This is a genomic window from Pseudonocardia sp. CA-142604, from assembly GCF_050948475.1.
Classification (GTDB): domain Bacteria; phylum Actinomycetota; class Actinomycetes; order Mycobacteriales; family Pseudonocardiaceae; genus Pseudonocardia; species Pseudonocardia alaniniphila.
This window is the reverse complement of record NZ_CP192045.1, coordinates 4,945,943-5,059,597: the sequence shown is the minus strand read 5'-3', so window position 1 is coordinate 5,059,597 and position 113,655 is coordinate 4,945,943. Positions and strand designations below refer to the sequence as shown.

At 71.4% G+C, this 113,655-nt stretch carries 107 protein-coding genes (2 of these 107 only partly in view); 47 read left to right on the top strand and 60 right to left on the bottom strand.

Annotated features, from left to right (window positions below):
- Positions 1–342 carry the 5' portion of a HAMP domain-containing protein gene (locus tag ACQPZQ_RS22890; protein ID WP_433283838.1) on the bottom strand. Its footprint begins 4,083 nt before the window's first position, so the window shows 342 of its 4,425 coding nt (coding positions 1–342); its start codon is at positions 340–342; the stop codon falls past the left edge of the window.
- Here ACQPZQ_RS22890 and ACQPZQ_RS22885 point away from each other — a divergent pair.
- Together ACQPZQ_RS22885 and ACQPZQ_RS22880 are read left to right on the top strand one after the other, a co-directional pair.
- Positions 330–2,654 (top strand): SpoIIE family protein phosphatase, encoded by a 2,325-nt coding sequence (locus ACQPZQ_RS22885; RefSeq protein WP_433283836.1) that lies wholly within the window; start codon positions 330–332, stop codon positions 2,652–2,654. The genes ACQPZQ_RS22890 and ACQPZQ_RS22885 overlap by 13 nt on opposite strands.
- Before the next feature lie 139 nt (positions 2,655–2,793).
- Positions 2,794–4,251, top strand: a complete 1,458-nt coding sequence (locus ACQPZQ_RS22880; RefSeq protein WP_433283834.1) for a GDSL-type esterase/lipase family protein — start codon at positions 2,794–2,796, stop codon at positions 4,249–4,251.
- 6 nt (positions 4,252–4,257) lie between these two features.
- Here the strand turns inward: ACQPZQ_RS22880 and ACQPZQ_RS22875 are convergent, their stop codons facing one another.
- On the bottom strand, positions 4,258–4,941 hold the full coding sequence (locus ACQPZQ_RS22875) for a hypothetical protein (protein WP_433283833.1): 684 nt from the start codon (positions 4,939–4,941) through the stop codon (positions 4,258–4,260).
- An 84-nt stretch (positions 4,942–5,025) separates the two neighbouring features.
- Positions 5,026–6,750, bottom strand: a complete 1,725-nt coding sequence (locus ACQPZQ_RS22870) for a S8 family serine peptidase (RefSeq protein ID WP_433283831.1) — start codon at positions 6,748–6,750, stop codon at positions 5,026–5,028.
- 153 nt (positions 6,751–6,903) lie between these two features.
- Here ACQPZQ_RS22870 and ACQPZQ_RS22865 point away from each other — a divergent pair, with 153 nt between their 5' ends.
- Positions 6,904–7,959 (top strand): DNA polymerase IV, encoded by a 1,056-nt coding sequence (locus ACQPZQ_RS22865; RefSeq protein ID WP_433283829.1) that lies wholly within the window; start codon positions 6,904–6,906, stop codon positions 7,957–7,959.
- Between the two features lie 7 nt (positions 7,960–7,966).
- On the opposite strand, the gene ACQPZQ_RS22860 is transcribed toward ACQPZQ_RS22865, so the two are convergent.
- The 4 genes from ACQPZQ_RS22860 to ald are packed head-to-tail and all read right to left on the bottom strand — an operon-like array spanning position 7,967 to position 11,691.
- Entirely contained in the window at positions 7,967–8,713 is a 747-nt protein-coding gene (locus ACQPZQ_RS22860; RefSeq protein ID WP_433283828.1) for a cobalt-precorrin-6A reductase, read from the bottom strand.
- On the bottom strand, positions 8,710–9,477 hold the full coding sequence (gene cobF, locus ACQPZQ_RS22855; protein WP_433283826.1) for a precorrin-6A synthase (deacetylating): 768 nt from the start codon (positions 9,475–9,477) through the stop codon (positions 8,710–8,712). The genes ACQPZQ_RS22860 and cobF overlap by 4 nt, the downstream gene beginning before the upstream one ends.
- Before the next feature lie 9 nt (positions 9,478–9,486).
- Positions 9,487–10,536 carry a diacylglycerol/lipid kinase family protein gene (locus ACQPZQ_RS22850; RefSeq protein WP_433283824.1) on the bottom strand — a complete coding sequence of 350 codons (1,050 nt, stop codon included), beginning with the start codon at positions 10,534–10,536 and terminating at the stop codon, positions 9,487–9,489.
- A 36-nt stretch (positions 10,537–10,572) separates the two neighbouring features.
- Complete coding sequence (gene ald, locus ACQPZQ_RS22845; RefSeq protein ID WP_433283822.1) at positions 10,573–11,691, bottom strand: alanine dehydrogenase; 1,119 nt, start codon at positions 11,689–11,691, stop codon at positions 10,573–10,575.
- Positions 11,692–11,758: 67 nt separating this feature from the next.
- On the opposite strand from ald, the gene ACQPZQ_RS22840 reads away from it, so the two are divergent.
- Positions 11,759–12,289, top strand: a complete 531-nt coding sequence (locus ACQPZQ_RS22840) for an Lrp/AsnC family transcriptional regulator (RefSeq protein ID WP_433283820.1) — start codon at positions 11,759–11,761, stop codon at positions 12,287–12,289.
- A 7-nt stretch (positions 12,290–12,296) separates the two neighbouring features.
- On the opposite strand, the gene ACQPZQ_RS22835 is transcribed toward ACQPZQ_RS22840, so the two are convergent.
- Both ACQPZQ_RS22835 and ACQPZQ_RS22830 read right to left on the bottom strand, forming a co-directional pair.
- Positions 12,297–13,502 carry a cysteine desulfurase-like protein gene (locus ACQPZQ_RS22835; RefSeq protein WP_433283818.1) on the bottom strand — a complete coding sequence of 402 codons (1,206 nt, stop codon included), beginning with the start codon at positions 13,500–13,502 and terminating at the stop codon, positions 12,297–12,299.
- Positions 13,503–13,584: 82 nt separating this feature from the next.
- A complete protein-coding gene (locus ACQPZQ_RS22830; protein ID WP_433283816.1) occupies positions 13,585–15,324 on the bottom strand; it encodes a hypothetical protein in 1,740 nt (579 codons plus the stop codon).
- 409 nt (positions 15,325–15,733) lie between these two features.
- On the opposite strand from ACQPZQ_RS22830, the gene ACQPZQ_RS22825 reads away from it, so the two are divergent.
- The gene (locus ACQPZQ_RS22825; protein ID WP_433283814.1) at positions 15,734–16,849 is read left to right on the top strand and encodes a WD40/YVTN/BNR-like repeat-containing protein; all 1,116 of its coding nucleotides are present in this window, start codon (positions 15,734–15,736) and stop codon (positions 16,847–16,849) included.
- The gene (locus tag ACQPZQ_RS22820) at positions 16,846–17,157 is read left to right on the top strand and encodes a MoaD/ThiS family protein (protein ID WP_433283812.1); all 312 of its coding nucleotides are present in this window, start codon (positions 16,846–16,848) and stop codon (positions 17,155–17,157) included. Before ACQPZQ_RS22825 ends, ACQPZQ_RS22820 begins: the two co-directional genes overlap by 4 nt.
- A gap of 54 nt (positions 17,158–17,211) precedes the next feature.
- Here ACQPZQ_RS22820 and ACQPZQ_RS22815 read toward each other — a convergent pair whose 3' ends face one another.
- The gene (locus ACQPZQ_RS22815; RefSeq protein WP_241035523.1) at positions 17,212–17,832 is read right to left on the bottom strand and encodes an L-threonylcarbamoyladenylate synthase; all 621 of its coding nucleotides are present in this window, start codon (positions 17,830–17,832) and stop codon (positions 17,212–17,214) included.
- A 107-nt stretch (positions 17,833–17,939) separates the two neighbouring features.
- Positions 17,940–19,697, bottom strand: coding sequence for a hypothetical protein (locus ACQPZQ_RS22810; protein ID WP_433283810.1), 1,758 nt, complete (start codon positions 19,695–19,697; stop codon positions 17,940–17,942).
- 62 nt (positions 19,698–19,759) lie between these two features.
- Here ACQPZQ_RS22810 and ACQPZQ_RS22805 point away from each other — a divergent pair, with 62 nt between their 5' ends.
- Together ACQPZQ_RS22805 and ACQPZQ_RS22800 are read left to right on the top strand one after the other, a co-directional pair.
- On the top strand, positions 19,760–20,410 hold the full coding sequence (locus ACQPZQ_RS22805; RefSeq protein WP_433283808.1) for a ThuA domain-containing protein: 651 nt from the start codon (positions 19,760–19,762) through the stop codon (positions 20,408–20,410).
- Positions 20,395–21,507 carry a Gfo/Idh/MocA family protein gene (locus ACQPZQ_RS22800; RefSeq protein ID WP_433283806.1) on the top strand — a complete coding sequence of 371 codons (1,113 nt, stop codon included), beginning with the start codon at positions 20,395–20,397 and terminating at the stop codon, positions 21,505–21,507. The genes ACQPZQ_RS22805 and ACQPZQ_RS22800 overlap by 16 nt, the downstream gene beginning before the upstream one ends.
- A 59-nt stretch (positions 21,508–21,566) precedes the next feature.
- Here the strand turns inward: ACQPZQ_RS22800 and ACQPZQ_RS22795 are convergent, their stop codons facing one another.
- Together ACQPZQ_RS22795 and ACQPZQ_RS22790 are read right to left on the bottom strand one after the other, a co-directional pair.
- Complete coding sequence (locus ACQPZQ_RS22795; RefSeq protein WP_433283804.1) at positions 21,567–22,526, bottom strand: D-2-hydroxyacid dehydrogenase family protein; 960 nt, start codon at positions 22,524–22,526, stop codon at positions 21,567–21,569.
- The gene (locus ACQPZQ_RS22790) at positions 22,523–23,362 is read right to left on the bottom strand and encodes an IclR family transcriptional regulator domain-containing protein (protein ID WP_433283802.1); all 840 of its coding nucleotides are present in this window, start codon (positions 23,360–23,362) and stop codon (positions 22,523–22,525) included. Before ACQPZQ_RS22790 ends, ACQPZQ_RS22795 begins: the two co-directional genes overlap by 4 nt.
- A gap of 120 nt (positions 23,363–23,482) precedes the next feature.
- Between ACQPZQ_RS22790 and ACQPZQ_RS22785 the strand changes: the two genes are divergently transcribed.
- From ACQPZQ_RS22785 to ACQPZQ_RS22770, 4 genes are all read left to right on the top strand, one after another.
- Positions 23,483–24,748: a Rieske 2Fe-2S domain-containing protein gene (locus tag ACQPZQ_RS22785; protein ID WP_433283800.1), complete on the top strand. Its 1,266-nt coding sequence runs from the start codon at positions 23,483–23,485 to the stop codon at positions 24,746–24,748.
- Positions 24,745–25,248: an aromatic-ring-hydroxylating dioxygenase subunit beta gene (locus ACQPZQ_RS22780; RefSeq protein ID WP_433283799.1), complete on the top strand. Its 504-nt coding sequence runs from the start codon at positions 24,745–24,747 to the stop codon at positions 25,246–25,248. The genes ACQPZQ_RS22785 and ACQPZQ_RS22780 overlap by 4 nt, the downstream gene beginning before the upstream one ends.
- 19 nt (positions 25,249–25,267) lie before the next feature.
- Positions 25,268–25,474: a hypothetical protein gene (locus ACQPZQ_RS22775; RefSeq protein ID WP_433283797.1), complete on the top strand. Its 207-nt coding sequence runs from the start codon at positions 25,268–25,270 to the stop codon at positions 25,472–25,474.
- Positions 25,475–25,783: 309 nt separating this feature from the next.
- On the top strand, positions 25,784–27,028 hold the full coding sequence (locus tag ACQPZQ_RS22770) for a L,D-transpeptidase (protein ID WP_433283795.1): 1,245 nt from the start codon (positions 25,784–25,786) through the stop codon (positions 27,026–27,028).
- A gap of 50 nt (positions 27,029–27,078) precedes the next feature.
- On the opposite strand, the gene ACQPZQ_RS22765 is transcribed toward ACQPZQ_RS22770, so the two are convergent.
- From ACQPZQ_RS22765 to ACQPZQ_RS22705, 13 genes are all read right to left on the bottom strand, one after another.
- Positions 27,079–27,879, bottom strand: coding sequence for an IclR family transcriptional regulator (locus ACQPZQ_RS22765; protein WP_433283793.1), 801 nt, complete (start codon positions 27,877–27,879; stop codon positions 27,079–27,081).
- Positions 27,880–27,946: 67 nt separating this feature from the next.
- Entirely contained in the window at positions 27,947–28,753 is an 807-nt protein-coding gene (locus ACQPZQ_RS22760) for an SDR family NAD(P)-dependent oxidoreductase (RefSeq protein WP_433283791.1), read from the bottom strand.
- On the bottom strand, positions 28,750–29,655 hold the full coding sequence (locus ACQPZQ_RS22755; RefSeq protein ID WP_433283789.1) for an amidohydrolase family protein: 906 nt from the start codon (positions 29,653–29,655) through the stop codon (positions 28,750–28,752). Before ACQPZQ_RS22755 ends, ACQPZQ_RS22760 begins: the two co-directional genes overlap by 4 nt.
- Entirely contained in the window at positions 29,652–30,401 is a 750-nt protein-coding gene (locus ACQPZQ_RS22750; protein ID WP_433283787.1) for an alpha/beta fold hydrolase, read from the bottom strand. The genes ACQPZQ_RS22755 and ACQPZQ_RS22750 overlap by 4 nt, the downstream gene beginning before the upstream one ends.
- A gap of 1 nt (position 30,402) precedes the next feature.
- Complete coding sequence (locus ACQPZQ_RS22745) at positions 30,403–30,723, bottom strand: hypothetical protein (protein ID WP_433283785.1); 321 nt, start codon at positions 30,721–30,723, stop codon at positions 30,403–30,405.
- Positions 30,720–31,751, bottom strand: coding sequence for a Gfo/Idh/MocA family protein (locus ACQPZQ_RS22740; protein WP_433283783.1), 1,032 nt, complete (start codon positions 31,749–31,751; stop codon positions 30,720–30,722). The genes ACQPZQ_RS22745 and ACQPZQ_RS22740 overlap by 4 nt, the downstream gene beginning before the upstream one ends.
- Complete coding sequence (locus tag ACQPZQ_RS22735; RefSeq protein WP_433283781.1) at positions 31,751–32,524, bottom strand: SDR family oxidoreductase; 774 nt, start codon at positions 32,522–32,524, stop codon at positions 31,751–31,753. The genes ACQPZQ_RS22740 and ACQPZQ_RS22735 overlap by 1 nt, the downstream gene beginning before the upstream one ends.
- Positions 32,525–32,557: 33 nt before the next feature.
- Positions 32,558–33,817, bottom strand: a complete 1,260-nt coding sequence (locus ACQPZQ_RS22730; protein ID WP_433283780.1) for an ABC transporter substrate-binding protein — start codon at positions 33,815–33,817, stop codon at positions 32,558–32,560.
- Positions 33,814–34,692: a sugar phosphate isomerase/epimerase family protein gene (locus ACQPZQ_RS22725; RefSeq protein ID WP_433283778.1), complete on the bottom strand. Its 879-nt coding sequence runs from the start codon at positions 34,690–34,692 to the stop codon at positions 33,814–33,816. The genes ACQPZQ_RS22730 and ACQPZQ_RS22725 overlap by 4 nt, the downstream gene beginning before the upstream one ends.
- Before the next feature lie 93 nt (positions 34,693–34,785).
- Positions 34,786–35,814 carry an alpha-ketoacid dehydrogenase subunit beta gene (locus tag ACQPZQ_RS22720; RefSeq protein WP_433283776.1) on the bottom strand — a complete coding sequence of 343 codons (1,029 nt, stop codon included), beginning with the start codon at positions 35,812–35,814 and terminating at the stop codon, positions 34,786–34,788.
- The gene (locus tag ACQPZQ_RS22715) at positions 35,807–36,772 is read right to left on the bottom strand and encodes a thiamine pyrophosphate-dependent dehydrogenase E1 component subunit alpha (protein WP_241035503.1); all 966 of its coding nucleotides are present in this window, start codon (positions 36,770–36,772) and stop codon (positions 35,807–35,809) included. The genes ACQPZQ_RS22720 and ACQPZQ_RS22715 overlap by 8 nt, the downstream gene beginning before the upstream one ends.
- Before the next feature lie 110 nt (positions 36,773–36,882).
- Positions 36,883–37,689, bottom strand: a complete 807-nt coding sequence (locus tag ACQPZQ_RS22710; protein ID WP_433283774.1) for an SDR family NAD(P)-dependent oxidoreductase — start codon at positions 37,687–37,689, stop codon at positions 36,883–36,885.
- Positions 37,690–37,727: 38 nt separating this feature from the next.
- The gene (locus ACQPZQ_RS22705; RefSeq protein WP_433283772.1) at positions 37,728–38,246 is read right to left on the bottom strand and encodes a 2,4'-dihydroxyacetophenone dioxygenase family protein; all 519 of its coding nucleotides are present in this window, start codon (positions 38,244–38,246) and stop codon (positions 37,728–37,730) included.
- Between the two features lie 118 nt (positions 38,247–38,364).
- Here ACQPZQ_RS22705 and ACQPZQ_RS22700 point away from each other — a divergent pair, with 118 nt between their 5' ends.
- Complete coding sequence (locus tag ACQPZQ_RS22700) at positions 38,365–38,982, top strand: carboxymuconolactone decarboxylase family protein (protein WP_433283770.1); 618 nt, start codon at positions 38,365–38,367, stop codon at positions 38,980–38,982.
- Here ACQPZQ_RS22700 and ACQPZQ_RS22695 read toward each other — a convergent pair.
- From ACQPZQ_RS22695 to ACQPZQ_RS22680, 4 genes are read right to left on the bottom strand one after another with little or no spacing between them, the layout of a single operon-like run.
- The gene (locus ACQPZQ_RS22695; protein ID WP_433283768.1) at positions 38,979–39,740 is read right to left on the bottom strand and encodes an ABC transporter ATP-binding protein; all 762 of its coding nucleotides are present in this window, start codon (positions 39,738–39,740) and stop codon (positions 38,979–38,981) included. The genes ACQPZQ_RS22700 and ACQPZQ_RS22695 overlap by 4 nt on opposite strands.
- Positions 39,737–40,513 carry an ABC transporter ATP-binding protein gene (locus tag ACQPZQ_RS22690; protein ID WP_433283766.1) on the bottom strand — a complete coding sequence of 259 codons (777 nt, stop codon included), beginning with the start codon at positions 40,511–40,513 and terminating at the stop codon, positions 39,737–39,739. Before ACQPZQ_RS22690 ends, ACQPZQ_RS22695 begins: the two co-directional genes overlap by 4 nt.
- The gene (locus ACQPZQ_RS22685) at positions 40,510–41,565 is read right to left on the bottom strand and encodes a branched-chain amino acid ABC transporter permease (RefSeq protein ID WP_433283764.1); all 1,056 of its coding nucleotides are present in this window, start codon (positions 41,563–41,565) and stop codon (positions 40,510–40,512) included. Before ACQPZQ_RS22685 ends, ACQPZQ_RS22690 begins: the two co-directional genes overlap by 4 nt.
- A complete protein-coding gene (locus tag ACQPZQ_RS22680) occupies positions 41,562–42,455 on the bottom strand; it encodes a branched-chain amino acid ABC transporter permease (RefSeq protein ID WP_433283762.1) in 894 nt (297 codons plus the stop codon). The genes ACQPZQ_RS22685 and ACQPZQ_RS22680 overlap by 4 nt, the downstream gene beginning before the upstream one ends.
- Positions 42,456–42,620: 165 nt before the next feature.
- On the opposite strand from ACQPZQ_RS22680, the gene ACQPZQ_RS22675 reads away from it, so the two are divergent.
- Positions 42,621–44,039 (top strand): MFS transporter, encoded by a 1,419-nt coding sequence (locus ACQPZQ_RS22675; protein WP_433283761.1) that lies wholly within the window; start codon positions 42,621–42,623, stop codon positions 44,037–44,039.
- 38 nt (positions 44,040–44,077) lie between these two features.
- A complete protein-coding gene (locus ACQPZQ_RS22670) occupies positions 44,078–44,866 on the top strand; it encodes an HAD-IIA family hydrolase (RefSeq protein WP_433283759.1) in 789 nt (262 codons plus the stop codon).
- 9 nt (positions 44,867–44,875) lie between these two features.
- On the opposite strand, the gene ACQPZQ_RS22665 is transcribed toward ACQPZQ_RS22670, so the two are convergent.
- The gene (locus ACQPZQ_RS22665) at positions 44,876–45,841 is read right to left on the bottom strand and encodes an aldo/keto reductase (RefSeq protein ID WP_433283757.1); all 966 of its coding nucleotides are present in this window, start codon (positions 45,839–45,841) and stop codon (positions 44,876–44,878) included.
- Between the two features lie 82 nt (positions 45,842–45,923).
- Between ACQPZQ_RS22665 and ACQPZQ_RS22660 the strand changes: the two genes are divergently transcribed.
- On the top strand, positions 45,924–46,487 hold the full coding sequence (locus ACQPZQ_RS22660; protein ID WP_433283756.1) for a TetR/AcrR family transcriptional regulator: 564 nt from the start codon (positions 45,924–45,926) through the stop codon (positions 46,485–46,487).
- Positions 46,488–46,490: 3 nt separating this feature from the next.
- Here ACQPZQ_RS22660 and ACQPZQ_RS22655 read toward each other — a convergent pair whose 3' ends face one another.
- The 8 genes from ACQPZQ_RS22655 to ACQPZQ_RS22620 are packed head-to-tail and all read right to left on the bottom strand — an operon-like array spanning position 46,491 to position 55,368.
- Positions 46,491–47,516 carry a methylenetetrahydrofolate reductase C-terminal domain-containing protein gene (locus tag ACQPZQ_RS22655; RefSeq protein WP_433283754.1) on the bottom strand — a complete coding sequence of 342 codons (1,026 nt, stop codon included), beginning with the start codon at positions 47,514–47,516 and terminating at the stop codon, positions 46,491–46,493.
- The gene (locus ACQPZQ_RS22650; protein WP_433283752.1) at positions 47,513–48,955 is read right to left on the bottom strand and encodes an amidohydrolase family protein; all 1,443 of its coding nucleotides are present in this window, start codon (positions 48,953–48,955) and stop codon (positions 47,513–47,515) included. The genes ACQPZQ_RS22655 and ACQPZQ_RS22650 overlap by 4 nt, the downstream gene beginning before the upstream one ends.
- A gap of 7 nt (positions 48,956–48,962) precedes the next feature.
- Positions 48,963–49,739, bottom strand: coding sequence for a creatininase family protein (locus ACQPZQ_RS22645; RefSeq protein ID WP_433283750.1), 777 nt, complete (start codon positions 49,737–49,739; stop codon positions 48,963–48,965).
- The gene (locus tag ACQPZQ_RS22640; RefSeq protein ID WP_433283748.1) at positions 49,739–51,082 is read right to left on the bottom strand and encodes an FAD-binding oxidoreductase; all 1,344 of its coding nucleotides are present in this window, start codon (positions 51,080–51,082) and stop codon (positions 49,739–49,741) included. The genes ACQPZQ_RS22645 and ACQPZQ_RS22640 overlap by 1 nt, the downstream gene beginning before the upstream one ends.
- 4 nt (positions 51,083–51,086) lie before the next feature.
- Entirely contained in the window at positions 51,087–52,274 is a 1,188-nt protein-coding gene (locus ACQPZQ_RS22635) for an ABC transporter substrate-binding protein (protein WP_433283746.1), read from the bottom strand.
- Positions 52,275–52,307: 33 nt separating this feature from the next.
- Positions 52,308–53,261: an ABC transporter permease gene (locus ACQPZQ_RS22630; RefSeq protein WP_433283744.1), complete on the bottom strand. Its 954-nt coding sequence runs from the start codon at positions 53,259–53,261 to the stop codon at positions 52,308–52,310.
- Complete coding sequence (locus ACQPZQ_RS22625) at positions 53,258–54,028, bottom strand: ABC transporter ATP-binding protein (RefSeq protein WP_433283742.1); 771 nt, start codon at positions 54,026–54,028, stop codon at positions 53,258–53,260. Before ACQPZQ_RS22625 ends, ACQPZQ_RS22630 begins: the two co-directional genes overlap by 4 nt.
- Positions 54,025–55,368, bottom strand: a complete 1,344-nt coding sequence (locus ACQPZQ_RS22620) for an amidohydrolase family protein (protein WP_433283740.1) — start codon at positions 55,366–55,368, stop codon at positions 54,025–54,027. The genes ACQPZQ_RS22625 and ACQPZQ_RS22620 overlap by 4 nt, the downstream gene beginning before the upstream one ends.
- 125 nt (positions 55,369–55,493) lie before the next feature.
- Here ACQPZQ_RS22620 and ACQPZQ_RS22615 point away from each other — a divergent pair, with 125 nt between their 5' ends.
- Both ACQPZQ_RS22615 and ACQPZQ_RS22610 read left to right on the top strand, forming a co-directional pair.
- The gene (locus ACQPZQ_RS22615; protein WP_433283738.1) at positions 55,494–56,096 is read left to right on the top strand and encodes a helix-turn-helix domain-containing protein; all 603 of its coding nucleotides are present in this window, start codon (positions 55,494–55,496) and stop codon (positions 56,094–56,096) included.
- Positions 56,089–56,727 carry a pyridoxine/pyridoxamine 5'-phosphate oxidase gene (locus tag ACQPZQ_RS22610; RefSeq protein ID WP_433283736.1) on the top strand — a complete coding sequence of 213 codons (639 nt, stop codon included), beginning with the start codon at positions 56,089–56,091 and terminating at the stop codon, positions 56,725–56,727. The genes ACQPZQ_RS22615 and ACQPZQ_RS22610 overlap by 8 nt, the downstream gene beginning before the upstream one ends.
- A gap of 56 nt (positions 56,728–56,783) precedes the next feature.
- Here ACQPZQ_RS22610 and ACQPZQ_RS22605 read toward each other — a convergent pair whose 3' ends face one another.
- The 6 genes from ACQPZQ_RS22605 to ACQPZQ_RS22580 form a co-directional block, all read right to left on the bottom strand.
- A complete protein-coding gene (locus ACQPZQ_RS22605) occupies positions 56,784–57,836 on the bottom strand; it encodes a Glu/Leu/Phe/Val dehydrogenase dimerization domain-containing protein (protein WP_433283735.1) in 1,053 nt (350 codons plus the stop codon).
- Positions 57,837–58,016: 180 nt separating this feature from the next.
- The gene (locus tag ACQPZQ_RS22600; RefSeq protein WP_433283733.1) at positions 58,017–59,570 is read right to left on the bottom strand and encodes a GMC family oxidoreductase; all 1,554 of its coding nucleotides are present in this window, start codon (positions 59,568–59,570) and stop codon (positions 58,017–58,019) included.
- 130 nt (positions 59,571–59,700) lie between these two features.
- A complete protein-coding gene (locus ACQPZQ_RS22595) occupies positions 59,701–60,981 on the bottom strand; it encodes an amidohydrolase family protein (RefSeq protein ID WP_433283731.1) in 1,281 nt (426 codons plus the stop codon).
- A gap of 62 nt (positions 60,982–61,043) precedes the next feature.
- Positions 61,044–62,387, bottom strand: a complete 1,344-nt coding sequence (locus ACQPZQ_RS22590) for an MFS transporter (RefSeq protein WP_433283729.1) — start codon at positions 62,385–62,387, stop codon at positions 61,044–61,046.
- Between the two features lie 34 nt (positions 62,388–62,421).
- Positions 62,422–63,585: an LLM class flavin-dependent oxidoreductase gene (locus ACQPZQ_RS22585; protein ID WP_433283727.1), complete on the bottom strand. Its 1,164-nt coding sequence runs from the start codon at positions 63,583–63,585 to the stop codon at positions 62,422–62,424.
- Positions 63,586–63,662: 77 nt separating this feature from the next.
- Positions 63,663–63,818 carry a putative leader peptide gene (locus ACQPZQ_RS22580; protein ID WP_433283726.1) on the bottom strand — a complete coding sequence of 52 codons (156 nt, stop codon included), beginning with the start codon at positions 63,816–63,818 and terminating at the stop codon, positions 63,663–63,665.
- A gap of 52 nt (positions 63,819–63,870) precedes the next feature.
- On the opposite strand from ACQPZQ_RS22580, the gene ACQPZQ_RS22575 reads away from it, so the two are divergent.
- From ACQPZQ_RS22575 to ACQPZQ_RS22525, 11 genes are all read left to right on the top strand, one after another.
- The gene (locus ACQPZQ_RS22575; protein ID WP_433283724.1) at positions 63,871–64,059 is read left to right on the top strand and encodes a putative leader peptide; all 189 of its coding nucleotides are present in this window, start codon (positions 63,871–63,873) and stop codon (positions 64,057–64,059) included.
- Positions 64,060–64,134: 75 nt separating this feature from the next.
- Entirely contained in the window at positions 64,135–65,385 is a 1,251-nt protein-coding gene (locus tag ACQPZQ_RS22570; RefSeq protein ID WP_433283722.1) for an ROK family protein, read from the top strand.
- Between the two features lie 290 nt (positions 65,386–65,675).
- Complete coding sequence (locus ACQPZQ_RS22565) at positions 65,676–67,040, top strand: MFS transporter (RefSeq protein ID WP_433283721.1); 1,365 nt, start codon at positions 65,676–65,678, stop codon at positions 67,038–67,040.
- A 2-nt stretch (positions 67,041–67,042) separates the two neighbouring features.
- Positions 67,043–68,161 (top strand): NAD-dependent epimerase/dehydratase family protein, encoded by a 1,119-nt coding sequence (locus tag ACQPZQ_RS22560; protein WP_433283719.1) that lies wholly within the window; start codon positions 67,043–67,045, stop codon positions 68,159–68,161.
- A gap of 362 nt (positions 68,162–68,523) precedes the next feature.
- The gene (locus ACQPZQ_RS22555; RefSeq protein WP_433283717.1) at positions 68,524–69,486 is read left to right on the top strand and encodes a TauD/TfdA dioxygenase family protein; all 963 of its coding nucleotides are present in this window, start codon (positions 68,524–68,526) and stop codon (positions 69,484–69,486) included.
- A gap of 30 nt (positions 69,487–69,516) precedes the next feature.
- Positions 69,517–70,599, top strand: coding sequence for an ABC transporter substrate-binding protein (locus tag ACQPZQ_RS22550; RefSeq protein ID WP_433283715.1), 1,083 nt, complete (start codon positions 69,517–69,519; stop codon positions 70,597–70,599).
- Positions 70,596–71,462, top strand: a complete 867-nt coding sequence (locus tag ACQPZQ_RS22545) for an ABC transporter permease (protein WP_433283713.1) — start codon at positions 70,596–70,598, stop codon at positions 71,460–71,462. Before ACQPZQ_RS22550 ends, ACQPZQ_RS22545 begins: the two co-directional genes overlap by 4 nt.
- The gene (locus tag ACQPZQ_RS22540) at positions 71,438–72,193 is read left to right on the top strand and encodes an ABC transporter ATP-binding protein (RefSeq protein WP_433283712.1); all 756 of its coding nucleotides are present in this window, start codon (positions 71,438–71,440) and stop codon (positions 72,191–72,193) included. The genes ACQPZQ_RS22545 and ACQPZQ_RS22540 overlap by 25 nt, the downstream gene beginning before the upstream one ends.
- Positions 72,190–73,545 carry an LLM class flavin-dependent oxidoreductase gene (locus ACQPZQ_RS22535; RefSeq protein ID WP_433283710.1) on the top strand — a complete coding sequence of 452 codons (1,356 nt, stop codon included), beginning with the start codon at positions 72,190–72,192 and terminating at the stop codon, positions 73,543–73,545. Before ACQPZQ_RS22540 ends, ACQPZQ_RS22535 begins: the two co-directional genes overlap by 4 nt.
- Positions 73,538–74,758, top strand: a complete 1,221-nt coding sequence (locus tag ACQPZQ_RS22530) for an MFS transporter (protein ID WP_433283708.1) — start codon at positions 73,538–73,540, stop codon at positions 74,756–74,758. Before ACQPZQ_RS22535 ends, ACQPZQ_RS22530 begins: the two co-directional genes overlap by 8 nt.
- Before the next feature lie 76 nt (positions 74,759–74,834).
- Complete coding sequence (locus ACQPZQ_RS22525; protein ID WP_433283706.1) at positions 74,835–75,956, top strand: NDMA-dependent alcohol dehydrogenase; 1,122 nt, start codon at positions 74,835–74,837, stop codon at positions 75,954–75,956.
- A 71-nt stretch (positions 75,957–76,027) separates the two neighbouring features.
- On the opposite strand, the gene ACQPZQ_RS22520 is transcribed toward ACQPZQ_RS22525, so the two are convergent.
- From ACQPZQ_RS22520 to ACQPZQ_RS22500, 5 genes are all read right to left on the bottom strand, one after another.
- Positions 76,028–76,285, bottom strand: a complete 258-nt coding sequence (locus ACQPZQ_RS22520) for a DUF6295 family protein (protein ID WP_241035476.1) — start codon at positions 76,283–76,285, stop codon at positions 76,028–76,030.
- A gap of 7 nt (positions 76,286–76,292) precedes the next feature.
- A complete protein-coding gene (locus tag ACQPZQ_RS22515) occupies positions 76,293–77,045 on the bottom strand; it encodes a dienelactone hydrolase family protein (RefSeq protein ID WP_433283704.1) in 753 nt (250 codons plus the stop codon).
- Between the two features lie 118 nt (positions 77,046–77,163).
- Positions 77,164–78,252: a P1 family peptidase gene (locus tag ACQPZQ_RS22510; RefSeq protein ID WP_433283702.1), complete on the bottom strand. Its 1,089-nt coding sequence runs from the start codon at positions 78,250–78,252 to the stop codon at positions 77,164–77,166.
- 105 nt (positions 78,253–78,357) lie between these two features.
- A complete protein-coding gene (locus ACQPZQ_RS22505) occupies positions 78,358–79,872 on the bottom strand; it encodes an ABC transporter substrate-binding protein (RefSeq protein WP_433283700.1) in 1,515 nt (504 codons plus the stop codon).
- 12 nt (positions 79,873–79,884) lie between these two features.
- Positions 79,885–80,760, bottom strand: a complete 876-nt coding sequence (locus ACQPZQ_RS22500) for an alpha/beta fold hydrolase (protein ID WP_433283698.1) — start codon at positions 80,758–80,760, stop codon at positions 79,885–79,887.
- Between the two features lie 610 nt (positions 80,761–81,370).
- On the opposite strand from ACQPZQ_RS22500, the gene ACQPZQ_RS22495 reads away from it, so the two are divergent.
- The 5 genes from ACQPZQ_RS22495 (at position 81,371) to ACQPZQ_RS22475 (ending at position 85,643) form a co-directional block, all read left to right on the top strand.
- Positions 81,371–82,504, top strand: coding sequence for a VIT1/CCC1 transporter family protein (locus ACQPZQ_RS22495; RefSeq protein WP_433283697.1), 1,134 nt, complete (start codon positions 81,371–81,373; stop codon positions 82,502–82,504).
- A gap of 142 nt (positions 82,505–82,646) precedes the next feature.
- Positions 82,647–83,537: an ABC transporter substrate-binding protein gene (locus ACQPZQ_RS22490; protein WP_433283695.1), complete on the top strand. Its 891-nt coding sequence runs from the start codon at positions 82,647–82,649 to the stop codon at positions 83,535–83,537.
- A gap of 52 nt (positions 83,538–83,589) precedes the next feature.
- Complete coding sequence (locus ACQPZQ_RS22485; RefSeq protein WP_433283693.1) at positions 83,590–84,489, top strand: LysR family transcriptional regulator; 900 nt, start codon at positions 83,590–83,592, stop codon at positions 84,487–84,489.
- Positions 84,490–84,586: 97 nt separating this feature from the next.
- Complete coding sequence (locus ACQPZQ_RS22480; protein ID WP_433283691.1) at positions 84,587–84,910, top strand: nuclear transport factor 2 family protein; 324 nt, start codon at positions 84,587–84,589, stop codon at positions 84,908–84,910.
- 46 nt (positions 84,911–84,956) lie between these two features.
- On the top strand, positions 84,957–85,643 hold the full coding sequence (locus ACQPZQ_RS22475) for a DUF1707 SHOCT-like domain-containing protein (protein WP_433283689.1): 687 nt from the start codon (positions 84,957–84,959) through the stop codon (positions 85,641–85,643).
- Positions 85,644–85,668: 25 nt separating this feature from the next.
- On the opposite strand, the gene ACQPZQ_RS22470 is transcribed toward ACQPZQ_RS22475, so the two are convergent.
- Positions 85,669–86,427 (bottom strand): glucose 1-dehydrogenase, encoded by a 759-nt coding sequence (locus ACQPZQ_RS22470; protein ID WP_344724797.1) that lies wholly within the window; start codon positions 86,425–86,427, stop codon positions 85,669–85,671.
- A gap of 309 nt (positions 86,428–86,736) precedes the next feature.
- Here ACQPZQ_RS22470 and ACQPZQ_RS22465 point away from each other — a divergent pair, with 309 nt between their 5' ends.
- The 5 genes from ACQPZQ_RS22465 (at position 86,737) to ACQPZQ_RS22445 (ending at position 93,742) form a co-directional block, all read left to right on the top strand.
- Complete coding sequence (locus tag ACQPZQ_RS22465) at positions 86,737–88,449, top strand: choline dehydrogenase (RefSeq protein WP_433283687.1); 1,713 nt, start codon at positions 86,737–86,739, stop codon at positions 88,447–88,449.
- 108 nt (positions 88,450–88,557) lie between these two features.
- The gene (locus ACQPZQ_RS22460; protein WP_433283686.1) at positions 88,558–90,036 is read left to right on the top strand and encodes a lipopolysaccharide biosynthesis protein; all 1,479 of its coding nucleotides are present in this window, start codon (positions 88,558–88,560) and stop codon (positions 90,034–90,036) included.
- Positions 90,037–90,393: 357 nt separating this feature from the next.
- Positions 90,394–91,326, top strand: coding sequence for a carbohydrate ABC transporter permease (locus tag ACQPZQ_RS22455; RefSeq protein WP_433283684.1), 933 nt, complete (start codon positions 90,394–90,396; stop codon positions 91,324–91,326).
- Positions 91,323–92,207 (top strand): carbohydrate ABC transporter permease, encoded by an 885-nt coding sequence (locus ACQPZQ_RS22450; RefSeq protein ID WP_433283682.1) that lies wholly within the window; start codon positions 91,323–91,325, stop codon positions 92,205–92,207. The genes ACQPZQ_RS22455 and ACQPZQ_RS22450 overlap by 4 nt, the downstream gene beginning before the upstream one ends.
- A gap of 173 nt (positions 92,208–92,380) precedes the next feature.
- Positions 92,381–93,742, top strand: coding sequence for an ABC transporter substrate-binding protein (locus tag ACQPZQ_RS22445; RefSeq protein WP_433283680.1), 1,362 nt, complete (start codon positions 92,381–92,383; stop codon positions 93,740–93,742).
- A gap of 54 nt (positions 93,743–93,796) precedes the next feature.
- Here ACQPZQ_RS22445 and ACQPZQ_RS22440 read toward each other — a convergent pair whose 3' ends face one another.
- The 6 genes from ACQPZQ_RS22440 to ACQPZQ_RS22415 form a co-directional block, all read right to left on the bottom strand.
- Positions 93,797–94,396, bottom strand: a complete 600-nt coding sequence (locus tag ACQPZQ_RS22440) for an HdeD family acid-resistance protein (RefSeq protein ID WP_433283678.1) — start codon at positions 94,394–94,396, stop codon at positions 93,797–93,799.
- 152 nt (positions 94,397–94,548) lie between these two features.
- Positions 94,549–95,790 (bottom strand): SLC13 family permease, encoded by a 1,242-nt coding sequence (locus tag ACQPZQ_RS22435; protein ID WP_433283676.1) that lies wholly within the window; start codon positions 95,788–95,790, stop codon positions 94,549–94,551.
- A 99-nt stretch (positions 95,791–95,889) separates the two neighbouring features.
- Positions 95,890–96,138, bottom strand: a complete 249-nt coding sequence (locus ACQPZQ_RS22430; protein WP_433283675.1) for a hypothetical protein — start codon at positions 96,136–96,138, stop codon at positions 95,890–95,892.
- A gap of 114 nt (positions 96,139–96,252) precedes the next feature.
- Complete coding sequence (gene fmdA / locus ACQPZQ_RS22425) at positions 96,253–97,506, bottom strand: formamidase (RefSeq protein WP_433298947.1); 1,254 nt, start codon at positions 97,504–97,506, stop codon at positions 96,253–96,255.
- 27 nt (positions 97,507–97,533) lie between these two features.
- The gene (locus ACQPZQ_RS22420) at positions 97,534–98,175 is read right to left on the bottom strand and encodes an AmiS/UreI family transporter (protein WP_241035456.1); all 642 of its coding nucleotides are present in this window, start codon (positions 98,173–98,175) and stop codon (positions 97,534–97,536) included.
- A gap of 51 nt (positions 98,176–98,226) precedes the next feature.
- The gene (locus ACQPZQ_RS22415) at positions 98,227–98,505 is read right to left on the bottom strand and encodes a hypothetical protein (protein ID WP_433298945.1); all 279 of its coding nucleotides are present in this window, start codon (positions 98,503–98,505) and stop codon (positions 98,227–98,229) included.
- 195 nt (positions 98,506–98,700) lie between these two features.
- Here ACQPZQ_RS22415 and ACQPZQ_RS22410 point away from each other — a divergent pair, with 195 nt between their 5' ends.
- Positions 98,701–98,934 carry a DUF3099 domain-containing protein gene (locus tag ACQPZQ_RS22410; RefSeq protein WP_241035454.1) on the top strand — a complete coding sequence of 78 codons (234 nt, stop codon included), beginning with the start codon at positions 98,701–98,703 and terminating at the stop codon, positions 98,932–98,934.
- 68 nt (positions 98,935–99,002) lie between these two features.
- Here the strand turns inward: ACQPZQ_RS22410 and ACQPZQ_RS22405 are convergent, their stop codons facing one another.
- From ACQPZQ_RS22405 to ACQPZQ_RS22395, 3 genes are all read right to left on the bottom strand, one after another.
- Positions 99,003–103,139, bottom strand: coding sequence for a Pls/PosA family non-ribosomal peptide synthetase (locus ACQPZQ_RS22405; RefSeq protein WP_433298943.1), 4,137 nt, complete (start codon positions 103,137–103,139; stop codon positions 99,003–99,005).
- 507 nt (positions 103,140–103,646) lie between these two features.
- Complete coding sequence (locus ACQPZQ_RS22400) at positions 103,647–104,012, bottom strand: STAS domain-containing protein (RefSeq protein WP_433298941.1); 366 nt, start codon at positions 104,010–104,012, stop codon at positions 103,647–103,649.
- Between the two features lie 409 nt (positions 104,013–104,421).
- Entirely contained in the window at positions 104,422–105,666 is a 1,245-nt protein-coding gene (locus ACQPZQ_RS22395; protein WP_433298939.1) for a PucR family transcriptional regulator, read from the bottom strand.
- A 119-nt stretch (positions 105,667–105,785) separates the two neighbouring features.
- Here ACQPZQ_RS22395 and ACQPZQ_RS22390 point away from each other — a divergent pair, with 119 nt between their 5' ends.
- The 7 genes in view from ACQPZQ_RS22390 to hpnH are tightly spaced (at most 2 nt apart) and all read left to right on the top strand, a layout consistent with a single transcriptional unit that may run on beyond the window.
- On the top strand, positions 105,786–106,727 hold the full coding sequence (locus ACQPZQ_RS22390; protein ID WP_433298937.1) for a squalene/phytoene synthase family protein: 942 nt from the start codon (positions 105,786–105,788) through the stop codon (positions 106,725–106,727).
- Complete coding sequence (gene hpnD / locus ACQPZQ_RS22385; protein WP_433298935.1) at positions 106,724–107,635, top strand: presqualene diphosphate synthase HpnD; 912 nt, start codon at positions 106,724–106,726, stop codon at positions 107,633–107,635. Before ACQPZQ_RS22390 ends, hpnD begins: the two co-directional genes overlap by 4 nt.
- Complete coding sequence (gene hpnE / locus ACQPZQ_RS22380) at positions 107,632–109,026, top strand: hydroxysqualene dehydroxylase HpnE (protein ID WP_433298933.1); 1,395 nt, start codon at positions 107,632–107,634, stop codon at positions 109,024–109,026. Before hpnD ends, hpnE begins: the two co-directional genes overlap by 4 nt.
- Entirely contained in the window at positions 109,023–110,048 is a 1,026-nt protein-coding gene (locus ACQPZQ_RS22375) for a polyprenyl synthetase family protein (RefSeq protein WP_433298931.1), read from the top strand. Before hpnE ends, ACQPZQ_RS22375 begins: the two co-directional genes overlap by 4 nt.
- Entirely contained in the window at positions 110,048–111,970 is a 1,923-nt protein-coding gene (gene shc, locus ACQPZQ_RS22370; protein ID WP_433298929.1) for a squalene--hopene cyclase, read from the top strand. The genes ACQPZQ_RS22375 and shc overlap by 1 nt, the downstream gene beginning before the upstream one ends.
- Complete coding sequence (ispH, locus tag ACQPZQ_RS22365; protein WP_433298927.1) at positions 111,967–113,463, top strand: 4-hydroxy-3-methylbut-2-enyl diphosphate reductase; 1,497 nt, start codon at positions 111,967–111,969, stop codon at positions 113,461–113,463. Before shc ends, ispH begins: the two co-directional genes overlap by 4 nt.
- 2 nt (positions 113,464–113,465) lie before the next feature.
- Positions 113,466–113,655 carry the start of an adenosyl-hopene transferase HpnH gene (gene hpnH, locus ACQPZQ_RS22360; RefSeq protein ID WP_241035444.1) on the top strand. It continues 815 nt past the right edge of the window, so only the first 190 of its 1,005 coding nucleotides appear in the window; it begins with the start codon at positions 113,466–113,468; its stop codon lies beyond the right edge, outside the window.

Below are 113,655 nucleotides of genomic sequence, written 5' to 3'. Positions count from 1 at the left end.
GGGCGCGGCCAGGTCGTCGATCAGTGCGTTGACCGCCTGCACCCCGGTGGCCCAGGCCCCGTCGTAGGACTCCTCGTTGAGCCGGTCGGACATCCGGCCCTCACGGCCGACCACCCGGCTGATCCGGAGCAGGTCACGGTTGCGCCGCTCCTGGAGCGCGACCATCTCGTTGAACTCGTCGACGACCTCTCCCGCGGGCCCCTGCCGCCGCGGCAATCGGACCTCGAAGCGACCGAGCCGCACCTTGCGCAGGGCCTCGGCCAACTCCGCCAACAAGGCGGTGTCGCCGGCCGCGGCGGGCTCCCCGGGGACCGGGGAGCTCTGGGGCCGTGTGGTGGTCATGCCCGCCGTCCTCCCATGCTCGGACAGCGGCCGGGCACGGGCGCACCACGGCACCGGCGCGGCCGCCGCAGCACCCGACCCTAACGGATCCCATAGCAACTGATCCCGTTGCAGTCGATCCCGCTTTCATCGATCTGGCGGCGCTCCGGACGGCGGCGCGAGCGCGTCCGCAGCCGACAGTGCACACTGCGTCCGTGCCCGTTCAGCTCGAGCGGCGGACCAGGCTGCCGCCGGATGCCCGATCGGCCGGACGAGCGCGCCGAATGCTCCAGGAGGCACTGCGCGATCTCGACCCCGCCACCAGCGGCGATGGCAGCACCGGGGCCGATGGTGCCGACCTCGTCGACACCGTCGTGCTGCTCGCGAGCGAGCTGTGCGAGAACGCCGTCCTGCACGCCGGCACGGAGTTCGAGGTGGCCCTCACCGTCAGTGACGACGAGGTCACAGTGGCCGTGACCGACCGGGGTGCGGGTCCGCTCGAACTGCACCTCGCCCAGCCACGCCAGCGCTACGGCCGCGCCGCCAGCCACGGCCGCGGCCTCGCACTCGTGCAGCGCCTCGCCACGACGTGGGGCACCCGCCACGAGTCCGACGGGCGCCACATCACGTGGTTCTCCCTCAGCCGGGGCCGCACCACGGCCGCACCCGCCGCCCCGGCCGCACCGCCGGACACCGAGCGCGTGTGGACCAGCGCCGAGCAGGCCCGCTGGCTGCTGCACGTTCCCTCGGCCCTCGGCGACCGGCTGGAACCGGTGGAGCTGGTTGCGGAACTCGTCCGGAGGCTGCGTGAGCTTCTCGGCGCCGAGTCGGTGGAGGTGGAGGTCGACGAGGGCGACGGCACCGGCTCCCGGGAGATCGCCCGGGACGGCGCCGCGACGAGCGGGGGCGTGGCCGTCGAGGTGCGCCTGCCCATGACGGCACCGCTTCGCGGCGTCCTGCGGGTGGTGCACCGCTCGTCCCGGCAGAACGCGAGCATCGACGCCGACAGGACGCGCGATCTCACCGAGCTCGTCGCCACGCGCATCGCGATGGCCGTCGAGTCCAACTGGCTGCGCGGTGTGGACCAGCGCAGGCGCTCGTGGATGACCTACCTCGCGGAGACCAGCGAGCTGCTCGGCCAGTCCCTGGACGTCGACCTGGCGGTCGCGGTGGTCCCTCAGGTCGTCGTGCCCCGGCTCGGCCGGTGGTGCGCCGTCCATCTCGTCGAGCCCTCCGGACGCCTCCGGCTCGCCGCGCTCACCCACGCCGACGAGACCAAGCTCTCCGAGCTGCGCGGTGTGCTCGATCCGGACGGCTCCCCCGGCCTGCCTCCCGAGCTGCGGTCCAGGTTCACCGAGCTGGCCCGCGACGGCTCCGCCCCGGTGCGCTTCGCGGTGCCGACCGACGGGATCGCGGTGCCGCTGCGCGCCCGCGGCCGCACGATCGGCACGCTCCTCGTCGGACGCCCCGACGGGCGCCCGCACAGCCCCGAGGACATCGTGATGGCAGGCGACATCGCCCGCCGCGCCGCGCTCACGATCCACAACGCGCAGAGCACCGGTGCGCACGTCGCCGTCTCCCAGGCTCTCCAGCAGGCACTGCTCCCCCGCGCGCTGCCGGTGGTGCCCGGGGTCGACTTCGCGGCCGAGTACCTCCCGGCGAGCACGGGCAGCGACGTCGGCGGCGACTTCTACGACGTGCTCACCGTCGACCCGTCGCACTGGCTGGTCTCGATCGGTGACGTCTGCGGCAAGGGTGCCCGCGCCGCGGCGCGCACCGGTCTCGTGCGGGACGTCCTGCGGGTCCTCGTGCGGGACGACCGGCCGCTGCCGCGGGCCATCGAGATGCTCAACCAGGTCATGATCGAGGCCGGTGATCCCCTGCAGTTCTGCACCCTCGCCGCCGCGATGATCAGCAGGCGGCGACCGGCCGGGATCGATCCGTCGGGCCGCAGCACGCATGCCGGGCTCGACGTCGAGCTCGTGCTCGCCGGGCACGTGCAACCCGTGCTCCTGCGCGCCGACGGCACCGCTGAGCTCATCGGGCAGTTCGGCACGGCCGTCGGGCTGCTGCCCTCCGTGCGCCTGACCTGCACGCCGCACCGTCTCGGACCGGGCGACACGCTCCTCGTCTACACCGACGGGGTCACCGAGCGCCGTCGGGGCCGCGAGCAGTTCGGCGCGGAGCGGCTGCTCGAAGTGGCCACCGGTGCGGCCGGGCGGCCGGCGCGACAGGTCGTCGCAGCGGTGCGGGAGGCGGTCGAACGCTTCTCCGCCGATCCGCTCGACGACGACGTGGCCCTCCTGGCGGTGCGGGCCGTACCCGCACGCTGACCCGGCCGGAGGAATCGGACCCCGGGGATCGACCGCTCGCAGGTACCGTCGGTGGTCGCGATCGCTCATCCTGGTTGGCGATCGCCGATCACGGATGAACGGGGGCGGAGCACTGAACAGGGGGGATAGCCGGCGAACCGTGCTCCAGGAGCTGCGTTCGTGGCCGACGCTGCTGCTCGTGCTGTTCTGCCTCGGTGTCGGCATCCCCACCGCGGTCGCGCTCACCCCGGCCCAGGATCTCGAGGTGTTCGGCCAGCACATCGAGGTCGGGGCCCGTCCCCCGCAGCTGTCGGTCGCCGGTCCCGCCCGGCTCGTGCAGGTGGGGAACACCGCGCTCGACGTCGACCGGTTGCGTGTCTACGGACCCCTGCGCCCGCAGCTGACCATGGGCCCGGTGCAGCGCAACGCGGCCGCAGCCGCGGTGTTCGACCCCGGCGCGGCGCCCAAGGCGGGCGAGGCCGCGATCTCGACCGTCACCAAGGGCTTCGTCACCTGGTACGTGCTCGGTGGCCTCGGGCTGGTCGCCTTCACGCTCACCGCCGCGGCCGGCGCGGCCGGTGTACGCACCCTCGTCGTGCTCCGCCGCCAGAGCCGTGAGACGGGGGGCCACGCCCCGCTTCCCGAGATCGTCGCGTACTGCCTGCGAGCTGCACGACGGATGACCGCGATCGCGGTCATCGCCTCCGTCGTGGCGTGGGGTGTGTCGGGGGTGCTCGCCTACGGCGGCGCCGTGCAGGGGCTGCGCGGGGTGTCCTCGCTCGCTCAGCTCGTCGGCGCGTACCACCTGAGCCCGGATCCGGTCGGGCCGCCGGTCAGCGGGTTCGAGGGCGCGGTGATCGGCGACTCGCGGGCCGTCCGGGTCGGCGGGCCGCCGCTGCCCGGCGGCACGGCCGACGACGCCGCCTGTGAGCGCAGCACCGATTCACTCGCCACCGAGATCGGCCATCTCACCTCGGCGAACGTGCTCAACCTCGCCTGTCCGAGCGCCACCGTCACCACCGGGCTGCGCGGTCCGCAGCAGCGTGGCGACCGGCTGGTGCCTGCCCAGATCGGTGTGCTCAAGCAGGTGCGGGACCTGCGGTTCGTCGTGGTGGCGATCGGCCCCAACGACGTCGGCTGGACCGACTTCCTGCGCTACTGCTACGGCGTGGCGGACTGCTCCGACCAGCTCACCCAGGGCGAGTTCGACTATCGGATGGCAGCGTTCGACCGCGTCTACGGCGACCTGCTCATCGACCTCAACGACCTGCCCGGCCGCCCCCAGATCATCGTGATGACCTCCTACGGGGCGTTCCCTCCCGACGCCGACTGCCCCGACACGCGCGCAGAGGGCTACCCAGGGCTCGACGCCGGCAAGATCAGCCTGCTCACCGACCGCAACGAGCAGCTCAACGCGGTGCTGGAGACCGGGGCGGAGAAGTACGGCTTCGCGGTGGCCCGCCCCGAGCTCGGGCTGCTGTGCGAGGACGGGGTCGACGGGCTGGGGCCCGACCTGCAGGGCATGGCCGACCCCTTCCCGTTCCATCCCACCGGGGTCGGTTCGCTGCGGATGGCCTCGTCGGTGGTGCGGCTCATCGCGCCGACGCCCACGCGCTGACCGGGCTCAGCCCACGTCCGGGGTGACGGCGAGCGCCCGTGCCTCCCGCAGCGTCCGGCGCCGCACCCCGACCGCCACGCCGACCACGATCAGCGACAGGAACGGGCTGGGGAACCCGAGCGCTGTGCCCACGGCGATGTCGGCAGCTGGCGCCAGCACGGCGCCTGCGAAGACCCAGGGCGCCGCCGTCGGGAGACGTACCGGACGACCGGTGCGGCGATCGCGGGACCAGCGGGTCTTCCCACCCGGCTTCACCACCGACAGCCACGCCTGGAACGCGATGGCCGAGGCCATCGCCGCGGTGCCCAGGAGCAGACCCGGCGGTGGACCCGCACCCAGGGCGTCGCCTGTCGCGTCGAGCGCCGGCGAGAGCAGGAAGACGCCGGCATAGAGCTGTACGAGCGTTATCGCGAACTTGGCGAGGACCCAGCGGTGGTGGGTCAAGCCCCACTGCGTGCCGAGCCCCAGCATGATCCCCGTTGCCGCCGATGCGTTCCCGAGCGGGGCGAGCAGGGCGACGTCGAGGTACTGCGCCATCGCCGTCGCCCCGGCCGCCGCCGCCGGATCCCGGGCCGTCACGGCCAGGTAGAGCAGCGCGAAGAGCACCAGCGCCAACGTCATCCAGCCCGCCGAGGTCAGGACGTGCAGCCAGACCGTCATCTGCCGCCAGCGACGGGAGGTGCGCGCCATGGCCGCGATCATCGAGGACCGCGGCGCGGGAGGACTCCGGGGGAACCCCGGAATCATCCCCGGGTTTCCCGCTGACCAGCCGGATCAGGGCGCGCCAGCGCTCACCGCGGCCAGCGCGTCGACGATGCCCGCGCCGTAGTGCCCGTTGAACTCCGCATCGCCGGCACACGGGGCGTCGAAGTCCGGCGTCCGCCCTTCCCGGGTGTAGGACACCATCGGCGCCGGGCACGACCTGGACGCGGCCGTGTCCACGAGCACACGCTCCACCTCGTCGGGGGGCATCGTCAGGTTCCCGGGGTGCTGCGGGTCGGGCGTGCCGAACTCGCTCACCACCAGTGCCGCGACGCCCGCCACGTACGGCGCGGCCATCGATGTGCCCTGCAGGGGAACGTAGTAGCCGCAGCCACGCGGCCCGCAGAAACTCTGCACACCGTTGGCGGTGCCACGTGCCGTGACCGCGCCCTTCGCGTCGACCGCCCCGCTCGCCCCGAGAAGGCTGCGCGGGTAGGTGGAGAGCACGAGGTTCTCCGGACGCCCGAAGCTCGGCGTCCCGAACCCGTCCTGGAACCAGCCACCGGGCGCGGCCACGGAGACCTGCTCGAGGCCGTAGTTCGAGTAGTCGGCCTTGGTGCCCGACGGCCCGACCGCCGACACCCCGATGACGTGCGGACCCTCGGCCGGCAGGAGCAGGCACGTGCCGTTGTCGATCTTCCTCGCGTAGGCGCTACCGGCCGGGCTGTTGGGGCTGGTCGGGTCGGATCCCGGGCTGCCGAGGTCCACGTGCCCGTTGCCGAGCGAGCCCACCAGCGTGACGCCCTTGGCGTGGGCGTACTCCAGCGCCCGGCTCACCGCCTCCACGGTGGTGCGCTGCGCGATCCGGGCTTCGGGCGGGTCGGCCGGGTTGTCGAGGCAGTTGTAGAGCCAGGGATCGACGAAGAACGACATGTTGATCACGTCGAGCCCGATGTCGGCGCCGTAGGTCAACGCGTCGATCACCGGCTGCAGGAACATCAGCCCCGAGTCCTGGCCGCCCCGGATGCTCACGAGCGTGATGCCCGGTGCCACACCCGAGATGCCCGACCGGTCGGCAGCGGCGGCCACGATTCCGGCCACGTGCGTGCCGTGGCCTGCGTCGTCGTGATCGGCGGGATCGATGCAGTCGGCGAACTCGCACGGACCGTCCATCTCGGCGCCGGCCTCGTCGCGCGGGATGTCGGTGACGAAGTTGCGCGACAGCCGCGTGTCGACGTTCGCCGCGAGGTCGGGATGGGTGGCGTCGATGCCGCTGTCGAGAATTCCGACCTGCACCCGCCGGTCTCCGGCCTGCACCGCGCGGGCGGCATCGGCCTTGATCATCGCCAGCCCCCACTGCTGTGAATCCAGTGGGTCGAGCCCCGCGGGCCCCTGGGGGGCAGCCGGCGTGACCGCCGAGGCGGCCGCCGGCGGGGAAGCGGCCTGCGCGGTGTGCGCTGGCGGCGCTGCACCGACGACCCGCGCGCGGACCGCCCCGAACACGGCGTCGTCGGCGGTGACGGCCTCCGCGAATCCGGTGGCCGGCGCCTGCACGACCAGCGCACCGACCGCGGCGTTCTCCCGCAGCACCTGCCCCCCGGCCGCCTGCACCGCCGCGTCGGCCGCGGCGCGCACGCCGGCGTCACCGGTAGCGGTGAGCAGGACCGTGTACTCCGCGTACCCGACGCTCGCCGTGCTCGTGGGCGCCATGGCCCTCGGCACCACCATCACGACCGGCGCAACCAGCGCGACGCCGACGAGCACGCCGACCAGGGCGAGTACGCGGGGATTCCTCACCACAGCCCTCCCGAGAGTGCCGTCCCGGGAACAGGACGAGTGCGGATGACCTTAGGGCATCGCACTGCGCGGCCCCATTCCCTGACGAGACGCTGTCGGGCGAATGCCGAGGAACGCCCTTCTCATTCTCGATGAGCCCGGCACACTGACCGCGTGGCCTCGTGGGTGCTGCACGTCGATCTCGACCAGTTCATCGCCGCGGTCGAGATCCTGCGTCGCCCCGAGCTCGCCGGGCTCCCCGTGGTGGTCGGGGGCAAGGGCGATCCGACACAGCGCGCTGTGGTCGCCACGGCGTCGTACGAGGCGCGCGCACACGGCGTCCGGTCCGGGTTGCCGATGCGTACAGCGGCGAAGCGCTGCCCGGACGCGGTGTTCCTGCCCGCGGACAACCCCCACTACGAGGAGGTCTCCGCGGAGGTGATGGCGACCCTGCGCGGGTTCGACGGCGTGGTCGTCGAGGTGATGGGCTGGGACGAGGCGTTCGTCGGCGCCGACACCGACGATCCCGAGGCGCTCGCGCGGGCCATCCGGGCCGCCGTGCTCGCGCGCACCCGGCTGTCGTGCTCGGTCGGGATCGGGGACAACATGCTGCGCGCCAAGCTCGCCACGGAGTTCGCCAAGCCCGGCACGGGCGACGGGGTGTTCCGGCTGACCGCGGCGAACTGGGACGAGGTCATGGCGCACCGGCCGACCCGGGCGCTCTGGGGCATCGGCGCGAAGACCGCAGGCAAGCTCGCCGACCGCGGCATCCACACCGTCGCCGAGCTCGCCGCGGCCGACCCTGCCGCCCTCGCCGCCGATCTGGGCCCGGCCCTCGGACCGTGGTACGTGCAGCTGGGGCGCGGGATCGGCCGCGCCACGGTGGAGGGCACGCCATGGGTGCCCCGCTCGCGGAGCAAGGAGACGACCTTCCAGGAGAACCTCACGGCCTGGGACGACGTGCGCACGGAGGTCGCCGCCCTCGCCCGGCGGGTGGCGGCCGACATCGCCGGCGATCGCCCGGCCGCACGGGTGGCGGTCAAGGTGCGGTTCGCGCCGTTCTCCACCTACACGCGCAGCGCCACCCTCGACGAGCCCACGCACGATCCCGGCGTCCTCGCCGCCGCTGCGCTTCAGGTGCTCGAGAAGTTCACGTCCCGGCGGCCGGTGCGGCTGCTCGGCGTGCGGGCGGAGTTCGCCAAGGACGAGCCCGAGGCGACCGAGCCCTAGCCGATCCTCACGGCAGTGCGGACAGGCGGTTCTCCAGCCAACGGACCGCCTCATCGACGGTGCTCACCGCCGGCGCGGCGGGTGCGGGCGGGCGAGCGAGCATCACGACGGGAACGCCCAGCTCACGGGCGGCGACCAGCTTGGCCGCGGTCATCTCGCCCCCGCTGTCGCGCGTGACCAGCACGTCGATGTGGTGCTCGCGCAGGAGCTCGCGCTCGGCGTCGGCGGTGAAGGGACCGCGGGCCTGGATGACCTCACACCGGGCCGGCAGCGGTGGTGGCGGCGGGTCGACGCTGCGCAGGAGGAACCAGAGCCGGTCGAGGCCGGCGAAGGCAGCGAGATCGCCGCGACCGGTGGTCAGGAAGACCCGCTCCCCCAACGCGGGCAGCACGGCAGCGGCGCTCGCGGCGTCGGGAACGCGGTGCCAGCGGTCCCCCGGGCCCGCGGTCCAGCCCGCGCGCCGCAGCAGGAGCAGCGGCACTCCGGCGGCGGCGCCGGCCGCCACGGCGTTCTCCGTCATGCGGACGGCGAAGGGATGTGTGGCGTCGACGACCACCTCGGTGCCGTGCCGGCGCAGCCACGCCACCAGCCCGTGGGCGCCCCCGAACCCACCGATGCGGACGTCCCCCTGCGGGAGTGCGGGCACCGCCACGCGCCCGGCCAGCGAGGACGTGACCGTGAACTCGGGGCGGCCGTGCAGCGCCGCGACCAGCCTGCGTGCCTGGCCGGTGCCGCCGAGCACGAGAACCTTCACCCGTCCCGCCGCCGCAGCAGATAGGTGTCCATGATCCAGCCCTTGCGCTCGCGCCACTCGGCGCGGATCCGCACGATCTCGTCCTTGACCTGCTGCAGGTCGCCGTGCACGAGCACCTCGTCGGGGGTGCCGACGTAGGCACCCCAGTAGATGTCGATGTCGGTGTCGGTGAGGCTCGCGAAGGCGTTGCGGGCGTCCAGCATCACGACGACGTCGTCGATCCCGGCAGGCAGTCCCTCGCCGGCCAGCCGGCGGCCGGTGGTGACCGCGAACGGACGACCGGTGCGGTTGAGAGCCACCCTGTGTTGCGCCGCGAGGGCCTGTACGCTGCTGATCCCCGGGATCGACTCCACCCGGAACGTGACGGCCCCGCGCCCGGCGATGCGCTCCAGGATGCGCAGCGTCCCGTCGTAGACGGCGGGATCGCCCCACACCAGGAAGGCGCCGCAGCCGTCGGTGTCGAGCTCGTCGGCGATCATCCGCTCGTAGATCGACTCGCGGCGCTCCTGCCAGTCGACGACGGCCTGCTCGTAGCGGCCCGGACCGGCCGCCCGGTCCCGCTCCGGGTCGCCCGCCTCGACCACCCGGTGCGGCCGCGTCACGTGCCGCTCCAGGAGTTCGGTGCGCAGCCGCGCCAGATCGTTCTTGTCCTCTCCCTTGTCGATCGTGAAGAACACGTCGACGCGGTTCATCGCGGCGACCGCCTGCAGTGTGAGGTGCTGGGGGTCGCCTGCGCCGATACCGATCACGTACACGGTGCGCACGGCTGGACGCTAACCCGGATCCGGTGCGTCCGGGGGAGGGACGTCGGCCACGCGCATCACGAGCGCGGCGGGCTCCACGCGGATCTCCAACCGGGTCGCGTCGCCGATCGGGTCGCCGTCGAGCTGCGAGGGCTGCGGGGCCTCCGCCTCGATCACGATCGACCGCGCCTGCCAGTGCTCCACCCGGGGGTTGCCGTCGCCCCGCCTGCTGATCACCCGCCCGGCGACGGCGACCCAACCGGCGAGGGTCTTCGGGGCGATGTTCACGACGTCGAGCACGCCGTCGTCGACCGTGGCCCTCGGCATCAGCACGAGCCCGCCGAGCAGGGTGCCGCTGTTGCCCACCAGCACGGTGCGGGTGCGCCGGCGCACCGGCTGGTCGCCGTCCAGGGTCAGGCTCACCCGGGTGCGCCGCCCCCGCATCGCCCGCAGGCCGGAGATCACGTAGGCGAGCGGGCCCACCCGCACCTTCAGCGCCTCCGGCGTGCTCTCCATGATCGCGGCGTCGAAGCCGGTGCCGGCCATCACGAGGAAGACGTGCTCCTCGTCCCCGTCGTCGACCCGCACCCGACCGACGTCGATCTTCCGGTCGTCGCCGGTGAGAGCGACGCGGACGGCCGAGGTCACGTTGTCCGGGTTGCCGAGGGTGCGCGCCAGGAGGTTGCCGGTGCCGGCCGGGACGAGGCCCATCGCCACCCCGCTGCCGGCGAGCGCCTGCGCCACCGCCCGGACGGTGCCGTCGCCGCCGCACGCGAGCACGACGTCGGCGCCGCGTTCGATGGCGATCCGGGCCTGGCCGGTGCCGGGATCCTCGACAGTGGTCTCCAGCCAGAGCGGCGGCGCCCAGCCCAGGCTGGCGCACACCGACTCGATCCGCCTGCGGGTGCCGGGCTCGATGCGGATGGGGTTGGCCACGACCGCTGGCAGCGGCCGGTCCTCCGGTTCCGCCGACAGCGAATCCGGATCAGCGGCCGCAGGGCTGCTCCGGACGGCCACGGCCACCAGCAGTGCCAGCACCGGCAGCGCCGCCAGCACGAGGACCCACCAGTCGCCGGACACGACGGAACAATAATCGCCCGGCGGCAGGCGACGCCCTCAGGCCGCGACGAGGTCCTGCGGCTCGGCGTAGGGCAGCCCGAGGTCGTGGGCCACCTGGAGGCTGGTCAGGACACCGTTGTGGGTCGACAGACCGGCGGCGAGCGCAGGGTCGGCCGCGAGTGCGTCGGACCAGCCGAGGTTCGCCAGCCGCAGAACGTACGGCAGGGTGGCGTTGGTCAGCGCGTGGGTCGAGGTGTGCGGCACGGCGCCCGGCATGTTGGCCACGCAGTAGAACACCGAGTCGTGCACCCGATAGGTCGGGTCGTCGTGCGTGGTGGGCCGGGAGTCCTCGAAGCAGCCGCCCTGGTCGATGGCGATGTCGACGAGCACCGAGCCCGGCTTCATCCGGCGCACGAGATCGTTGCTCACCAGCCGCGGGGCGCGGCCACCCGGCACCAGCACGGCGCCGATCACGAGGTCGGCACCGAGGCAGGCCTTCTCCAGCTCGTGGGTGTTGGACACGACGGTCCGCACGCGGCCGGCGTACCGGTCGTCGAGCTTGCGGAGCTTGGTGATGTCCAGGTCCAGCACCGTGACGTCGGCGCCGAGCCCGACGGCCATCGCCACCGCGTTCTGGCCGGAGACACCCGCGCCGATCACCACCACACTGGCCGGAGGCACACCCGGGACGCCGCCGAGCAGCACGCCGCGCCCGCCGGCGGCACGCATGAGGGCGTTGGCGCCGGCCTGCGGCGCGAGCCGACCGGCCACCTCGCTCATCGGGGCGAGCAGCGGCAGCGTGCCGTCGGGCAGCCGGACGGTCTCGTAGGCGATCGCCGTGGTGCCGGACCGCAGCAGCGCCTCGGTGCACGACAGCGACGCAGCGAGGTGCAGGTAGGTGAAGAGGACCTGGCCACGGCGCAGCCGGTGGTATTCCTGCTCGATCGGCTCCTTCACCTTGAGCAGCAGGTCTGCGGCGTCCCACACGTCGTCGGCGGTGGCGACGATGCGGGCGCCTGCCGCCTCGAAGTCGGCGTCGCTGATCGAGCTGCCGATCCCGGCGTTCCGCTCGACGAGCACGTGGTGCCCGGAGCGGGTGAGCTCGTGCGCCCCGGCGGGGGTCAGCGCGACGCGGTACTCGTTGTTCTTGACCTCGCGGGGCACACCGATTCTCATACTCACATAGTGAAGATGCCACTGATTATGCGCAACACAGCTGCAGAAGATTCGGTATTCTTGCCGTATGTCATCGCCTTCTGCGGGATCGCCGTCCGCGCAGCCCGTCCCGTCGCAGGATGTTCGGCCGCTCGACGACACCGATCTGGCGATCCTGCGGGTGCTCGGCAGCGATGCCCGGGTCTCCAACAAAGATCTGGCCGAGCGGGTGGGCGTGGCGCAGTCCACCTGCCTGGCGCGGGTGCGGGCGCTGCGGGAGAGCGGGGTGATCCGCGGCTACTACGCCGACATCGATCCGCGGGCGCTCGGCCACGACCTCCAGGCGATGATCGCGATCCGGCTGCAGCCGCACGCGCGCGCCTCGATGGCCGAGCTGGTCACCGAGCTCAGCGGCCGCCACGAGGTGCTCGACGTCTACTTCGTCGCCGGGGCGAACGACTTCCTCGTGCACGTCGCCACGGCGAGCACCGACGAGCTCCGCCGGTTCGTCGCCGACCACCTCAACCGCGATCCGGCCGTGGCAGGCACCGAGACCAGCCTGATCTTCGAGCACACCCGCGCAGCCGGCAGGCGGGCCGCGCCCGACCTGCCGGCGTGATCCGCTCTCAGTCGAGGAACGCGCGAAGCCCGTCGAGGAGCCGGGCGACGTCGTCGTCCTCGATGTACGGGGCGAGCCCCACCCGCAACGCACCGGTGTCGCCGAGGCCGAGCCGCCGCGACGCCTCCAGCGCGTAGAACGAACTCGCAGGCGCGTTCACCCCGCGCCCCGCGAGGAACTCGTACGCCGCGGCCGGATCGCGGTCGGCGAACCCCACCAGCAACGTCGGGGTGCGGTGGGCCGCCCGCGAGTACACGGTGATCCCGGGAAGCGCCGCCAGGCCCTCCTCGATACGCCCGCGCAGCCGGTCCTCGTGCCGGCCCATCGCCCCCATGGCCGCCACCAACCGCTCCCGCCTGCCGACCGCCGGACCTGCCGTGCCGAGCGACGCGAGGAAGTCCACTGCCGCGGTGGTGCCGGCGAGCAGTTCGTAGGGCAGGGTGCCGAGCTCGAACCGCTCGGGCACGACGTCGGTGGACGGCAGGAGCTTCTGCGGGTGCAGGGTCTCGAGCAGCTCGGGGGCCGCGGCCAGCACGCCGCAGTGCGGACCGAGGAACTTGTACGGGGAGCAGGCGTAGAAGTCCGCCCCCAACGCCTCGACGTGAACGGCGGCGTGTGCGGTGAAGTGCACACCGTCGACGTAGGCGAGGGCGCCCGCCTCGTGCGCGAGATCGGTGAGCGCCCGCACGGGCGGGCAGGTGCCGATCAGGTTGGACGCCGCGGTGACGGCCACCAGGCGCGTGCGCGGCGAGAGGACGGCGGCGAGGTGGTCCTCGGTGAGCTCACCCGACTCCGGGTCGAAGTCGGCCCACCGCACGACGGCGCCCACCGCCTCCGCGGCCTGCACCCACGGCCGGATGTTCGCGTCGTGGTCGAGCCTCGTCACCACGACCTCGTCGCCGGGGCGCCACGTGGCGGCGAGGGTGCGGGCCATGTCGTAGGTCAGCTGGGTCATGCTGCGGCCGAACACGACCCCACGCGGGTCGGCGCCGAGAAGGTCGGCCATGGCCTGCCGCGCGCCGGTGACGATGTCATCGGCAGTGCGCTCGGCCGCCGTGACCCGGCCCCGGTTGGCGAGCGGGGAGAGCAGCGTGCGAGCCATCGCGTCGGCGACGACATCGGGTACCTGCGACCCGCCGGGACCGTCGAAGTGGGCGTACCCGGCCTTCAGCGCGGGGAAGTGATCACGGACGGCGCGGACGTCGTAGGGCATACGCGCACACTGTCATGGTCAAGTGCCCACGGCGAGCCGTTGTGTGATCCCACTCCGTCAATGCCGTCGGGTCCACGCGCCGTCACCAGGCGTCGGGTTCCTCGGCTCCAGGCGCACGGTGCCGCCCCTGGCGCAACCCGCGCTGGTAGGTGGCCAGGCGTTCGCGGACGCGATCAGGAACCCGCTCCGTGACGGGGTTGGGGTCCTGGGGGCGTGGCGGCGGCACGAGCTGGTCGCCGGGGCGGCGCCGCGGCAGCCCGCTCGACGTGGTGCCCGATGCGGGGTCCGGGCGGGCGGCGCGGGCCGCGGCCTCCCGCCACTCCCGGTCGCTCGGCGACTCCCAGTCCACCGGCCCGGACCCGTTGGCGGCCCCGTCGGAGCCGTCATCGGCCTGATCGGGCTCGGGGTCGCGGAACCACGCCGAGGCGATCGCCTCGAAGATCGGGGTGGAGAACCGGTCGTCCATCGGCTCTTGCGGCAGGTCCAACAGCGGGCCGAAGAGCTCGTCGACCGGAGGTGTCGACGAACGGGACGGGAGCGCGTACTCCGGCGCGGCCGGTTCATCAGCGGAGGACCCGGGGTAGGCGGCCCCGCTGCCCGTCTGCTCGGACCCGTTGCTCGAGAAGACGGAGCCGTTCGCGAGGAGACCGAGCCCGTTGCCCGGCTCGTACGAGCCGTACGAGGACGACGCGAACGGGGACGACTCGAACTGCGGCGACTCGTATTTCGGAGACTCGTATTTCGGAGACTCGAACTGCGAAGACTCGAACTGCGACGAGCTGTACTCCGACGAACCGTTGCGCGCCGCGAACGGGTTGTCGTCACCGGACCCGAGCGCATCGTCGCTGCCGCGCACCGACCCGTCGCCCAGCCCCAGCGGATCGTCGCCCAGCCCGAGAGGGTCGTCGCGCAGTCGGCGGGCGTCGTCGCTCAGCCCCAGCGGATCGTTGCCCAGCCCCAGCCGGTCGCTGCCCGATCCGAGCCGGTCGTTGCCCAGCCCCAGCGGGTCGTCAGCCGGCCTCAGCCGGTCGCTCCCGGTTCCGAGCGGGTCGCTTCCGAGCCCCAGCGGGTCGTTGCCGAACCCGTTGCCGTTCCTCGTCGGGAGCAAGGGGTCGGAGAGGACCGGGCGCGGCTCCTCGAGGGTGACGGCGGCGGGCGGGCAGTGCACGCTCGCGACCGGCCCCGGGCCGCTGCGCGGAGGACCGGCCAGCGGGCGGCTCAGGCTGATGCCCTGACGGGAGCGCCCGGCGATCTGCTCGGCGATGACCGCCACCCCGTCGCCGCTCATGCCGTCGAGGGCGAGGCGGGCCCCACCGTCGACCGACACGTCGACGACGATCCCGCGGCCTTCCACACGGCTCGCGACGTCGAGGCGCGCGCCCGGGTAGACGGAGGTGACGTCGTCGACGAGCTCGGACAGCACGTGCAGGAACTCGGTGGCCGCAGCGGGCGCCACCGTGGCGGCAGGAGCAGTGCGGACCTCGACGCGGCCGGGATCCTCGGCGGCGCCCGCGGCCTCGGCGAGGATGTCGGACAGCTTGCGGGGCGCGCCACCGCGCACACCCGGCTCCTGACCACCGAGCACCAGCAGGCTCTCGGTGTCGCGCCGCATCCGGTGGCCGGACTCCGCCAGCTCCGCGAACCCCGGGGGTTCGGGATAGGACTGCTCCGCCCGCAGCCGCTCCAGCAACCACAGGTGCCGGTCCAGGCGAGCCTGCAGGCGGCGGGCCACCCCGGCGGCAGCCTCCTCGCTCGACGGGGGCCGTGGGGTGTCGTCCCACCTATCGGCCCATACCGCAGACCCCTGGCGTCCGACGTTCACCGAGTCACCCTCGGAAGCGAACATCCTGTCGCCCACCAATCGGTCCTCTCGCACGGGTCGATCCGCCCCTCTCCTTCCCCCGAAGCCGCGAGTGGGTCTGTCACGGCGACGCAACGCAGAGTGGCATGTCCTAGCCCGCGGCACGTTACCGCTCCCCGCTCGACCCGGGCACACGGTTGCCGAGAGTGCGCTCAGGACACGGCTGCATGCGGCGGACGGCCCCGTCGATTTCGCCCATCCCGGAAGAGGGCGCGCGGCCGCCCCCTGCCGACGAACGGACGGTCGCGCACGGACGAGCGGTGGAGTTCCTGCGATCAGGCGAAGTCGAGCTGCGACCGATGAGTTTGCGGCGCATGCGCGGTCCCCTACTCCGTGCGGCGCGAGGGCGGCGCGGAACAGGAGAGGTGCAGTGACAGGGGTGCGGGTTCTGGTGGGCACGCGCAAGGGCGCTTTCGTCCTCACCTCCGACGGGAAGCGGGAGAGCTGGAACGTCAGCGGCCCGCACTTCGCCGGATGGGAGGTCTACCACGTCACGGGGTCGCCCGCCGACCCCGATCGGCTCTACGCAGCGCCGTCCGGCGGCTGGTTCGGGCAGGTCATTCAGCGTTCCGACGACGGCGGCGCCACGTGGGAGCCGGTCGGCAACGAGTTCACCTACGAGGGGGTGCCCGGCACCCACCAGTGGTACGACGGCACGCCGCATCCGTGGGAGTTCGCGCGGGTCTGGCACCTGGAGCCGACGCCGAGCGACCCGGACACCGTCTATGCCGGGGTCGAGGATGCTGCCCTGTTCCGTTCGTCCGACGGCGGCCGCACGTGGCAGGAGCTACCGGGGCTGCGCGAGCACGGCTCGGGCCCGCACTGGCAGCCGGGAGCGGGCGGGATGTGCCTGCACACGATTCTGCTCGACCCACGCGACCCGGCCCGGATGCACGTCGCCATCTCGGCGGCGGGGGTGTTCCGCACCGACGACACCGGCAAGACCTGGCGGGCCACCAACCGCGGCCTCAAGTCGGAGGGCATCCCCGACCCCGACGCGGAGGTGGGCCACTGCGTGCACAACCTCGCCATGCACCCGTCGCGGCCGGACGTGCTCTTCATGCAGAAGCACTGGGACGTCATGCGCAGCGACGACGGCGGTGACACCTGGCACGACATCGGCGGCAACCTGCCCACCGACTTCGGCTTCCCGATCTCGGTCCACGCGCACGAGCCGGACACGGTCTACGTCGTGCCGATCACGAGCGACTCCCACCACTTCCCGCCGGAGGGGAAGCTGCGCGTCTACCGCAGCCGCTCCGGCGGCAACGAGTGGGAACCGCTCACCACCGGCCTCCCGCAGGAGAACTGCTACGTCAACGTCCTGCGTGACGCGATGGCCATCGACACCCTCGACGACTGCGGCGTGTACTTCGGCACGACCGGCGGCCAGGTGTACGCCTCCCCGGACGCCGGGAACACGTGGGCCCCGATCGTGCGGGACCTGCCCGCCGTGCTCTCGGTGGAGGTGCAGACGATCCCATGACCACCACGGCCACGGTGCGGATCAAGCTGCCGGCGCACCTGCGCAAGCTCGCCCGGGTCGACAGCGAGGTTGCCGTCGACGTCACCGGACCTGCCACCCAGCGCACAGTGCTGGACGCGCTGGAGCGCACCTATCCCGTCCTGCGTGGCACGATCCGCGACCACCGCACCCAGCGCCGCCGGGCGTTCGTGCGGTACTTCGCCTGCGAGCAGGACCTCTCGCACGCCGAGCCCGACGACCCGCTCCCCGAGGCCGTCGTCAGAGGAACGGAGCCGCTGCTCATCGTGGGAGCGATGGCGGGCGGCTGACCAGGAGGCCCGTGCGCCGGCGCCGCCCTCACCGGCGGTGCCGGCGCCTGGCCCCTACTCGAAGCGGGACGGGTCGCCCGCCCCGCGGCGAATGATCTCCGGCTCCGGCCCGGAGTAGTCCACCACCGTGGTCGGCTCGGTGCCGCAGTCGCCCGAGTCCAGTACTGCGTCCACGGCACCGTCGAGCCGCTCCTTGATCTCCCAGCCCTGCGTGAGCGGCTCCGGCTCGTCGGGCAGCAGCAGCGTGGACGACAGCAGCGGCTCCCCCAGCTCGGCGAGCAACGCCTGGGCCACCGTGTGCTGCGGGATCCGCACGCCGACGGTCTTCTTCTTCGGGTGCAGCAGCCGGCGCGGCACCTCCTTGGTGGCGGGCAGGATGAAGGTGTAGCTGCCGGGCGTGGCCGCCTTGATGGTGCGGAACACGGTGTTGCTGATCTGTACGAACTGCCCGAGTTGGGCGAAGTCGCGGCACACGAGCGTGAAGTGGTGCTTGTCGTCGAGCCGGCGGATCTCGCGGATCCGCTCCAGCCCGTCGCGGTCGCCGAGCTGGCAGCCGAGCGCGAAGCAGGAGTCCGTGGGGTACGCGATGAGGCCCCCGGACCTGACGATCTCGACGACCTGCCCGAGCGCGCGCCGCTGAGGATCGACCGGATGAACATCGAAGTAGCGCGCCATGGGCAGAGCTTAAGGAGTGGCGCACTCCCGCGCGGCCTTGACGCGTGACATCGCGGTTCCCGACCACCGGCACCCCGCCGGTGGCGACCGCAGGCAGCGCGGCCGGCTCAACCCCCGTGCAGCCGCGAGATGTACCGCTGGGCGCCGAGAGCGAAATCGAACCATTCGGCCAGTGGGAGGGGCACGCCCTGGGAGGCCCGGAACTCGAAGATTCCCGCCTGCTCCCGAGCAGCGGACGGCCCGACGTCCTCGACCGTGTCCCCCATTGCTCCCATCGACTGGCGGCCTTCGATCGTGGTGAGCAGATCCGTGTTCGCGGGAATCGCCCGCAGCCAGCGCCCGACCGTCAGATCCACCGCACCCGTTCTTTCGGTGCCGGATTTGATGACGCTCTGATTCGGGTCGATGCGCCCTCGATAAAGCGCCGCATTTCCCCGGGAGCCCGCTTCGACAACGAGATCGACCCAGAGTTGGGGGTCCGCGCCGAGTAGCGACTGCTCATTCTGCGGAAGCAGCCGGAAGAGCTTCGCGAAATCGGTGCGGGCCAGCAAGAGATTGCCGAGCTGTTTGGGGTAGGCAAGCGGCACGCTCGCCGCGCCCTGAACGAGATAGCTGGAGATGACGCCCACGAGGCCCTTGAGATCATCGCTGGGATTCGGGAGGGCCGGCCTGCCCTGCACCTGCGCCGCCCGGCTGCGCAGCGTGGCCGCGCCACGTGCCATCGCCGGGGGAAGCTCGAAGGCCCGCGCGTCCGCATGCGCGCCTCCGTCGCCGTAGTCGATCGCGTCGACCATGTGGGCGAGATCGCTCATGTCTCCCATGTCGCCCACGTTGCTCATGTCGCCGGCATTGCGCACGTCGCCCGGACGCGGCCGGAGCCGGTCACCCAGCCGCGGGATCGCACCGAGCTTGAACCCGCTCGTGATCTGTGCCGCCGCGCGCAGATTCCCCCGCGGAATGATCGCGAAGTCCTCGTCCGCCAACCGACCCGTCGCCTTGTGCTGCCGAAAGAAAGGTACCTGGATCTCCGGCGTCGGCCGGGGGCTCTCCCCGTCGTCGACGGGTCGCGCGCCGGCTGTGATCGAGGCTCGCTCCATCTGGTCGCCGAGCCGGGTCAGGCCGCGCATCACCGTCGTGAGGCGTCGCTCGCCCGCATCGCCCTCCTCGACGGGCGGGTCGACGATGAACTCGATCTCCGAATGCCCACCCTCAGGGTCTGCATCGGCCTCGGCCTTGAAGCCCTCGAACCGAGTGCCGATCAGTTCGCGTTTCCCGAGCGCCTCGCCGGTACTGATCCGTTTCGCCCGCCACGGGGTCTCGAACTCGAATCCGACCTTGCGCTGGACGACGAGATGATCCGGCGCGGTCTCGAGGGGGTCGTGCCCAGGCCTGGACGCAGGGGGCGGGCCGACGGCGGTCCCGGGGCGGTCCTCACTGTCGCCGCGCACCCCGGCGTCGAGCGATCGTCCCGTGGCGCGGCGGACGTCGTGGACGGCCGGCTGCCGCCCCCGCGGGCTCGCCACCGCATGCTCCGCGTGCGCCGCGGCTGCTCGAGCAGCCTGTACGGCACGCACGACCGCCGAGTTTCCGGCCCTGCGCTGCAACGCCATGAGGATGCCCACATCGCCGGCGGAGCGGGGGCGGCGCGACCGGGGGTGCGTCCCGCGGTCGAGCGCCTTTTGGACGTTCTGCGCCGGCAAATCGTGACGATGCACGTAAACCCCCCTCGCACCGGCCGACCTTCGCGGTGGTGCCCCACTCACGTCGCCGATGGTGCGAAGAAGGGTACCGGAGCTTATAGGAGTTGTGGAACCAGCTGCGTTTCGCTCCGCCCATCCCGGTCGAGATGACGGACTCCAACCCATTGATCGGCTTTACCCACTTCTGGGAGATTCGAGGGGTGGAGAGCATCGCAGAGTTGCGAAAGTTGACAGCGCTCGTTGTCCGAGGTGGCTGGGAGGGCCACTGCCCCGTCGAGACCACCGACAGCTTCCTGCCGTTTCTCGAGAAGTCCGGCTACGAGACAGTGGTTTCGGACACTCTCGACATCTATCTCGACACCGAACTGATGGCCCGCACCGACCTCGTCCTCCAGTGCTGGACCATGGGGACGATCACCGCCCAGCAGCTCGCCGCGCTGCGAGCCGCCGTGGAGGGCGGCACAGGGTTCGCCGGGTGGCACGGTGGGATCGCCGACGCGTTCCGCAGCTCCACCGACTACCTGCACATGGTCGGCGGCCAGTTCGCCTGCCACCCGCGCAACTTCGTCGACCACACCGTCGAGGTGGTGCCCGAGCGGGCCGATCATCCGATCGTCGCCGGCATCTCCCGCGTCACGCTGCACACCGAGCAGTACTGGGTGCTCGCCGACAGCCGCAATGACGTCCTGGCCACCACCACCGTGCCAGCGCTGCCCGGCGACCCGTGGACCGAGCCGGTGGTCTCCCCCGCCGTGTGGACCCGCACGTGGGGCGCCGGCCGGGTCTTCGTCTGCACCGTCGGCCACAAGCAGGAGGACCTCGACGTGCCCGAGATCCGCACGATCATCGAACGGGGGCTCACGTGGGCGAGCCGATGAGGATCGGCATCGTCGGTCTCGGCAAGATCAGCGGGGCCTACCTGACGACCCTCGCCCACCTGCCGGGCGTGCGGGTCACTGCGCTGGCCGACCGTGACCCGCTCCGGGCCGTCGCCGCCCGCGACCACGCACCGGGAGCCCGCGCGGTGCCGGTGGACGAGCTGCTCACCTCCGACGAGGTCGATCTCGTGCTCAACCTGACCATTCCGGAGGCGCACGCCGAAGTGGCCACGGCGGCGCTGCGGTCGGGCAAGCACGTCTACGGCGAGAAGCCGTTCGCCATGGACCTCGGGCAGGCCCGCACGGTGCTGGCAGGCGCGGACGGCCTGCGCGTCGGATGCGCACCCGACACCGTGCTCGGCACCGGCACGCAGACCGCGCGCAAGGCCGTCGCCGACGGGTTGATCGGCACTCCCACGGCCGCGAACGCCGCCTTCACCTCCCCCGGGCACGAGTCCTGGCACCCCGACCCGGAGTTCTACTACCGCCCCGGCGGCGGCCCGCTTCTCGACATGGGCCCGTACTACCTCACTGCGCTGGTCCATCTGCTCGGCCCCGTCGAGCGGGTGGTCGCCGCGGCGGGACGCGCGCGCGACATCCGCACGATCGGTTCGGGTCCCCGGGCCGGCACGGACTTCGCGGTCGAGGTCGACACCCATGTCACCGGCGCGCTCGTGCACACGGGTGGCGTCGTCACCACCCTCACCACCAGCTTCGACGTGGTCGCCTCCACACAGCCGCGCATCGAGATCCACGGCACCGAAGGCTCTCTCTCGGTGCCGGACCCGAACCGGTTCGACGGCGAGGTCCTGCTCCGCCCACGGGGAGCGGCGGAGTGGACGGCGCTCCCGCCGTCGGCCGGTTACACCGGCGCAGCCCGCGGGATCGGCGTGCTCGACCTCGTGACGAACCATCGCGCCGGCCGTCCGCACCGGGCCTCGGCCGAGGTGGCCGTGCACGTCCTCGACGTGATGGAGACCCTGCTGTCCGCAGCACACCGGCGCACCGGGCTCGCCGTCTCGACGACGTGCGAGCCGCCTGCTCCGGTGCCCTTGGACGAGGTGGCCGTCGGCGGGCGCCCGACCCCGACGGCCTGAGCACGGCGAGGCGCACGTCATCGCCCGGCACGGGCACCGGCGTGCGCCTCGCGACGGCCTCAGTTCAGCTTGCGGACCGGAGATCCCGCCACGAAGGCGGCGATGTCCTCGACGGCCTCGCGGAAGAAGATGTCGTAGGTCTTGCGCGTGACGTAGCCGAGGTGCGGCGTGGCCAGCACGTTGGGCAGGGAGCGGAACGGGTGGTCGGCAGGCAGCGGCTCCACCGCGAACACGTCGATCCCGGCCCCCGCGATCCGGCCCGCGCGCAACGCGTCGACGAGCGCGTCCTCGTCGACGATGGGGCCACGGGAGGTGTTGATCAGGTAGGCCGTGGGACGCATCCGGGCGAACTCGGGCGCGCCCAGCAGTCCCCTGGACCGGTCGGAGAGCACCAGGTGGATCGTGACGAAGTCACTGACCTCGAGCAGCTCCTCCTTACTGGACGCGAGCCGCACGCCTGCGCCGGCCGCCGCTTCAGCCGTGAGGTTCTGGCTCCATGCGACCACGTCCATGCCGAAGGCCTGGCCGATCTTCGCCACGTGCCGGCCGATCCTGCCCAGGCCGATGACGCCCAGGGTGCTGCCGTCGATGTCGGTGCCGACGCTTCGCTGCCACTGGCCGCCCGCACGCAGCGACGCCGTCTCGGCCGGCACGGAACGTGCCAGGCCGAGGAGGAGAGCCCAGGTGAGCTCGGCGGTCGGCGGCATGAGCCCGCCGGTGCCGCAGACAACCACACCCTGCTCCGCGGCCGCGGCCATGTCGACGGAGGCGTTGCCCATCCCGGTGGTCACCAGGAGCCGCAGCTGGGGCAGCCGCGCCAGCACCGAGCGCGGGAACGGGGTGCGCTCCCGCATGATCACGACGATCTCGTGCTTCCCGAGCGTCTCGACCAGCGCATCCTCGTCGTCGATGTGCTCGTGGAACACCTCGACGTCGACCGCGTCGGCGAGGGAGCTCCAGTCCGCCGTCCGGAGCGCGACGTCCTGGTAGTCGTCGAGCACGGCACAGCTGAGCTTCATGAATCCTCCCGGATCGTCATGGTTTCGTCGCCGGCACTCCGCTCCGGGTGCCGGCAGGGGCTGAAGTCGGCACCGAGCCGCTCGCTGATCTCCGCGCCGGCGCGCACGAGCATCGGCGCGAACCGCTCGCGCATCGTCTCCTCGTCGGCGGATGCCACGGAGGCGGACATGCCCAGCGCTGCGATGACCCGCCCGTCCGCGCCCCGGACCGGGGCGGCCACCGACCGCAGGCCCTCCTCGAGCTCCTGCTCGACCATCGCCCAGCCCTGCGCACGCGCGGCGTCGAGCCGGTGCAGCAGCTCCTCGGGCGTGCGGACCGTCCGCGCGGTCAGCGGCGCCAACTCGGCTCGCGCGAGGTAGTGGTCCAGCTCGCCCTTCGGCAGGTCGGCGAGCAGCACATGGCCCATCGCGGTGGCGTGCGCGGGCAGCCGGGTGCCCGTGGCGAGGGCGACGCTGGGCCTGCGATGGGTGGCCACCCGCGTCACGTAGACGATGTCGGTGTCGTCGAGTGTGGACAGGGAGCACGCCTCGCGCGTCTCGGCGACCAGCTCCTCCATCCACGGCTGCGCGATCACCGGAAGGTTCAGGGAGCTCAGATAGGCGTAGCCGAGTGCGAGCACGCGGGGCGTCAGTGCGAACGAACGTCCTTCGCTCCGCACATAGCCGAGCTGCTGGAGCGTGAGCAGCACCCGGCGGACCGTCGGCCGGCTCAAGCCGGTGAGCTCGGCACATCGGCTGAGCGTGAGGCTCGGGTGGTGGTCCGAGAACGCCAGGATCACGGCGAGACCGCGTTCGAGTGACTGGATGAACTCGCGCTGCTCCGGCTCCTTGGGCACTCGATCTCCCTTGACAGTGGTCACCACCGCGCGCGACATTACGAATGTCCGCAACCCGTACTGCCTGTCCGCATAGCGTACATCAGTGCGAGGAGTCGGCCGGCGAGAAATGAGGCGCTGATGCGAACCGCCAGCTACGAGGACCTCGACCACCTGGTCCAGCCGGACCGCGTGCACGGGAGCGTCTACACCGACCCCACGCTCTTCGCCGAGGAGATGCGCAGCATCTTCGGCCGCACCTGGGTCTATGTGGCACACGAGTCGGAGATCGCGCAGCCGGGCGACTACCGGAGCACCACGATCGGCCTTCAGCCCGTGATCGTCACCCGCGACGCGGACGGCGGGATCCACGTGCTGCTCAACCGCTGCCGGCACCGCGCGTCGGTCGTCTGCCGGGAGCGCTCGGGCAACGCGAACTTCTTCCGCTGCCCGTTCCACGGCTGGACCTACCGCAACAGCGGTGAGCTGCTCGGCGTGCCGATGAACCGCCGCTACAGCCCGGAGAACCTCGACAAGCCATCACTGGGCCTCACGCCCGTGGCACGGGTGGACTCCTACCGGGGGCTCGTCTTCGCGAGCCTCAACCCCGACGTTCCCGACCTCGCCGAGCACCTCGGCGGCGCCCGCCATTACCTCGACCGCGTCTTCCTGCACCCCGCGTTCGAGAAGACGCTCAACCTGAGCGCGGGCCGCAACGTGCACGAGTACCCGGCCAACTGGAAACACGCCATCGAAGGCGGGGTCGACGGCTACCACGCGATCACGTTGCACGAGACGTGGTTCAAGATCCGCGACCAGAGCCCGGACCGCCCGCACGCGCGCCTGGGCTCCCGCGACGAGACCATCGGCTACAGCGAGGCCCACCCCGGCGGCCACGTGCTCCTCGCCCGCTGGCCCAGCGAGGGCGACGTCGAGGAGTTCCGCAAGACCTATCCCGAGTACACCTCGCGCCTGGAGTCCGAGCACGGCAGCGAGCTGCTTCGGGACTTCCTCGGTCAGTTCAACGTCCTGATCTTCCCCAACCTGCACATCACGCTGCAGAACCTGCGCGTGATCACCCCGATCAGCCCGACACGTACGCAGATCACGATGTCGCCGATGCTGATCGGGGACGCTCCCGACGATCTCAACGCGGAGCGGCTGCGCGAGTTCGAGGAGGCGTTCGCCACCGGATCGTTCATCGCCCCCGACGACTCCGAGGCGTTCGTCTGCGTGCAGGAGGGCGTGGCCGCCGACGTCGATCCGTGGCTGCTGCTCTCGCGCGGCCTCCACGACGAGGAGCGGCTCCCGGGCGGCGGCTACCGCGGCAAGCCGAGTGACGAGACGCCGCAGCGGGGCCTGTTCCGGGAATGGAAGCGCCTGCTGCAGGAAGGGCGGGCGGCATGACCGGAGCGACCCGAGCGACCGAGGAGACCCGCACGCTCACCCGCAGCGACGCCGAGGACTTCCTCTACCACGAGGCCGAACTGCTCGACGGTTTCCAGCTCGACCGCTGGCTGGAACTCTTCACCGACGACGCCGTGTACTGGGTGCCCGCCCGCCACGACGAGGCGGACCCTCAGCGCCACGTCTCGCTGATCTACGACGACAGGGGCCGGATCGAGGAGCGGATCTGGCGGCTGACCGTCGGGCCTGCCCACGCCCAGATCCCACCGTCGGTGACCCGCCGCCTCATCACGAACGTCCGCGTGTCCGGTGCGGAGCACGGCCCGGTCGTGCGGTCGAACTTCGCGATCTTCGAGGTCCGGAAGGGCGCCCAGCGGGCGTTCGCGGGCGAGTACGAGCACTCGCTGGTCCCACACGGGGCCGGCTGGCGGATCCGGCGCAGGACCGCCCGCCTCGTCAACTGCGAGGCCCCCATCTTCAACCTCACGTTCCTGGTCTGAGCCGCCCCATGAGCGCCCGATGAGCACAGCCTCTCCCCCGCCCCGCCTGGTGCTGCGCAACGAGTTCGCCACCGTGGAGGTCCTGCTCGACGAGACCGCCAACGGGCCCCGCCTGCTCGTGCGTGACCTCGAGACCGGCCGGCAGGTCCATCTCGACGCCCTCGAGGTGGAGAGCCTGACGCGGATGAGCCACGACGACTTCGCCGAACGGGTGCGCCCCGTCTGATCCGGCCGTGCACGGTTGTCGCCCGCACCGGTGCCATACCGACCCCTCGACGAAGCTCCCGTGGACACGCTCCGCGAGCGCGCTGGTCCGCACAGGTCACAGGCTGCTCCGTCGTCACCTCCGCGGCCAGGCCCACCTGGCCGCCATTTCTGTGTTTCGCTTCATTTTCGTCGCCACACCACGCCGAAATTCACCGGTCCGGGTAATGGTTGAGGACCGAACGCTTCCGGGGCCCGTGGCGTCATTGACCTGAAGTCGAGCAATTGCTCTGATGATTCAAGGGGAAATCGGCTGCGGGGAGCAACGGTCATGCCCGAATCGGATCGTGCGCGACGCCGAGCGCCGGTACTGGTGCTCGGCGCGGTCGTCGTCCTGCTCCTCGCCGCCGGGGCGGCCGCCAGCGGTGCGGCGAGCCCCGGCGCTGTCCCTGTGGCCGCCGCCCCGCACGTCCGGCTCGTCCCGGCGGACGGTGCCACCGACGTGGCCCCGCTGGCACCGATCAGCGTGGAGGCGACCGGTGGCGCGCTCACCGACGTCACCCTCACCGCCGAGGACGGCACCTCGGTCCCGGGAACCCTGTCGCCGGACGGCCGGACGTGGACCGCGTCGACGGCCCTCGCGTTCGGCACCACGTACCGCTTCGCCGGCAGTGCCATCGGCGAGGGCGGCTCCGTGCCGGTCACCGGCGGTTTCTCCGTGGTCGACCCGAGCAGGCTGCTCCGCGCGTCGACGAGCATCGGCGACGGGGCGGTGGTCGGTATCGCCGCCCCGATCGACATCCGCTTCAGCGGCCTCGTCGCCGAGGCCGACCGCGCCGCCGTCGAACGGCTCCTCTCGGTGCGCACGTCCGTGCCCGTCATGGGCTCCTGGGCGTGGCTTCCCGACACCGCCCGCAACTCGCGGATCCACTGGAGGCCTGCCGAGTACTGGCCGCCGGGCACGAAGGTCCACGTCGAGGCCCTGCTCTACGGGCTCGACCTCGGCGATACCGAGTTCGGCGCCGCCGATCTCACCACCGAGTTCAGCATCGGCCGCTCCCAGATCGTGCGCGCCGACGTCAAGCGGCACCGCATGGTCGTCATCCGGGACGGCAAAGAGGTGTCCAACGTGCCCGCCAGCTTCGGGCTCGAGTCGGACCCGAGGCGGGTCACGCGAGGCGGCACCCACGTCGTGATGGGCAAGTCCCGCACCGAACTGATGACCAACCTGGCGTACAACTACGAGAACGTGCCCATGCACTGGGCGGTCCGGATCTCCAACAACGGCGAGTTCATCCACGCCAACCCCGCGTCGGGATACGCACAGGGCAGACAGAACGTCACCCACGGCTGCGTGAACCTCTCCACAGCGAACGCACGCGCCTACTTCAACTCGGTTCTCTACGGGGATCCGGTCGAGGTCACCGGAAGCCGCATCCAGCTTTCCGCCGCAGACGGCGACTTCTACGACTGGACGATTCCGTGGGATGAGTGGCGAGCGATGTCGGCCCTGCACGGTTCGGAGAACCAGCTCGCGCGGATGGACGGCGAGGCCTCGATCCAGCTTCCGCGCTGAGGCCACTCCGACGTCTCACCGGCCGTAACCACCGCGATTCGCCCCAGGGCTCAGGCGGGGTCGCCCACGCCATCCTGCGGCTGCGTCGCCGGCTGATCACCGAGCATCTGCACCGCCTCACGCAGGCTCGCCAGGTAGCGCGCCTTGTGCTGCCGGTACCGCTGCACGGGCGCCGAGATCGTGTAGCACCCCATCACGATCCCGTTGCTCCAGATCGGAACCGCGATGCAGGCGACCCCCACCGAGAACTCCTCGATGTCGGTGGCGTAGCCGTTCTTCGCCACCCGCGCCAGCTCCCGCTCGAGGACGGCCGGATCGGTGATCGTCTTCGGCGTCATGCTCTCCAGCGGGTGCATGGCGAGGTAACGCTCGCGGTCGGCGGGCTCGGCGAAGGCGAGCAGCACCTTCCCCGAGGCCCGCGCGTTGGCCGCCCCGCGGTAGCCGGGCCGCAGATCGGTGACCTGCACCGCGTGCGTCCCGGCCAGGTGCGCGAGCACCACCGGGTTCCCGCTCCGCCACGCGCTGAGGTAGGCGCTCTCGCCGGTGGCGTCGGTGATCCACCGCAGCGGTGCCAGCAGCTCGGGAGGCGGGACGGTCTGCTGCGCGTACGCGGCCGACAGCACCTCCATCGCGAAGCCGAACCGGTACTGCTTGCGCTCGTCACGAGTGAGCAGCTTCGCGTCGACCAGCGTGTTGAGCAGGTGGTACACCGTGGGCACCGACGTGCCGAGCTCCTTGGCCAGACGGTTGACCGACCGGTCCTGCTCCGGCAGTGAGGCGATGAGCATGAGCAGGTGCGCGGCCCGGGACACCGACCGGATCCGGGTGCCCGTTCTCATCTCGTCGGTCATGTCATCCCTCGCGTCCGATGCGACCGTTTCGGCTCCATCTTCGCGTGTCCGCTCGTGGGCGGCGCGTTCACCTGTCCGGGCTGCGGATCGAGACGCCTCCGTCCACGGGCAGGACCGTGCCCGTGATGTAGCGGGCCTCGTCCGACACGAGGAACAACGCCGCGTATCCGACGTCCCATCCGGTGCCCTCGATGCCCAGCGGCGAGGCGGCGCGCCTGCGATCACGCAGCTCGTCCGCCATCCCTCCGGCGTAGACCATCGGTGTGTAGATCGGCCCCGGCGCGATGCAGTTCACGCGGATCCCGGCGGCGGCGTGGTCGATCGCCATCGCCCGGGTCAGTGCGATCACCGCACCCTTCGCGGCGGTGTAGGGCGTGAGCCCGCGGGGACGCAGTGCCGAGATCGACGACAGGTTCACGATGGAACCCCCACCCCCCGTCGCCATCACCGGCACCACCGCGCGGCTCGCCTGGACGATCGTCCGCACGTTGACGGCCATGACCCTGTCCCAGTCCTCGGACGTGGCGTCGAGGATCGTGCCGGGGCCCTCGATCCCGACGTTGTTGTCCAGGATGTCGATCCGCCCCCAGCGCCCGACGGCCGCGGCCGCCATCGCGGTGCAGTCGTCCTCCACCGTGAGATCTGCCGCGACGGCGACGGCCTCTCCGCCCTCCGCGGCGATCATGTCCACGGTGGCCTTCGCCGCCGCCTCGTCGCGGTCGACGACGAGGACGCGGGCGCCGTGGCGGGCGAACAGGATCGCCGCGGCCCGGCCCGTCCCGATTCCCGCGGCGCGCGAACCGCCGCCCGTCACGACCGCGACCTTGCCGTCCAGGCGCCGCTGGGCAGGCGGTCCGTCCACCGGGCCCGTCATGACAGCCCCATCAGCGTCGCCGCCGTGACACCGAGCATCTGCTCCACCTCGTCCGTAGTGATCTCGACGCCGTGGCGCCCCGCGATACCGGGAAGGTCCCGGAAGGTCTCCACCCAGGTGTGCAGCGGCATCACCGCCGATACGCCGGGGCAGTCACTGCCGAACACCACGCGGCCCAGCCCGATGCCGTTCTTGATCTCGGCCAGGTGGGACACGAAGCGGGCCTCGTCCTCGATGAGCAGGCTCTGCCACAACGAGAGTTCGAGGTAGAGGTTCGGCTTCCAGCGGGCCATGTCGAGCGCCAGCGGGAACCACGCGCGCTGGCCGGCGTGCAGGATCACGAAGTTCGTGTCGGGGAAGTCCGCCGCCGGCTCGTCGAGGTGCAGCGGGCTCGCGTACGTGCTGATCAGCGGCGCGGCCATCGGCCCGGTGTGCACCGCCACCGGCACTCCCCGCTCGCCCGCCAGCGCGTAGAGCGGGTGGCACACCGGGTCGCCGGGAGAGAACCCGGAGCAGGGATGCAGCTTCAGCCCGCGGGCCCCGGCGTCGAGCGCGTCGCGGAACAGGTCGACGGCCCCCGGGCGGCGCGGGTCGATCCCGAAGAAGGCGATGAAGTGCTCCGGGTCCTCCCGGGCGAGGTCGGTGGCGAGCCGGTTCTCCTCCTCGATCGACCGGTCGCCCTCCCCGAGCCGCAGCCCGTAGTCGCCGAGCAGCAGGCACGAGCGGTCGACACCGGCCTTCTCCATCTCGGCACGGATCTCGCCGGCACGCGCGCCGACGTCCTGCACGGGGGCCTCGGCGTGCCGGTGGACCCCGGCGACTCCTCCGCGCGCGGCGATCTCCCGGACAGCGGCGTACCGCTCGAAGATCGACCACAGGTGGCGGTGCAGATCGATGATCATTCCAGTGCTCCCTCCGTGCGGGCCTGCGCCCCGGCCCACGCCAGGTGTTCCAGTACTGCCACGGAGAACTCCCGTGGCCGCTCGAGGAAGGCCATGTGCGGGGCGTCCATCTCCACCAGCCGCGCATCGGGCAGCCGCGCGGCCAGATCCCTCATGACGCCCATCGGCGTCGACAGGTCGCGCGTCCCCGCGATGCACGTGGTGGGCACGCGGATCTCGCCCAGCCGCTCCAGTACGTCGTGCGTGCCGATCGCGCGCCAGGTGTCGGCCAGCGCCCCCGGGTCCATCGCCAGCAGCCGCTCCCGCGCGTACGCCATGTACGGGGTGTCCCGATCGGCCTCGAGCGCCGCGGGGGTGAACCAGCGGGTCAGCGTGTCCTCGAGCATTCCCGCCGATCCCCTGTCCTCGGTGGCGTCGGCCCGGGAGTTCATGACGGCGGCGTCACCGCGCGGGGTGGTGCAGGCGAGCACGAGGGAGCGCACGCGGTCCGGATGTCCGAGGGCCAGGTGCATCGCGACCATGCCGCCCAGTGACGCGCCCACCACGTCGAGCGGCCCGGTGCTGTGGCCCACGATCTCGTCGGCCATGTCGGCGAGAGTGAGGCCGGGGCGGGCGCGCTCGCGCTCACCGTGGCCGGGCATCGTCACGGCGCGTACCGGGGGCAGATCCAGCCACTCGACGCACCAGCGGTCGAGACCGACCGGGTGCAGGAACAGCAGCGAGCTGCCGTCGGAGTGCCTGGCCATGTCAGGATGCCCTGCTCGGGATCTCGCGATAGACGTTGCGCACGTAGGAGGTCCAATGGGGGCTCACGCGCTTCGTCCACTCGGTGGGCGGCTGCATCGCCTTGTAGGCGTCGGTCTCGAGCACCTCAGGGTCGTCCAGCTCGTAGAGCGCGAGGTACTTCGGCTCGCCGTCGACGCTGACGAACCGCCGTGCCGACAGGAAGCCCGGGCACCCGAGCCGCTCCGGGACGTGCTCCTCGTCGTACCAGCGGTTGAAGTCCTCCTCGTACGCCGGATCGATGTCGATCATGACGAGCAGCAGGCCGGTGCCCCGATCGCTCATGATGAGCCTTCCTCTGCGGAGTTCCCGATCCCGGCCGGCAGGGGGCCGGCCAGGGCATACGCGTCCTGCACGAGATCCATGACCGCGGCCATGTCGGTGAGCGACGCCAGCGGTCGTTCGCCTTCCCGGACCCGGCGCAGGACGTCCCGGACGAAAACCGGGTAGTGCGGAACGTTCGTGGTGTGTGCCCGCACGTGCTCACGGGCGCCGTCGGCGCGAATGACCTCGACGTCGTCCGGCCCGGTGGCGATGAGGTAGTGGTCGCGCGCAACGATGCTGAACCGCATGTCGAACGTCGAGTGCGGGCCGGGCAGCAGATAGCCGGTCTCGACGTGGAACGTGCGCGCACCGCTGCGCAGGCTCACGAGCGAGTGGTCCTCGATCGGCAGCCCGTGGGCGGCGTTCGACATGACGGCCCCGGTCACGTCGACCTGGGGCCCGAAGAGCGCCCGGGCCAGGTCGAACATGTGCACGGAGAGGTTGATCGTGCACCCGCCGCCGGACTGTGCGGGGTCGAGCATCCAGCCGCAGCCGGAGTCGAGATACCGCTGCGGCGTACCCGCGATCCAGCGGAACGACAGGTAGTCGATCTCGTCGTCGGTGAACCGCTCGCGCATCACGCCGAGCAGCTCGCTCTGCCGCCAGACGAAGGGCACTGCCGCGAACGCGCCCTCGGCCTCGGCTCGGCGGGCCAGGCGGCGCACCTGCTCCGCGTCGGTGCCGCACGGCTTCTCCATGGCGAACGGGATGCCGCGGTCCAGCAGGTGCTCGGCCTCCGCCACCATCTCCGCGTGCGAGCCCAGCGCCAGCACGAAGTCGGGCCGGACGTCGTCGTAGAGCTGCTCGTCGGAGACCGACCACGGGCAGCCCAGGCGATCACCCAGGTCCTTGGCCACGTTCTCGTCCCGGTCGCTCACGCCGGCCAGCTCGACGTCGGGGAGCTCCAGCAGGGTCGGGAGGTACAGGTCGAGGTGCCAGTGCGAGGCGCCGACGACGGCGACGCGCAGGGGGTGCGAGGACGGGGTCATCAGATGGACCGGTTGATTCCGCCGTCGACGACGATCGTCTGCCCCGTGACGAACCCGGCGCGCGGCGAACACAGGAAGGCGCACAGGTCGGCGATGTCCTCCGGCCTGCCGACACGGCGCACCGGGATCCGCTCGGCGTAGCGCCGCAGTTGCTCGTCGAGGTCGATCCCGGCGCCCGCGGCCGCTTTGCCCTGCACCTCGCGCAGCCGGTCGGTGAGGATCGGCCCCGGTGCGATGTTGTTGACCGTGACGCCGGCCGGGGCGAGCTCGTCGGCCAGCACCTTCGCGAGCACGGTGACGCCCGCCCGGTTGGCCTCGGAGATCACCAGCTCGCTGATGGGCTCCTTGGTGCCGTACCCGGTGAGGTTGACGATCCGGCCGCGCCCGGACTCCCGCAGGTGTGGCTGCGCGGCGCGGACGAGCCGGACGGCGCTCATCAGCACGCCCTCGTGCGCCGTGTCCCAGGCGGCGTCGTCCAGGTCGGAGAACCGCCCGGCGGGCGGCGGCCCGCAGTTGACCACCAGCAGGTCGAGGCCGCCGAGGAGCTCGACGGTCTGCTCCACGAGCGGGCCGATGTCGGCGGCCGAGCCGAGGTCGGCGGCGACACTCCCGGCCGCACCGATCTCGGCGGCGGTGGCCTCCAGCTTGCCGCGGTCGCGGGAGGAGATCACGACCCGCGCGCCCTCACCGGCCAGCGCCGCTGCGCAGGCCCGGCCGAGCCCCTGGCTCGCGGCCGTCACGAGCGCGCGGCTCCCGGCGAGTTCCAGATCCATCGCGTGCCTTTCCTCGAATGTCCGAACCTGCGGTCAGGTGCCCTGTCCGCCCCCGAGCGGGAGCGCCGCCACCGCGGCGGCGTCGGGCGGGTAGACGGTGCGCAACGCGCCGCCCTGCCACTGAACGAGGATCGGCACGATGTACTTGTTCGCCCCGGTCCCGTCGAACCCGACCTTGCCCGGCGGCACCGCCGATGCGGGGCCCTCGGTGAAGTCGGTGGTGACCAGTGCCTGGCGGATCAGCGCCGGGTCGCAGGTGGCACCCGACTCCATCAGCTGTGCGAGCCCGTGGACCGCCGCCCACGACTCGCCGGCCTCCTGCGGCATGAACACGCCGTACTTCTGCTGGTAGGCCGCGGCCACCTCGGGAACGCCGGGGAGTTTGAGGTCGGCGTTCCAGGCCGCCGACGCCATGATGCCGTCGGCGGCAGGCCCCAGGGCCGCGGAGAACTGCGGGGTGAGCGCACCCCCTCCGCCCGACGTGGCGATCGGCGTCGTCACCCCGCGGGAGCGCAGACCCCGGATGATGAGCGACAGGTCGGAGACGTTGCCGCCGAGCACGATCACGTCGGTGCGTGCGTCGGCGAGCCTGCTCACCACGGCCGTGGCGTCGGAGAGCCCGTTCGGGAACGTCACCTGCTCGCGCACGTCGAGGCCCTGCGCCTGCGACCCGGCCACGATCCCGGCGCTCTGCGCCTTGGTGGACGCGTCGTCGCTGCCCGCCACGGCGACCGTCCGCAGGCTGCGGCTCTGCTCGGCGAAGACGCCGGCCACGGCCTTCATCGTCTCCGTGCCGAACGCCGACGCCTTCGGCGGGATCTGGAACAGGTAGTGGTAGCCCTTCTGCGTCAGCTCGTCGACGAACGACTGGGTCAGCAGGGGGACCTTCCTGGTCTCGGTGGCGATCACCGTCGTGAGCGTCATGCTGCTCAGGTAGGAGCCGACCACGGCCGACATGTCGTTGCCCTGCAGCATGTTCTCGGTGACGGTCTTGGCCTGGCCCGGGTTGTCGGAGCTGGTGTCGCCGCTGACGATGCTGATCTTCGCGCCGTGCAGGGCCCGGATCCCGCCCGCCGCGTTGATCTCGTCGGCTGCGAGCAGCATCCCGTTGAGCGAGTTCTGACCGTTCTCCGCCCACACGCCACTGAGCGGGTAGGGCGCGCCGATCTTCACGCCCGCACTGCAGTCCACCCCGCCACTGGTGCGGTCCTGGAACGCGATCCCGCCGCTGCACGCCGTGGCGGCGGCCAGCAGGACCGCCGCCACGACCGCACCCGGCAGCCGGAGTCTCACCGCGCGGCACCCGCGGGCTGCGCCGGAGGCGCGCCCACCAGGAACGAGCTCAGGAACCGCAAGGAGGCCCCCAGCCGTTCCCGCTGGTCGGCGACGCCGGGGTAGTTGTCGAGGCCCTCCACGGAGAGCCGGTACGGCTCGGCACGCTCGCCCTGGGCCACGAGCACGCCCATCAGGGAGGTCAGGTCGGCGACACCCTCACCGGGGTAGCACCACTGCACGTCGAACCCGCGGCGGTGGAACCGGTCCTCGACGTAGCGCGACTCGATGCGGAAGTCCTTGGCGTGCCCGGCGGGCGCGAGCGGGGCGAGCCTGCTGATCACGGTGAGCGGGTCCTGCAACGAGGAGATCGGGTTGATGAGGTCGAGGAAGACGGCCACGCGGTTGCTCCCGACCCCGTCGATGATCTCCGCGTACTCCTCGGCCGTGAAGTCGGAGTGGTTCTCGAGCAGGATCTGTACGTCTCCGGGCACCTCGTCGACCGCCCGCCGCAGCACGTCGGTGACGTAGCGCTGCTCCGCGACGATGCGATCCGGCGTGCCCATGAGCTCGTTGCGGTAGAAGCCGGAGGAGACGCGGGCGAACGGGCTCCCGATCGCCTCGGCCAGCTCCGCCCAGCGCCGGATGCGCTCGACGCCGGAGTCGACGCTGTCGCCCTTGCCCGCACGGCCGACCACGTCCCCGGAGAGCGTGATCTCCAGGCCGAGGTCGTCGGCGAGTCCGCGCAGCGACGCCAGCCCGGCCGCCGGCCGGTCGGCGACGTGCACGGCGTTGAACTGCACGAACGCCGCGCCCAGGTCCGCGACCTCGCGGAGCACGTCCTCCAGGCGAATCTCGCCGGTGGCGAGGCGGCAGTGGTACGAGAGCGTGTCCACGCCCAACACGATGTGCACGGCCGGTGGTCCCTTCTTCGAGCGTTGCCCCGCTGGGTCCTTGCAGTGCGCCGCCTCGGCAGGCGGCGGAAGCTCTCAGCTGCCGGCGAGCCAGCCCTGGATCGACGCCGCGATCCCGTCGCTGTCGGGAAGCAGGGCCGCCACCAGGCTGGGCGCGGCCGGGACCCGGGTGTCGGGCAGCCCGAGGCGCAGCGCGGGGCTGCGCAGCGCCACTCCGGATCCCGCGACGCGCGCCACCACCTCGGCACCGAATCCGCCGGTCACGTTGGCCTCGTGCAGCACGGCGAGCCTGCCGGTGTGCCGGACGCGCTCGATGACGTCCTCCGTGGGGAACGGGTTGAGCCAGGGCACCTCGAGCACCTCCAGCGACACCCCCTGCTCCGCCAGCGTGGACGCGGCCGCCACGGCCCGTGCCGTGATCGCCCCCCAGGTGACGAGCGTGGCCTCGGATCCCTCGTGGCGCACCCGCAGACCACCGGGCGGTTGCACGGGTCCGCCGAGCACCACCTCCTGCTTCCCTGCGCTGTAGAGGGTGCGGTTCTCGATCACGATCGTCGGGTCGTCGCAGTACACGGCGGCGACCAGCAGGTCGTAGGCGTCCTGAGCGGTCCACGGCATGCACACCCGCAAACCCGGAACGTGCAGGAAGAACGCCTCCAGGCTCTGGCTGTGCTGGGCGCAGGCCCCCGGGGCGGAGCCCTGCTGGGTGCGCACCACGACCGGTGCCCGCAGCTCCCCGCGGCTGACGTAGTGCACGTTGGCCAGCTGGTTGACGATCTGGTCGAAGGCCACCAGCGAGAAGTCGGCCCACATGATCTCCACGATGGGACGGCGGCCGAGCATGGCCGCGCCCACGGCGGAGCCGAGGATCGCCGACTCGCTGATCGGGGTGTCGAAGACGCGCTCGCCGAAGTCGCGGCGCAGCCCACGGGTGACGCCGAAGACACCGCCGGGCTTGGCGATGTCCTCGCCGTAGAGCAGCGTCTCCGGCAGCTCCTCCAGGCAGCGGCGCAGCGCCGCGTTGACGGCCTCGCCGTAGGTCAGCTTCGCGACGGTGCCGCCCTCCTGTGCCGGGCGGAGCGCGGTTGCAGAGATCTCAGACATAGAGGTGGTCCTTCGCGGTCGCCGGGTCGGCGAGCGGCGCGGCGAGCGCCTCGGCCGCCGCCTGCTCGATCTCCGCGCGGGCGTCACGCTCCGCGCCCTCGATCACGGTCTCGTCCACACCGGCGGCCCGCAGCTGCCCGCTCAGCCGGGCGACGGGCTCCCGCCTGCGGGCCTCGTCGAGCTCGCCGGGCCTGCGGTACTGCTCGGCATCGCCGATGTAGTGGCCGACCAGCCGCGCGGTCATCGCCTCGACCAGCGTCGGACCGCCGCCCTCCCGGGCCAGCTCCACGGCGTCACCGAGCCGGTCGCGCACGACGGCGGGGTCGTTCCCGTCGATCCGCTCGCCGGGGATGCCGTAGGCCGCGGCGCGCCGGTAGAGGACCGCGTCGCGCACCATCTCGTCGATGGGGGTCAGCTCCGACCACGTGTTGTTCTCGCAGACGAACACGACGGGCAGGTTCATGGCGGCGGCGAAGTTCATCGCCTCGTGCACCGCGCCCTGGTTCATCGCACCGTCACCGAACACCGTGATGGCGACGCGTCCGGACCCGTCGAACCGGCCGGCGAGCGCCGCTCCCACCGCGATCGGCGCCCCGGCCCCGACGATGCTGTTCTCGCCGAAGAAGCGGTGGGCGGGCGCACTGAGATGCGCTGATCCACCCCGGCCTCCGTTGGTGCCGGTGGCCCGGCCCAGTACCTCGCCGAACAGTGCGGCGGGGGCCGCCCCGCAGGCCATGGCCCAGCAGTGGCCGCGGTAGGTCGCGAAGACGGCGTCGTCAGGACCGATCAGCTCTGCTGCGCCGACCGGGATGGCCTCCTGGCCGATACCCAGGTGGATCGAGCCGACGGCGTCGCCCGCGAGGCGCAGATCGCGGACCTTCTCCTCGAACGCCCGCATCCGCCAGACCTGGTGCAGGTCGGCCAGAAGCTGCTCGGTCGGCGCGGCCGGGGTGCTCACGGGCCCGGCTCCCGGGTCAGGGGCACGTGTGCGCGGACGTGTGTCATCGGTGTGACTCCGATCGGGGTCGGTGCGGGGAGGCGGTGCACATTCGTCGGGGCAGGGGAACCTCAGCCGACGGCGAGGCTCTGGCCGCCGTCGACGGCGAGAGCGACACCGGTGATGAACGAGGCCTCGTCCGAGGCGAGGAAGAGCGCGGCATGGGCGACGTCCCACGCCGTGCCCATCTTGTTGCGCAGCGGCACGTGCGAGTTGCGCTCGGCGATCACCTGCTCGCGCGTGGCGCCGCCGCGCCCGACGCGGTTCTCGATCGCCATGGGGGTGTCCATGAGGCCGGGCAGGATCGCGTTGGCGCGGATGCCGTACTCCGCGTTCCTGATCGCGATGTGTTCGGTCATCGTCACCACGCCGGCCTTGGACGTGCGGTACGCGATGTAGGGATAGTTGATGTTCGCCGCGATCGACGAGATGTTCGTGATCACCCCGCCGCCCTGCTCGCGCATCACGGGGATGGCGTGCTTGCAGGTGAGCACCATGCCCTGCAGGTTGATCGCCGTGACGCGGGCGAAGGCGTCGGCTTCGATCTCGGTGATCGGGGCGTCGCCGCCCGCGATGCTCACGCCGACGTTGTTGTGCAGGATGTCGATCCGGCCGAAGCGTTCGACGCACGTGGCGAGCATCGCGGCCACGGCGTCCTCGTCGGTGACGTCGGCCTGCACCGCGAGTGCCTTGCCACCCTCGGCCTCGATCTCCGCGACCGTGTCCTGCGCGGCCGCGAGATCGCGGTCGGCCGCCAGCACCGCGGCGCCTTCCCGGGCGAGCAGCACGGCGGTGGCCCGGCCGTTGCCCGCGGTCTGTCCGGGCGTCTGGCCGGCGCCGACCACGACCGCCACCTTGCCCGCCACGCGTTGTCCCATGTCGTCGACTCCTTCGTCGCGCGTATCGCCGGACCTGACTAGCGGAGGAACTCCTCGACCCGCTCCGCGCCGAGTCCGATCTCCGCGTAGTGCTGCCGTGCGTTCTCGATCTTGGTGAACACGTCCTCGTATCCCGTGGCCCTGCCGTCGGGGTCGACGTAGACGTAGCTCCCCGTGACGTGGAAGAGCGTGATCATCTCTGCGACGCCGTCCGGAACGACCAGTGTGTGGGTCTCCCCCGGCGGCTCGAAGGCGTAGCCGCCCTCGGTCGCCTCCCAGTCGTGCTCCAGGTAGTGCCAGCGGCCGCGCAGCGTGAACGAGTGGACCGGTCCGGCGTGGCGGTGTCGCGAGAGCACCCCGCTGCGCCGCACCCTGAGCAGGTTCACGAAGTAGCCGTGCGACGGCGAGAGCAGCAGTGGGCGGAACGCGACATCGGGCGCCTGCGGCACCCAGAGCCGATCGTCCGCGTCCAGATCGAGGGCGCCCGGTACGACCAGGTCGGAAACCATGGCGAACGGCTGCCGTCCGCGGAACGGAGCGAGGGCGTCGGTGCTCATCGCGTTACCTCGGGTTTCAAATTATGAACCCTTGCATCACTACGTGAAGAACGGTAACCATGTGGGCGGCACCGCGTCAACGACCCCGACGACGCCACGAACGATGGAGTTCAAACGAATGGCTCTCGTTCCCTACCTGACCGAATCCGACCTGGCCGAGGCCGACCGGCCGCTCCTGGCGCGCCCGATCAACCTCTTCCGCGCCCTCGCCAACTCCCCCGACGGCCTGCGCCACTTCTCCGTGCTGGGGCAGTGGATCCGGCACGGCTGCGAGCTCGACCCACGGCTGCGTGAGCTCGCAATCCTGCAGGTCGGGCACCTCACGGCCAGCCCGTACGAGTTCAGCCACCACGTGAAGATCGGCTACGACTTCGGCGTGTCCGACGACGACATCACCGCCGTCCTCGCGGCCACCGCCGGGCGCGAGCACGGACTCGGCCCGGTGGAGACGGCCGTGCTCACCGCGGCCAGGCAGATCACCACCGACGGCCGGATGGCCGACGAGACCTGGGCGACGCTCGAGGAGCACCTCGGCCGGCCCCGCCTGGTCGACCTGGTCATCATCATCTCGTTCTACAACGCCGTGATCCGCATCCTCGGCACCCTGCAGATCGACGTCGAGCCCGACTACCAGCGTTATCTCGAGGCATTCCCGCTCCCCGATCAGCCGCCCGTCCTGAGTTCCGCCGACGGGCGGGCGGCTGGGGATGCATCGGGCAACGGCCATCGGGACTAGAGGCCGAGGTAGGCCCGCTTGAGGTAGTCACTTTCCAGCAGCTCCTCACGGGAGCCGCGGAAAGTGACTGCCCCGGTGGTCAGCACGATGGCCCGCTCGATCACCTCGAGGGCCTGCGTGGCGTTCTGCTCGATGAGCAGGATCGACACGTCGAGCTCGCGGTGGATGCGGGCCAGCCGCTCGAACATCTCCTCGACGATCACGGGGGCGAGCCCGAGGGAGGGTTCGTCCAGCATCAGCAACCGGGGCTTCAACATCAGGGCGCGACCCACCGCGAGCATCTGCTGCTCGCCGCCACTGAGCGAACCGGCCGGCTGTGTCGCACGTTCCGCGAGCCTCGGGAACAGGGAGAAGACCTCGTCGAGGAGCTGGGCGCGTGACACGGCAGGCGGCGTCACGTAGGCGCCGAGGGCGAGGTTGTCCCGCACCGTGAGCGACGGGAAGACCCGCCTGCGCTCCGGCACGTGGGCGATCCCCGCCGCCGCGATGCGGTGCGGTGGGAGGCCGAGCACCGAGGTCTCGCCGAGCGAGATCGTGCCTTCGGACGGGCGGACGAGGCCGGAGATCGCCTTCAGCAACGTCGACTTGCCGGCGCCGTTGGCGCCGAGCACGCCCATGAACTCGCCGGGCCGCAGCTCGAAGGACACGTCGACGAGCGCCCGGATGTTGCCGTAGGCGACCGAGAGCCCGTCCACCCGCAGCGGGGCCGCCGCGGCCGACGCCGATCGGCCGGCCCGCGCCGACCACGGGACCCTCATGACGACTCACCGAACGTCCGGGCCGCCTGCGGACCCAGATACGCCGCCACCACCTGCGGGTCACGCATGACCTCCTGCGGCGCACCCTGCGCGATCAACGCCCCGTGGTCGAGCACCAGGACGCGGTGGCTCAGCTCCATGATCACCTTCAGCACGTGCTCAATGACGATGATGGTCAGGCCCTGCGCGCCCAGTTGCCGGACGACGCCGATGATGTCGAGGGTCTCCTCCTGGTTGAGCCCGCTCATCATCTCGTCGAGCAGCAGCAACCGTGGCCGCAGCGCCAGTGCGCGGGCGATCTCCACGCGCTTCTGGTCGGCGAGGGGAAGGGCGCCGACCTCGGCGTTCATCAGCGAGCCCATGGACAGCAGCTCCGCCACCTCGTCCGCCCGGCGAGCCGCCGCGGTCAGTGACCGGCAGACCGTGCTCGCCGCCAGCGTGACGTTCTCCGCCACGCTCATCCCCCGGAACAGCCGCACCGACTGGAACGTGCGGGCGATGCCGAGCCGGGCCACCCGCTCGGGCGGCAGCCCGCTGACGACGGTCTCGCCCAGCGTGATCGTGCCCGACGTGGGGCGCACCGCTCCGGCCACGGCGTTGAAGCTCGTGGTCTTGCCTGCGCCGTTGGGCCCGATGATCCCGAGGAGCTCGCCCTCGGCCACCGAGAAGCTCACGGCGTTCACGGCCACCAGGCCGCCGAAGCGCACGGTCAGCTCGTCGACCTCCAGCAGCGGTGCCCCGGCCGGCGCCACCGGAACGGCGGGTGTGGTCATCCGGCGCTTCCCTCCCGGGTCGCCGCCGCGCCCGTGGGCTGGGGGGCGGCAGCCGGCGGCGGGGAGGTGAGCCCCACGCGGGGAACCCGCCGGCGCAATGACATGAGCCCGCGGGGCTCCACCCAGAGGATCACGAGCACGACCAGCGCGTAGACCACCAGGTTGAACCCGGCCGGGTACGCGGAGAGCTGCGAGTTCAGCAACTGCTGCAGCGGCACGAGCAGTACGGCCCCGATCACCGGGCCCCAGAGCCTGCCGGCCCCGCCGACGAACGCGATCACCGCGATCTGCGTGGCCAGCGCGGCGCCGAAGGCGCTGTCCGGGTCGATGAACCCGATGTACTGGACGTACACGGATCCGGCCAGCGCACCCGGGACGGCGCTGATGGCGAGCCCGGCGAGCTTCACCCGGAACGCCAGCACGCCGCACGCCTGGGCTGCCTCCTGATCGACGGCGATGGCCCGCAGCTGCAGGCCCAGCCGGGAGCGTTGCACCAGCCACCCACCGGCGAACGCCAGCGCCGCCAGCACCAGCGCGATGTAGTAGAAGACGAGCTTGTCCGAGAAGGCGAACGAGCCGGGGTCGTCACCGAGCAGCGGGAGGGTGAGACCGACCTCGCCCCCGGTGAACTGCTCGTAATGGCCGGTCAGGATGGCGAAGACCAGCGTCAGGGCGAACGTGGCGAGTGAGAAGTAGATCCCGCGCAGGCGCAGGGTGACCGCGCCCAGCAGCAGGGCGACGACGACCGCGATCACCACCCCGAGCACGAGCCCGACGTAGGCGTTGCCGCCGTACTCGGCCTGCAGGAGCGCCGAGGAGTAGGCACCCAGGCCGAAGAAGATGCTGTGGCCGAAGGAGATCTGGCCGCCGAATCCGCTGATCACGTTCCAGCCCAGCGAGGCGGCCATGAAGATCAGCGTCAGGGTGGCGACGCTGAGGACGAAGTACGTCTGGATGAACCAGAGCGGCAGACTCGCGACGAGCACGAGGACGGCGACGCTCAGGCCCCCGGTGGAGCGCGCCGTGCGTGTGATCCGATCGCGCCCGATCATGCGTGGGCCCTCCGTCCGGCGAGGATGCCCTGTGGGCGGAACACCAGCACGAGCACGAACGCGAGGAACAGTCCGACGTCCTGCAGGTCGACGGCCACGTAGATCGCGGTGACCTGCTGGATCACCCCGACCAGGAGCCCGGCGACGAACGCGCCGACCACGTTGCCGAGCCCGCCCATCACAACTGTGACGAAGGCGATGATCAAGAAGCTGCCGCCGGTGGTGGGGGTCACCGGGTAGTAGGTGGCGAGCACGCAGCCCGCCACTCCGGTCAGCATGATCCCGACACTGAAGCTCACCGCGTACACGCGGTCGGGATCGATGCCGACCATGGCCGCCATGTCCCTGTCGTCGACGGTGGCCCGGATCGCCTTCCCGTACAGCGTGCGCTGCAGTGCGACGTAGAGGATCAGGAACACCACGAGGGCGATCAGGAACGACACCAGCCGCGCCTGCGCGATGAACACCCCGAACACGTCGTAGACGCCGGGCAGCACGCCCTGCACGGCGCGCGGGGCCGGGCCGAAGAGCATGAGCAGCCCGTTGGAGATCAGGATCGACACCGCCAGCGTGAGCACGAGCTGACCGTGCTGTGCATCGACCGCGCTGATACCGGTGATCGACAGCGTCCGCCGCACGATGACCCGGTGGACGATCGCGCCGAGCAGCAGCGACCCGATCGCCACGGGCACGATTCCCAGAAGCGGGCTCAGGCCGAGCCATGTGAAGAGCAGCACTGCCCCGAACATGCCGAGCGTCACAAAGTCGCCGTGCGCGAAGTTGATGACCCGGGTGATGCCGAAGATCAGAGTGAGCCCGCTGCTGAAGAGCCCGTACAGCCCGCCCACCAAAATGCCGCTGACCAGCGTCTGCACGAGTGTCGTCACCACGGGATCACGCTCCGCCGTTGGACCGAGGATCAAGAACCGGGACGCACGTTTTCACAATATGAACGTCTAGAATACGTTATGAAGACGCTAATCACACATGCGGATGCGCGTCAAGACCTTGCAAGTCCTTTGCTTGCTTAGCGTCAAGCAATTAATATCCGAGCCATGCTTCGCTCCCTGCCCGCCGATGGTTCGCTCAAACAGGATCAACGACAGGGCGAGGAGCCCCTACCACGGCGCTGGACCGTCTTCGCCGTGATCGCGATCGCCCTGCTGATGGCCTCGATCGACCAGACGTCGGTGGCCACGGCACTGCCCGCGATCCAGAACGACCTCGGCGGCTCCCTGGCGTGGAGCAGCTGGACGATCACCGTGTATGCGCTCGGCCAGATCATGTCCATGCCGATCGCCGGCAAGCTGAGCGACCAGTTCGGGCGCAAGACGATCTTCCTCATCGCGATCACGATGTTCACCGTGACCTCGCTGTGCGCGGGGATGGCGGGCGATATCGCCACCCTCATCGTCGTGCGCATGTTCCAGGGCCTGGCCGCCGGAGCGATCGTGCCGTCCGCCACGGGCATCGTCGCCGACGTGTTCGGGCGCGATCGCGACCGGGCCATCGGCATGTTCACCAGCATCTTCCCGATCGGCGCGATCATCGGGCCCGTCGTCGGCGGTGTGCTGGTCACCTACACCTCATGGCGGGCGATCTTCCTGATCAACCTCCCGTTCGGCGTGCTGCTGGTGGTGCTGGTGGCCGTCCTGATCCGCACGGCACCGCGCACCACGGCCGCCGCCCCCATCGACCTGCGGGGAATCGGGCTGCTCTGCGGGCTGCTGCTGTCCACGATGACCGCGATCACCGCGCTGGGCACGCCCGGAAACCTGCGTCTGCAGATCATCGCGGCCTCGATCGCAGCGGTGGTGGCGGCACTGCTGTGCTGGCGGTTCCTGCGGCACGCCCGCCGTGATCCCCATGCCGTGGTGCCGATGCGGCTCCTGCGCGGCCGCACCTTCGGAACGATGAACACGGTCAACGTGATGTTCGGTGCGGCGGCGCTCGGGTTCGGCACGCTGGTGCCGATCTACGCCGAGGACCGCTACGGCATCGCGCCACTCGCCGCAGGCGGCCTGCTCGCGATCCGGGCGCTCGGGATGATCAGCCTCTCCGGGCTGTCGGTGTTCCTGTTGCGCCGCACCGGCCACCGGATCCTCATGGTCGCAGGATTCGTCCTCATGGTCGTCGGGCTGGTACTGCTGGCACTTCCCCCTCAGGGCCTCGCGCCGCAGGCGTGGCTCTCGATCGCCGCGGGGATCACCGGTCTCGGCATGGGCATGGCGGCGCCGGCGAGCAACAACGCCTCCCTGCACCTCGCGCCCCACGAGATCTCGGCGATCACCGGGCTGCGCGGGATGTTCCGCCAATCCGGCGCCATCGTGTCGATCACGGTCACCACGGCGCTGCTGTCGGTCAGCGCATCGCCCGGGATCACCCAGGCCTACATCTTCGGCGTGTTCGCCGTGATCCTGTTGGCCGCGGTCCCCCTGATCGTGTCGATGCCCGACCATCGGGGCAGTTGGTGAGACCTTCATGGGGGTCCACCCGCGGGTAACGTGCCGCCATGGACACCGTGCGCGGGGTGCTGATCGACATCGACGGCGTACTGACGGTGTCCTGGGAACCGCTGGACGGTGCCGTCGACGCCTTGCGCGCGATCCGTGACGCCGGGCTCCCGGTCGCGCTGGTCACCAACACGACGTCTCGCACGCGGCGGCGGATCGCCGCCACGCTCGTGGATGCCGGGTTCCCGGTGGCCCAGCAGGATGTCCTCACCGCGCCCGCCGCCACGGCCGCGTACCTGCGCGAGCACCGTCCTGGTGCGGCGTGCCTGCTCCTGAACAGCGGTGACGTCGAGGAGGACCTCGACGGCGTGCGGCTCGTCTCGGGACCCGGCGCAGAACCGGACGTGGTGGTGCTGGGCGGGGCCGGCCCGGAGTTCGGCTACGAGGCCCTCAACGAGGTGTTCGGCCACCTCCAGCGCGGAGCCGAGCTGCTCGCCATCCACCGCAACCTGTTCTGGCGCACCGACGCCGGGATGCAACTCGACAGCGGCGCCTTCCTGCTGGGGCTGGAACGCGCCGCCGGCACCGAGGCCGTGGTGCTCGGCAAGCCGGCGGAGGCGTTCTTCGCCGCCGCCCTCCGCAGTCTCGGCGTGGGCGCCGGGGAGGCGGTGATGATCGGCGACGACGTGGAGTCCGACGTGCTCGGCGCGCAGGCCAACGGTCTCACCGGCGTGCTCGTGCGCACCGGGAAGTTCCGCCCGGACGCCGAGGAGGGCATCGACGGACATCGCCCGCAGCATGTCGTCGACTCGATCGCCGACGTGCCCGCGCTGCTCGGCCTGGGTTGAGCACGATCGCTAACCGCCACAGCGCCGCGAGACCTCGTCGAGTCGTGCGAGCTCCAGGTCCGTGAGGTCGAGCTCCATCGCAGCAGCGCTCTCCTTCGCCTGCTGCGGCTTCGACGCTCCGGGGATCGCCACGACCGTCTCGCCGTAGAAGCGGATCAGCCAGCTGAGCGCGACCTGCGCCGCTGACACGCCGTACGCCCGGCCGATCGCGCCCAGCTCGTCGATCAGAGGCGCGGTGCGCGCGAGCCCTCGTGAACCCAGGCCGACCAGGAACCGCCGCACCCACGGCAGCGAACGCACGCGGCCGGGGTCGGCGTGGAAGACCCCCGCGAGGAGGCCGGCACGCAACGGCGAGTAGGCGATGAGCGTGATCCCGAGACGCCGCGCGGTGTCCAGTACGCCGTTCCGTTCGATCGCGCGGTGCAGGAGGCTGATCTGCACCTGGTTGGAGGCGAGCGGCACCCCCTTCGACCGCAGCAGCGCGCTCGCCCTCTCCATCTGGCGTGCCGAGAAGTTGCTGACGCCGACGGCGCCCACCCGTCCGGCCCGGGCCAACCGCGCCATCTCCACGAGCTGCCGCGACACGGGCGAGAGGCTGCCGTAGGGCAGGTGGATCTGATGAAGGTCGATCGGGAATCCCTGTAGCGACGTGAGCCGGGCGTCCAGCGTTCTGCCGATGTTCGCCGCCGTGCGGCCCGCGGGCGCCCATTTCGTCGCAACGGTCACCGAGCCCGGGGCGAGCTCCCGCTCGCGCAACGCCGTGGTCAGCGCCCGTTCCGACCGTCCACGGCCGTACATCTCGGCCGTGTCGAACCAGGTGATCCCCCCGTCCAGCGCCGCGCCCACCACCGAGGTGACCGCCGGCTGATCGAGGGCCCGGTAGAAGCGCTCGACGAGCCCGGATCCCGAGAACTGCATGCAGCCCAGGCCCACCGGTGTGATCTCGACCCCGGTGGCCCCTAGTCGTCGCATCATGACCCCTCCTCTCGTTTGAGACATCAGCGTCTCAACACGAGACACGTCAGTCAACAAATGAGACGTCCGTATGCTGATCCGCATGGTCCGGCAGTCATCCCTCCACGATCGCGTCGCCGCGGGCATCCTCGACACGGCAGCCGAAGTGCTCGCCAGGCGCGGTGAGGCGGCGAGCATGGCCGAGATCGCCGACGCCGCAGGCGTCGGGCGCGCCACCCTCTACCGCTACTTTCCCAACCGGGACGCCCTGATCCGAGGGTTGACAGCGGCGGCGGTGACGGAGCTCTGCGACCGGATCGCCGACGCCGAACTCGGCAGCGTCGCCGTGCCCGAGGGAGTCGCGCGTGTCACGCGGGGCTTCATCGGTGCGGGCACCAAGTACGGCGCCCTCCTCCAGACGCTGCGCAAGCAGCCCGCCGACCAGGCCGAGCTCGACAAGAAGCTCGGCGAACCTGTACGCGAGCTGCTCCGACGCGGGATCGCCGACGGCACGCTGCGGGCCGACATCCCGGTGCCGGTGCTGTTCGACCTCTTCACCGGCCTGCTGGAGCGAGCCCTCCACCTGGTGGTGAGGGAGGAGCTCGGGGTGGAGCAGGCGAGCAGCGCGATGCTCACCGTCTTCCTCGACGGCGCGCGCACCGGATGACGGTCAGCGCCCGGCCCCCAGTGCGCGGCCGACGGCGGCCATCGACCTGGCCAGCAGCGTCTCGGCGCCGCCTGCGGCCACCCCGTTCAGCACCACCCCGGCCACGCCGTCCACGGTGAGCAGCTCCCGTGCATGACACACCGCAGCCTCGATGCCCGCCGCCGCCGGGTCGTCGGCCCTGCGGACCGAGTCGGCGAGGCCGGCCGGGAGCACCGCCGCGGCAAAGGACGCCATCACCCGTGCCCCGTACTCGTCGACGATGACGGGGACGGCGGGCAGCACGGGGACGTCCGCACCCGCCGCACGGGCAGTCCCGATGAATGCGGCCACGTCCTGTGCCTCCCCGCAGAACTGGAGCAGGCAGAGCTGCGCCCCGGCCCGGACCTTCTGGGCGAGACGCCCGCCACGCCGTTCGACCGGGGGTGCCGCGGGCGACTCCGCCACGGAGACGAGCAGCCCGGCGGCCCGGGCACGAGGGACGAGCTCGTGGGACTCCAGGTCGAACACCGCCGCCGCGTCCGGACGGTGACCGGTGAACGTGTGGTCACCGGTGACGCAGTGGACGCCGGCGACGCCGGCGTGGGCGAGCGCGGCGACCTCCCCCTCCAGCGCGACCCGGTTGCGGTCGCGGCAGTTCAGCCCCGCCCATACCGGGATGCCGCGCTCCTGCACCAGCATCGCGTGGTACGCGGGCGGGAACTGCACTCTCGCCGCCGGCATGTCCCCGGTCAGCACCGCGTCGACCGAGCCCCGCAGCACCTCCGCGGTGTCGGCGATCGAGCACGCGTCCAGCGGGGCCGCCGGCATCCCCGAGATGACCACCGGCCGCCGGCGCATGAGGTCGCGAAACGCCCGGCCCGCAGGGCCCGGTTCGGCATCCGCCGGCGGCATCCCGGGCCAGGGCACGACGGGATCGTGGAGGAACACGCACGGCTCGGGGCCGATCTCGCACGCCCCGTCCGGGCCGACTCCCCCGCACGGCCCGTAGGTCATGTGCTTGGGACAGGCGCGGCCCGGCTGGTCGGTCACGGCAGGGCGTCCGGTGTCCGTCCGCCAGGGTCCAGCACCGGGTGCATCCCCGCCGCGCGGGCGGCTCGGCCGATCCACTCGTGCAGGGCGCCGTCCACGTCCGCGCCGAGCGGGCTCGTGCAGCGGCCGTCCGAGCTCACCATGCGTCCTCCCACGTACACCTGCTTCAGGTTGCGCTGCCCACACGCCATCACGTAAGTGGCGTAGACATCCCAGACCGGGCCCGTGCCGGGTGCCCGGTGGTCGACCACCACGAAGTCGGCGAACTTGCCGACCTCCAGGCTGCCGACGCGATCGGCCACCCCGAGCACCTCCGCCGAGCCGAGCGTGTGCATCCGCAGCACCTCGCGCGGGAGGAGCACTGATGCGTCGGTGTGTAGGGCGCGCATCGTGTACATGCCGATGCGCATGTTGCCGAAGGGGTCGGACTGGTCGGTGCACGACTGGTCGTCGAGCCCCATCCCGATGCGCATCCCGGCGCGGGAGTACCGCACGACGTCGGCGATCCCCGAGCCGAGCCGCCCGTTCGACGTGGCCTGCCAGACCATCGCGCAGCCCGCCTCCGCCGCAGCCGCCACCATCTCGTCGGTGGGGTGCACGAAATGACCGAGCAGGAGCGCCGGCCCGAGCACCCCGGCGTCGGCATACCAGGCGAACTTCTCGCGCTGCACCCCGAGCTCCTCGGCGGTCTCGAGGAAATGCGCCTGATTGCCGATCCCGTGCTCCCGCATCACCATGGCCTCCAGCTCGGCGGTACGGGGCGTGGCCGCCCACTGCACCGACCCGAAGACCGATGCGCCGAGATGTTGGTCGGGAGGCGTCCGCCCTGCCGACGCCGCGACCATGTCCGCGAACTCCGCGAGCACCTCGCGTTCGGGCCCGGCCTCGTCGTCGAGCCGGATCGCGTTCACCACGCGCAGCCCGGCGTCGGCTGCGCCGTCGAACTGGCGGGTGAGGTACTCGGGCGGGTGCACTCCGTCGACGATGCTCATCCCGGTGGCCGGGTCGAAGACCCGGCTCACCCGCGACTGGGTGAAGTTGTACGCGGTCGTGATGCCGCTGGCGAGGAAGTCGAGCGAGCCGTGCACCGTCGACCAGTACAGCGCCTCGGCGTCCGCGTGCCGGAAGACCTCCGACATGGCCCGCAGCCAGGGATAGAGCGTGGAGGCGGACGCGATCCCGCGCAGGCCGGAGGTGAACAGGTGCGAGTGCGCGGAGACGAACCCCGGCGCGACGATCGCCCCGCCGGCATCGAACACCTCTTCTGCGGGTGTCCCGGCGTCGTCCGGGGGCGGCGCGCCGGGACCGATCCCGCTGATCCGACCGCTCGCATCGACCCGCATCCAGCCGACGAACCAGTCGGCCGCCCCACCCGCGCCGGCGTCCGCCATCGGCAGCAGGACAGCGTTGACGACGGTGAGAGGGGGCATCCGGTTCATGTCCGGCTCATGTCGTGGTGAAGCGGGCGGCCTCGCCGATCACCTCGGTGAGCCGCGCGACGGCCAGCTCGAAGAGCAGCTTGCCGTGCTCCGCGGTGGCCCCCGTCGGATCGCCGATGTAGCCGTCCGGGCCGAAGTCGTCGCTGGTCCAACCGAACGACACCGGTTTGCCGAACCCGATCAGCTCGAACTCACCCAACCTCTCCGGCACCCGGCGCTCGGCCAGTTCGAGGTGTACCAGCTCGGGGCGCAGGTGCAGCATGAGCGAGGTCTCGTTGTGCCCGCCGTGCACCCCCATCCCGAGCTCGGACGTGACCGATCCGCTGCCGCCCTGGTCGACGGGCACCGACAGGTGCGCGAAGAAGGTGCGGAGCCCGAAACGCCTGCGGATCTCCCGGCACGCGACCTGGCCCAGCGCGGAGTTGCCGCCGTGGCCGTTGACGAAGAGCAGGCGGGTGATCCCCGAGGTCTGCAGGGACCGGCCGATGTCCACCAGGGTGCGCATGAGCGTGTCCCACGAGAGCCAGATCGTGCCCGGCGACCAGTGGTGCTCGTCCGACTTCGTGTAGGCGAGCCCGGGAAGGAGCACCACGGGTGCGGAGCCCTGCCGGGCGACCGCCCCGACCGCGGCCTCGGCCGCCTCGGTGGCGGTGACGTAGTCGGTGGACACCGGCAGGTGCGGGCCGTGCTGCTCCACGGCCCCCAGCGGGAGCACCGCGACCGTGTCGGCGGGCAGGGCCGCGATCTGCGGGGCGCTGAGGTCGACGAACCGGGGGACGCTCATCACCGCACTCCGATGTTCACGCGGGTGTCGACGGGCGGCGTCGCCGTGAGCTTGCCCGGGTTGAGCAGGCCCTTGGGGTCCGTGCGACGCGCGGTCTCGATCGCGATCTCGACGTGGCGGTCCACGTACCACTGGTGGGGCGAGTGCACCCCCACCCCCAGCTCCTCCAGCAGGGGGACGCCGGCCAGCACGGCGTCCTCACCGCGGTAGTCGGCAACGACCATCGCCCCTGGTCCGTGCCCGAACAGTTCGAGGTGCAGATGCACCGGCCCGGGGTAGACCGCGCGGACGGCGTCGGGGTCGTTCCAGAGCGGGGTGCCGCCGGTCTCCATGTGGAAGTAGCGTCGATCGGGACGGGACCGCTGGAAGAACCAGACCGGATGGTTGTAGGACATGCCCGAGAGCCGGTCGGTCTCGGTGTAGTCGGTGAGCACCGCCACGACCTCTCCCCCGCCGCCACGGATCCGGTCGGTGAGCTCGTCCACTGTGGATGCCTCCGCGATCACCCGCAGGCTGTGCAGGTGCGGGTCCAAGGCAACCGGGGCGGGCAGCGTCGGCACGAGGGCCGGCTCGTCGGCCGAGGCCAGGCGCGGTAGCCGTGGAAGATCGAGCAGCGAACGGTGCACGGCGACGAGCGAGGCGTAGGACGGGAAGGCCGCGTAGACGGCCGTCCAGTCGCGCGCCGGGTCGGTGCGGATCTCGACGTCGACGAGGATCCCGGTGACCCCGTAGGTGTGGATGTAGGGAGTCAGCTCCTCGCCGCGCACCGTGACCATCTCCCCGCTGCCGTCCATGGGAGCGACCGTCGCCGCGACGACGTACCCGTCGCTCGTCGTGCCCTTCTCGATCGTGCCGGTACCGGCGCTGCCACCACCGACGAATCCGCCGATCGTGGAGCTCTTCGTGGACGGGAAGATCCAGATGTCGCGGCCTGCGGCGCGGGCGATCCGGTCGATCGCCGTCATCCGGGCGCCCGCCCCGGCCGTGACCGTGCCGTTGTCGCCCACGGTGATCGCGTCCAGACCGCGCAGGTCGAGAAGGATCCCCCCGTCGAAGGGCGTGGCCTGCCCGTAGTTGCCGGTGCCGGCCCCCCGCGGCGTCACGGGGACGTCGTGCTCGAAGGCGACCTCGAGCACGGCCGGGACGTCCTCCGGCCGGTTGGGGCGCACGACGACGTCGGCGAGGTAGCGCCCCGGTGGCACCTTCTCCTGCAGGATCGGTGACATCCGCGACCAGTCCGACGAGACCTTGGTGATCAGCGCGGGGTCGGTGGAGATCGACCCCGCACCGAGCCGCTCCAACGTGGCCGCGGCGGCTGCGGTGCGTTCGGCGATGGTGGCCACCCGGTCAGCCCATCTTCATCTTGACGTTGGGGTCGATGAACTCGTTGGTGTAGAGGGTCTTCGGGTCGGGCACCGCCGTGATCGTCCCGTTGCGCTGCAGGATCGGCCCGAAGGTGCTGACGATCTGCTGCATGCGGGCCGGGTCGAACTGCCCGAACACACCGGACGCCGGGTCGTTGGTGACGAAGCCCTGCTCGACCTGCGCCTTGGCCGAGAACTCGGCGACGCCTGCGGAGTAGGTCCAGCCGGTCTGGTAGGCGTCGACCAGCTCGACGATCAGCTGGTTGGTGGGCCCGGGATCGGCCAGGTAGTCGATCTGGGCCTGCTGCATGATCGGCACGAGCTTCGTCAGGCAGGGCCGCAGCGCGTCCAGCTTGTCGGCGCGCACGGCCAGCGGCTCGGGATAGATCGAGTAGCCGACGTCCGCGAGCTTCTCGGAGCCCACGGGCTTGTGCCACTGGGCGATCTCGTTCTGGTAGATGTAGGGCTCCGCCGTGGCGAAGCCCTGCTGCAGGATCTTCGGGTCGGACACGAACCGGGCGGGTGTGCCGTCGTAGCTGGTGTCGGACTGGGCCGGGGTGATGATGCCCTGCGACTCGAGCAGCGCGGGGATCACGTCGCCGGAGGTCACGACGGGGGCGCCGGTGGCGGCGATGTCGCGGATGGTGGTCTTGCCGGGATACGTCGCGGGATCCCACATGAGGATCTGCGGACTGATCGTCATCTGCGAGGTCACCGCCACGGTCGGCTGGGAGGCAGCGGCGCTGATCGCCTCGTCGGTGTTGACCGCGCCCAGCACGATCGAGTCGTCGAGGTACATCAGGGCGGGCACCGGCTGGAAGCCGACGTTCGGGCCGCCGGGCCGGACCTCGATGTCCACCCCTGTGTCGACGCCCTGGGCCACGAGCGAGCCCGTGACCGACTTCGCGGCGGCGTCGATGGTGCGGTCCGGGCCGACGAGGCTGTACATGGCGCCGTGCTCCGACTCGGGCTGCCAGTCCTGCTGCATGACCACCGTGGAGGGGCACACTCCGGCCAGGTCGAGTGGCCCGCCCGCGGGAGCGGCCGGGGCGGCGGGTGCGGCATCGGCACCGGACGGTGCGGCGGTGCCGCCACCGCAGGCGGTGAGGGCGAGCGCGGCGGCCACGGCGGTGGTGGCGAGTGCCGTACGCCTGCCGGTTGTGGTTCTCATCGGGGCTCCAGGGGGCGGGGAGGAAATCCGGTATCAGCGGGTGGTGCGGCCGTACCAGCGGCCGACCACGGCGCGGTCGAGCGCGGCGAAGATCATGAAGACCACGACGCCGAACAGCGCGGTGAGCGTGATCGCGGTGAACAGGGCGTCCATCTGCAGGCGCTGGGTGTAGATCCGCAGCAGCCCGCCGATGCCCGGGGAGCCCTGTTGGAAGTAGAAGTCGGCCACGATCACACCGATCACCGACAAGCCGGCCGCATTGCGCAGGCCGGTGAAGATCGCCGGCACGGCGGCCGGGAACTGCAGCTTCGTCAGGCGCTGCCAGCGTCCGGACCGGTTCAGCGTGAACAGGTCATGCGCCGCTGCCGCGGCGGACTGCAGACCGAACAGCGTGTTGGAGATCATCGGGAACAGCGCGATGATCACGCACACCACCACCCGGGCCGTGAACGCATACCCCAGCCAGATCCCGATCAGCGGCACCAGCGCGAGGATCGGGATCGTCTGCAGGATCACCGCGTACGGGTAGAGGACCTTCTCCGCCCACCCCCACTGCGACATCACCACCGCGTAGCCGATCCCGAGCACCACCGCGGCGACCAGCCCGATCATGGCCACCGCCACGCTGCGCCCGAGCGCCTCCAGCATCGGCTGCATCAACTGCGGGTTCGACAACGCGCTGCCGTACGCCTCGTGCGGCGGCGGGAGCAGGAACCGCTGGCTCGCCGGCAACACCAGATACGACACCCCGTACCAGATGACCAGGATCCCGGCCAGCGCCCCGACGATCGGCGCCGCCCGGGCCAGCGCCGCCCCCGCCCACCCGACACGCCGCGCGTTCCCACGGAACGAGGCTTGTGCGGTGGCAGGGCGGTCGATGGCCGGACCGGCGGCGGCCAGGACGTCGACGGTCGGGCCATCGGTGGCGGCGCGCTCCGCGACGGCGGCCGCCGGCACGACGGACGGGGTGGCAGGACGGCCGGTCATGAGTGCTCCCCCAGCGCGGCGGAAACCCGGCCGGTGATCTCGGCGAACTCCGGCTCGTAGCGCAACTCCGGTGGCCGCGGGTACTCCCACGGCACCGCGACCTCGGCGACGATCCGCCCCGGCCGCCCGCTCATCACCAGCACCCGCGTGGACAGGTACACCGCTTCCGACACGGAGTGCGTGATGAACAACCCGGCAAACCGCTTCAGCCGGAAGATCTTCTGCAGCTCGGTCTGCATCTGGAGGCGCGTGATCTCGTCCAGCGCCCCGAACGGCTCGTCGAACAGGGCGAGCTCGGGCTCGGCGACCAGCGCCCGTGCCAGCGACACACGCATCCGCATGCCACCGGAGAGCTGACGCGGGTGCTGCTTCTCGAACCCGCGCAGTCCGACGAGGTCGAGCACCTCCTGCGCCCGGGCCCGCCGCTCCTCGCGCGGCACGCCCCGCAGCTCACCGACCAGCTCGACGTTGCGCAGGGCGGTGCGCCACTCCAGCAGCGTCGCGTCCTGGAAGACGTAGCTGGTGGAGGCGGCGGCGACCTCGACCGACCCACTGGTCTCCTGCTCGAGCCCGGACGCGAGCCGCAACAGCGTGGACTTTCCGCATCCCGACGGACCGACCACCGTGACGAGCTCACCGGGAGCGATCGTCAGGCTCACGTCGGTGAGCGCGACGGTGCCGGTGGGGAAGGTCTTGGTCACGCGATCGAGGGCCAGGGTCGTGGTGGAAGCCTCCTGAGGAGGCGCGATGGCGGCGACGGTTCTCACCTCACGAAGCTCTGCGGACCTGCGGCGAGCGGCCCGGGGATGGCTGGACGTAGAACGGGCAGGTCGAGTGACCGGCTGACCCGGGTGTCGGCCACGACGCGGCCGCCGGAGACGACGACCCGCGCGTCGTCGGCGCCGGCGAGCACGTCACCGAGGTCGGTGTCCGGCACGAGCAGCAGGTCGGCGACATCTCCGGGCGCCGTGCCGGCCTGCGGCAGGCCGAGCACGGTGCGGGCAGCGGTGGTGACCGCGGCAAGGGCTTCGGTCGGCCGCAGGTGTCCCGCCGTCATCAGCAGCGACGTCGTCTCGAACGGGTCGGCGCGGCCTGCGGGGTTGAACGGGTCGCGCAGGTTGTCGGCGCCTGCGGCGAGCGCGATCTCGGCGTCGAGGATCCGGCGCACGGCCGTCAGGCCGCGGGGCGCCAGATGGGTGGCTTCCCGGCCCTGCAGGTACAGGTTCGTGATCGGCAGCGTGACGATGCCGAGCCCGGCGCGGGCCACGAGTTCGAGCACCGGCTCGAGCCGCGCGGGCGGTAGCGAACCCAGCCGCACGCAGTGGCTCGCCGTCACCCTCTGCGTGAGGCCACGGGCGAGTACCTGCTCGGCCATGTCGACGATGTCCATGCGCGCGTCCGGCCCACTGACGCCGGTCTGCTCGTCGGCGTGCAGGTCGACGGGGAGCCCGTGCCGCTCCGCGACGTCGAGCATGCGGGTGACCTCGTGGTGTGGGTCGGGCGCGAGGTGCGGGCAGCCGCCGACGACGTCGATCCCGCGGGCGACCGCCTCGCCGATCACGACGTCCGGCACCTCGCTGCCGGCGAGCAGGCAGACCTGCAGTGTCACGCGGCCCCGGAGCTGCTCGCGCAGGCCCACCAACGCGTCCACGCCCCGGAACGGGTCGCCATGGAGCGGTACGTCGACGTGGGTGCGGATGGTGGTGATCCCGCGGGCGACGTAGCGGTGGACCGCGGCCAGCGCCCGTGCGGAGATGTCGGCGGCATCGATCCCCGGCAGGATCGCTCGCCACTGCTCGATCGCGTCCATCAGGTCGTTGCCCGCCCCGGGATCGATGCGCGAGGCGGTGAGTGACTTGTCGAGGTGGGCGTGCGGCTCGCACGCGGCAGGCAGTACCCGCCACCCCGAGGCGTCCAGGTCCCCGCCCGGGACGATGTCACCGTCCAGCGCGATGCCCGGCTCGCGGACGGCCTCGATCACCCCGCCGGCGAGCAGCAGATCGGCCACGGTGCCGTCGAGCAGGCGGATGCCGCGCAGGGCACGCACGACGATCCCGGTCAGGTGCGCGACGCCGTCAGGGGCGCCGATTGGCTGCGTACTCCTCATGGGTACGTGTTACCTCCATGGTCGTGTACGTGCCTGACCTGCGGGATATTGATGGCGCCAACATCGGGCGACGCTAGGGACAGTCCGTTTCGCCCGTGTGACCGACTATTCGCGGACGTGTGAACATGCCGACAGTGCGCAAGGCCCGACAAGATCCGGCGGACGGAGAGCGCCAAGCAGATCTGCGACTCGGACGCGTGATCCGCGGCGTGCGTCGGGATCATGGCCTGACGTTGATGCAGGTCGCGGAGGCCTCGGGGCTCTCGCAGCCGTTCCTGTCCCAGTTGGAACGCGGACGCACCCGGCCGTCGATGCGATCGCTCTTCCGGATCGCCGCCGCGCTCGGCACCACGCAGCAGGCACTGCTCGCACTGGCGGCGGACGGCCCGTCCGACGCACCGGTACGCGGGAGCACCGCCCCGCTCGTCGACGTCGAGACGGGCGGCGCACGCCTGTTGCTGCACGACCCGGCGGGCACCGATGTCACGGAGTTCGTCGGGGTCCCCACCGAGTTCGGGGAGTACTTCAGCCATGCGCGGCGCGAGATGCTCTACGTCGCGCGCGGGCGCATCGAGGTCGAGCTGCGCGAACCGGGGCACGGCCGCACGGCCACGCTGGAGGCCCGCGACACCATCGCGTACGCGGGCCTCGTCGAGCACCGGTTCCGCAGGCTCGGCCCGGAGCCGTGCGTCGTGCTCGTCATCCACAGCGAGGGTCGCGATGCGTGAGGAGCTCGCGGGCAACCCGCTCGATGTGCTGGCCCGCTGGGTCGCAGAGGCGCAGGCCGCTGGTCTCCCGCTGCCGAGCACGATGACCCTCGCCACGGCCGGCGACGACGGCGTGCCCCACGCGCGGACGGTCCTGGTGACGTCGATCGACGCCACCTCTGTGCGGTTCCACTCGTCCAGGCCCACGACCAAGACCCGGGATCTGCAGCGGAACCCCGCGGTCTCTGCCGTGTTCCACTGGCCGGCGCTCGGGCGCCAGGTGGTGCTGCAGGGCACGGCGGCCGAGCTCGACGCCGCGGCCTCACGTGCCGCCTTCCCCACCCGGCCCCGGCAGCTGCAGCTGATCGCCTGGGTCTACGAGTCCCTGGCGCCCGCCCTCACCGCCCCGGGCTACGAGGTGGAGCACGGCGCCGTCGAGCGTTCGTTCGACGACGCCGCACGCGACCCCGCAACCCGGGCGGCGCCCCCGAGCTGGACGACGATCCGGCTCGTTCCCGACCGTGCGGACTTCTGGCAGGCCGGCACGGACGTGACCCCGCCCGACCGGATTCGTTTCGTCCTCGACGGCCACCCCGTACCGCCACCCGACTCGCCCGCTGGGAACTGGCGCTGCTTCCCGGTCCTGCCGTGAGCAGGCGTGCCCACCCCTGGACGGCACGCCCACTGAGATCGAAACCGGCCGGGCGGCTACTCCGCCGCTGCGGCGCTGAGCCTGCGCTCCGCGAGTGCCATCGACTCGTGCAGCGGCGTGGTGCCTGCCGTGCGCGCGGCGTCGAGCACGCGGTCCACGGTCTCCTCGATCGCCTCGACCCGCTTCGCGGCTGCCTCGTGGTCGAGACCGCCGACCTCGCGGCTCAGCACGTAGATCACGCCGCCGGCACTCGTCACGAAATCGGGGACCCACACCGTTCCGGCGTCGGCGAGCAGCTGCGCGACCGAGTCGCTGGTCACCTGGTTGTTCGCCGGCCCGATGACGAGCGGCACGTCGAGAGCGGCCACGCTCCGCGGGTTGAGCACCCCGCCCACCGCGGCGGGCACGAGCACGTCGGCCGGGGTCAGGAGCGCCCGGTCCGGATCCACCCAGGCGTACCCCGTGTTCTTCGCCTCTTCGCGCTTCTGGTCGTCGACATCGGAGACGACGACCATGGCCCCCTGCGCGGAGAGGTCGGCGGCGAGCCGCGACCCGACAGAGCCGAACCCGGCGATCACCACCCGCCGGCCCGACAGCGACTCCGAGCCGAAGACGTGCCGGGCGCCGGCCCGCAGAGCGGCCTGGACGCCGAGCGCCGTGGGCGTGCCCGAGCTCCCGGTGCCACCGTGCTCCTGTGGCAGGCAGAACGAGTAGGGCGTGACGTCGCGGATGACCATCATGTCGGCGGGCCCGGTGCCCACGTCGGGTCCCACGCAGTAGCTCCCGTCGAAACCGGCGACGATCTCGGCCACGTCGAGGAGCACGTCGTGGCGTACCTGGGGGGTCAGTACCGTTCCCATCGGCAGCGCAACGACGGTTTTCCCGCCTCCGTACTCGAGACCGGCGGCCGCACACTTGTACGTCATCGCCTCCGAGAGGCGCATCGCATCCGCCGTTCCCTCACGCCAACTGGGATAGGTCCAGATACGGCAACCGCCCACGGCGGGTCCGAGCACCCGCGAGTGCACCGCGACCGTGATGGCGGCACCGGATCGGCGGCCACGCCGGATCACGACTTCCTCGTGCTGCAGGGCACCGTACTCAGACATCGACTACCTCAGCTCTCGGAGATGATGGGCTGGACGAGCGGGCATCGCGTTCCTGTCCTGTCCGATGACACGCTGTCCCTCCACCCTGCGTCGTTCGGCCATCGATGACCAACGCAGATCACAGCTACCCGCCATCACGATGGGCGCTGACGTGAGAGTGGGGCGCGAGAGTGGGGTCGGTCAGCCTGCTCTGACGAGATCCGCGGCCCGCTCCGCGATGCCATAGACGGTGGCGTTGGTGTTGGCCGACGCGATGGAGGGCATGACGGAGGCGTCGGCCACCCGTAGCCCGTCGATCCCGCGCACCCGCAGCTCGGTGTCGACCACCGCCATGTCGTCGGTGCCGATGCGGCACGAACCGACCTGGTGGGAGTAGGTCCGCAGGCTCTGGAACAGGTAGCGGCGCACGGCCTCCTCGTCATCCGCGTGCACCCCGGGCCCCGGGAGCACCTCCTCCGCCCGCCACGGAGCCAACGCGTCGGCGCGGCCGATGGCGCGGGCGATGCGCAGGCCGGCGGCCATGACCTCGACGTCCCGCGGGTCGCCGTAGTAGTTCGGGTCCAGCAGCGGCATCGCGTCGGGCCGGGCGCCCGACAGCCGCACCGAGCCACGACTGCTGGGAGTCATGGCGCCGAGGGCGACGCTGTAGGCCTGGCCGGGCACCGGAAGCGCGGGCGGCAGGGCAGGTGCGAAATACGGGATCTCCAGCACCTGGAACTGCAGGTCCGGCCCGTCCTGCGCCAGGGGGCTGCGGGCCAGCCCGATCATCTCCGCATGGTTGTGCGTTCCGGCCGGGATCGGCACGGGCGAGCTGTAGACCACGGTCGAGCGCGGATGGTCGTGCACGTTGGATCCGACGCCGGGCAAGTCCAGCACGACGTCGACGCCGACCTCACGAAGGTGTGCCTGCGGGCCGATCCCCGAGAGCATCAGCAGCTGCGGGGAACCCACCGTGCCCGCCGTCAGCACGACCTCTCCGCTGCACGCCGCGGTGTGCAGTGCGCTACCGACGCTGTACTCGACGCCCGTGCACCGCCCGCCGGACAGGAGCAGCCGGTGGGCGAGCGCGTCGGTCACCACGTCGAGGTTCGCCCGCTGCAGCACCGGGACGAGATAGGCGTCGGCTGCGCTCTGCCGCCTGCCGTCCACGATGGTCAGATCACACCAGCCAAAGCCCTCCTCCAGCCCGGCGTTGATGTCGTCCGACAACGGATGCCCTGCCTCGGCCGCCGCGGTCAGCCCGGCCGCCGCCACCGGGTGCGGCGACCGCGCCGGCCCGACGGTCAGCGGACCGTCGACGCCTCGCAGCGCCGGATCGCGCCCCTCGGTGCGCTCGCTGCGCCGCAGGTACGGGAGCAGGTCGTCGAACCCCCAGCCCTTCGCACCTGCCGCGGGCCAGGCGTCGTAGGACGAGCGGTGCCCACGGATGAAACACATGCCGTTGATCGCGGAGGACCCACCCAGGACCTTCCCGCGCGGCCAGGGAATGACCGTGCCGGTCGCGCCCTGCACCACGGTGGTGCCCGCCCAGTCGACCGACGTGCCCTGCAGGGCAGGCCACCCGGTCGGCACCGCCACGGCGGGCGGCGGTTGCCCGCTGCCGGCTTCGATCAGCAGCACCCGCACGTCCGGGTTCTCGGACAACCGCGCAGCGATCACGCAACCCGCGGTGCCCGCACCCACCACCACGTAGTCGTACCCCGGTCCCGCACCGCTGCTCGCATTGTCGGCCACGCCACAAGTTCACGCCCGGCGCCCCCGTCGGTGCTGCGGCCTATGGCCAACCTCACGGATTCGGGGCTCTGACCAGGGTGGATCCGACCTCGATGGTGGAATCGGGCACGTTGCCCGGACCGCACAGCCCTCAGCCGACCGCGCGTGAGGCGAGCAGCGCGCGCAGCGCGCCCGCGACCTCGGACTCGGGGCGGGAAACGAGCTGCCCGTCGCGCACCACCACCCGCCCGGCCACGACGACATGGCGCGGCCTGCGGCCGGGAACGGCCCAGAGCAGCCCGGCGAGCGGGTCGGCCACACCGGCGTCGGCGACGCCGGTGACGTCCCAGCAGACGAGGTCGGCGGCGCACCCGGGCTCGAGGCGGCCGAGCTCCGCACGACCCAGGCCCGCGGCCGACCCCGCGGTGGCCCAGCCCAGAACCTCCCGAGCGCTCACCGCGCGGCCCGCCAGCGGTGCGACCTGCAGTGCGAGCCGGGCGTCGGCCAGCAGATGGCCTGCGTCGTTGCTGCCCCCGCCGCTCGTGCCGAGACCGATGGTGACCCCGGCGTCGCTCAGCGCCGCCATCGGCGCCACCCCCCACCCCATCGGCAGGTCGCAGCCCGGTGCGTGGGTGGCGCTCACGCCGGTGGCGGCGAGCCGGGCGATCTCGTCGGGCGTCACGCCGCAGAGGTGCGCGAGTGTGACGTCGGGGGCGAGCCAACCCCACTCGTCGAGCAGTTCCAGCGGCCGCCGCCCGTAGCGCTGCGCAGCCACCTCCACGTCGACCTGCTCGTTCGCCTGGGTGCGCCGGCTCAGCCCATGGCGCTGCGCCACCTCCCCGAGCAGCGCGAACGTCTCGGGCGCGTCGCTGTGCACCCCCGCAGGGCCGACGGCGACCTGCACCATTCCGGTGGCGTCGCCACCGAGTCGCGACGCGATCGCGTCGGCCGACGCCGCCGCGGCCTGCGGGTCGTCGCGGGCGCTGCCGCGCACGAACACCAGACGCGCGCCCAGCTCCGCCGCAGCGGCAGCGACCGCGGAAGCGAGCTCGACCCCGTCACCCGCAGGCCAGGTGAGGTGGTGGTCGGCCACCGTCGTCACCCCGGACAGCAGCGACTCGGCCAGCCCGACGGATGCCGCCGCATGCGCGAGCCCGGCGTCGACGCCGACCGCCGTGTAGGCGGCCGCCATGCGCGGCAACCACTCGCGCATCGGGACGCCCCGCGTGCCCGGAAGGGTCCGAAACGCCGACTGCAGCAGGTGATGATGAGCGTTGACCAGGCCCGGCGTGATCACGCAGCCCGAGGCGTCGAGCACGTGCCCCTCGACCCGGCCGGCGGCCACCCGGCCGTCAGGCCCGCAAGCGATCTCACCGCCCGGCCGCTCGACCACGCCGGTCCACACCAGGTCGGCCCCACGCACCGTCAGCACGGATCAGTTGTAGCAACCCGCACCGCGCCGACCGGCACGGGCCGATCGATGCCGTCCGTTCACTACCAGCGTGTTCCCTTCGTCCACTGTGGACGCCAGCGGATCCACCGCGGCATGAGCACGACCGCGACGAGGCTGATCACTGCGGTGGCGGCGAGGTAGCCCGCGGCCCACCACGGCGTTCCCGCGCCGAGCACGAGCAACCCGGTGAGGATCACCGGAGTCAGCCCGGATGCCCAGATGCCCGATCCCTGGAAGACCAGCGACATCCCGGTATAGCGGACGTCGGTGTCGAAGAGCTCCGCGAACAGCGTCGACTCCGCGCCGGTCATCAGTGCGTACCAGACACCCAGCTGCAGCAGCAGGACCACCACGACCAGCCACGTGATCCCGCTGTGCACCGCGAAGAACGACGGCACGACGGTGATCCCGAAGCCGGCCACGCCGGTGCCGAACACCACCCGTCGCCCGTACCGGTCGGCGAGCAGGCCCGCCACCGGCGTCAGCGCCGCCATCAGCAGCGCGCCACCGGTGACGGCCAGCAGCACGACGATCTTGCTCATCCCGACCGTCGCCGTGGCGTAGGTGATCGCGAAGACGCCCCAGGTGTTGAACGCCGCCCCCTCCGCCCACCGGGCGAGCATCCCCGCCAGGAGGCCGCGGCGGTGGCCGGACGTGCGGAAGACCTGGACCACGGGCGCCCGCGCCGTCCCACCGCTGTCGCGCAGCCTGCGGAACTCCGGCGTCTCGAGAATCCGGAGCCGCACCAGCAACCCGACGACGACCAGCACCACGCTCAGCACGAACGCGACGCGCCACCCGACGGTCAGGAACGCCTGCTCGTCGAGCACCTCGCCGAGCAGCGCGAACACCCCGGTACCCAGCGCGAGCCCGAGGCCCAGGCCGATCTGCGGCACGCTGCCGAAGCGGGCGCGCGACCCCGGCGGCGCGTTCTCCACCGCCAGCAGCACCGCGCCGCCCCACTCACCGCCCACGGCCAGGCCCTGCAGCACGCGCAGCACCACGAGCAGCACCGGCGCGGCGACGCCGATCGATGCGTAGGAGGGCAGGAGCCCGATGAGCGCGGTGGCCGCTCCCATCAGCACCATCGTGGCGACGAGCGTGCGCTTGCGGCCGAGCCGGTCGCCGATGTGCCCGAACAGGACGCCGCCGATGGGGCGGGCGACGAACCCCACGGCGAACGTGCCGAAGGCCAGCAGGGTGCCCACGAGCTCGTTGCCGACCGGGAAGAACAGCTGCGGGAACACCAGCCCCGCGGCCGTGGCGTAGAGGAAGAAGTCGTACCACTCGACGGTGGTGCCGACCAGGCTCGCCAGGAGGATGGTGCGGGTCCTGGGCGGTGGCCCGTCCGGTGGACGTTCTGCGAGGACCGCGGCCGTACTCATCGCTCGCCCTCCCCCGTCACCGGGCCCCGGGCCCTCACTGGGCCGCGGCGAACGGGACGGTCCGCGACTCCGGGACGGACGGGACATCGGCGCCGGGGCGCTTCCAGATCCCGCGTCGCTCCAGGATGGGCAGCACGCCCTCGCCGACCCACCAGGCCTCCTCCAGGTGCGGGTGGCCGGACAGGATGAACTCCTCGATGCCCAGTGCGTGGTACTCGGCGATCCGGTCGGCGACCTCGCTGTGGCTGCCCACCAACGCGGTTCCGGCGCCACCGCGGACGAGACCGACGCCCGCCCACAGGTTCGGCGCCACCTCCAGGTTCGCCGTCGATCCGCCGTGCAGGACGCGCATCCGCCGCTGCCCCTCCGACTCGCTCTGGGCGAGGCCGGCCTGCACGCGCTCGATCGCGGCCGGGTCGATCGCCTCGAGCAGCGACTCGGCGTGGGACCAGGCCTGCTCCGAGGTGTCGCGGGTGATCACGTGCAGCCGGATGCCGAAGCGGATCGCGCGCCCGCGCTTGGCGGCGAGGCGGCGGATCCAGTCGATCTTCTCGGCGACCTGCGCAGGTGGCTCACCCCAGGTCAGGTAGACGTCGGCGTGCTCGGCCGCGACGTCACCCGCCGCGGGCGAGGAGCCCCCGAAGTAGATGGGCGGCACCGGGTCGGGCAGGCGGTCGAGGAACGCGTTCTCGACGCGGACGTGCTCGCCGTCGAGATCGACCTTCTCACCCCGCCACAACGCTCGCACCACCTCGAGGAACTCCCCGGTGCGGCGGTAGCGGGCGTCCTTGTCCAGGAAGTCGCCGTAGGCCCGCTGCTCGGCGGGCTCGCCGCCGGTGACGACGTTGAGGAGCAGCCGGCCACCCGAGTGCCGCTGGTAGGTGGCGGCCATCTGCGCGGCGAGCGTCGCCGAGACCGATCCGGGTCGGAACGCGACGAGGAACTTCAGCCGCTCGGTCTCGGCCACCAGCATCGCCGTGGTGAGCCAGGCATCCTCGCACCATGCCCCTGTCGGTGTGAGGGCACCGACGAAGCCGACCTGCTCGGCGGCGCGGGCCACCTGCGTCAGGTAACCGATCGAGGCGGGCCGGACGCCACCGGCAGAACCGACGCCGACGCCGTGGCCGCCCCCGACGAGCTGGCGGCCGTCGCCGTAGGTGGGCAGAAACCAGTGCGCGGTGAGGGGACCAGGAGACACGGCGAACCTTCTTCAACGATTGTGCGGGGAAACGCCCGGCCGACGGGCACGGGCAAGAAGAACGGCGGGGCGGCGCGTCAGCCAGGACACACGCAGGACGCGAGTCGGCAGAGGTCGACATGCCGACGCTGCGTGAGCAGAACCCCGTTCACGGATACCACCCGAGCAGACGAGCGGAGTTCGCGCAACCAAATGTGATGCGGGAGTTCGGACCTTTGTTCATGCCGAACCATCGTTCGAACATTTGCCGCGTCACATTCCCATCTTTCAGCAGCACAGCAGGAAATGTCCGTCGAAATGTCAGGCCCGGGAGGAATTCGATCAGAAACTGTGACGGCGGCCACTGCCTCGCGCTGGTGCCGCTCTGCGACGATGTCCGGGATGTCCCAGGCCGCCACGCTGAAGGCGCGCCGCCACGTCGACCTCCGTCGGCAGGCGAGCGCGCTCTGTGCGGCGCCTGTGGCGCGCGGCTGATCCACCCCGCGCGCATCAGGCCGCAGCACCCGTCACGGGCCCACGTACGAAGGGCCCACCCAGGCAGGGACATCGATGCACGCTCTCCTCCGCGCCCCCGCCCCGCAGCCCGACGGCGGTGACCAGCTCGCAGGCGACGGCCGTCGCACCGCGACCGCAGCAGCCGTGCTGCGCACGATCCTCGACCACGGGCCGGTGGCCCGCAGCACGGTCGCGCGGCTCACCGGCCTCTCCGCGGCGGCGGTGAGCCGCCAGTCGACCGAGCTCGCCGACCTCGGCCTGATCCGCGAGCGACCGGTGCGCAGGCCGCGCCCCGCGATCGGGCGCCCGCACGTCCCCGTGGACATCGACACGCGGTCCCACCTGGTCGGCGGGATCCACATCGCACTGCGCCACACGACACTCGTGCTGATGGACCTGCGCGGACGGGTACTCGCCGAGCAGCGGATCCCCCACCGGGACCGGGCAGCGCAGGCCGTGCTCGCCGACGCCGGGGACCGCATGGCCGCGTTCCTCGACGAACACGCCTGCGGGCGCAGGCCGCTCGGGGTCGGGCTGGCCAGCGGCGGGTGGATCGACCCTGCGCGCGGGGTCGTCGTGCGGCACACGCAGCTGGGCTGGCGCGACGTGCCGGCGCAGGCGGTGCTGGAGGGAAAGCTCCGCCTGCCGGTGCGCGTCGAGAGCCACTCCCGCGCCCTGGCCCGCGCCGAGCAGTTGATCGGCTCCCACCGCACCCGTGCACGGATGAGCCTCGTGCACCTGTTCGTGGGCAACGTGGTCGACGCCGCGATCGTGACGGGCGGGACCGTGCACCACGGTCCCCGGTCCGCGGCGGGCGACGTCAGCCACCTCCCGGTCGGCTCGGGACCGACGCTCGCCGGTGGGCGTTGTGCTTGCGGACGCACCGGCTGCTTCCAGGCCACGGTGGCCGAGCAGGCGCTCGCCGACCACGCCGCCGGTACCGGCCTGCTGCCCGAGGCCCGCTTCCCCGACGTGCTCGCCGCGCTGGAGGCGGACGAGCCGTGGGCTGTCGCGCTGTTCCGCGAACGCGCCCGCCTCGTCGGCCGCGCGGTGGCCCTGCTGCTCGACGTGATCAACCCGGAGATCCTGGTGGTGGCCGAGGCCGGGATCACGCGCAGGCCCGAACTGCTCGATGATCTGCACGCCGAGGTGGCGGAGCGCGCGCACGTGGCCGCCGATCCGCGGCGCACCGTGGTGGCGAGTTCGTTCGGGACGCGAACGCTCGGCGTGGCGGCGGGATCGATCGTGCTGCACGAGGCATATGCGCGACCCTTGGAACTCGGCCCGCCGCCTGCCCGCACGTGACGCGCCCCGGCGTGACCCCCGTGGCAGCCGGTACGGCAGTCGGCCGAGCCGGTTCTACGGACGATCGACCGGTAAAGCATGCGTAATATTTGTGGAAACAGCCATGTTGACCCACCTCGGCGCCGCGACTAAATTTCACAGGTACCGCTCACGGTATTCGATATCTCGGACCGCACCGTTCGATATCTCGAACTTCGGAAGCCTTTTCAACTCAGTCGCCCATTGGCGACGTCCCGGTGCCGGACGACCCCCTACGGAGTGGGTCTCGCGGAGATTCAGGCAGGTGTTCGATGACCACCGAAGAGCTGAGTCAGCAGGTCGGCCCGGCTGAATCCAAGCACATCCATTCGCGGCGATATCAGGACGTGATCTCGGGTGACCGGGTCACGACGACGCACTGGTTCATCGCCTGGGCAGGCGGCCTCGGATTCATGATCGAGTCCATGGGCACCGCGGTCTACGCGCTGATCATCCCGCAGTTGCTCGACGACTTCGACGCCGATCTCAACCAGCTGACCTTCGCGCTCTTCATCGTCGGGCTCCTGTCGGCCGGTGCCACCTACTTCTGGCCGTGGCTGGCCGACAAGATCGGGCGGCGACCCTGCTTCATCATCAACATCGTCCTGTGCGCCCTGTCGCTCGTCCTGGTCGCGCTGTCCTGGAACTGGCTGTCCTTCATCGCGTTCTACGGCCTCTACCTGTGTGCCCAGGTCGGGGAGTGGGGCGTCGCAGCCTGCCTGATCTCCGAGACGTGGCCTGCCCGCCGGCGTGCCTCGGTACTGAGCTTCGCCCGCTCGTTCTATGGCTACGGCGCAGCTCTCGCCGGACTGCTCGGCGTCACCCTGGTGGCCACGATCGGCTGGCGGTACGCCTTCCTGCTCCCGGCCGGGGTCGCGTTCCTCGCCCTGTTCGTGCGTTTCTTCTGCCCCGAGTCGCCGTACTGGCTCCGGGCCCGCGACCGCAGGACCAGGCTCCGTGCCGCCGTGGCGCGCGGCGAGCAAGTGAGCACGGAGGACAGCGCGTGGCAGCGGAAGGCGGAGAAGCCGGGCCTGGGCCAGCTCTTCCTCGCCGACCAGCGCCGGCGCACGATCGTGGCGATATTCGTGCCGGTCGTCGGCCTGATGGCATTCACGATCGTCGGTGCCTGGCAGCCGCTGTACCTGCACAACGAACTCGGCTGGACCACCAGCGAATACAGTTTGTACACCATCTGGTGGGGTCTCGCCGGCACGCTCGGCTATTACATTTTCGGCTGGATCGCCGACCGTCGCAGCCGGCTCAGTGCGATGTTCGCGGGCAATCTGCTGTGTATCGTCACCATCATTCCGTGGGCGCTGAGCACGGAGCCGTGGGCGATCTACACGTTCGGCCTGCTGGCCAACGTCGGGTTGATCGGAGTGTGGGGCACGATCATGACGTACACGGCCGAGCTCTTCCCGACGAGGATCCGGGGTCTTGGCCAGGGGGTCTCGTGGGGCACGGCGGGCCTGATCAGCAAGGGGGTGCCGTTCCTTGCGCTGCTGATCAGCGATGTCACCGGTTCGTTCCAGCTGGCCTTCCTGCTCATCCCGGTGCTCCTGATCATCCAGCTGATCGGCCTGGTCATCGCGAAGACCGAGTACGCGGGCAAGGAACTCGACGAGATTGCGGTGTAGGCGTGACGAACAAGGTGCTCGTGGCAGGAGCCTCCGGCCTCGTCGGTGAAGCGGCCGTCCGGCGGTTCGCCACGCGGCCCGGATGGAAGGTCGTGGGTGCCTCCCGGCGTGTTCCCGAATCCGCCGGGAACACCGTCTTCCACTCGATCGACCTCACCGACGCGACGGCGTCGCGGGAGCTGTTCGGGAAGATGGGCGACGTCACCCATCTCGTCTACGCAGCACTGCAGGAGACGCCGGGGCTGTTCCAGGGCTGGCTCGACGAGGAGAACATCGAGCGCAACGCCCTGATGCTCCGCAACCTGTTCGAACCGCTCTCCGAGGTGGCCACCGGCCTGCGCCACGTCTCCCTGCTGCACGGCACCAAGGCGTACGGCGTGCACCACCCCTCGCTGGGGTACGACGGGCTGCGGATCCCGCTGCGCGAGCGCGACCCCCGCCGCGAGCACCGCAACTTCTACTTCGACCAGGAGAGCTACCTGCGGGAGAAGCAGGTACACGGCACCTGGCAGCTGACCGTCTTCCGGCCGACGGTGATCTACGGGGAGGCCGCGGGCAACAACATGAACCCGCTGCTGCCGATCGCGGTGTACGGAGCGCTCCTGCGCGAGGAAGGACGCCCGCTCGATCCTCCGGCAGGCAGCCTCGTGCCGTGGCTGCGCGAGGCGGTGCACGCCGACCTGGTGGCCGATGCCCTCAGCTGGGCGGCGTCATCGCCCGCCGCGGCCGGCGGCACGTACAACCTCACCAACGGCGACGTGTTCACCTGGGCGGGCGTGTGGCCGGCCATCGCCCGCACCCTCGGCATGCCGCTCGGCGAACCGCGCGAGGTCTCCCTGCGCGAGGAGCTGCCCCGCCGCCGGCAGGAGTGGGCGGCGATGGTCGCGAAGTACGGTCTGTCCAGCTCGCCGGACGTCATGAAGGTCGTCGGCTACAACTCGCTCGTCTACACCGACAACATGATGCGCGGCGCGCCAGCCGGGCAGCCGGTGCCGGCGCTGAACAGCACCGTTGCGGTCCGGCACGCGGGTTTCGGCGCATGCCTCGACACCGAGGACATGTTCGTCGAGCTGCTGCAGCGCCTGGAGGCGAAGCGCGTGATCCCGCCGCGCACTCGTTGATCGTCGCGAGATCCGGGTTATCGCCCTCGGCAGGGCCGAAACCCGGATCTCGTAGCGATGCGCGCCCATGGGAATTGAGCCCCGCCACCTGCGCGGACTTAATTACAGAAGTCGCAAAATTGACTTCCGCGGCTCCCCCACACACGATGGTTCACATGAGCGCGCCGCACCTGACCAGGGCATGTCGCCCCGGGTGCTGTACCTGCGGGTGACCGTCGGCGCTCGGCGCCACTGATTCGCGGCCACCCCGCTCGCTGTCTCGAACCTCTCCGCACCATTAGTCCGAACATTTGACCACCCGGTCCCACCGCATTGCATCGCGGCCGGGGAATGTTCGCTGCCACTTTCAGGGAAGGACCGACATGACCGTCGCGCCCGAACGCACCGCTCTCTCCGTCCGGCCGGTGGCCGGACACATCGGCGCCGACATCTCCGGCGTCGACCTGTCCGCCCCGCTCGACGAGAAGACCGTCGCCGGTCTGACCGACGCCCTGCACCGCTACAAGGTGATCTTCTTCCGCGGGCAGGAGCTCGACCACGCCGCACAGATCCGCTTCGGCCGGCACTTCGGCGAGCTCACCTACGCCCACCCGCACGACGACGCCCCGCCGGAGGGTCACCCGGAGATCTTCACCGTCGACCCCGAGCGGTACGCGAAGCGCTACGGCGGCGAGTACACGGTTCGCACCCGCCGGAAGTACAGCTACGTCGCGGGCTGGCACACGGACGTCACCGCCGCGGTGAACCCGCCTGCCGCGTCCATCCTGCGGGCCGAGGTGGTGCCCGAGGTCGGTGGCGACACCACCTGGACGAACCTCGTGGCCGCCTACGAAGGCCTCTCGGCCCCGGTCCGCGCGTTCGTCGACACGCTGCGGGCCGAACATCGCTACGGCGGCAGCGACAAGCCGGCAGGCGGCTCCGCCTACGCCCGCCGGGTCAACGACAACCTGCTGGTGGCGATCCATCCGGTGGTGCGGGTCCACCCCGTCACCGGGGAGCGCGCACTCTTCGTCAACCCCGGCTTCACCAGCCACATCGTCGACGTCGAGCCTCGGGAGAGCCGGGCGATCCTCGACCTGCTCTACGCCGAGCTCACCCGCCCCGAGTACACCGTGCGGTTCCGCTGGGAGCCCGGAAGCGTCGCCTTCTGGGACAACCGGGCCACCGCCCACCTCGCCCCGGCCGACCTGGACCACCTCGACGTCCGGCGCACCCTGCACCGCGTCACGGTGATCGGCGACCGTCCCGTCGGGCCCGACGGCCGTGAGTCCGAGCTCCTCGCCGGGCGCCCGTTCACGGCCGACCACGCCGTCGTCGTCGACTGACCGGCCCGACGACACCGAGACCGAGGACCTGTGAGCACCTCCCGTTCCCGGCGCACGCTCGCCACCACCGCGGCCCTACTGGCCGCGGTGGTCGTCGCGGCCTGCGGCACCACCACCTCCACCGGCGGCGAGCTCGCCGCCGACGCCCCGCTCCCGACCGACGTCCCCGCAGGCACCACCCTCGTCATCGCCGACCAGGCCGAGGCCCAGCAGGTGGCGCTGCGGGCGTCGGGTGAGCTCGAGAAACTGCCCTTCACCGCGCAGTTCGCCAACTTCACCGGCGGCCCCGCGATCCTCGAGGCGTTCCGGGCGGGCGCCGCCGACGTGGCCAGCGTCGGCGACACGCCGCCGATCCAGGCCCTCGCCGCAGGCGAAGACGTCCCGATCATCCTGGCTCGCCAGACCGACCCGTCGAGCACGCAGCTCGCCGTCACGCCCGGCAAGAACATCCGCCAGCTCGCCGACCTGCGCGGAGCGAAGATCGCCTACGCCGAGGGCACCGCGCAGCAGGTGATCGTGCTGAGGGCGCTGGAGAAGGCCGGGCTCCGGACCTCCGAAGTCGAGCTCGTCCGCCTGCAGCTCGGCGACTTCAACGACGCCGTCCGCACCGGGCAGGTGGACGTCGCCCCCCTGAACGAACCCCGGCTGACCCGGTTCCTCACCGAGGCCGGGCCGCGCGGCGGCGGCGTGATCGACCCGGCCGAGACGGCCGACACCTCCTCCGGGCTGAACTATCTCTACGCCCGCCGCGAGGCTTTGGAGGACCCGGCGAAGGCAGCGGCTCTGCGCGCCTACGTCGACCACTACATCCGCTCGCAGCAGTGGATCAACGAGCACCCGGCCCAATGGGTGCAGCAGTACTACGTGGAGAACCAGGGCATCAGCCAGGCCGACGGGCAGCGGATCGTCGACTCGCTGGGACAGATCACGTTTCCTCGCCTCGACGCCACGGTGGTGCAGCGCCAGCAGGCGACGATCGACGTGATCGACCGCGCCGGGGAGCTCCCGAAGAAGGTGCGCGCGAGCGACGGCTTCGACCTGCGCTTCGACCAGGTCGTGACGACCACGGTGCCGGCGGTCGGCGCGTCCTACGGGCCGGCGGGGGCGTCATGACCCAGCTGTCGGTCTCCCGGCCCCGCGAGCGCGGCCGCGGCGGCGAGGCGGCGGATGACCCGCGGCTGGCCCACCGGATCCGGCACGGCCGCAGGCTCGGGCCCGGGCGGGCCGTCCCAGGCGGGCTCGCTCTCGGCCCGGTGCTCCTCCTGCTCGCCTGGGTCGTCACCTCGGCGACCGGGCTTCTCGACCCGCAGACGCTCTCCGCGCCGTGGACGGTGGTCGCGACGTTCGGTGAGCTGATCGCCGACGGGAGGTTGCAGAGCAACCTGCTCACGTCCGTGCAGCGCGCCGGGATCTCGCTCGTGCTCGGCGTGGGGCTCGGTGTGGCGCTCGCGCTCGCCGCGGGCCTGAGCCGTGTCGGCGAGGCGCTCATCGACGGGCCGGTGCAGATCAAGCGTGCCGTCCCGACTTTGGCCCTCATCCCGCTCGCGATCATCTGGTTCGGGATCGGCGAGGAGATGAAGATCATCATGATCGCAGCGAGCGTCTTCGTGCCGGTGTACATCAACACCCATGCGGCGCTGCGCGGCGTCGACCACCGGTACGTCGAGCTCGCCGAGACCGTCGGGCTCTCCCGTGCGGAGTTCATCCGCCGCGTGGCGCTGCCGGGCGCACTGCCGGGCTTCTTCACGGGCCTGCGGCTCTCCGTGACGATCTCGTGGATCGCGCTGGTCGTGGTCGAGCAGGTGAACGCGACCAGCGGGATCGGCTACCTGATGACCCAGGCCCGCACCTACGGGCAGACCGAGATCATCGTCGTCGGGCTCGTCGTCTACGCCGCCTTCGGGCTGGTGGGAGACACGCTGGTCCGCGCCATCGAGAGGAGGGCGTTGTCATGGCGACGGACGCTGGGCAGCTGACGAGCCTGCCGGGAGCGGTCGGCCCGGCTGTGTCGCCCGCGGTACGGGCGCGCGGACTGACCCGCGGGTTCGACGGCCGCACGGTGCTCGACGACGTCGACCTGGACATCGCGGCGGGCGAGTTCGTGGCGCTGCTCGGGCGCAGCGGGTCGGGCAAGTCCACCCTGCTGCGCGCGCTCGCCGAGCTCGACGACGGCGTCGCGGGTTCGGGCGAGCTGCGGGTGCCCGCCGAGCGCGCGGTGGTGTTCCAGGACTCGCGGCTCCTGCCGTGGGCGCGCGTGCTCGACAACGTCGTGCTCGGCCTCAGTGGTCCCGATGCGCGCAGACGCGGAAGCGCGGCGCTCGGCGAGGTCGGCCTCTCCGGGCGCGAGCGGGCCTGGCCGAACGAGCTCTCCGGAGGCGAGCAACAGCGGGTCGCGCTGGCCCGCTCCCTCGTCCGTGAGCCCGCCCTGCTGCTCGCCGACGAGCCCTTCGGAGCACTCGACGCCCTCACCCGGATCCGGATGCACGCGCTGCTGCGCGAGCTCTACGACCGGCACCGGCCCGCGGTGCTGCTGGTCACGCACGACGTCGACGAGGCCGTGTCGCTCGCCGACCGGGTGCTGGTGCTCGAGGGCGGACGGATCGCCGTGGACCGGGCGATCGGCCTCGACCGGCCGCGGACCCACCGCGATCCCGCGTTCATCGCTCACCGGGAGTTCCTGCTCGCGGCGCTGGGGGTGGACAGGTGAGCGACCGTGAGCCGCGGCGTCAGCTGAGCCTCAACGCGTTCATCTACCCCGCGGGGCACCACGAGGCGGCGTGGCGGCACCCCGCGAGCGCGGCGGAACGGATCTACGACGCGTCGTACTACCAGGAGATCGCCCGCACCGCCGAGGCCGCCACGCTCGACGCGGTGTTCTTCGCCGACGGGCCGGCGCTGCAGGGCGACGTCGCGCACAACGCCGTGGGCAGGCTGGAACCGATCACGCTCCTCACGGCGATCGCCGCGGCCACCGAGCGGATCGGGCTCATCGCCACCGCGTCGACGACGTACTACGAGCCGTACAACCTCGCGCGGCTGTTCGGCTCGCTCGACCACATCTCCGGTGGCCGGGCCGGCTGGAACATCGTCACCACCGGCAACGACGCCGCGGCGGCCAACTTCGGCCTCGACGCCCACCCTCCGCACGCCGAGCGGTACGCGCGTGCCCGGGAGTTCGTCGACGCCGTGATCGCGCTGTGGGACAGCTGGGAGGACGACGCTGTCGTCCTCGACCGCGAAGCGGGGATCTACGCCGACGCGAGCAAGATCCACGAGATCGGCCACGCGGGCGAGTACGTGCGCGTGCGAGGCCCGTTCAACCAGCCGCGCCCGCCCCAGGGCCACCCGGTGCTCGTGCAGGCCGGAGCGTCCAACGAGGGGCGCGCCTTCGCGGGCCGCTACGCCGAGGCGATCTTCACCGCGCACCAGCGGCTGGCCGACGCCCAGGCCTTCTACGCCGACATCAAGGCCAGAGCCGCGAGCTTCGGCCGCCGGCCGGAGGACGTGAAGATCCTGCCCGGGATCAGCCCGTTCATCGCTGGCACCGAGACCGCGGCCCGCGCCCTGGAGCGCGAGTTCAACGAGCTCACGGTGCCGGCGTACGGGCTGCTCCAGCTCGAACGGATCACCGGCGCGTCGCTGAACCACCTCGACCTCGACGCACCCGTGCCACCGGCGTTGTTCGGCGGAGCCGGGGACGTCACGGACAACGGGCGCAGCCGGCTGCAGGTGGTGGCGGGCATCGTCGAGCGGGAACGGCCGACGGTGCGCGGGCTCCTGCACCGTTTGGCCGGGGCGCGCGGCCACCGCGTGTTCGCCGGTACGCCGGAACAGGTCGCCGACACGATCGAGGAATGGTTCCGGTCGAACGCGGCGGACGGCTTCAATGTGATGCCGCCGTACTATCCTGGCGGCTTGACGATCTTCGCCGAGGCCGTGGTGCCCATCCTGCGTCACCGCGGGCTGTTCCGCACCGAGTACACGGGCCATACCCTGCGCGACCACTTCGGACTCCCCCGACCGGCCGGCCGGATCACCGCACCAGCCGTCAGTGCATAGTCCGTCGCCCACCCCGGCCACCGCGGACCGGCCGCTGCGCCGGCTCGTCGTCCCCGCGTTCCTGCCGGCTGCGGTGTTCGGGATCGGGCAGGGCGCCGCCGCACCGGTGGTGGCGCTGAGCGCCCGCGAGCTCGGCGGCTCGGTGGCCGCAGCGGGGGTGATCGTCGCGCTGCTCGGGCTGGGCCAGGTGCTCGGTGACCTCCCCGCCGGGCGGATCGTGGCGCGGCTCGGCGAGCGCAACGCCGTTCTGCTCGGCAGCGCCGTCGGGCTGATCGGTGTCGCGCTGAGCCTCGTGGCGCCGTCGGTGGTGCTGCTCGGCGTCGGCGTCGGGCTGTTCGGGGTGGCCAGCGCGGTGTGGGGGCTGGCCCGCCAGTCCTACGTCATCGACGCCGTTCCCGAGGCGATGCGGGCGCGGGCGCTGTCGGCGATGGCCGGGCTGTCGCGGCTGGGGTTCCTGCTCGGCCCGTTCCTCGGCGCCGCCGTGGTGCACGTCGTCGGCACCCGCGGGGGCTTCCTGGTGCAGTTGGTGGCGGTGGTCGCGTCCGGAGCCCTGATGGCGGGCCTCCCGCGGCTCGAGCTCGGTCCGGACGAGCCCGGCGGGCGCGGGCGGCGGCCGGGGATCTCGCTGCGGACCGTCGTCACGACTCACAGCCGCGTGCTGCGCACGTTGGGCGCCGGGGCCTTGCTGATGGGAGCCGCACGGGCGTCGCGCACCGCCGTGCTGCCGCTCTGGGCCGACCACATCGGCCTGGATGCGGTGTCGACCAGCCTGCTGTTCGGGATCGGGGCCGCGGTCGACGTCGCGCTGTCCTATCCCGCCGGGCGCCTCATGGACCGGCGCGGACGGCGCGGGGTGGCGGTCGCCTCGCTGCTGGCGTTCGCAGCCGCCCACGTCGCACTGCCGTTGGCGACCACCGCAGTGACGCTCGGCGCGGTCACTCTGCTGATGGGGGTCGGCAACGGGCTGAGCAACGGGGTGATCATGACCCTCGGCGCCGACGCCGCACCCGCGGACGCCCGAGCCGAGTTCCTCGGCGCCTGGCGACTGTGTCACGACCTCGGGATGCTCGCCGGTCCGGCCGCGATCGCGGTGGTGAGCGCGGCGGCCGCGCTCGGTGCCGCGGCCCTGTCGATGGGTGGGCTGGCCGCCGTGGGGGCAGGAGTGATGGCCCGCTGGGTGCCCAAGCGACTCCCCGGACCCCGGCCGGGCTGACCGGGCTACGGTCGATGGGCCGAGAGCCGATCATTCCTCGGCCCCGGTTCCACCGACCGCATTACTGGAGTTGCCCATGCCCACCACCACGCGCGCCGCCGTCATGTGGGAGGCCGGCCAGCAGTGGGACGTCGTCGAACTCGACCTCGACGACCCGAAGGACGGCGAGGTGCTGATCCGCATCGAGGCGGCAGGCCTGTGCCACTCCGACGACCATGTCCGCACCGGCGACATGCCCGTCCGCTACCCGATGGTCGGCGGGCACGAGGCCGCCGGCGTGGTGGAGCAGGTCGGCGCCGGGGTGCGCCGTGTCGGGGTGGGCGACCGCGTCGTGTGCTCGTTCATCCCCGTCTGCGGCACGTGCCGCTACTGCTCGACCGGCCGGCAGAACCTGTGCGACGCCGGCCGCAACGCCGTGAGCGGCATGCTGCAGGACGACACCTTCCGGTTCCACAGCCCCGACGGTCGTGACGTCGGCGGGATGTGCGCGGTCGGCGCCTTCTCCGAGCGCGTGGTGGTCAGCGAGTTCTCCTGCGTGAAGCTCGACGACGACATCCCGTTCGACGTCGCTGCTCTCGTGAGCTGCGGCGTCCCCACCGGCTGGGGAAGCGCTGTCTACGCCGCCGGGGTGCAGGCCGGACAGACCGTGGTGATCTTCGGCTGCGGCGGAGTGGGCATCAACGCGGTGCAGGGCGCCGCCCACGCCGGGGCCGAGCACGTCGTCGTGGTCGACCCGGTCGAGTTCAAGCTGGAGAAGGCGCGCGAGGTGGGCGCCACCCACACCTTCACCGACCCGCAGTACGCCCGGGAGTTCGTCAAGAGCGCGACCCGGGGCCAGTACGCCGACCACGCCATCATCACGGTCGGGGTGAACGACGAGAAGGTCGTCGGCCACGCCATCGGCGTGATCGGCAAGGGCGGACGGGTCACCGTCACGGCGATGGGACGCTACGGCGAGCACCAGATCGTCGCCTACGACGCCCTGATCGTGGCCTACCAGCGGCAGGTGCAGGGCGCCCTGTTCGGAGGGTGTAACCCGCTCTACGACATCCCGCGGCTGCTCGGCCTCTACCGGGCGGGCGACCTGCGGCTCGACGAGCTGATCACCCAGCGCTACTCCCTCGACCAGATCAACGACGGCTACCGCGACCTGCTGGACGGCAAGAACATCCGCGGCATCCTCACGCTGGGCGGCTGAGCACGCGCCGCGTGCGGCCCTCGCAGAGCCCAGCGGTTCTGCGAGGACCGCACCGAGCGCGTGGACCGCGGTCAGTGGTGCTTGGCGCGCTCCACGGTGACCTGCAGCGCTTCGAGCAGAGCGCGGGCCGAGTCGAGGCTCAGCTCCACGGCCACCCGCGCCGCCGGGCCCCGCTCCGGGTTGAGGAAGTCGATGTTCACGGTGTGCGCGTCCGGCGCGTGCACGGGGTGGTCGTAGTAGACCGTCGCCGTCCGCAGCGGGAACCAGCCGTCCGGTCCCTTCCCGCTGCTGGCCGCGACGTCGATCTTCTCGGTGCTGTACGTGCACATGTCGGGTTCAGTCCTTCCCGGACAGGTGCTTGGCGAAGAAGGCCTCCACCCGCTGCCACCCGTCGGCCGCCGCCGCCGGGCGGTAGGCCGGCCGGTCGACGGAGAAGAAGGCGTGCCCGGCGTCGTCGTAGCGGTGGAACTCGTACTCCTTCCCGTTCGTCTGCATCAGCTTCTCCAGCTCGTCGACCTGGTCGGGCGACGGGTAGGAGTCCTCGTTGCCGAACAGCCCGAGCACCGGGGCGCGCACCTCGGCCACCCGGTCGGCGAGCGGCGCCACCTGCAGCGGGAACCCCTCCGGCGGCGTGCCCACGACGAACGCCCCGTAGCAGTCGACGGCGCCCTGGATGTCCAGCTCCAGCGCGGTGAGGAACGCCTGGCGCCCCCCGGAGCAGTAGCCGATGGTGCCGACCTTGCCGTTGGAGTTCGGCAGGGCGCGCAACCAGCGCACGGCGCCCGCGGCGTCGCCCACGAACCGGGCGTCGGGCACGCCGCCGCTGGCGCGCGCGGCGGCCGCAGCGTCGTCGGGATCCGCGCCGGGGGCCTCACGGCTGTAGAGGTTCGGGCAGATGGCGTTGTAGCCCATGACGGCGAACCGCCGCACGATCTCCTTGCTCTCGCGGTCGTAACCGGGCATGTGGTGGATCACCAGCACGCCACCACGGCTCGCGCCGTCCATGGGACGGGCCGCGTAGGCCTCGATCTCGTCGTTGCCGGCACCCTGGATGCCCACCGTTTCGGCGAGCACGGCGTCATAGCGCACGGAGCACTTCTCCCTCGATCGGTCGCGGTCCCGGCGGGACGCCGGGTCACGGTCCCCTTCATACCGCCGTGGCCGACTGCCGCGTTGCGGAGGCCTCTCGTCCACTACGTGGACGCGGTCAGGCCGGCCCCACCGTCGCGTGCGGGTAGAGCTCGCGGTAGGAGGCGATGTGGCCGAACGGGGTCACCACCGACTCCGCATGCAACACGGCGTGCACCATCGCGCGGGCGAACGCCGCCTCGGCCGCGGCCAGCACAGCGTGCAGCGGGTCGGCCGTGGTGTCTGCGGAGCCGGGCACCGAGAGCGCGAACACCGTGTCGCCGTCGGTCATCCCGTGGGCCGGGGACACGGCACGGGCCATCCCGCGCTGTCCGGCGAGCGCCACCCGGCGCAGAGCAGCGAGGGCGAGCGGGGCATCAGTGGCGACCACGCCGATCACCGTGTTGGGAAGGTCGAGGCCGGTGCGTCCCCGGGCGGGCTCGGCGAGCCGGCGCTTCGCCGCCGCGTGCTCGGCGGCGGAAGGCCGGGCGATCGCGAACTCGCCGTCGGCCCCGGCGTCGAGGGCGAGCGGCAGCCCGGTGGCCTGGTCGAGGGTGGAACCGTGCGCGTTGACGGCCGCGAGAGCCCCGACGACCGTGCCGCCCGCGAGCACGCTGCTGGCCGTGCCGATCCCGCCCTTCATCTCGGCGGTGACGGCTCCGGTGCCGGCCCCCACGCACCCCTGCTCCACCGGGGCGAACGGCGGCGAGTCCGCCGCGGCCTGCGTGGCCTCGCGGCCGAACACGGCGTCCGGTCGAGCGGTGAACAACCCTCCGCGGCCGAGGTCGTACAGCGCCGCCGCCGGGACCAGCGGGACCAGGACGTCCGGCGCAGCGCTCACTCGTGCCCCACGGGAGTGGGCCGCGAGCCAGTCCAGCGTTCCGCCCGCCGCCGCCAGCCCGTACGCGCTCCCGCCCGTGAGCACCACGGCATGGGCGACGGCGCCGCCCGACCGGAGGTCCAGCGCGGCGGTATCGCGGGTCGCCGGACCGCCACCGATCACCTCGACGGCCGCCGCGGCCCCGGACGGGGGCAGCAGCACGACGGTGGTGCCGGTGAGGAACCCGTCTCCGATGCGTGTGACGTGGCCGACCCGGACACCGGGGACGTCCGTGATCGCGTTGCGGGGCCCGGGAACGGGCGCGGTGAACGGCACGCTGATGTTCATACCTGCTCCGGCTCGGGCAGCTGCGGCGCGCCGGCGAGCAATCGCCGCGGGTACGCGACGAACAGCGCCGTGCGACGCACCAGGAACACCGCCACGGCTGTCTCGCTACTGCGCGGGCGTCGCCGACACGCGCGCAAGGTCGAGCCGCGAGTTCGTCTCCCTGGTGGGGAACCCGTTGACGCCCTTCCGGAGCACGACGAGGCCGCTCGAGCTGAAGAGCCAGTCGCTCGCGGCGTCCTCCGAGATCTTCCGTGCAACCTTCCGATACAGCTCGTCGCGCTCGCCGTCGCTCGGGGCCATGGCCGCCTGGGCGGCCCACTCCTGCACCTGCACATCGGAGTAGTGCCAGTAGTAGGCCGGGTTGGCGTACGTCGCGATGTCGCGCGCTTCGGCATGGTCGACGATCGACAGGTCGTAGTCCCCCCTGGTGTAGACGCGGTCGAGCCAGGTCGGGAACTCCACGCGCTCGTAGCGCACCCGGATCCCCACCTGGCCGAGCTGCGAGACCACGTACTCGCCGATCACGGGGTTGTAGATGTTCGGCATCACGAGGTTCAGGTCGAGCCCGTCCGCGAAGCCTGCCTGGGCGAGCAGCGCCCGCGCCGCAGCAGGGTCGTACGGGTCGATCGCTGTGAGGCCGGCGTCGAACCACGGATCGGTCGGTGCCACATCGCTCCCGATCCGGTGACCCTTACCGGCCTGAGCCACGCGGATCAGCCCGTCCTTGTCGATCGCTCGCCGGATCGCGTGCCGTACCCGGGCGTCGGCGAGCGGGCCGCGGCTGTTGTTGATGCCCAGCACGAACTTGTCGCTCGTGACGCCCTGGGCCACCGTGAAGTCCGGGTTGTTCTGGAACGGCGCCAGCGAGGTCGGCTCCGGCCCCGTCAGTACGTCGGTCACGCCGGTGAGCTCTGCGTTGTTGGCCGTGGCCGTGTCGGGGATGTAGTGCAGCACCACCGTGGCTAGCTGCGCCGGTTCGCCCCAGTAGTGCTCGTTGCGCGCCAGCGTGATCGACGACCCGCGCTGCCAGGATCGGACCACGAACGGTCCGCTCCCGTTCGTCGTGTCGGCGAGCGTCGCGGGGTCGGTGCCCTGCTTCAGCACCACCCCGGCCCGATTGGTGAGCCCGTAGGTGAAGTTGGCGTCCCGTTGCCGGAGTGTGATCACGACCGTTTCCGCATCGGGTGCGCTGATGTCGCTGACCGCCGCGAAGTCCGCTCTGTTGGGGTTCTTCGAGCCCGGCGCGATCACCTTCCGGTAGGACCACACGACGTCGGCGGAGGTGAGCGGAGAGCCGTCGGCGAAGGTCAGGCCGTCGCGCAGCCGGAACGTGTAGGTCAGCCCGTCGGCCGAGGTGTCGAACCGCTCGGCGAGCAGCGGTGCGATCACGCCGTGGCCGTCCCGGGTCAGCAGCCCTTGGTAGACGTTGTCCAGCAGCAGCTGGGGAAGGGCCGCGCCCGCGACGGTGGTGATGTCCAGGCTGGTCGGTTCCAGCACGAGCCGCACGTCGAGGGTGGTGTCGGCGGCCGCGCCGCCGCCATCACCGGGCGCCTCGCCACTGCAGCCCGCCGCGAGCACCGCCGCAACGAGCAGCACGGGAACGAGTCGTCTGACCCGCATCGGGGTCTCTCCTTACCGGGTCGGGACGGACGTGACGGTGGCGACGAACCGCAGCAGCTCGGCGTGGACGTCGGCGCGGTCTAGCTCGTGCCGGACGTCGTGCCGATCGTGCGGGTACACGACGACCCGCGCCCGCGGCAGCAGCCCGGCAACGGCGACGGCATCCGATGCGGGCGCGATGTCATCCTCCGCACCGCGCAGCAGCAGCACCGGCACGTGGTCGAGTGCCCCGTCGGTGACCAGCGCGCGGGTGCGCGCGGCGGCCGCGGCGAGCGCCGCGAGTGTCCGGGGCCGCAGCCCACCCTCGCACGCCCGTGGGTCCTCCCGACGCCGTCGGGCCTGCTCGGGGATGCACACCGGCCCTGACGCGTCCGTCCGCGGCTGCACCGGGTGCCGGTCGGACGCCACCTGCGCGGCGAGTCCCCACGCTCCGTCGAGCAGCGAGGAACCGGCGAGGACCAGACCTGCGATGTCGGCGGCGGGGTCGGTGGGCCGGGCCGCGGCCCCGATCCCCGGGCGGACCGCCCCGGTGCGGATCTCCCCGACCAGCAGCGTGGCAACCGCTGCCCCGAGCGAATGCCCGGCCACCACCACCGGTACCCGGGGCCGGGCGCCCGTGATGCGTCCGAGGAGTGTCTCGGCGTCGGCCACGAGATCGTCGATGCGCTCGACGAGCACGCGCTCGCCGTCGCTGAAGCCGTGCCCGGCGTGGTCGAGGGCCCAGGTCTCGATGCCCGCCTCGGCCGCGGCCTCGGCGAGCGGGGCGTACTGGCCGCTGTGCTCACCGAGACCGTGCAGCAGCATCAGCACAGCCGTCGGCTGGACACAGGGCACCCACCGCCGGACGTGGATGTGGCCCCGGCGACCGGTCAGCCACCCTCTGATCATGCCGATCTCCCCCGTAGCGCTCTGTCCTGCCTCGTCGGCGCCGCCGATGACTCCAGCGATTGCCGAGTGGCACAGGACCAGACTGCTGACACCCCGCCCGGCGTGCTCCTCACGCGCGCCGGGCCAGCACGTCGGCCCTCCATCTTTCTGCCACCCGCGGCTGTGAGCCCAGCCAGGTCACCAGCGCGTTCCTCCCGGAGGCCGCGCGCAGGTCGGTTTCCGGGCCGGGGCTTACTGTCATCGGGCGTCCTCGGCGGGAAACGGTGGCGGTTCGCCTGCCCGGAAACCACGCGGCAGACGGCGGGAATCAGTGGTTGGAATGATCGAACTGATCCCCTCGGCGACCCATCCGGAAAGGATCGTGGGGCGCGCCAGACATTCCGCCGGCCGAGGTCATGAAGGGATGTAACCATGCCGACGCGCCCGCGACCACGGCCGTACTCCGGCGCGTGATGTGATCCATGCCGCGCCGCGGCCCGGCGACCACGAAACGGACGGTCGTTCTGGGACGTCCGGACCGTCACCGTCGGTGGGCACCGGACGGTGACACCCGCCCGCAGCGTCGCTCCGCCACCCCGCCGCACCCCGTCTGGTCAGGGAGAATGGTTCTGTGGCTACCCCATCGTCCCGAGGCTCGGAGAACCGTGGGCCGGATGGACCGGATCCGGCCACCAGAGCGCCCGCACCGTCGGCCGTGCGCCGCTGGCGCCGTCGGCTGGCGGACGAGCGTGAGGAGGCGAAGGTCTACCGCGACCTCGCCACCCGGCGCACCGGGGAGGAGCGGCAGATCCTGCTCGGGCTCGCCGAGGCCGAGGAGCGGCACGCCGCGCACTGGATGCGGCTGCTGGGCGACGAGGCCGGGCGGATCCGCCGTGGGGCCGCCCGGATGCGCCTGCTCGCGTTCCTGGCCCGGCGGTTCGGCTCGGTGTTCGTGCTGGCACTCGCGCAGCGCGCCGAGACGCGGTCGCCCTACCGGTCCGACGCCGACGCCACGGCCGCCATGGCCGCCGACGAGCGGGTCCACGAGGAGGTCGTCCGCGGTCTCGCCGCCCGCGGCCGCGCACGTGTCTCGGGCACCTTCCGGGCCGCTGTCTTCGGCGCGAACGACGGGCTGGTCAGCAACTTCGCTCTCGTGCTCGGTGTCATCGGCGGTGGGGCCTCCCCCAGCACAGTCGTGCTCACGGGTGTGGCCGGACTCCTGGCCGGGGCCCTGTCGATGGGCGCAGGGGAGTACGTGTCCGTGCGGTCGCAGCGCGAACTGCTCGCCGCCTCCTCCCCCGACGTCCGCGACGCGCCCGCCCTCCTGCGTGAGCTCGACGTGAACGCCAACGAGCTCGCGCTCGTCTACCGCGCGCGCGGGGTGCCGGCCGCAGAGGCCGACCGTCGCGCTGCCGCCGTGCTGCGCAGCGGTGACCCGCGGTCGCTGGGAGAGCCGGACGGGACGGACGGCGGCGGCCACGACGTGGTCGGCACCGGCCTGAGCGCGGCGCTGTCGAGCTTCTGTTTCTTCGCGTCGGGAGCCGCGGTGCCGGTCATCCCGTTCCTGTTCGGGCTGGGCGGCGCATCGGCGGTGATCGTCGCGGGGGTCCTCGTCGGGCTCGCGCTGATGCTCACCGGCGCCACCGTGGGCGTGTTGTCCGGTGGTCCCCCGTTCCGGCGGGCGTTGCGCCAACTCGCGATCGGGATGGGCGCGGCGGCCACGACCTACGGCCTGGGCCTGCTGGTCGGCGCGGCGGTCAGCTGACCGTCCCACCAGCTCTGCTCTGCGGCAGGCACTATAGAAAGGAGCGATAACGCTATCGACCGCAGCGCATTGTCGGCAGACCGGTGCGACCTTAGCGTCGATCAGGAGAAACCGATCGACGCATCGAGGGGAAGCGGACACGATGGGCACATTCAGGATTCAGCCCCATACCCGGCTGCAGGAGTGGGTCGCGCAGGAGCACGGCTACTTCGCGGAAGAGGGCCTGGAGTACGAGTTCCAGACCGACGGTCTGTCCAGCGGCGCGTACGCCACCTCGGCGGTGCGCTCCGCCGACAGCGTCCCGGTCGAGATCCGCAAGGGCGCATTCGAGGACATGTCGAACGAGCGCGCCTGTGACGTGTCGGCGGCGTGCCACTGGGCCGTGAACGCGGTGGCCGGCACCGGTGTGGGCAAGATGTGGGGCCACGCCTACTCGATCACGCCCTCGGGCGTCTTCGTCGCGCCGGACTCCGACCTGCAGCGCCCCGAGGACCTCGCCGGTGTGGACGTGGCGGTGGGCTACCACTCCGGCAGCCACTACTCCACGATTCAGGCGCTCGAGCCGTTCATCCCCGTCGAGCAGATCTCGCTGTCGTTCATGGGCCTGCCGAACGACCGGCTGCGCCGGCTCCTGCGCGGAGAGGCGCAGGCCGCGAGCCTGTTCGGCGCACAGTGTTACGTGGCCGAGCAGCTCGGCTACCGCAAGCTCGCCGACGCCACCTTCGCGATCGGCTTCCTCATCGCCGCCGACGCCGACCTGGACGACACGAAGAAGTACTTCCGGGCCCTGCAGAAGGCACAGGTGGCCATCGACCTGCATCCCCAGCGGTACCTCCAGTACTGGACCCGCGAGATGCCCGAGGACATCGCGGCACTCGTCGACGTCCGCCGGTTCGGGTCGGGCGAGCGCATCGTGTTCGAGCAGTACACGCGGGAGATGTACGACGTCACGCAGCAGTGGATGCACGAGCACGGCCTCCTGGAGGTCGCACCCGGGAAGGACTCCGCCTACGCGAGCGTCGTCCTGGTCTGACAGGTAGAGATGGAGCCGGTGGGGGGCGCCCGGCGGGGAAGGAGAACGGATCGTGAACCTGGATCTGTTCCGTCTGCAGGTCTTCGTCACCGTCGTGGACCGCAACGGCTACTCCGCCGCCGCCCGCCGGCTCAACCTGGCCCAGCCCTCGGTCTCCCGTCACGTCAGTGAGCTGGAGCGCGCCTGCGGCGCCGAGCTCCTGCAGTACCGGGACCGCGGAATCCACCTCACCGCCGCAGGGCGGGAGGTCTACCGGGCCGCGCTGGTGATGCTGACGGAGCAGCACCGCCTGCAGGACTCGCTGGGAGATCTCAGGAACGGGCGACGCGGTCGCGTCCGGCTGGGCGTGAGCATGGCGTTCGAGCAGCGGTACTTCTTCGAGGACGTGATCGGGCCGTTCAGCCGAAGGCACGAGGGCACGCAGCTGTCCGTGCGGTTCGGGCACAGCCCCCGGGAGGCACAGGCCGTGGTGGACGGCCAGCTCGATCTCGCCTACGTCATGCGCTGGCACCTGCCGACCGATGCGGAGTTCGAGTTCCTCCACGACCTGCGGCTGTCCTTCGTCGCATCCCGCGACCACCCACTGGCCGGCCGGCCGTGCATCACGGTGTGCGACATCGCCGAAGCCGGTTTGATCACGGCGCCGTTCATCGGCGTCGAGGAGAGCTTCTACCGTGAGGTGCTCCGCGAGTTCGGGCTCACCGGCGACCACTCCGTGATCGAGGTCGACGGCATGCAGACCCGCTTCCTCGCCGCGGCCGCCGGGCTCGGCGTGATGGCCACGTTCATCCCCGACCATGCACGCGAGGCGGTATGCGCCGAATTCGCGCTGCTGGACGTGGAGGGCCGACCGACCACGGTGCAGGCAGGCCTCGTGCGGCGCAGCGACCACCCGGGGTCGAGCACGACGGACGAGCTCGCAGCCTGGTTGCGGAAGCTGTCGGCACCCTGACCGCCGTTCGGCCCCATCCAGGGAAGGGCCGAAGCGGCAGCGGGTGCGCCCGACCATCATGGAACCCGTACGACATCGCCCGTCGATCGGAGCAGACGTGAGCACCACCCTTCCCGCCCCCGTCCGCACGCTGCTCGATGCCGCCAACAGCGGTGACATCGAGGGTTTCCTGAACGGCTTCACCCCCGACGGCGTGGTGGACGACTGGGGACGGGAGTTCCGGGGCCGGTCGCGGATCCGCTCGTGGAGCGACGCCGAGTTCATCGGGGTGCGGGTCTCGCTCACCCCGACCGAAATCGTCGACGATGACGGAGTCGTGACGGTGACCGCGCAGGTCGGCGGCGACGGGTTCAACGGTCCGAGCCACTTCTCGTTCCGGGTCCAGGACGACCTGGTCACCCGGATGACGATCCGCGCATGAGGGACCATCCTCGCCACGTGGGGGCCTGACCCGTCAGGATGGCCTGGTGGAACCACCGCCCCCGCCCGAGATGCGCATCGGCGACCGCGAGCGGCGCGAGGTGGATGCCCGCCTCCAGGAGGCGCTGGCCGACGGGATGCTGACGCTCGCCGAGTACGACGAGCGCGCCGCGCTCTGCTGGGCCGCACGCACCCGCAGCGACCTGGACGCACTCACCGTGGACCTGCCCGAGCCGCCCCCGTCCGAGCCGACCGTCGCTCTCGAGACGGCTGCGCCCGCCGCCCCGGCAGCACCCGACTCCGGGATGCTCGGCCGGGCCGTCGGCGGTCTGGTCACCGCGGCGTTGATCGGCAGCGGCATCTTCGTCGGCATCCAGGTTCTCTCCGCCGACGACGGCGCTTCGGTCTTCGGCAGCAAGACGGTGAACGTCGGCAGCGGCCAGCAGCGGGTCGAGGTCGGCATGATGTTCGGCAGCCTCCGCGTCATCGTGCCGGACGATGTCAGCGTGCGGCCGTCCGGCACGGTCGTCTTCGGCAGCACCAACTGCAACGAGGCCTGCCGTACCGGCCCCAACCTCCGCGAGGTGGCGGTCGAGGCCGACGGCGCGTTCGGGAGCGTCTCGATCATGCGGCAGAGCGAGTTCGACCGTGCCGCCATCACCGACCGCAATCGCGACCGCGACCGCGACCGCGATTGGGACGATGACTCCGACGACGACTCGGACGACGACTAGAGCCGCGCCGCAGGACCGTTCCCGCTCACCAGCCCGCTACCGAACCGGCGTCGACGGGGAGCGTCACACCCGTCACGAACGACGCGTCGTCGGACAGCAGCCAGACCACGGCCGCCGCGACCTCCTCGGCCTCGCCGATGCGCTGCATCGCCTGCGGCTTCATGATCTGCGCCAGGCGCTCGGGCGTCGCCCCGCGCGCGAAACCCGTCATGATCGTGCCCGGAGCAACCGCGTTGACGCGGATGTGGTCCTCGGCGTACTCGACCGCGGCGTTCTTGGTGAGACCGACCAGGCCGTGCTTCGCGGCGGTGTAGGGCCCGAGCCGCTTCACGCCGCGCAGTCCGGCGTTGGAGGCGGTGTTCACGATCGAGCCCCCTCCCCCGCGCAGCATCTGGCGGATCTGGTGCTTCATCCCGAGGAACACCCCGCGCAGATTCACCGCGATGACGCGATCGAAGTCCTCGTCCTCGACGTCGGCCAGGAGCCGCCCACCGCCGGGGATCCCCGCGTTGTTGTGGGCGAAGTCGAGTGACCCGAACCGGTCGAGGACACCTGCGACGAGCGCCTCGTGGTCGGCGGCCCGGGACACGTCACAAGCCTGGAAATCCGCCTCGCCACCCGCATCCCGGATGATCTTGACGGTCTCCTCGCCTCCCACCCGCGCCGACTCCAGGTCCGCGACGAGCACCCGCGCGCCCTCCTGCGCCGCCCGGATCGCGGTGGCGCGCCCGATCCCGCTCGCCGCCCCCGTCACCACTCCCGCCCTGCCGGTCATCGACCCCATCGCGCTGCCTCCCTGGACGTTCGTCGTCGCCGGGTCCGGCCGATGCAGGTCGCGACGGCGCGGACCATGGCGCAGCCAGGATCAACCGGCCGGTGGGGATCGCGGGAGCGGTTCAGCGCGCGATTCCGTGGTGATTCGTGCAAGGCCTCACCCGACCAGGGGAAGCGTCGGCACGCCCTGAGACGACCGCGGCGCCCCGGCGGCTAGGATTCCGCCGATCGGAGCAATGCCGGAGATCCATTCAGCTCATACTCCTCACCGGCGCCGCTCCCCACCCCTTGCTGCAGACACCCGAAGGGCGAACCCTCCATGGCGCAGAGACCGTTCGACTTCGTGATCGTCGGCGGCGGCACGGCCGGCTGCGTGCTGGCGAACCGCCTCACCGCCGACCCCCGAATCCGAGTTCTCGTGCTGGAAGCCGGGCGGCCCGACTACTGGTGGGACCTGCCGATCCAGCTGCCGATCGCGATGGGGATGCCCGTCGGGGACGAGCACCACGACTGGCTCTACGAGTCCGAGCCCGAACCGGGGCTGCAGTCGCGGCGCCTGCACCATCCCCGGGGCAAGGGCCTCGGCGGCTCGAGCTCGATCAACGGGATGATCTACCAGCGCGGCAACCGGGTGGATTTCGACCGGTGGGCCACCGAGTGCGGCACCCCCGAATGGGATTACGCGCACTGTCTGCCCTATTTCCGGCGGCTGGAGAACTGCCTCGGCGACAAGGACGACGCCTACCGGGGCCACGGCGGCCCGCACACGCTCTCCCGCGGGCCTGCCGATGGCCCGATCTTCGCGGCGTTCCTCGCCGCCGCCGAGCAGGCGGGCCATGCGGTGCTGCCCGACCTCAACGGTGCGGACCAGGAGGGTTTCGCACCACTGGACCAGGGTGTACGCGGGGGCAGACGGGAGTCCGCCGCACGGGCCTACCTGCATCCGGCGCGGCGGCGGCGCAACCTCGAGGTGCGCTCGCGGGTGATGGTCACGCGCATCCACGTCGACGGCGGTCGCGCTGTCGGGGTGCGGTACCGGCAGGGCAACGGCGCCGAGAGCGTGGTGACCGCCCGCGAGATCATCCTGTGCGCGGGCGCGATCGGTACGCCCCAGCTGCTGCAGGTGTCCGGCATCGGCCGCGCCGACCAGCTGTCCCGGCTCGGCGTCCCCGTGGTCCACGACCTGCCCGGTGTGGGCGAGACCCTGCAGGATCACCTCGCGGTCCACCTGCAGCACCTGTGCCGGGAACCGGTGTCCATGGCCGCCGTCCGCCGCAAGGTCAACTGGCCGGGCATCGTCGCCGAAGCGCTGCTGCTCGGCAGCGGTCCGGGGAGCCGCAATCCGATGCAGGCGGGCGGGTTCGTCCGCAGCACCCCCGACCAGAGTCACCCCGATCTGATGTTCCTGCTCGCGCCGCTGGCGATGCACAGCTCCGAGCGGTCGATCCCGATCGGCCAGCACGGGTACCAGATGCACGTCGGCGTCATGCGGTCATCAGCCCGCGGCTCGGTGCGGATCACCTCGCCGGACCCGTCGCAGCACCCCGCGATCCAGCTGAACTTCCTGACAGGGCCGGAGGACCGGCAGCGCTGGGTGGACGCCGTCCGCATCGGACGGGAGCTGCTGGCACAGCCGGCGATGGAACGGCTGAACGGCGGTGAGAGCCTCCCCGGACCCGAGGTCCGCTCCGATGACGAGGTGATCGACTGGGTCGCCCGCACCGCTCGTGTGGGGCTGCACCTCGCGTGCAGCGCCCGGATGGGCACCGACGAGGGCGCCGTGGTGGATCCCGCCACGCTGCGGGTACGTGGCCTCGACGGTCTGCGCGTCGTCGACGCCGCGATCATGCCTTCGCTCACCAACGCCAACACCTACGGCCCGGTGCTGATGCTGGCGGAGAAGGCGGCCGACATGATCCTCGGTAACACCCCGCTCGCGGCGGAGGACCCCGCCACCGCACCCACCCGCGTCGCCGTCGGCGGCCCGGACACGGTGGCAGACCCCGCCGAAGCGGAGTCCGTAACAGCCTGATCGGCACGACAAGGACATAGGGGACGTTATGGCCGACCGGGGCTTGGGGCGATCAGTGCACGCCTCACCGCCTGCCTTACTGTGCCCTCCCATGAGGAGCGCCGCCAAATGAGAAATGCCTTGGCGAGCTGGAAGGCCCCGCAGCACCGTGACGGATTGGCCCTCGTACTCAGCTCCGCGGTGACTTCGGGGATCGGTCTGCTGTACTGGGTCGTCGCTGCCCGATTGTTCGACCCCGAGACCGTCGGCGTGAACTCGACGATGACCTCGACGCTCACGCTGCTCGGCAGCGCGGCTCAGCTCAACCTGGGCAACGCGCTCCTGCGTTTCGTGCCCACGGTGGGCAACTCGGCCCGGTCGTTGGTGGTCAAGTGCTACGCGGTCAGCATCGCGGCAGCCTGCCTCACGGGCGCCGTGTTCGCGCTCGGCTCGGAACTGTGGGCACCCGAACTGCTCGACACCGTCGGACGCGGCCCGCTGTTCGCGTTCTTCGTGCTGGCCACCCCCGTGTGGTCGATATGGGTCATGCAGGACTACGCGCTCACGGCGATCAAGCGGGCCACGCTCGTGCCGGTGAAGAACCTCGTCTTCGCGGTCATGAAGATCGTCCTGCTGCCGGTGGGCGCGGTTCTCGCGATGTTCACCGCGATCTCCGTCTCCTGGGCGGTGTCCACCGCGGTGCTCGTGGTGGTGGTCAGCGTCTGGCTGTGGCGCGCCCTCCCGGCCCACGGCGCCGCCACCGCGGACAACGCCGAGGCCTTCCAGGCGCGCACCATCGTCGGGTTCGTGTCCGCGGACTGGGCAGGCACGCTCTTCTCGCTGTCGGTCAACTTCGGTCTGCCACTGCTCGTCCTGGCCCGCCTCGGCGCGGACGCCGCCGCCACGTTCGGCGTGGCCTGGGCGATCGCCTTCGCGCTCTACCTGGTCTCGAACGGGATGGGCCAGTCGCTGCTGGCGCACGTGTCGGCCGACCCTGAGGGGCTGGAGGCCGCCTACCGCGGCATGGTGCGCAAGGCGCTCACCCTGATCGTGCCTTCGGTGATCATCATCGTGCCGGGCGCGGGGCTGATCCTCTCGATCTTCGGCGAGCACTACGCCGAGACCGGCACCATGCTGCTGACGCTCAGCGCGCTCTCCGCGATACCGAACGTCGTGTCCCTCGCGACCGTGAACGCCGCGCGCGTCCGGCAGCGCCGGATCATCCAGTTCGGCGTGCCGGCGATGATCGCGGTCTTCGTGATCCCGCTCTCCTGGATCCTGATGCCCATCATGGGCCTCACCGGTGTCGGTGTCGCCCTGCTCGTCGGTCAGTCGGCCGTTGCCGCGGTCATCCTCATCACTCGCTGGCTCAGGCCGCGGCGCTCCTCCGGCGGGCCGTCGGGTCCCGCGCCCGTACTCGATCCCGCCATGGCCGACGTCGCCACCAGCCCGATCCCGATCGTGACCGGTGGGCTCCCGGCCTACGGGATGCCGCCCTCACCCGGGGTCGGGGAACCACCCGCACCCGACGCGCGCGGCGACGTCTCCTCGTCGATCTCGGCGGCGACCCAGCCGATCATCCGCCCGCCCCGCTCCAGGCGCGAGTAGCCCACCACTCGCGAGTCGCGCTTTCCCGCTTGCGAGTCCCCCGTATCCCCGTGCGATGCCGGGCATGGAGAAAACAGCGGGAGTTGCTCTCTTTTGCCTGGGAGTCGGCCGTTCGCGTCCGCCGAGGTGGTGAGGCAGACCGTTTCCTCACGATCGCCGGGCTCGGCCATGCCACCCAGGGGTCAGAAGAGCCGTCAACCTGCGCCGACCGGTGGTCTGCTGTTGGTGAAGCGGCCGACTGCGGATCACCATCCGCTCATGTCCGATTGCCAAGGTCTCCGCAGCCGCGGGCCTCCGCGGCACCGCTCTGAAGAGAGGCTGCGGAGTGCGCGAATGGCATCCATAACGTCCGTACCGGTGGCTGCACCGCGGGCGACCGTACCCCGGCCGGCACCGGCGCCGCGACGTCGTTTCGGAGCCCGCGAGCGGCACGACTTCCTCGTGTTCCTCGCCTTCGCCGCACCGAACATCCTTCTGATCGTCGCTTTCACCTACCGGCCCCTGCTCTCCAACATCTACTACTCCACGCTCAACTGGACGCTCGGCGCGGCGACGGCTGTGCCGGTCGGGTTCGACAACTACGCGCGGTTCTTCACCTCGCCCGACACCGGCGAGATCGCGCGGGTGACCGCGATCTTCACGGTGGCCACGGTCGGCGGATCGATGGTGCTGGGCCTGTTGATCGCTCTGGCCCTCAACCGCAAGGTCCGTGGCGTCGGCTTCGCCAGGGCCGCGGTGTTCTCGCCGTTCGTGCTCTCCGGCGTGGGCGTGGGGCTGATCTGGGTGTTCATGTTCGACCCGACGCTCGGCGTGTTCGCCGCGGTGCTGCGTGCCGTGGGCCTCGACAGCCCCCAGTGGTTCAACGACCCGTCGCTGAGCCTCGTGATGGTCATCATCGTCTATGTCTGGAAGAACATGGGCTACGCGGCGGTGATCTACCTGGCCGGGCTCCAGGCCATCCCGCGCGACCTGATGGAGGCCTCCTCCATCGACGGGGCGGGCCGGCTGCGGACGTTCTGGTCGATCACCCTGCCGCTGCTCTCCCCGACCACGTTCTTCCTGCTGGTCACGAGCGTGCTCAACTCGCTTCAGGCCTTCGACATCATCCGGATCATGACCCCGCTCGGCCGGGGCACGACCACCCTCATCTACGACGCCTACCTGCAGGCCTTCGGTGGGTACAACCGCGCGGGTTACTCCGCCACCGTGTCGACGGTGCTGTTCGCCCTGCTGGTGCTGTTCACCGCGATCCAGATGCTGGTCCTCGAGCGGCGGGTGCACTACCGATGACCGTCACAACGGCGCAACCGGCCGTCGCCCGCACACATCCGCTCGCACCGCGCAACCTCGTGGCCGCCGCCGCAGGCTCCTACCTGCCGCTCGTGCTGGCCGTCGTGGTCGTCGCGCTGCCGCTCGTGTGGATGGTGCTCTCGTCGTTCAAGACGCCGACCGAGCTGCTCACGCGTGACCTCTCCACGATCCTGCCCAGCAGCCTCGCGCCCACCAACTACGCCGAGGCCGCCCGCGAGGTCCCCTTCGCGCGCCTGTTCCTGAACTCGGCGATCGTCACCGTGGTCGGTGCCGGGATCAAGGTGCTGCTGGCCGTCTTCACGGCCTACGCACTGGTGTTCGTCCGGTTTCCGGCCAAGAAGCTGATCTTCGGCCTGATCCTCGTGACGCTCATGGTGCCGCCGCAGGTGTCGCTCCTGCCGAACTACATCCTCATCAGCGGCATGGGCGGCACGGACACCTACTGGGGGATCATCCTGCCGGGCCTGGGCACCGGTTTCGGCACCTTCCTGCTCCGCCAGCACTTCATGACGCTGCCGGCGTCCATCCTGGAGGCGGCGGAGATCGACGGAGCCGGGCACTGGCGCAGGCTCACCCGGATCGTCATGCCGATCTCCGCGCCCAGCATCGTGACCGTCGCGCTGGTGAGCATCGTCTTCGAGTGGAACGACTACCTGTGGCCGCTGGTCATCGTCTCCGATCCCTCGATGATGACCCTGCCTGTCGGCCTCACCCTGCTGTCCAACAGCGAGTCCAGCGTGGCGAAGTACGGGGTCCTCATGGCGGGCTCCGTCGCCGTCATCGTGCCGGTCCTCATCGTGTTCGCCTCGCTCCAGCGCTACGTCATCGAGGGCCTCACGCAGGGCGCCGTGAAGGACTGAGCGGAGCTTGCGAAGCGAAACACCGGCACTGAGCGGAGCTTGCGAAGCGAAACACCGGCACTGAGCGGAGCTTGCGAAGCGAAACACCTGCACTGAGCTCGCACTGACGCAGCCGCTACCCCGCAGCGGCGAGCCCCTCCGACCCCTCCCCCCATCCATCAGAAGGACCTTTCATGTCAGCTCGCCACGCCCACTCCCCGGTTCTCGACCGGCGCGGCTTCCTGCGGCTCGCCTCGGCGGTCGGCGCCACGGCGGCCCTCGCCGCGTGCGGCGGCCCCGCCACGACGTCCGGCTCGGCCCCGGCGACGGCCCCGGCGGACATCGACTACACCGGTGTGAAGCCCGCCTCCCAGATCACCTGGTGGTCGAACAACCCCGGCAGCTCGCAGGCGGTGTCTCAGCAGATCATCGACGCCTTCCACGCGTCGCAGTCCGACATCAAGGTCAACCTCGTGACCGCGGGCAAGGACTACGAGGAGATCGCGCAGAAGTTCCAGACCGCTCAGACCGGCGGCAGCCTGCCCGACCTCGTCGTGCTCTCGGACGTGTGGTGGTTCCGCTACTACATGCTGGGCTCGATCATCCCGCTCGACTCGCTGATCAAGACCGTCGGCATCGAGACCGGCGACTACCGCGACCAGCTGCTGGCCGACTACCAGTACAACGGTGGCCAGTGGGCGATCCCGTGGGCACGCTCGACCCCACTCTTCTACTACAACAAGGCGCACTGGGCCGCCGCCGGGCTCCCCGACCGCGCCCCGACCACGTGGGCCGAGTTCGCCGAATGGGCACCGCGGCTGCAGTCCGCCGGCACCGGCGTCCAGCACGCCTTCCAGCACCCGGCTCTCGCCGGCTACGCGGGCTGGTCCTTCCAGAACAACCTCTGGGGCTGGGGCGGCGCCTGGAGCAACGACTGGGACATCACCTGCGACTCGCAGCAGTCCGTCGCCGCCCTGCAGTTCCTCCAGGACTCTGTCTACAAGAACGGCTGGGCCGGTGTGGCCAGCACGGACTCGGCCAACGACCTCTCGGCCGGCGCCGTCAGCGCCACGGTGAGCTCGACGGGCAGCCTCGTCGGCATCCTCACGGCCTCGAAGTTCGAGGTGGGAGCGGGTCCGCTGCCCGGCGGGCCGGTCGCCAGCACGCCGGTGTGCCCCACGGGCGGCGCAGGCGTCGGCATCCCGAAGGCGATCCCGAAGGAGAACCAGCTCGCCGCGGCGACGTTCGTGAAGTTCCTGACCTCGCCGGAGAACACCGTGAGCTTCGCCGGCGCCACCGGCTACATGCCGGTGCGCAAGTCGGCGGACGTGTCGAGCCTCGTGGCGAAGACCCCGCAGAGCAAGGTGGCGATCGACCAGCTGGCCGTCACCCGCGTGCAGGACCGGGCCCGGGTGTTCTTCCCCGGCGCCGACCAGGAGATGGGCAAGTCCTGCGCCAACATCCTCACGCAGCAGGCCGACGTCCAGACGGAGATGAACGCACTCAAGAAGACCCTGTCCGGGATCTACGACCAGGACGTCAAGCCGAACCTGTAGACGCGCGCAACGGCCCGCCGCCGGTCGCCACGGGCGGCGGGCCACTGCCCGAGCTCATTCCGTCGGTGTCGGCTGCTGCGAGCCCGCTCGGTCACCGGCTGCGGGCAACTTCCGCAGCCGCAGGGCCCACACCACGAAGATCACGCCGAAGACGAGGGCGAACACGCCGACCAGCCACAGGAGCGTGATCAGCCCCGCGCCGGGCCACACCAGCAGGACGATGCCGAAGAGCACGCTCACGATCCCGCCGGCGAGCGTCCACCCCCACGACGACAATCCGCGCTTGCGCATCGTGAACGACTCGACGATCTGCCCGACGCCACTGATAATGCTCCAGAAAGCGATCACGAAAAGGATCGCCAGCACCGTGACGCCCGGCCAGACGAAAGCGATGATACCGGCGATCACCGATATGACACCCTGGAAGACCTGCCAGCCCCAGTGCGATTCGTCCTTGCGGTGTCGAAGACCGGCAACGAGCGCGGTGATGCCGTCGATGATCGCATACGCGCCGAAGACGAACACCAGCACGAGCAGCGCCGTTCCTGGCGAGAAGAGCGCGAACAGACCGAAGAGGATGGCCAGGATCCCGCGGATCAGCACGAGCCACCACACGCCACGCAAAGCCGCCGCCTGGGGTTCGTAGGTGGTCATTGTCGGCTCCTATCAGCCGGTCAACCGCATTGTGGAAATTGTCACGGTACCTGCGACAGGGCCGCCGTCGAGCCCCTGAACGGGGCAGATCGGCGGTTTCCCGGCGGATCCACCCATTTACGGTGTGCAACCAGAAGCGCGCGGCCCACGCGCTACAGCAGCAGCAATGCCGACGCCCACAGCGCGACCGTTGCCGCCGCCAGCACCGGGGGCACGGTGAGCGCGCCGAGCGCATGGAACTGCCCGGCCCGCGGCCGATCGGCATACGGCAGCAACCGGCGCCACAGCAGGGTCGCGAGCGATCCGGCGTAGGTCAGATTCGGTCCGATGTTCACCCCGAGGAGGACTGCCAGCACCGCGATGGGATGGCCCGCCACGACGGGCAGCATCAGCAGCGTGGCCGGGAGGTTGTTCACGACGTTCGCCAGCAGTGCGGCGACGAACGCGAGCACCAGCAGCACCACCAGGCCCTCACCGTCGGGCAAGGCGTTCTCCAGCGCAGAGCCGAGCCCGTGGCGCGTCACGGCGTCGACGACCACACCCAGGGCGATGACGAAGACGCAGAAGCCCGGGTTGGCCGACAGCACGAGCGCGCGCGGCGTGAGCTCACGGCGTACGAGGCGCGGGACGGCCAGCAGGAGCACCCCGCCGGCCGCGGCGACCGCCGGCGAGACGCCGAGTGCGGATGCGACGCCGATACCGACCACGGTGAGCACGAGAACGGTGAGGGCGTAGCGGGGGGCCGGATCGTGCGGCACGGCGGCCACGGCTTCGTCGCGGTCCGGTTCCCGCAGGTCACGGCGGAAGAACGCGCGCAGGGCCGCCCACTCGAGCAGGCAGGTGACGAGCCACGGCAGCGTCATGAGGGCGGCGAACCGGCCGAAGGACAGCCCGGACGCGGCGAACGCCAGGAGGTTCGTCAGGTTCGACACCGGTAGCAGCAACGACCCGGCGTTCGCCAGATGCAGGCAGGCGTAGAGGTGCGGACGTCGCGGGGCGCCGACCCGCTGGGCCGTGCGCCAGACGACCGGGGTCAGCAGTACCACCGTGGCGTCCAGCGTCAGCACGGCGGTGGTGACCGCGGCGAGCCCGACGGTCAGGAGGAGGAGCCGGGCCGGGCGCCCGGCCGATGCCCGTCCGGCGAGTGCGCCGAGATGGTCGAACACCCCCGCCGAGGCGCAGAGGTGGCCGAAGGCCAGGATCGCGGCCAGGAACAGCACGGTCGGGAGCAGCTGCCGAGCGGTGGCCAGCGCGGCCTCCACCGGCACCAGGCCGATCCCCATGACGAGCGCTGCAGCCGGGACACCGACCGCGGCCTCGTTCCACCCGAACGGCCGCCGGATCGCCGCCAGGAGCACCAACGCCAGGATGATGCCGGCGACCAGTTCTTCCACGTTCTCCCAGCATCGTCTCGCCCCGCCGATCCGACGGGCTGCGCGCCGCGGCCGGTGTCGAACGTCATCCGACAGGCTAGAGCGCCACCCGACCCGGACCTACGGGGCCTTCGGCTCCTCCCCGTGCTCCGCCTCCTCGGCGAGAGCCTCGTCGATGAGTGCCTCGAGCTGGGCGAAGCTGTGGCGTGGCCCGTCGGTACGCAGCACCACTACGCCGTCGTCGTCGACGCCCGCTTCGGCGAGCGCCTCCGTGATGTCGTGCGCGGCGTGCAAGGCGCCCTTCCCGAAGCGTTCACGCGCCAGGTGCTTCGGGTGGACCGGGGGCAGGTCCGGCGTGTCGTCGGTCATCGAGGGCCTCCAGGGACGAACCCGTACGTCAAGGCTACGTGGGACGACGGGTCCGTGCCGCGGAATGGCCCGCGCACCGAGACGGCGCGCGGGCCACCCACTGATCGGCGGTATTCAGGAGGTCACTGCGCACTGACCCCTGTCCTGCCTCACCGGTCCCTGCGCCGACGGCTTGATGTCGAAGTCGAAGATCGCGGTCGGCAGGTACAGCGAACAACACGCGTTCGGGATGTCGACGATGCCGCTGACGCGGCCCTCGATCGGCGCCGAACCCAGCAGCAGGTACGCCTGCTCGCCCGAGTACCCGAACTTCTTCAGGTACTCGACGGCGTTGAGGCATGCCCGCCGGTAGGCGACGGTCGCGTCGAGGTAGTAGTTCTCGTCGCTCTCGCGGTCGACCGACACCCCGATGAAGGTCATGAACTCCGAGTACCGGGGCTCGACGTTGCCCGGCATGAACACCGGGTTCGTCGTGACCCCGTAGGTCTCCATCCCACCCTTGATCAGGTCGACGTGGAAGTCGATGAAACCACCCATCTCGATCGCGCCGCAGAAGGTGATCTCGCCGTCGCCCTGACTGAAGTGCAGGTCTCCGCCGGAGAGCAGCGCGCCGGGCACGTGCACCGGGTAGAAGACCCGAGAACCCCGGGTGAAGTTCTTGATGTCGTGGTTGCCACCGTTCTCCCGGGCGGGCACCGTCCGGGCCCCGTCCCGGGCGATCCCTCCGGCCACATCGCCGGTCGCCGTTCCGCCCAGTGTGTTCTCCTCCAGCGGTGGGAGGGCCAGCGGCGGTACGCGGTCCGGATTCGTCCCGATCAAGGCCCGCTCACGCCGGTTCCAGCGATCCAGCAGCTCGGCGGACGGCGCCGTGCCGAACAGCCCGGGATGCGTGATCCCCGTGTACCGGATGCCCGGGAGGTGCCGGGACGTCGCCACCTGGCCGGAGAAGTCCCAGATCGCCTTGTAGGCGTCGGGGAAGTAGTCGGTCAGGAACCCACCGCCGTTCGCCTTGGCGAAGATGCCGGTGTAGCCCCAGCCCTGGCCAGGGGCGTCACCGAACTCCTGGGGAGCCTGCACCGCTCCCAGGTCGAGGATGTCGACGACGAGCAGGTCACCCGGCTCGGCACCCTCGACGGCGATCGGACCGCTCAGCATGTGCGCGTGGGTCAGGTCGACGTCGCGCACGTCGTTCGCTGAGTCGTTGTTGCCGATCTGGGCGTCGGTCCACTCCCTGCACTCGACCCGGAACTGCTGTCCCGGCCGGACCGTGACCGCCGCAGGCACATCCGGATGCCACCGGTTGTGCCCCGGGACTGCCTGGTCGCGCATCGACTTGGACTGGTCGACCGTGAAAACCACTTCGGGCATGGTGGATCTCCTTCCGGATCTGGTCGGTCACCCCGTCGCCGCTGGAACGGACGGTGCAGGGGTCGGTGCAGGCGCACGGCGGGCGCGACGGCGGTCGAGCAGGTACAGCCCGCCGAACACGACGGCGCCGCCGATGGCGAGCCCGATCGCGATCGCGGTCGGGTTGCGCCACAGGCCGGTGAGCAGCAGCATCGCCGGGATCGCTGCCGTCACCCAGGACTGGATGATCGTCACCCAGCCGGTGTAGTTGGTGAGCGAGTCGCGCTTCAGGCCGAGTACCACGAAGAACAGCGCCCACAGGAATGCCCAGTAGAGCCAGATGACGCCGAACGCGGGATCACCCAGTAGCTGGAAGTTCGCGACCGAGTAGCCCAGCGCCGTGATGGCGACGAACAACGAGAACCACCCGACTCCGGTCGTATCGAGCCCCGCCAGAAGCCCGATGCCGACGTAGAGGTACGTGAAGCCGAAGAGGTACAGGCCCGACGCTGCGAGGATCACCGCCGGGTCGCCGCCCGACGTGAAGATCAGGTACGTCGGTGTGACGACCTGCAGCGCACCCACGAAGAGGTTCATCGGCGCGGCCGCTCTGGGGTCTACGGCCCCGACGAGCAGCAGCCCGTTGATGAACAGCACCGCTCCGACGTACAGCAGACCGACAATGGCCATCTCTGTCCTCCTCGCTGCGCCATGACCCGGCGACGTGGCGCCGGTCGCTCATCAGGCCGGCGGCAGCGCGGTGGAGCGGAGCGCGGAGCTGGGGCGGCGACGGATGCCCGGTGCGATTGCAGCGGGCACCTCGGGGACGTCCCAGACTGCGTCCTCGCGCAGCCGGTGCCTGTCGAGTCCCTGGTTCGTGCGGATGCGCGCGGGCTGCCGACGCGCCCCCCGCCCGCCACGGGCGGCGCGATATCGCGCCGTCCGGGCCGGAGGTGCGGCGACCCGCGGGTCGCACTCCGGGCAGCGGAACTGGTACGTCGCCATCACATCTCGCAGCATGTCCGGGGCCTCCGAACCGGGTCAGCGTAAGCCCGGCTGCAGCGGACCGGATAGGGCCGAACGGCCGTGGCCGATTTCGCGTTTGCGCTGATCACAGGCCATATGATCGGCATCTCGGCAGCGCGGGACGGCACGTCGGCGCCCCCGCGTTCTACTGTCGGAGAGTCCCCTCGACAGGCTTCCCGGGAGGTCTTCATGTCCACCAGACCACCGGTCATCACCGACGCCGCACCGTCCCTCGACGAGGAGCAGGCGCACCGCCGCCGCACCTACGTCATCCTGATGGTCGTCCACCTCATCGGGTTCGCGGCGTCCTACCCGCTCTACCTCTGGACGCCGGTCGCCGGCGTCGTGGCCGTCGTGCTCACCGGCGTGCTGCCCTGGATCGCGGTCCTGCTGGCGAACGCCGCGACCCGCCCCCGGCACTGACCCACACGACCGAACGTACGAACGGCACCCTCCGCGGAGAGTGCCGTTCGTACGTCGGGGCCCGGGGGTCATGCGGCGAGGGCCTGCTCGAGGGCATCGGCCGGGACGGCAGGAGGCGCAACCGTGAGAGCCGGGACGACGGGCCGCAGCTCCGTGGCCGGGTTGCCGCCCCAGCGGGTGAACGGCGCCGTCTCCTCGCCCTTCATCAGGAAGGAGTCGGCCGCGAGAACCGTTCCTTCGCCCATCGTGACCCCGTAGTGCACGAACGCGGAGACACCGATGGCGGCGCCCGAACCGATCACCGTTCGGTCGGACTTGAACGTCCCGTCTTCGAGCGAGTGGCACTGGATCACGCTGCTGCTGTTCAGCACGACGTCGTCGCCGATCGTCACCAGCGTCTTGTCGGGGATCGAGCCGCCGTCGTCGAAGAGCCGCTTGCCGACCTGCACACCCAGCAGCCGCCAGAGCACGGTGCGGAACGGGGTGCCCGCCATCCCGAACATCATGTTGTGCTTCCACAGCCGCTCGTGGCGCCAGAAGTACGGGTCGTAGATCGAGACGAACTTCGGGCTGAGCTTCCGGAACCCCATCACGGCGCGCTCGGCGAACACTCCGAGAAGGGTGCCGAAGACCAGGTCGGCGAGAATGCCGACGACGGTGGCGACGGCGCCGAAACGCGCGTAGAACTCCGAGCTGACCGCCAGGAAGATCACCAGCGCCACCAGCTGCACCCAACGGACCAGCAGGAACGTGGCCATGCTTGCGAGGTTGTACCGGAGCTTGGCGCGCAGCCGTCGCCGCAGCACCTCCGGAGATTTCAGCTCGTCGAACTGGCTGTCACGGGCGACGCTGCGGGGGATCTCGAAGGCAGGTGAGCCGAGCAGGCCGACATCCTCCCGAACCGGGCCGTCGATCGGCACCAGGACCTTCGTGGCCAGCAGGACGTTCGCGCCGAGCTTGGCGTCGGCCGGGTAGACGATGCCGTTGCCCAGGAAGTTGCGCTCGCCGATCGCGATCCGCGACACGCGGAACGAGCTGCTCGAGTAGTCGGTGTTGAGGACGGACAGGCCGTCGGAGACCATCGTGCCGGTCCCGATCCTCGTCAGGAGCGGCGAGTCCTGCTGCAGCTCGGTGCCGAAGTTCGACCCCGTCTGCTCCGTCTTCGACAGGTCGTAGCCGAGGCCGCGCGCGTACCCGACGACCGCCGACGAGTCGCCGAACAGCGTCATGAAGAACGGCGAGTTGCTCAGGAGCGTGATCAGCGACGCGACGACGTGGTGGAACCCGTAGAGCCGGTAGGTCCTGCCCGGCCGGAGCATCGGGGTGAGCAGGCGCGGCACCACGAACATCACTGCGAGCCACACGATCAGGCCGCCGAAGAACACCACCGCCGAGAGCGCCACCAGCGACAGGTAGTACGAGGGAGCGGCGAGCGCGGCGACCGGGGGCTCGAAGAAGTTCTCCACCTGCGGAACGGCGGTGAGCAGCGTGATCACCACGCCCGACAGCGCCGACAGCAGCACCAGCGAGCCCAGTATCTCGGCCGTGCCGAAGACGAACCGGCGCAGTGTGCCGCGCGGCGCCGGCGCGACCACCCGGTAGTTCGTGGTGGCCGGTTCGGCCGGAACGCCGTGCCAGGCTTCACCGGCCGGGACGACCTGCCCCTCGTGCATCGACGATGCGTTGCCCAGCTGCGCGCCGTCACCCATGGTCGTGCCGATGTCGAGAACGCTCGTCTCGCCGACGAAGACGTCGCGGCCCAGGGTGATCCGTCCGGTGCGCAGCACTCCCCCGACCGCGTGGTAGCCGCTGAAGAGGACGTTGCGGCGGATGATCGAGTCGGCTCCGATGCTGATCAGGTCGGTGGCGACGGGGACGCTGCGCGACAGGATCGTGGCGCCGCGCCCGATCTTCGCACCGAGGGCCCGCAGGTAGAGGTTGTAGACCGGCGACCCGGCGAACAGCGCCATCGGGTTGACCTGGATCAACGTCTTGACCAGCCAGAACCGGAAGTAGCCCGGGCTCCAGAGCCGGATCTCCCGCTCCGTGAAGCGTCCGACGAGAACCCATTTCGCAACGATCGGCAGCAGGGCTGTGGCCAGGAAGACCACCGCGGCGGCAGCAGCGGATCGGGTGAACACCTGCAACAGGTCGGTGCCGTCGGACGCCCAGGTGAACACGCGGTCCACGACGACGGAGCCGACGAACGTGACGACCAGGAAGGTGAGCAGCTGCAGGGCACCCGTCACCAGGTAGCCGACGTTGCTGGTGCGCACCACGGTGCCGGTCTCGGCGGAACGGTCGGCCGCCGGGATCGGGCCGCCCACGGCAGCGGCGAGCTCACGGACCGTCGAGTGCTGGTAGATCTCACGCATCGACAGCGAGGGCAGAGCGGTTTCCTTGCGCACCCTGGCCGAGAACTGGGCCATGAGCAGCGAGTTGGTGCCCAGGTCGTCGAAGAAGTCGTCCTCGACCGAGACCTGGTCCACGCCCAGCGTCCGCGCCAGGGCACCGGCCAGGATCTGCTCCGTCTCGCTCGCCGGGGCCACGTGCTCGGCGCCTCCGGAGGCGGCGCGCCGCTCGGTGGGCGCGGGCAGGGCCCGGCGGTCCACTTTGTCCTGCGGGGTCATCGGGATGGCGGCGAGCTGCTCCAGGTACGCCGGGACCATGTAGGTGGGTAGCCGCTCCTCGAGGTGCGCCGTGATCTCCTCCGGGTCCAGCACCGTCGTGTCGGACCGCAGGCTGTAGTAGGCCACCAGTTCGGTGGCGCCCGGCGTCGGCTCGAAGGTGTCGACAACGGCCGCGGCCACGCCCGGCACCTGCAGCAGCACCGACTCGATCTCGGTCAGCTCGATGCGGTAGCCGCGGATCTTGACCTGGAGGTCGATCCGGCCCATGTACTCGATCTCACCGGCCGCGTTGACCCGGCCCAGGTCGCCGGTGCGGTAGATCCGTCCGGACGGGTTTCCCGGGATGCCGAGGAAGTCGGGGATGAAGGCCTTCTGCGTCAGGTCGTCGCGGTTGAGGTAGCCGGCCGCCAGGCCGATCCCCGCGATCCCGATCTCCCCGACCGAGCCGTGCGGCAGGGCGTGGTGCGGGTCGTCGCGGTCCAGGATGACGGTGCTGTAGGTCGGCAGCGGCTGCCCGATCGTGACCGGCCGGTTCGGGTCCAGTGTGGTCCAGGTGGCGGTGACCGTGGCCTCGGTGGGCCCGTAGACGTTGAGGAACCGGCGGCCGGGCTTGTGCCAGCGGGCGATCAGGTCCTGCGGGCAGGCCTCGCCGGAGACCAGCAGGAACCGCAGCTCCGGCAGATCCTCCTCGAGAGTGGCCAGCAGCGTCGGCACGCAGCACAGGGCGGTGACGTGCCGCTCGGTCAGGAAGTCGTGCAGGTCCCAGCCGAGCAGGGTCGACCCGGCAGGCTTCGGGACGAGGGTCGCGCCGGCCATCCACGGCACCCAGATCTCCTCGACCGAGAAGTCGAACGCGATCGTCATCCCCTGGTAGACGCGGTCCTGGGCCGAGATCCCGTAGACCTCGGCGGCCACCCGCACGAAGTTGCAGATGCTGGCGTGCTCGATCGCCACGCCCTTGGGTCGTCCGGTCGTGCCGGAGGTGTAGATCAGGTAGGCCAGGTCCTCCACCGGCTCACCACGCTCTGCGTCCGACAGCCGCGCCGGGCTCTGCTGCGCGATGGCGTTCTCGGCCTGATCCACGTACACCAGACCGGGCGCGAAATCGTCCAGGCCATCGACACGGTCCCGCACGTGCGCCAGCGACAGCACCATTCGCGCACCCGCGTCGGAGATGATGTAGGCGATCCGGTCGGACGGAAACCCGACGTCCAGTGGCACGTAAGCAGCGTTGATCTTCAGTACGGCGAGCATCCCGATGTAGGAATGCACCGCCTGGTCGAACAACAGCGCGATGCGGTCACCCGGCCCGGCACCCTGTGCGATCAAGAAACGGGCCAGCCGGTTGGCGCGCTCGTCGAGCTCGGCGAAGGTCAGCGTGATCTCACCGGCGTCAACGGCCAGCTGATCCACAATCCCGGAGGAACGCATCCGATCGACCTGATCCTCGAAGACATGATTGAGACGCTCACCGCTGTGGGTCCGCGGACCCTGCGCGTGACCGGCCGCCACCAGGACCAGACCCGGCGGCCGCGGGGCGGGCAGAGGGCCGGGTTCCTGCAGCAGCGTGCTCACGGTGTCTCCTCGAACGAAACGACTTCTGACCTGTCGGGGCAGTAAAAGGGCGCACTGATCTGCGGCACGTCGCCGAAACGACGCGCCGTATGAGAATTAGCCGAGAGAGCAGACCGGGGGGATATGCCGCGACGCTGCGCCGACCGCCGGTGTGACCGTCTCTCTATGGTTACTACGTGTCAACGGCGAGGAAGGTTCGCTGATTCCTCAAACTCTGAAGTGCTCGGCGCCACGCCCGGCGGGGTTCCGGGCCGATCGCACAGCGCTGCGCCTCGGAGACCTTAACCCGCGCAGCACCGGAATCCCGGACATGCGAAATTGCCGACAGTTATCGGCACGCGAAACGACATGATTACGGCGATGCCGACGCCGAAAAGTGCGCGGCGTCAGCCGTCGCTCGCTCCCGGTGAGCACGATGACCGGGTCCCGCCGGCGTGATCACGCCGCAGGGGCACCCGCCTCGGCGACCCGCCCCGGTCGCTCCCGGCGGTCCGGCTTCCCCGTTCCTCAGCCCGCTGCCGCGTGGTCCCGCCGCGGATCAGCGACCAACCGGTTGAACGTCCGCTGGACACGACGGCTCGCGCCGGCCAGATCCAGCGGCGGGAGAGCGTTCTGCGCACGCCGCCGTGCACTGGCGGCAAGCGGCTCGAGGCCGTCGGGGTCGGCGAAGGTGACAGCCGACAGGTCCACGTGCGACGTCAACGGGAAGATCTCCAGCAACCGGAGCGCCTCGTCGAGTAGATCCGCGCTCGCCCTGTCGAGCTCCCCCCCGACCAGCAGGTGCACGCCGTCCCGTCGGTCGACCATGCGCCACCAGCAGGGCAGCACTCCGGGGTCGCTCGCGAGGTAGTCAGACGAAGAACGTTCGAGCACTGCTCGTCCTTTCACGGTGGTCGGGTCAGCGGAGCGCCACGACGGGCCGGGACGGCCACCCCCACGGCCGTGCCCCGCTGCTGCTGGTCAGATCGATCGCCGGTGGCGAGCCGCCGCTCGCGCAGCCGGCACGATCCCCACGAACCGGATATCCTTCTGCAATTCCCCGGACCTTCCTGCAATAGATGTTGATTCAACGGTACGACCGTGCCGGCCCCAAGTGTCGACAGAATGGCGGGGGTGTAGCGCCGGTTACATGTGATGACCACAACGCAACGTCGGCAATTCGTCCGGCCGTGCAGGTAACTCCACCGATCAACCCGGCAGCAGGTTCAGAACAGAGCCGGAATCGGACCAAAAGATGCAATCCGGCCGGAAGCGGACGAGCCCGGCGACCGGCATGCACGCGTCAGCGTCGCGGTGCCGTGATATCCGTGCGGGGCGGCTGCCCGACCGTGCCGGGCGGCATCGCTCCCGCCGCCGGCCGCACGGGCTGCGGCGGTCCCCACGCGAGGGCGAGCACCAGCTGCGCCCGAGTACTGGGCGAATCGAGGTCCTCCCCGAACAGCTCGTGCAGCTTCGCGAGCCGGTAGCGCACCGTCTGCGGGTGCACATGCAGCTCCGCGGCGATCGCCCGCCGGTCCCCCATGTGCCGCAGCCAGGCGAGCAGGGTCTCGGACAGCCGCTCCCGCGACGCCGGCGAGGAGGTGGCGAGCGGACCGAGCACGCGGGCCCGCAGCGCGTCGAGCAGCCCCGCGTCGCGGTGCACGATGATCGCGTCCAGGTGGTCGGCGGTGAACACGGGATCGTCGACGAGCACACCACTGCGCTGGAGGCGCGCCGCGGTCTCGGCGATGTGCAGGCTGGCCGGGAGCCGGTCGGCGGGCACCGCCACGCCGACGACCGCGCGCGTGCCGCGCAGCACGGTGGCGAGCCTGCGCAAGTTCCGCCGCGACGGGTTCGGCACGATCGCGCCCAGCAGCGGCGGGCGGCTGAACACGATGTTCGACGGGTCGAGGCGCGCGAGCGCCTGGTGCGAGGCGGGGCTGTCGGGCTCCACCAGCACCACTGCCATCTCGTCCGGCAACGGCCACTCGGCACGCTCCGCCGCGGCCTGCACCGCCGCCTGGTCGGCCCGGTCGGAGAGCAGCAGCCCCACGAGCTCCTCACGGAGACGCTCGCGGGTGACCGCAGCCTCCGACTGCTCCAGGACGTAGCCGCGGGCCGAGGACGAGGAGAGCTTGTCGACGAAGAGGAAGACCGCCTCGGCCAGTGCCGCCACGGTGCGCGGCTCGACACGCTGCTCGACGGCAACGGCCGACACATGGCGCCAGAAGACGCGCGCGCCCATCTGGTAGGCGGACAACAGCGTGGTCAGGTCGCTCCCCTGCCGCCACTGGATGCGGCCGATCTCCTCGAAGAGCTCACCCTCGACGCCGCCGTCGGCACCGCTGGTCGTCACGAGCGTGACGAGCCGGTTCAGGGCCGCGTCGGCGGCCACCCCCACCTCCGCACTGTTGGCGGCCAGGAACCGGGCGTAGTCGGGCCAGTCCTCCTCCAGCGCCAGACGCACCTCGTCCAGCAGCACGGGAAGGCGGTCGATCAGGGCCGGCACCAAGCCGGCCAGCGACGGATCTCGATCGTCCACACACATCTTGTACGCCTGTCAGGGCACGAGCAGGGGCCATGTTGTACGAGTTTGACAAAATTGACCCCAAATAATTAACCACAGATGCGCAGAGACAGTGGACGGTTCCCGGGCAACATCGCCTCATGGCCGAACCGTCGTCGACACAGGACGCGACCGCCGGGCCGCTGCCTGGCGCCGAGACGCGGCTACGCACAGCGGAACAGGCCGAGAACTTCCCGGTAGCGCTGCGGATACTCCCCGCCCGGCTGCGCACCCGGCTGCGTGCGGTCTACGACGTGGTCCGCACCATCGACGACCTCGGTGACGAGTCCACAGGGGATCGACTGTCCGAATTGCACGCATTCTCCGACGATCTCGCCGCGGTCTGGAAACGCGATGGGCCCGGCCCCCGCGCGCCGGTGCTGCAGCGGCTGGTTCCCGTGGCCCGCGACGGGGGCCTGCCGCGTGAGCCGTTCGACCGGCTCATCGCGGCGAACCTGCAGGACCAGGAGGTCATGCGCTACGCCACCTGGGACGACCTGATCGGCTACTGCCGGCTGTCCGCCGACCCCATCGGACGGCTCGTGCTCGCGATCTTCGAGGTCGACGCCCCGCCCGGTAGCGCCGTCGAACGCGGGAGCGACCAGGTCTGCACGGCCCTGCAGCTGCTCGAGCACTGGCAGGACGTGGCCGAAGACCGTGACCGCGGCCGCGTCTACCTGCCCATCGAGGATCTCGAGCGCTTCGGTATCACCATTTCGAGTGATGTCGTCTCCTCATCTGTCGACGACGCTCGGCTGAACGTGGGAGATCTCGGGGCGGCCCGCACGCCGCCCGCGTTGCGCAGACTGATCGCCCACGAGACCGCTCGGGCGGTGGCGCTCCTCGACCAGGGCGCCGCGGCGATGAGCGGCACATTGCACGGCTGGGCCCGTCTCGCCGTCGCCGGCTACGTGGCCGGTGGCCGGGCTGCGGCCGACGCGTTGCGTCGCGCCGAGTGGGACGTGCTGGCCGGCTCGCCGGCCGCCAGGCGACGTGACGTCGTCAGGCACCTCGTCCCCGACCTGATCCGGAGCACGCTGTGACCCCGCCACGGACCCCGCTCGATGCCGCCTACGAGGCGTGCGACGCCATCACCCGGCGGGAGGCCCGCAACTTCTACTACGGCATCCGCCTGCTGCCACCGGCGAAACGCTCGGCGCTCTGTGCCGTGTACGCCCTGGCCCGGCGCATCGACGACATCGGCGACGGCGACCTGCCCACCGCGGAGAAGGTGGCCGCACTCGCCGACCTGCGGCAGTCGCTGCGGCAGCCCCCCGACGCAGCCGACCCCGTGCTGGTCGCGGTGACCGACGCCGTGACGCGCTACCCGATCCCGCTGGGCGCATTCGACGAGCTCGTCGACGGGGTCGAGGCGGACGTCGCCATGGACGCCCGGTCCGACACCGCCACCTGCTTCTACGAGTCGTTCGACGACATGGTCAGGTACTGCCGTTGTGTCGCGGGCTCGGTGGGGCGGCTCTGCCTGGGCATCTTCGGCTCGCGCCCGGACCCCGAGGCCTCGCGCTACGCCGATGTGCTGGGCATCGCACTGCAGCAGACCAACATCCTGCGCGACATCCGCGAGGACCTGCAGAACGGGCGCATCTACCTACCCCGGGCGGAGCTCGAGCGGTTCGGCGTCGAACTGGTGCTCGACGAGCACGAGGTGCTGGTCGACAAGACCGGCGGCCTCGCCGAGCTGATCACGTTCAGCGCAGCGCGGGCACGCGAGTGGTACGCCGAGGGCCTCAAGCTCGTGCCGTTGCTCGACCGGCGCAGCGCCGCCTGCGTCACCGCGATGTCCGGCATCTACCGCAAGCTGCTCGACGACATCGCCGCCGACCCGCCGTCGGTCTACCACCAGCGACGGTCGCTGTCGGGCTGGCAGAAGGCAGCGGTGGCGGCACGCGCGCTCTCCGGCCGATCACCCGTGGGAGCCCAGACCTCATGAGCGCCGGTACGGGCGCCAGGGTCGGGGTGATCGGCGGCGGGCTCGCCGGGATCACCGCCGCCCTCCGGTGCGCCGACGCCGGGTTCGCGGTGACGCTGCTGGAGGCGCGGCCGCGGCTCGGGGGCCTCGCGTCCTCCTTCCGGCGCGGCGAGCTCGACGTCGACAACGGACAGCACGTGTTCCTGCGCTGCTGCACGGCCTACAGGACACTGCTCGACCGGCTAGGCGTGACCGACCTGGTGACACTCCAGGATCGGCTGGACATCCCGGTACGCATGCCCGGGCAGCGGCCCGGCCGGTTGCGCCGGTCCCGGCTGCCCGCGCCCCTGCACCTTGCGGGGGCGCTGTTGTGTCACCGTCCGTTGTCGGTGCCGGACCGGCTGCGACTGGTCGGGGCGGCGCTCGCGCTGCGGAAGGTGGATCCGGCCGACCCCGCGACCGACGCCGTCAGCTTCGGCACGTGGCTCGCCGAGCACGGCCAGAGCCGCCGGGCCGTCGACGCACTCTGGGACCTCGTGGGGGTGGCCACGCTCAACGCCACGGCGGACTCCGCGTCGCTCGCACCGGCCGCCACCGTCTTCCGGCTCGGGCTGCTCACGGACGCGGCGGCGGGCGACATCGGCTGGGCCAGGGTGCCGCTCGGACGGCTGCACGACGACGTGGCCGCGCGGCGCCTGCGCGAGGCCGGAGTGCAGGTGCACACCTCGACGAAGGTCCGCTCCCTGGAGCGCACGGGAGACGGATGGCAGCTCAGCTCGGAGCGTGAAGGCGAGAGGGTGGAGGAGACCGTGGTCGACCAGATGATCTGCGCCGTACCGCCCACGGTGGCGGAGCGGCTGCTGCCTGCGGCGGCGCTCGACCTGCCGCAGGGTTGGTCCACGACGTTGGGCAGCGCTCCGATCGTGAACGTGCACGTCGTCTACGACCGCACGGTGCTCGACGTGCCGTTCGTGGCAGGCGTGGACACCCCGGTGCAGTGGGTCTTCGACCGCACGGAGCAGTCCGGCCTGCATCGCATACACCCGGCTCCCGCGCAGTACCTGGCCGTCTCCCTGTCGGCCGCCGACGACCTGATCCGTACGCCGGCGGCACGGTTGCGCGAGGAGATGGTGCCGGCGCTGGCGGCGCTGCTACCCGCGGCGCGTGAGGCGCGGGTGCTGGACTTCTTCGTCACACGGGAGCCGCACGCGACGTTCCGGGCGTCCCCAGGCAGCGGCGCGCTCCGACCACCGTCCACGACACGCGCCCCCGGGCTCTTCCTGGCCGGGTCGTGGACCGACACGGGGTGGCCCGCCACGATGGAGGGCGCGGTCCGCAGCGGGAACGCCGCCGCCGACGCTCTGCTCTCCGCTGCTGGTGCACCGGTGCGCACGGCGGAGGTCGCGACATGACCGCCTCCACCACCTCGACCACGGCCGTGGATGCGCTGCGGCGCTGCCGCGATCTCGTCACCCCCGCGCTGCAGAGCGCCGTCGAGCGGCTGGATCCGGCGAGCCGCGAGCAGGCGTCCTACCACCTGGGCTGGACCGAGCTCGACGGTTCCCCTGCCAACGGCGGCGGGAAGGCCGTGCGGCCCGCGCTCGCCCTGCTCTCCACGCAAGCCGCCGGCGCCCCGGCCACCGTCGGGCTGCCCGGTGCGGTGGCCGTCGAGCTCGTGCACAACTTCTCGCTCCTGCACGACGACCTGATGGACGGCGACACCGAGCGCAGGCATCGCCGCACGGTGTGGGCGGAGTGGGGCGCCCCGTCGGCGATCCTGACGGGCGACGCGCTGCTCGCCCTGGCCGTCGAGATCCTGCTGGAGTCCGAGTCGCCGCACGCCGCGACCGCGGCCTCGTTGGTCGTCCGCACCACCCGCGAGCTCATCCGCGGCCAGGCGGAGGACGTCGCGTTCGAGCGGCGCAGCGACGTCAGCGTGGACGAGTGCCTGGCGATGGCCGCTGGGAAGACCGGATCGCTCCTGGCCGCGAGCGCCGAGGTCGGGGCACTGCTGGCCGGTGCCTGCCCCACGGTCACCGCGGCGCTGCGCACCTTCGGCGCGGAGGTGGGCGCCGCATTCCAGCTCGTCGACGACCTGCTCGGGATCTGGGGGGACCCGACGGTCACCGGCAAGCCGGTGTTGTCAGACCTGCGCTCGCGCAAGAAGTCGCTTCCGGTGACGTACGCGGTGCACCACGGCGGCGCGGCCGGGGTGGAGCTCGCGTGCTGGCTCGCCGGGAGCGGCGACGACGAGAAGGACCTGCGACGGGCGGCTGCGCTCGTCGAGACCGGCGGGGGCCGCGACTGGGCCGCCGCCGAGGCGCGCAGGCGTATGTCGCTGGCGGAGAAGGCCCTCGCCGGCGTCGACATCCCCCCTGTCGCACGTGCCGAGCTCGTCGCCCTCGGCCGCCACCTCACCGACCGGGAGTTCTGATGACCCTCACGGCGCCCGAGACCACCTCCCGCAGCCTGCACTCGGCCCTCGACGCCGCAGTCGGCTTCCTGCGCACCCAGCAGGATCAGCAGGGCTGGTGGAAGGGCGAGCTCGAGACCAACGTAACGATGGATGCCGAGGACCTGTTGCTGCGGGAGTTCCTCGGCATCCGCGAGGACCAGGAGACCGAGGAGGCCGCCCGCTGGATCCGCTCCCAGCAGCGTGCGGACGGCACGTGGGCGAACTTCCGTGGTGGTCCCGGCGACCTCTCGACCACCATCGAGGCCTGGGTGGCGCTGCGGCTGGCCGGTGACTCACCGGACGCGGAGCACATGCAGCGCGCGCAGAAGTTCGTGCTCGCCTGGGGCGGGGTGGAGAGCAGCCGGGTGTTCACCCGGATCTGGCTCGCGCTGTTCGGGCTGTGGTCGTGGGACGACCTGCCGGACATGCCGCCGGAGATGATCTTCCTGCCGCGCTGGTTCCCGCTCAACGTCTACGACTGGGCCTGCTGGGCACGCCAGACCGTGGTCCCGCTGACCGTCGTCGCCACCCTGCGGCCGGCGCGGCCCTTGCCGTTCGGCATCGACGAGCTGCGCTGCCCCCACGAACGGCTCACCCCGGGGCAGCGGCAGGCTGCCCGGCCGCGACGAGCACCGTTGTGGTCCTGGCCGGGCGCGTTCCAGCGGCTCGACAAGGTGCTGCACCGCTACTCGCGCAGCCCCGTGCGGCCGCTGCGCAGGCTCGCGATGCGCCGGGCCGCCGAGTGGGTCCTCGCCCGCCAGGAGGCCGACGGCTCCTGGGGCGGTATCCAGCCGCCCTGGGTGTACTCGCTGCTCTGCCTGCACCTGCTCGGCTATCCGATGGACCATCCCGCGATGAAGGCCGGCATCACCGGGCTCGACAGGTTCCTGGTCCGCGAGCAGACACCTGACGGGTGGGTCCGCAGGCTCGAGGCGTGCCAGTCACCCGTGTGGGACACCTGCCTGGCCGTCACGGCGCTGCTGGACGCCGGCGTCGCCCCCGACGACCAGGCCGTGGTGCGCGCCGCGGACTGGATGCTCGCCGAGGAGATCCGCGTCACCGGGGACTGGTCGGTACGCAGGCCGCAGCTGGCCCCGGGCGGGTGGGCGTTCGAGTTCGACAACGACGGCTACCCGGACGTCGACGACACGGCCGAGGTCGTGCTGGCGCTGCGCCGCGTCGCCCACCCCGAGCCCGAACGGCTGCGGGCCGCCGTGGACCGTGGGGTCGACTGGGCGGTCGGCATGCAGTCGCGCGACGGCGGCTGGGGCGCGTTCGACGCCGACAACACCCGCGAGATCATCACGAAGCTGCCCTTCTGCGACTTCGGCGCCGTGATCGACCCGCCGTCCGCCGACGTCACCGCGCACATGGTGGAGATGCTCGCGGCCGAGGGCCTCTCCGGCTCCGAGGCATGCCGGCGCGGCATCTCGTGGCTGTTCGCCTCCCAGGAGGACGACGGCTCGTGGTTCGGCCGGTGGGGCGCCAACCACGTGTACGGGACGGGCGGGGTCGTGCCGGCCCTCATCGCCGCCGGGGTGCCCGAGTCGTCACCGGCCATCCGCGCCGCGGTGCGCTGGCTCGAGCTGCGCCAGAACCCCGACGGCGGCTGGGGCGAGGACCTGCGCTCCTACACCGACCCGGAGTGGATCGGGCGTGGCACCTCCACGGCGTCCCAGACGGCGTGGGCGCTGCTTGCGCTGCTGGCGGCCGGTGAGCGGTCGACTGCCGTCGAGCGCGGCGTGCAGTGGCTCGTCGACACGCAGCTCGAGGACGGCTCGTGGGACGAGCCCGAGTTCACCGGCACCGGGTTCCCGGGTGCCTTCTACATCAACTACCACCTCTACCGGATGGTGTTCCCTGTCTCCGCGCTCGGCCGTTACCTGGACGCGGAACGATGAGGAGCCCCGTCGTCTGCACCCCTCTCCGGGCGGAGCGCATCGCCGTCGGCAGGCGACCCGGCGCCGCCCAGGTCGTCCGCACGGGTCTGGGCCCTCGCCGCTCGCGTGCCGCCGCGCACCGGATCGCCGCGGGCGGTGCCCGGCCGGTCCTCGTCGCGGGGGTGGCAGGAGCGCTCGACGCCCGGCTGCGACCCGGCGACCTGGTGGTCGCGGACGAGGTGCGAGGCGACGGGATCGAACCGGTCGCGGTGCCGAGCGCGGCACCGCTGGCCGCCGCACTGCGCCGGGTGGGCCTGCGCGTCCACGTCGGACCGGTCTTCTCCAGTCCGTCCGTCGTCGACGGTGACCGCCGCACCCAGCTGTCCCGGACCGGAGCGCTGGTCGTCGACATGGAGTCGGCCTGGCTCGCCGACGCGGCGGCGGGTGGCCCCTTCGCCGTGGTCCGCGCCGTCGTCGACACGCCGGACGCGCCGCTGTACCGGCCCTCCACGCTCGTGCACGGCCTGGGCGCGCTCCGGTCCCTGCGCCGCGCGGCGCCGGCTCTGGACGACTGGCTGGCCGCCACCGCACCGCGCACGGTCGAGCTCGCCGAGCCGCGGTCGTTCTGCGCGGGGGTCGAGCGCGCCATCGACGTCGTCGACCGGGCACTCGACCGCTTCGGGGCTCCGGTCTACGTGCGGCGCCAGATCGTGCACAACGCCCACGTGGTGCGCGGGCTGGAGCGGCGTGGGGCGGTGTTCGTCCAGGAGGTCGAGGAGATCCCCCGCGGCGCGGTCGCCGTGCTCGCCGCGCATGGGGTCGCCCCCGCCGTCCGCGCGCAGGCCCGGGGCCGTGACCTCTCGGTGATCGACGCGACCTGCCCGCTCGTCGCGAAGGTGCACTCCGAGGTGCGCCGCTACTCCGAGCGCGGCGACACGGTGTTCCTCATCGGCCACGCCGACCACGAGGAGGTCGAGGGCACCGTCGGGGAGGCTCCGGAGCAGGTGATGGTCGTCGAGGACGTCGCCGCCGCACGATCGGTGCAACCCCGTGACGCACAACACGTGGCCTACGCGATGCAGACCACACTCGCCGCCGACGAGGCCGAGGAGATCGCGGTCGTGCTGCGCGAGCGCTTCCCCGGGCTCGCCGGGCCGCGACGCGACGACATCTGCTACGCCACCACCAACCGCCAGCGCGCGGTGCGCGCGGTGGCGCGGAAGGCCGACCTGGTGCTCGTCGTCGGCTCGCCGAACTCCTCGAACTCGCTCCGCCTCGTCGAGGTGGCCGGGCGCGAGGGCACACCTGCCCACCTCGTCGACGACGTCGGCGAGCTCGATCTGCGCTGGCTCGCCGGGGTTCGCCGGGTCGGCGTCACCGCCGGCGCGTCCGCGCCCGACCACCTCGTCGACGAGGTGGTCTCCTGCCTCTCCGGTCTTGGGCCGGTGACCGTCACCACGGTCACCACCGGGACCGAGGACGTCTCATTCACCCTGCCCAAGGAGGTGAGCTGATCATGCCCATGCCCATGCGCCAGTCCATTCGACTCGCCGCGTACCTGATGAAGCAGAAGATCAAGCGCGTCGAGAAGTTCCCGCTGCTCGTCGAGCTGGAGCCGCTGTTCGCCTGCAACCTCAAGTGCGCAGGCTGCGGCAAGATCGAACAGCCCGCGGCGCTGCTCAAGCAGCGGATGTCGGTCGAACAGG

Bases quoted from the DNA above. Each gene is read 5' to 3' on its own strand.
- ACQPZQ_RS22545 (WP_433283713.1), top strand. From the start codon at position 70,596: ATGACCCAGCTGTCGGTCTCCCGGCCCCGCGAGCGCGGCCGCGGCGGC.
- ACQPZQ_RS22665 (WP_433283757.1), bottom strand. From the start codon at position 45,841: ATGATGCGACGACTAGGGGCCACCGGGGTCGAGATCACACCGGTGGGC.
- ACQPZQ_RS22750 (WP_433283787.1), bottom strand. From the start codon at position 30,401: ATGGCCAGGCACTCCGACGGCAGCTCGCTGCTGTTCCTGCACCCGGTC.
- ACQPZQ_RS22760 (WP_433283791.1), bottom strand. From the start codon at position 28,753: ATGACGGGCCCGGTGGACGGACCGCCTGCCCAGCGGCGCCTGGACGGC.
- ACQPZQ_RS22570 (WP_433283722.1), top strand. From the start codon at position 64,135: ATGCACGCTCTCCTCCGCGCCCCCGCCCCGCAGCCCGACGGCGGTGAC.
- ACQPZQ_RS22840 (WP_433283820.1), top strand. From the start codon at position 11,759: ATGTCATCGCCTTCTGCGGGATCGCCGTCCGCGCAGCCCGTCCCGTCG.
- ACQPZQ_RS22755 (WP_433283789.1), bottom strand. From the start codon at position 29,655: ATGATCATCGATCTGCACCGCCACCTGTGGTCGATCTTCGAGCGGTAC.
- ACQPZQ_RS22510 (WP_433283702.1), bottom strand. From the start codon at position 78,252: ATGAACATCAGCGTGCCGTTCACCGCGCCCGTTCCCGGGCCCCGCAAC.
- ACQPZQ_RS22710 (WP_433283774.1), bottom strand. From the start codon at position 37,689: ATGGGACAACGCGTGGCGGGCAAGGTGGCGGTCGTGGTCGGCGCCGGC.
- ACQPZQ_RS22430 (WP_433283675.1), bottom strand. From the start codon at position 96,138: ATGACCGACGACACGCCGGACCTGCCCCCGGTCCACCCGAAGCACCTG.
- ACQPZQ_RS22720 (WP_433283776.1), bottom strand. From the start codon at position 35,814: ATGTCTGAGATCTCTGCAACCGCGCTCCGCCCGGCACAGGAGGGCGGC.
- ACQPZQ_RS22735 (WP_433283781.1), bottom strand. From the start codon at position 32,524: ATGGATCTGGAACTCGCCGGGAGCCGCGCGCTCGTGACGGCCGCGAGC.
- ACQPZQ_RS22375 (WP_433298931.1), top strand. From the start codon at position 109,023: ATGACCGCCTCCACCACCTCGACCACGGCCGTGGATGCGCTGCGGCGC.
- ACQPZQ_RS22660 (WP_433283756.1), top strand. From the start codon at position 45,924: ATGGTCCGGCAGTCATCCCTCCACGATCGCGTCGCCGCGGGCATCCTC.
- ACQPZQ_RS22555 (WP_433283717.1), top strand. From the start codon at position 68,524: ATGACCGTCGCGCCCGAACGCACCGCTCTCTCCGTCCGGCCGGTGGCC.
- ACQPZQ_RS22620 (WP_433283740.1), bottom strand. From the start codon at position 55,368: ATGAGGAGTACGCAGCCAATCGGCGCCCCTGACGGCGTCGCGCACCTG.
- ACQPZQ_RS22610 (WP_433283736.1), top strand. From the start codon at position 56,089: ATGCGTGAGGAGCTCGCGGGCAACCCGCTCGATGTGCTGGCCCGCTGG.
- ACQPZQ_RS22440 (WP_433283678.1), bottom strand. From the start codon at position 94,396: ATGACCACCTACGAACCCCAGGCGGCGGCTTTGCGTGGCGTGTGGTGG.
- shc (WP_433298929.1), top strand. From the start codon at position 110,048: ATGACCCTCACGGCGCCCGAGACCACCTCCCGCAGCCTGCACTCGGCC.
- ACQPZQ_RS22575 (WP_433283724.1), top strand. From the start codon at position 63,871: ATGTCCGTCGAAATGTCAGGCCCGGGAGGAATTCGATCAGAAACTGTG.
- ACQPZQ_RS22675 (WP_433283761.1), top strand. From the start codon at position 42,621: ATGCTTCGCTCCCTGCCCGCCGATGGTTCGCTCAAACAGGATCAACGA.
- ACQPZQ_RS22590 (WP_433283729.1), bottom strand. From the start codon at position 62,387: ATGAGTACGGCCGCGGTCCTCGCAGAACGTCCACCGGACGGGCCACCG.
- ACQPZQ_RS22770 (WP_433283795.1), top strand. From the start codon at position 25,784: ATGCCCGAATCGGATCGTGCGCGACGCCGAGCGCCGGTACTGGTGCTC.
- ACQPZQ_RS22500 (WP_433283698.1), bottom strand. From the start codon at position 80,760: ATGATCAGAGGGTGGCTGACCGGTCGCCGGGGCCACATCCACGTCCGG.
- ACQPZQ_RS22505 (WP_433283700.1), bottom strand. From the start codon at position 79,872: ATGCGGGTCAGACGACTCGTTCCCGTGCTGCTCGTTGCGGCGGTGCTC.
- ACQPZQ_RS22815 (WP_241035523.1), bottom strand. From the start codon at position 17,832: ATGGCGCGCTACTTCGATGTTCATCCGGTCGATCCTCAGCGGCGCGCG.
- ACQPZQ_RS22390 (WP_433298937.1), top strand. From the start codon at position 105,786: ATGGCCGAACCGTCGTCGACACAGGACGCGACCGCCGGGCCGCTGCCT.
- ACQPZQ_RS22670 (WP_433283759.1), top strand. From the start codon at position 44,078: ATGGACACCGTGCGCGGGGTGCTGATCGACATCGACGGCGTACTGACG.
- ACQPZQ_RS22460 (WP_433283686.1), top strand. From the start codon at position 88,558: ATGAGAAATGCCTTGGCGAGCTGGAAGGCCCCGCAGCACCGTGACGGA.
- ACQPZQ_RS22395 (WP_433298939.1), bottom strand. From the start codon at position 105,666: ATGTGTGTGGACGATCGAGATCCGTCGCTGGCCGGCTTGGTGCCGGCC.
- ACQPZQ_RS22470 (WP_344724797.1), bottom strand. From the start codon at position 86,427: ATGGGGTCGATGACCGGCAGGGCGGGAGTGGTGACGGGGGCGGCGAGC.
- hpnE (WP_433298933.1), top strand. From the start codon at position 107,632: ATGAGCGCCGGTACGGGCGCCAGGGTCGGGGTGATCGGCGGCGGGCTC.
- ACQPZQ_RS22775 (WP_433283797.1), top strand. From the start codon at position 25,268: ATGAGCACAGCCTCTCCCCCGCCCCGCCTGGTGCTGCGCAACGAGTTC.
- ACQPZQ_RS22565 (WP_433283721.1), top strand. From the start codon at position 65,676: ATGACCACCGAAGAGCTGAGTCAGCAGGTCGGCCCGGCTGAATCCAAG.
- ACQPZQ_RS22450 (WP_433283682.1), top strand. From the start codon at position 91,323: ATGACCGTCACAACGGCGCAACCGGCCGTCGCCCGCACACATCCGCTC.
- ACQPZQ_RS22635 (WP_433283746.1), bottom strand. From the start codon at position 52,274: ATGAGAACCACAACCGGCAGGCGTACGGCACTCGCCACCACCGCCGTG.
- ACQPZQ_RS22490 (WP_433283695.1), top strand. From the start codon at position 82,647: ATGGGCACATTCAGGATTCAGCCCCATACCCGGCTGCAGGAGTGGGTC.
- ACQPZQ_RS22420 (WP_241035456.1), bottom strand. From the start codon at position 98,175: ATGGCCATTGTCGGTCTGCTGTACGTCGGAGCGGTGCTGTTCATCAAC.
- ACQPZQ_RS22605 (WP_433283735.1), bottom strand. From the start codon at position 57,836: ATGTCTGAGTACGGTGCCCTGCAGCACGAGGAAGTCGTGATCCGGCGT.
- ACQPZQ_RS22795 (WP_433283804.1), bottom strand. From the start codon at position 22,526: ATGAAGCTCAGCTGTGCCGTGCTCGACGACTACCAGGACGTCGCGCTC.
- ACQPZQ_RS22700 (WP_433283770.1), top strand. From the start codon at position 38,365: ATGGCTCTCGTTCCCTACCTGACCGAATCCGACCTGGCCGAGGCCGAC.
- ACQPZQ_RS22765 (WP_433283793.1), bottom strand. From the start codon at position 27,879: ATGACCGACGAGATGAGAACGGGCACCCGGATCCGGTCGGTGTCCCGG.
- ispH (WP_433298927.1), top strand. From the start codon at position 111,967: ATGAGGAGCCCCGTCGTCTGCACCCCTCTCCGGGCGGAGCGCATCGCC.
- ACQPZQ_RS22520 (WP_241035476.1), bottom strand. From the start codon at position 76,285: ATGTGCACGTACAGCACCGAGAAGATCGACGTCGCGGCCAGCAGCGGG.
- ACQPZQ_RS22540 (WP_433283712.1), top strand. From the start codon at position 71,438: ATGGCGACGGACGCTGGGCAGCTGACGAGCCTGCCGGGAGCGGTCGGC.
- ACQPZQ_RS22785 (WP_433283800.1), top strand. From the start codon at position 23,483: ATGCGAACCGCCAGCTACGAGGACCTCGACCACCTGGTCCAGCCGGAC.
- fmdA (WP_433298947.1), bottom strand. From the start codon at position 97,506: ATGCCCGAAGTGGTTTTCACGGTCGACCAGTCCAAGTCGATGCGCGAC.
- ACQPZQ_RS22810 (WP_433283810.1), bottom strand. From the start codon at position 19,697: ATGGGTTGGAGTCCGTCATCTCGACCGGGATGGGCGGAGCGAAACGCA.
- ACQPZQ_RS22690 (WP_433283766.1), bottom strand. From the start codon at position 40,513: ATGACCACACCCGCCGTTCCGGTGGCGCCGGCCGGGGCACCGCTGCTG.
- ACQPZQ_RS22740 (WP_433283783.1), bottom strand. From the start codon at position 31,751: ATGACCCCGTCCTCGCACCCCCTGCGCGTCGCCGTCGTCGGCGCCTCG.
- ACQPZQ_RS22820 (WP_433283812.1), top strand. From the start codon at position 16,846: ATGACCACCACGGCCACGGTGCGGATCAAGCTGCCGGCGCACCTGCGC.
- ACQPZQ_RS22745 (WP_433283785.1), bottom strand. From the start codon at position 30,723: ATGAGCGATCGGGGCACCGGCCTGCTGCTCGTCATGATCGACATCGAT.
- ACQPZQ_RS22875 (WP_433283833.1), bottom strand. From the start codon at position 4,941: ATGGCGCGCACCTCCCGTCGCTGGCGGCAGATGACGGTCTGGCTGCAC.
- ACQPZQ_RS22645 (WP_433283750.1), bottom strand. From the start codon at position 49,739: ATGAGCGTCCCCCGGTTCGTCGACCTCAGCGCCCCGCAGATCGCGGCC.
- ACQPZQ_RS22630 (WP_433283744.1), bottom strand. From the start codon at position 53,261: ATGACCGGCCGTCCTGCCACCCCGTCCGTCGTGCCGGCGGCCGCCGTC.
- ald (WP_433283822.1), bottom strand. From the start codon at position 11,691: ATGAGAATCGGTGTGCCCCGCGAGGTCAAGAACAACGAGTACCGCGTC.
- ACQPZQ_RS22525 (WP_433283706.1), top strand. From the start codon at position 74,835: ATGCCCACCACCACGCGCGCCGCCGTCATGTGGGAGGCCGGCCAGCAG.
- ACQPZQ_RS22580 (WP_433283726.1), bottom strand. From the start codon at position 63,818: ATGGTTCGGCATGAACAAAGGTCCGAACTCCCGCATCACATTTGGTTG.
- ACQPZQ_RS22685 (WP_433283764.1), bottom strand. From the start codon at position 41,565: ATGATCGGGCGCGATCGGATCACACGCACGGCGCGCTCCACCGGGGGC.
- ACQPZQ_RS22615 (WP_433283738.1), top strand. From the start codon at position 55,494: ATGCCGACAGTGCGCAAGGCCCGACAAGATCCGGCGGACGGAGAGCGC.
- ACQPZQ_RS22415 (WP_433298945.1), bottom strand. From the start codon at position 98,505: ATGCTGCGAGATGTGATGGCGACGTACCAGTTCCGCTGCCCGGAGTGC.
- ACQPZQ_RS22410 (WP_241035454.1), top strand. From the start codon at position 98,701: ATGTCCACCAGACCACCGGTCATCACCGACGCCGCACCGTCCCTCGAC.
- ACQPZQ_RS22780 (WP_433283799.1), top strand. From the start codon at position 24,745: ATGACCGGAGCGACCCGAGCGACCGAGGAGACCCGCACGCTCACCCGC.
- ACQPZQ_RS22695 (WP_433283768.1), bottom strand. From the start codon at position 39,740: ATGAGGGTCCCGTGGTCGGCGCGGGCCGGCCGATCGGCGTCGGCCGCG.
- ACQPZQ_RS22465 (WP_433283687.1), top strand. From the start codon at position 86,737: ATGGCGCAGAGACCGTTCGACTTCGTGATCGTCGGCGGCGGCACGGCC.
- ACQPZQ_RS22445 (WP_433283680.1), top strand. From the start codon at position 92,381: ATGTCAGCTCGCCACGCCCACTCCCCGGTTCTCGACCGGCGCGGCTTC.
- ACQPZQ_RS22650 (WP_433283752.1), bottom strand. From the start codon at position 48,955: ATGAACCGGATGCCCCCTCTCACCGTCGTCAACGCTGTCCTGCTGCCG.
- ACQPZQ_RS22835 (WP_433283818.1), bottom strand. From the start codon at position 13,502: ATGCCCTACGACGTCCGCGCCGTCCGTGATCACTTCCCCGCGCTGAAG.
- ACQPZQ_RS22705 (WP_433283772.1), bottom strand. From the start codon at position 38,246: ATGAGCACCGACGCCCTCGCTCCGTTCCGCGGACGGCAGCCGTTCGCC.